Annotated in this window: 109 protein-coding genes and 1 pseudogene (1 of these 110 running past the window's edge); 52 read left to right on the top strand and 58 right to left on the bottom strand. The window is 73.5% G+C overall.

The features are described 5' to 3' along the window. From manB to AB0D66_RS19770, 3 genes and pseudogenes are all read right to left on the bottom strand, one after another. Window positions 1-605: pseudogene (gene manB, locus AB0D66_RS19760) on the bottom strand (phosphomannomutase/phosphoglucomutase); the annotation flags it as partial. A 104-nt stretch (window positions 606-709) separates the two neighbouring features. Beyond that, complete coding sequence (locus tag AB0D66_RS19765; RefSeq protein ID WP_362304747.1) at window positions 710-1,666, bottom strand: NAD(P)-dependent oxidoreductase; 957 nt, start codon at window positions 1,664-1,666, stop codon at window positions 710-712. Further along, entirely contained in the window at window positions 1,663-2,364 is a 702-nt protein-coding gene (locus AB0D66_RS19770; RefSeq protein ID WP_362304750.1) for a ScbR family autoregulator-binding transcription factor, read from the bottom strand. The genes AB0D66_RS19765 and AB0D66_RS19770 overlap by 4 nt, the downstream gene beginning before the upstream one ends. Window positions 2,365-2,468: 104 nt before the next feature. Between AB0D66_RS19770 and AB0D66_RS19775 the strand changes: the two genes are divergently transcribed. Beyond that, window positions 2,469-3,437 (top strand): ScbA/BarX family gamma-butyrolactone biosynthesis protein, encoded by a 969-nt coding sequence (locus AB0D66_RS19775; protein ID WP_362304753.1) that lies wholly within the window; start codon window positions 2,469-2,471, stop codon window positions 3,435-3,437. Window positions 3,438-3,533: 96 nt separating this feature from the next. Here the strand turns inward: AB0D66_RS19775 and AB0D66_RS19780 are convergent, their stop codons facing one another. After that, window positions 3,534-4,475, bottom strand: a complete 942-nt coding sequence (locus AB0D66_RS19780) for a nucleoside hydrolase (RefSeq protein ID WP_362304756.1) — start codon at window positions 4,473-4,475, stop codon at window positions 3,534-3,536. Between the two features lie 333 nt (window positions 4,476-4,808). On the opposite strand from AB0D66_RS19780, the gene AB0D66_RS19785 reads away from it, so the two are divergent. Together AB0D66_RS19785 and lysA are read left to right on the top strand one after the other, a co-directional pair. Continuing rightward, window positions 4,809-5,177, top strand: a complete 369-nt coding sequence (locus tag AB0D66_RS19785; RefSeq protein WP_362304759.1) for an SAV_915 family protein — start codon at window positions 4,809-4,811, stop codon at window positions 5,175-5,177. Next, a complete protein-coding gene (lysA, locus tag AB0D66_RS19790) occupies window positions 5,174-6,508 on the top strand; it encodes a diaminopimelate decarboxylase (protein ID WP_362304762.1) in 1,335 nt (444 codons plus the stop codon). Before AB0D66_RS19785 ends, lysA begins: the two co-directional genes overlap by 4 nt. Window positions 6,509-6,543: 35 nt before the next feature. Here lysA and AB0D66_RS19795 read toward each other — a convergent pair whose 3' ends face one another. From AB0D66_RS19795 to AB0D66_RS19805, 3 genes are all read right to left on the bottom strand, one after another. Further along, the gene (locus AB0D66_RS19795) at window positions 6,544-7,950 is read right to left on the bottom strand and encodes an NADP-dependent succinic semialdehyde dehydrogenase (protein ID WP_362304765.1); all 1,407 of its coding nucleotides are present in this window, start codon (window positions 7,948-7,950) and stop codon (window positions 6,544-6,546) included. A 133-nt stretch (window positions 7,951-8,083) separates the two neighbouring features. After that, the gene (locus tag AB0D66_RS19800; RefSeq protein ID WP_362304768.1) at window positions 8,084-8,320 is read right to left on the bottom strand and encodes a hypothetical protein; all 237 of its coding nucleotides are present in this window, start codon (window positions 8,318-8,320) and stop codon (window positions 8,084-8,086) included. Further along, on the bottom strand, window positions 8,317-9,546 hold the full coding sequence (locus tag AB0D66_RS19805; RefSeq protein WP_362304771.1) for an MFS transporter: 1,230 nt from the start codon (window positions 9,544-9,546) through the stop codon (window positions 8,317-8,319). The genes AB0D66_RS19800 and AB0D66_RS19805 overlap by 4 nt, the downstream gene beginning before the upstream one ends. Before the next feature lie 221 nt (window positions 9,547-9,767). Between AB0D66_RS19805 and AB0D66_RS19810 the strand changes: the two genes are divergently transcribed. After that, window positions 9,768-11,831: a discoidin domain-containing protein gene (locus AB0D66_RS19810; RefSeq protein WP_362304774.1), complete on the top strand. Its 2,064-nt coding sequence runs from the start codon at window positions 9,768-9,770 to the stop codon at window positions 11,829-11,831. A gap of 63 nt (window positions 11,832-11,894) precedes the next feature. Next, on the top strand, window positions 11,895-12,515 hold the full coding sequence (locus AB0D66_RS19815) for a TetR/AcrR family transcriptional regulator (protein WP_362304777.1): 621 nt from the start codon (window positions 11,895-11,897) through the stop codon (window positions 12,513-12,515). 56 nt (window positions 12,516-12,571) lie between these two features. Here the strand turns inward: AB0D66_RS19815 and AB0D66_RS19820 are convergent, their stop codons facing one another. After that, window positions 12,572-14,212 (bottom strand): FAD-dependent monooxygenase, encoded by a 1,641-nt coding sequence (locus AB0D66_RS19820; RefSeq protein WP_362304780.1) that lies wholly within the window; start codon window positions 14,210-14,212, stop codon window positions 12,572-12,574. Between the two features lie 148 nt (window positions 14,213-14,360). Between AB0D66_RS19820 and AB0D66_RS19825 the strand changes: the two genes are divergently transcribed. Both AB0D66_RS19825 and AB0D66_RS19830 read left to right on the top strand, forming a co-directional pair. Next, a complete protein-coding gene (locus AB0D66_RS19825; RefSeq protein WP_362304783.1) occupies window positions 14,361-15,482 on the top strand; it encodes a SchA/CurD-like domain-containing protein in 1,122 nt (373 codons plus the stop codon). Window positions 15,483-15,495: 13 nt separating this feature from the next. Continuing rightward, window positions 15,496-15,762, top strand: coding sequence for an acyl carrier protein (locus AB0D66_RS19830; protein ID WP_362304786.1), 267 nt, complete (start codon window positions 15,496-15,498; stop codon window positions 15,760-15,762). A 74-nt stretch (window positions 15,763-15,836) separates the two neighbouring features. Here AB0D66_RS19830 and AB0D66_RS19835 read toward each other — a convergent pair whose 3' ends face one another. Continuing rightward, window positions 15,837-16,961 (bottom strand): methyltransferase, encoded by a 1,125-nt coding sequence (locus tag AB0D66_RS19835; protein ID WP_362304789.1) that lies wholly within the window; start codon window positions 16,959-16,961, stop codon window positions 15,837-15,839. A 35-nt stretch (window positions 16,962-16,996) separates the two neighbouring features. After that, the gene (locus AB0D66_RS19840) at window positions 16,997-18,067 is read right to left on the bottom strand and encodes a right-handed parallel beta-helix repeat-containing protein (protein WP_362304792.1); all 1,071 of its coding nucleotides are present in this window, start codon (window positions 18,065-18,067) and stop codon (window positions 16,997-16,999) included. A gap of 243 nt (window positions 18,068-18,310) precedes the next feature. On the opposite strand from AB0D66_RS19840, the gene AB0D66_RS19845 reads away from it, so the two are divergent. Next, on the top strand, window positions 18,311-18,451 hold the full coding sequence (locus AB0D66_RS19845; protein WP_362304795.1) for a hypothetical protein: 141 nt from the start codon (window positions 18,311-18,313) through the stop codon (window positions 18,449-18,451). Between the two features lie 159 nt (window positions 18,452-18,610). After that, window positions 18,611-22,432, top strand: coding sequence for a helix-turn-helix domain-containing protein (locus tag AB0D66_RS19850; RefSeq protein ID WP_362304798.1), 3,822 nt, complete (start codon window positions 18,611-18,613; stop codon window positions 22,430-22,432). A gap of 29 nt (window positions 22,433-22,461) precedes the next feature. Here AB0D66_RS19850 and AB0D66_RS19855 read toward each other — a convergent pair whose 3' ends face one another. From AB0D66_RS19855 to AB0D66_RS19885, 7 genes are all read right to left on the bottom strand, one after another. Further along, the gene (locus AB0D66_RS19855; RefSeq protein WP_362304801.1) at window positions 22,462-24,030 is read right to left on the bottom strand and encodes a hypothetical protein; all 1,569 of its coding nucleotides are present in this window, start codon (window positions 24,028-24,030) and stop codon (window positions 22,462-22,464) included. A gap of 138 nt (window positions 24,031-24,168) precedes the next feature. After that, window positions 24,169-24,363: a hypothetical protein gene (locus AB0D66_RS19860; RefSeq protein WP_362304803.1), complete on the bottom strand. Its 195-nt coding sequence runs from the start codon at window positions 24,361-24,363 to the stop codon at window positions 24,169-24,171. Window positions 24,364-24,461: 98 nt separating this feature from the next. Continuing rightward, window positions 24,462-25,121, bottom strand: a complete 660-nt coding sequence (locus tag AB0D66_RS19865) for an ATP-binding cassette domain-containing protein (RefSeq protein ID WP_362304806.1) — start codon at window positions 25,119-25,121, stop codon at window positions 24,462-24,464. After that, on the bottom strand, window positions 25,114-26,037 hold the full coding sequence (locus AB0D66_RS19870) for an ABC transporter ATP-binding protein (protein ID WP_362305075.1): 924 nt from the start codon (window positions 26,035-26,037) through the stop codon (window positions 25,114-25,116). The genes AB0D66_RS19865 and AB0D66_RS19870 overlap by 8 nt, the downstream gene beginning before the upstream one ends. 47 nt (window positions 26,038-26,084) lie before the next feature. Further along, window positions 26,085-26,951, bottom strand: a complete 867-nt coding sequence (locus AB0D66_RS19875) for an ABC transporter permease (protein ID WP_362304809.1) — start codon at window positions 26,949-26,951, stop codon at window positions 26,085-26,087. Continuing rightward, entirely contained in the window at window positions 26,944-27,909 is a 966-nt protein-coding gene (locus AB0D66_RS19880; protein WP_362305078.1) for an ABC transporter permease, read from the bottom strand. The genes AB0D66_RS19875 and AB0D66_RS19880 overlap by 8 nt, the downstream gene beginning before the upstream one ends. Before the next feature lie 73 nt (window positions 27,910-27,982). Further along, window positions 27,983-29,584 (bottom strand): ABC transporter substrate-binding protein, encoded by a 1,602-nt coding sequence (locus AB0D66_RS19885; protein WP_362304812.1) that lies wholly within the window; start codon window positions 29,582-29,584, stop codon window positions 27,983-27,985. Between the two features lie 182 nt (window positions 29,585-29,766). Here AB0D66_RS19885 and AB0D66_RS19890 point away from each other — a divergent pair, with 182 nt between their 5' ends. Then, the gene (locus tag AB0D66_RS19890; RefSeq protein WP_362304814.1) at window positions 29,767-30,726 is read left to right on the top strand and encodes a fibronectin type III domain-containing protein; all 960 of its coding nucleotides are present in this window, start codon (window positions 29,767-29,769) and stop codon (window positions 30,724-30,726) included. Window positions 30,727-30,800: 74 nt separating this feature from the next. Continuing rightward, complete coding sequence (locus AB0D66_RS19895; RefSeq protein ID WP_362304817.1) at window positions 30,801-32,900, top strand: NB-ARC domain-containing protein; 2,100 nt, start codon at window positions 30,801-30,803, stop codon at window positions 32,898-32,900. A 158-nt stretch (window positions 32,901-33,058) separates the two neighbouring features. Here the strand turns inward: AB0D66_RS19895 and AB0D66_RS19900 are convergent, their stop codons facing one another. Continuing rightward, window positions 33,059-33,244, bottom strand: a complete 186-nt coding sequence (locus AB0D66_RS19900; protein WP_361765487.1) for a DUF5999 family protein — start codon at window positions 33,242-33,244, stop codon at window positions 33,059-33,061. A gap of 155 nt (window positions 33,245-33,399) precedes the next feature. Here AB0D66_RS19900 and AB0D66_RS19905 point away from each other — a divergent pair, with 155 nt between their 5' ends. Then, entirely contained in the window at window positions 33,400-33,837 is a 438-nt protein-coding gene (locus AB0D66_RS19905; RefSeq protein ID WP_362304821.1) for an SRPBCC family protein, read from the top strand. A 51-nt stretch (window positions 33,838-33,888) separates the two neighbouring features. Further along, window positions 33,889-34,659 carry a hypothetical protein gene (locus tag AB0D66_RS19910; protein WP_362304824.1) on the top strand — a complete coding sequence of 257 codons (771 nt, stop codon included), beginning with the start codon at window positions 33,889-33,891 and terminating at the stop codon, window positions 34,657-34,659. A 66-nt stretch (window positions 34,660-34,725) separates the two neighbouring features. Here AB0D66_RS19910 and AB0D66_RS19915 read toward each other — a convergent pair whose 3' ends face one another. Continuing rightward, window positions 34,726-35,955: an acyl-CoA dehydrogenase family protein gene (locus AB0D66_RS19915; RefSeq protein WP_362304827.1), complete on the bottom strand. Its 1,230-nt coding sequence runs from the start codon at window positions 35,953-35,955 to the stop codon at window positions 34,726-34,728. A gap of 206 nt (window positions 35,956-36,161) precedes the next feature. Here AB0D66_RS19915 and AB0D66_RS19920 point away from each other — a divergent pair, with 206 nt between their 5' ends. Continuing rightward, on the top strand, window positions 36,162-36,806 hold the full coding sequence (locus AB0D66_RS19920; protein ID WP_362304830.1) for a TetR family transcriptional regulator: 645 nt from the start codon (window positions 36,162-36,164) through the stop codon (window positions 36,804-36,806). 8 nt (window positions 36,807-36,814) lie between these two features. Here the strand turns inward: AB0D66_RS19920 and def are convergent, their stop codons facing one another. Further along, window positions 36,815-37,369 carry a peptide deformylase gene (gene def, locus AB0D66_RS19925; protein WP_362304833.1) on the bottom strand — a complete coding sequence of 185 codons (555 nt, stop codon included), beginning with the start codon at window positions 37,367-37,369 and terminating at the stop codon, window positions 36,815-36,817. Window positions 37,370-37,492: 123 nt separating this feature from the next. Here def and AB0D66_RS19930 point away from each other — a divergent pair, with 123 nt between their 5' ends. The 6 genes from AB0D66_RS19930 (at window position 37,493) to AB0D66_RS19955 (ending at window position 42,827) form a co-directional block, all read left to right on the top strand. Continuing rightward, the gene (locus AB0D66_RS19930) at window positions 37,493-38,731 is read left to right on the top strand and encodes a MurT ligase domain-containing protein (RefSeq protein WP_053790204.1); all 1,239 of its coding nucleotides are present in this window, start codon (window positions 37,493-37,495) and stop codon (window positions 38,729-38,731) included. 28 nt (window positions 38,732-38,759) lie between these two features. Continuing rightward, on the top strand, window positions 38,760-39,488 hold the full coding sequence (locus AB0D66_RS19935; protein ID WP_362304837.1) for a glutamine amidotransferase: 729 nt from the start codon (window positions 38,760-38,762) through the stop codon (window positions 39,486-39,488). A 216-nt stretch (window positions 39,489-39,704) separates the two neighbouring features. After that, window positions 39,705-40,730, top strand: coding sequence for a 6-phosphofructokinase (locus tag AB0D66_RS19940; protein ID WP_362304840.1), 1,026 nt, complete (start codon window positions 39,705-39,707; stop codon window positions 40,728-40,730). A gap of 89 nt (window positions 40,731-40,819) precedes the next feature. Beyond that, window positions 40,820-41,776 (top strand): cytochrome c oxidase assembly protein, encoded by a 957-nt coding sequence (locus tag AB0D66_RS19945; RefSeq protein ID WP_362304842.1) that lies wholly within the window; start codon window positions 40,820-40,822, stop codon window positions 41,774-41,776. Window positions 41,777-41,808: 32 nt separating this feature from the next. Next, window positions 41,809-41,967, top strand: coding sequence for a hypothetical protein (locus AB0D66_RS19950; protein ID WP_361765462.1), 159 nt, complete (start codon window positions 41,809-41,811; stop codon window positions 41,965-41,967). A 149-nt stretch (window positions 41,968-42,116) separates the two neighbouring features. After that, window positions 42,117-42,827: a lysophospholipid acyltransferase family protein gene (locus AB0D66_RS19955; RefSeq protein WP_362304846.1), complete on the top strand. Its 711-nt coding sequence runs from the start codon at window positions 42,117-42,119 to the stop codon at window positions 42,825-42,827. A 27-nt stretch (window positions 42,828-42,854) separates the two neighbouring features. On the opposite strand, the gene AB0D66_RS19960 is transcribed toward AB0D66_RS19955, so the two are convergent. From AB0D66_RS19960 to AB0D66_RS19995, 8 genes are all read right to left on the bottom strand, one after another. After that, window positions 42,855-44,453, bottom strand: coding sequence for an alpha/beta hydrolase (locus AB0D66_RS19960; RefSeq protein ID WP_362305081.1), 1,599 nt, complete (start codon window positions 44,451-44,453; stop codon window positions 42,855-42,857). Window positions 44,454-44,682: 229 nt separating this feature from the next. After that, on the bottom strand, window positions 44,683-45,474 hold the full coding sequence (locus AB0D66_RS19965) for an urease accessory protein UreD (RefSeq protein ID WP_362304850.1): 792 nt from the start codon (window positions 45,472-45,474) through the stop codon (window positions 44,683-44,685). Continuing rightward, window positions 45,471-46,166: an urease accessory protein UreG gene (gene ureG / locus AB0D66_RS19970; protein WP_362304853.1), complete on the bottom strand. Its 696-nt coding sequence runs from the start codon at window positions 46,164-46,166 to the stop codon at window positions 45,471-45,473. The genes AB0D66_RS19965 and ureG overlap by 4 nt, the downstream gene beginning before the upstream one ends. 21 nt (window positions 46,167-46,187) lie before the next feature. Beyond that, window positions 46,188-46,862 carry an urease accessory UreF family protein gene (locus tag AB0D66_RS19975; protein ID WP_362304856.1) on the bottom strand — a complete coding sequence of 225 codons (675 nt, stop codon included), beginning with the start codon at window positions 46,860-46,862 and terminating at the stop codon, window positions 46,188-46,190. 13 nt (window positions 46,863-46,875) lie between these two features. Next, window positions 46,876-48,597: an urease subunit alpha gene (locus tag AB0D66_RS19980; protein WP_362304858.1), complete on the bottom strand. Its 1,722-nt coding sequence runs from the start codon at window positions 48,595-48,597 to the stop codon at window positions 46,876-46,878. Next, complete coding sequence (locus tag AB0D66_RS19985) at window positions 48,590-48,901, bottom strand: urease subunit beta (RefSeq protein WP_356851424.1); 312 nt, start codon at window positions 48,899-48,901, stop codon at window positions 48,590-48,592. The genes AB0D66_RS19980 and AB0D66_RS19985 overlap by 8 nt, the downstream gene beginning before the upstream one ends. A 14-nt stretch (window positions 48,902-48,915) precedes the next feature. Then, window positions 48,916-49,218 (bottom strand): urease subunit gamma, encoded by a 303-nt coding sequence (locus AB0D66_RS19990; RefSeq protein ID WP_069919101.1) that lies wholly within the window; start codon window positions 49,216-49,218, stop codon window positions 48,916-48,918. 363 nt (window positions 49,219-49,581) lie between these two features. Further along, window positions 49,582-50,034: an ATP-binding protein gene (locus tag AB0D66_RS19995; RefSeq protein ID WP_362304863.1), complete on the bottom strand. Its 453-nt coding sequence runs from the start codon at window positions 50,032-50,034 to the stop codon at window positions 49,582-49,584. A 197-nt stretch (window positions 50,035-50,231) separates the two neighbouring features. Here AB0D66_RS19995 and AB0D66_RS20000 point away from each other — a divergent pair, with 197 nt between their 5' ends. Next, window positions 50,232-51,116: a helix-turn-helix transcriptional regulator gene (locus AB0D66_RS20000; RefSeq protein WP_362304866.1), complete on the top strand. Its 885-nt coding sequence runs from the start codon at window positions 50,232-50,234 to the stop codon at window positions 51,114-51,116. A 13-nt stretch (window positions 51,117-51,129) separates the two neighbouring features. Continuing rightward, the gene (locus AB0D66_RS20005) at window positions 51,130-51,351 is read left to right on the top strand and encodes a DUF397 domain-containing protein (protein ID WP_362304869.1); all 222 of its coding nucleotides are present in this window, start codon (window positions 51,130-51,132) and stop codon (window positions 51,349-51,351) included. A gap of 4 nt (window positions 51,352-51,355) precedes the next feature. Here the strand turns inward: AB0D66_RS20005 and AB0D66_RS20010 are convergent, their stop codons facing one another. Next, window positions 51,356-52,528: an 8-amino-7-oxononanoate synthase gene (locus AB0D66_RS20010; RefSeq protein WP_362304872.1), complete on the bottom strand. Its 1,173-nt coding sequence runs from the start codon at window positions 52,526-52,528 to the stop codon at window positions 51,356-51,358. 156 nt (window positions 52,529-52,684) lie between these two features. Here AB0D66_RS20010 and bioB point away from each other — a divergent pair, with 156 nt between their 5' ends. The 4 genes from bioB (at window position 52,685) to AB0D66_RS20030 (ending at window position 57,133) form a co-directional block, all read left to right on the top strand. Beyond that, window positions 52,685-53,941, top strand: coding sequence for a biotin synthase BioB (bioB, locus tag AB0D66_RS20015; protein ID WP_362304875.1), 1,257 nt, complete (start codon window positions 52,685-52,687; stop codon window positions 53,939-53,941). Beyond that, window positions 53,934-55,256 (top strand): adenosylmethionine--8-amino-7-oxononanoate transaminase, encoded by a 1,323-nt coding sequence (locus AB0D66_RS20020; protein ID WP_362304878.1) that lies wholly within the window; start codon window positions 53,934-53,936, stop codon window positions 55,254-55,256. Before bioB ends, AB0D66_RS20020 begins: the two co-directional genes overlap by 8 nt. Window position 55,257: 1 nt before the next feature. Continuing rightward, window positions 55,258-56,007: a dethiobiotin synthase gene (bioD, locus tag AB0D66_RS20025; RefSeq protein WP_362304881.1), complete on the top strand. Its 750-nt coding sequence runs from the start codon at window positions 55,258-55,260 to the stop codon at window positions 56,005-56,007. 472 nt (window positions 56,008-56,479) lie between these two features. Further along, window positions 56,480-57,133: a class I SAM-dependent methyltransferase gene (locus AB0D66_RS20030; protein ID WP_362304884.1), complete on the top strand. Its 654-nt coding sequence runs from the start codon at window positions 56,480-56,482 to the stop codon at window positions 57,131-57,133. Here the strand turns inward: AB0D66_RS20030 and AB0D66_RS20035 are convergent. Further along, complete coding sequence (locus AB0D66_RS20035; protein ID WP_362304887.1) at window positions 57,105-57,539, bottom strand: GNAT family N-acetyltransferase; 435 nt, start codon at window positions 57,537-57,539, stop codon at window positions 57,105-57,107. The two genes, AB0D66_RS20030 and AB0D66_RS20035, sit on opposite strands and share 29 nt — an antisense overlap. Before the next feature lie 213 nt (window positions 57,540-57,752). Here AB0D66_RS20035 and AB0D66_RS20040 point away from each other — a divergent pair, with 213 nt between their 5' ends. The 5 genes from AB0D66_RS20040 (at window position 57,753) to mug (ending at window position 63,048) form a co-directional block, all read left to right on the top strand. Beyond that, window positions 57,753-59,111, top strand: coding sequence for a hemolysin family protein (locus AB0D66_RS20040; RefSeq protein WP_362304891.1), 1,359 nt, complete (start codon window positions 57,753-57,755; stop codon window positions 59,109-59,111). Beyond that, window positions 59,108-60,133, top strand: coding sequence for a hemolysin family protein (locus AB0D66_RS20045; RefSeq protein ID WP_362304894.1), 1,026 nt, complete (start codon window positions 59,108-59,110; stop codon window positions 60,131-60,133). The genes AB0D66_RS20040 and AB0D66_RS20045 overlap by 4 nt, the downstream gene beginning before the upstream one ends. Window positions 60,134-60,191: 58 nt before the next feature. After that, a complete protein-coding gene (locus AB0D66_RS20050) occupies window positions 60,192-60,983 on the top strand; it encodes an SGNH/GDSL hydrolase family protein (RefSeq protein WP_362304897.1) in 792 nt (263 codons plus the stop codon). A 71-nt stretch (window positions 60,984-61,054) separates the two neighbouring features. Further along, window positions 61,055-62,488, top strand: coding sequence for an adenylosuccinate lyase (purB, locus tag AB0D66_RS20055; RefSeq protein ID WP_362304900.1), 1,434 nt, complete (start codon window positions 61,055-61,057; stop codon window positions 62,486-62,488). Continuing rightward, window positions 62,485-63,048 carry a G/U mismatch-specific DNA glycosylase gene (gene mug / locus AB0D66_RS20060; protein ID WP_362305084.1) on the top strand — a complete coding sequence of 188 codons (564 nt, stop codon included), beginning with the start codon at window positions 62,485-62,487 and terminating at the stop codon, window positions 63,046-63,048. Before purB ends, mug begins: the two co-directional genes overlap by 4 nt. Here the strand turns inward: mug and AB0D66_RS20065 are convergent. From AB0D66_RS20065 to AB0D66_RS20075, 3 genes are read right to left on the bottom strand one after another with little or no spacing between them, the layout of a single operon-like run. Continuing rightward, window positions 63,045-63,482, bottom strand: coding sequence for a hypothetical protein (locus AB0D66_RS20065; protein WP_362304903.1), 438 nt, complete (start codon window positions 63,480-63,482; stop codon window positions 63,045-63,047). The genes mug and AB0D66_RS20065 overlap by 4 nt on opposite strands. A gap of 40 nt (window positions 63,483-63,522) precedes the next feature. Further along, a complete protein-coding gene (locus AB0D66_RS20070) occupies window positions 63,523-64,272 on the bottom strand; it encodes an ABC transporter permease (RefSeq protein ID WP_362304906.1) in 750 nt (249 codons plus the stop codon). 27 nt (window positions 64,273-64,299) lie between these two features. After that, the gene (locus AB0D66_RS20075; RefSeq protein WP_362304909.1) at window positions 64,300-65,211 is read right to left on the bottom strand and encodes an ATP-binding cassette domain-containing protein; all 912 of its coding nucleotides are present in this window, start codon (window positions 65,209-65,211) and stop codon (window positions 64,300-64,302) included. Window positions 65,212-65,319: 108 nt separating this feature from the next. On the opposite strand from AB0D66_RS20075, the gene AB0D66_RS20080 reads away from it, so the two are divergent. The 3 genes from AB0D66_RS20080 to AB0D66_RS20090 all read left to right on the top strand — a co-directional run bounded on the left by AB0D66_RS20080 (window position 65,320) and on the right by AB0D66_RS20090 (window position 68,412). After that, window positions 65,320-66,498, top strand: coding sequence for a histidine kinase (locus AB0D66_RS20080; protein WP_362304911.1), 1,179 nt, complete (start codon window positions 65,320-65,322; stop codon window positions 66,496-66,498). Between the two features lie 4 nt (window positions 66,499-66,502). Beyond that, window positions 66,503-67,153: a response regulator transcription factor gene (locus tag AB0D66_RS20085; RefSeq protein WP_362304914.1), complete on the top strand. Its 651-nt coding sequence runs from the start codon at window positions 66,503-66,505 to the stop codon at window positions 67,151-67,153. 101 nt (window positions 67,154-67,254) lie between these two features. Beyond that, window positions 67,255-68,412, top strand: a complete 1,158-nt coding sequence (locus AB0D66_RS20090) for an ROK family transcriptional regulator (protein ID WP_362304917.1) — start codon at window positions 67,255-67,257, stop codon at window positions 68,410-68,412. Window positions 68,413-68,557: 145 nt separating this feature from the next. Here AB0D66_RS20090 and AB0D66_RS20095 read toward each other — a convergent pair whose 3' ends face one another. Next, complete coding sequence (locus AB0D66_RS20095; RefSeq protein ID WP_362304920.1) at window positions 68,558-69,328, bottom strand: GntR family transcriptional regulator; 771 nt, start codon at window positions 69,326-69,328, stop codon at window positions 68,558-68,560. A 296-nt stretch (window positions 69,329-69,624) separates the two neighbouring features. Between AB0D66_RS20095 and AB0D66_RS20100 the strand changes: the two genes are divergently transcribed. From AB0D66_RS20100 to AB0D66_RS20115, 4 genes are all read left to right on the top strand, one after another. Then, window positions 69,625-70,479 carry an alpha/beta fold hydrolase gene (locus tag AB0D66_RS20100; protein WP_362304923.1) on the top strand — a complete coding sequence of 285 codons (855 nt, stop codon included), beginning with the start codon at window positions 69,625-69,627 and terminating at the stop codon, window positions 70,477-70,479. Between the two features lie 106 nt (window positions 70,480-70,585). Beyond that, window positions 70,586-72,154 (top strand): alkaline phosphatase D family protein, encoded by a 1,569-nt coding sequence (locus AB0D66_RS20105; RefSeq protein WP_362304926.1) that lies wholly within the window; start codon window positions 70,586-70,588, stop codon window positions 72,152-72,154. A gap of 163 nt (window positions 72,155-72,317) precedes the next feature. Then, window positions 72,318-73,736, top strand: a complete 1,419-nt coding sequence (locus AB0D66_RS20110) for a GNAT family N-acetyltransferase (protein ID WP_362304929.1) — start codon at window positions 72,318-72,320, stop codon at window positions 73,734-73,736. A 216-nt stretch (window positions 73,737-73,952) separates the two neighbouring features. Beyond that, the gene (locus AB0D66_RS20115; RefSeq protein ID WP_362304932.1) at window positions 73,953-75,656 is read left to right on the top strand and encodes a DUF885 domain-containing protein; all 1,704 of its coding nucleotides are present in this window, start codon (window positions 73,953-73,955) and stop codon (window positions 75,654-75,656) included. Between the two features lie 63 nt (window positions 75,657-75,719). Here the strand turns inward: AB0D66_RS20115 and AB0D66_RS20120 are convergent, their stop codons facing one another. Further along, window positions 75,720-76,232, bottom strand: a complete 513-nt coding sequence (locus AB0D66_RS20120; protein ID WP_362304934.1) for a rhodanese-like domain-containing protein — start codon at window positions 76,230-76,232, stop codon at window positions 75,720-75,722. Between the two features lie 94 nt (window positions 76,233-76,326). On the opposite strand from AB0D66_RS20120, the gene AB0D66_RS20125 reads away from it, so the two are divergent. Next, complete coding sequence (locus AB0D66_RS20125; protein WP_362304937.1) at window positions 76,327-76,773, top strand: Lrp/AsnC family transcriptional regulator; 447 nt, start codon at window positions 76,327-76,329, stop codon at window positions 76,771-76,773. Here the strand turns inward: AB0D66_RS20125 and AB0D66_RS20130 are convergent. From AB0D66_RS20130 to AB0D66_RS20140, 3 genes are all read right to left on the bottom strand, one after another. Further along, complete coding sequence (locus AB0D66_RS20130; RefSeq protein WP_362304939.1) at window positions 76,763-79,774, bottom strand: SMC family ATPase; 3,012 nt, start codon at window positions 79,772-79,774, stop codon at window positions 76,763-76,765. The two genes, AB0D66_RS20125 and AB0D66_RS20130, sit on opposite strands and share 11 nt — an antisense overlap. Then, window positions 79,771-80,937: an exonuclease SbcCD subunit D gene (locus AB0D66_RS20135; protein ID WP_362304942.1), complete on the bottom strand. Its 1,167-nt coding sequence runs from the start codon at window positions 80,935-80,937 to the stop codon at window positions 79,771-79,773. The genes AB0D66_RS20130 and AB0D66_RS20135 overlap by 4 nt, the downstream gene beginning before the upstream one ends. Before the next feature lie 84 nt (window positions 80,938-81,021). Continuing rightward, on the bottom strand, window positions 81,022-81,648 hold the full coding sequence (locus AB0D66_RS20140) for a YigZ family protein (RefSeq protein ID WP_362304945.1): 627 nt from the start codon (window positions 81,646-81,648) through the stop codon (window positions 81,022-81,024). 122 nt (window positions 81,649-81,770) lie between these two features. Here AB0D66_RS20140 and AB0D66_RS20145 point away from each other — a divergent pair, with 122 nt between their 5' ends. Next, complete coding sequence (locus AB0D66_RS20145; RefSeq protein WP_362304948.1) at window positions 81,771-82,175, top strand: CoA-binding protein; 405 nt, start codon at window positions 81,771-81,773, stop codon at window positions 82,173-82,175. Between the two features lie 87 nt (window positions 82,176-82,262). Here AB0D66_RS20145 and AB0D66_RS20150 read toward each other — a convergent pair whose 3' ends face one another. Further along, entirely contained in the window at window positions 82,263-83,069 is an 807-nt protein-coding gene (locus tag AB0D66_RS20150; RefSeq protein WP_362304951.1) for an acyltransferase, read from the bottom strand. A gap of 131 nt (window positions 83,070-83,200) precedes the next feature. Here AB0D66_RS20150 and AB0D66_RS20155 point away from each other — a divergent pair, with 131 nt between their 5' ends. Beyond that, entirely contained in the window at window positions 83,201-83,752 is a 552-nt protein-coding gene (locus tag AB0D66_RS20155; protein ID WP_362304954.1) for a gamma carbonic anhydrase family protein, read from the top strand. Window positions 83,753-83,770: 18 nt separating this feature from the next. Here the strand turns inward: AB0D66_RS20155 and AB0D66_RS20160 are convergent, their stop codons facing one another. From AB0D66_RS20160 to AB0D66_RS20175, 4 genes are all read right to left on the bottom strand, one after another. Further along, window positions 83,771-84,445 (bottom strand): DedA family protein, encoded by a 675-nt coding sequence (locus AB0D66_RS20160; protein WP_362304957.1) that lies wholly within the window; start codon window positions 84,443-84,445, stop codon window positions 83,771-83,773. A gap of 58 nt (window positions 84,446-84,503) precedes the next feature. After that, the gene (locus tag AB0D66_RS20165; RefSeq protein ID WP_362304960.1) at window positions 84,504-87,011 is read right to left on the bottom strand and encodes a glycoside hydrolase family 3 C-terminal domain-containing protein; all 2,508 of its coding nucleotides are present in this window, start codon (window positions 87,009-87,011) and stop codon (window positions 84,504-84,506) included. Window positions 87,012-87,149: 138 nt separating this feature from the next. Further along, on the bottom strand, window positions 87,150-87,350 hold the full coding sequence (locus tag AB0D66_RS20170; RefSeq protein WP_362305087.1) for a type II toxin-antitoxin system VapB family antitoxin: 201 nt from the start codon (window positions 87,348-87,350) through the stop codon (window positions 87,150-87,152). 48 nt (window positions 87,351-87,398) lie between these two features. Next, on the bottom strand, window positions 87,399-87,851 hold the full coding sequence (locus tag AB0D66_RS20175) for a DUF4442 domain-containing protein (RefSeq protein ID WP_189973593.1): 453 nt from the start codon (window positions 87,849-87,851) through the stop codon (window positions 87,399-87,401). 96 nt (window positions 87,852-87,947) lie between these two features. On the opposite strand from AB0D66_RS20175, the gene AB0D66_RS20180 reads away from it, so the two are divergent. Together AB0D66_RS20180 and AB0D66_RS20185 are read left to right on the top strand one after the other, a co-directional pair. Then, window positions 87,948-88,976 (top strand): hypothetical protein, encoded by a 1,029-nt coding sequence (locus tag AB0D66_RS20180; protein WP_362304964.1) that lies wholly within the window; start codon window positions 87,948-87,950, stop codon window positions 88,974-88,976. Window positions 88,977-89,106: 130 nt separating this feature from the next. Next, window positions 89,107-90,420, top strand: a complete 1,314-nt coding sequence (locus AB0D66_RS20185; RefSeq protein WP_362305090.1) for an MFS transporter — start codon at window positions 89,107-89,109, stop codon at window positions 90,418-90,420. On the opposite strand, the gene AB0D66_RS20190 is transcribed toward AB0D66_RS20185, so the two are convergent. The 4 genes from AB0D66_RS20190 to AB0D66_RS20205 form a co-directional block, all read right to left on the bottom strand. Next, window positions 90,407-91,198 (bottom strand): fused MFS/spermidine synthase, encoded by a 792-nt coding sequence (locus tag AB0D66_RS20190; protein ID WP_362305093.1) that lies wholly within the window; start codon window positions 91,196-91,198, stop codon window positions 90,407-90,409. The genes AB0D66_RS20185 and AB0D66_RS20190 overlap by 14 nt on opposite strands. Before the next feature lie 67 nt (window positions 91,199-91,265). After that, window positions 91,266-92,114, bottom strand: a complete 849-nt coding sequence (locus AB0D66_RS20195) for a patatin-like phospholipase family protein (protein ID WP_362304967.1) — start codon at window positions 92,112-92,114, stop codon at window positions 91,266-91,268. 116 nt (window positions 92,115-92,230) lie between these two features. Continuing rightward, complete coding sequence (gene tuf / locus AB0D66_RS20200) at window positions 92,231-93,412, bottom strand: elongation factor Tu (protein WP_362304970.1); 1,182 nt, start codon at window positions 93,410-93,412, stop codon at window positions 92,231-92,233. Window positions 93,413-93,690: 278 nt separating this feature from the next. Further along, the gene (locus AB0D66_RS20205) at window positions 93,691-94,407 is read right to left on the bottom strand and encodes a DNA alkylation repair protein (RefSeq protein ID WP_362304973.1); all 717 of its coding nucleotides are present in this window, start codon (window positions 94,405-94,407) and stop codon (window positions 93,691-93,693) included. A 49-nt stretch (window positions 94,408-94,456) separates the two neighbouring features. Between AB0D66_RS20205 and AB0D66_RS20210 the strand changes: the two genes are divergently transcribed. From AB0D66_RS20210 to lnt, 5 genes are all read left to right on the top strand, one after another. Then, window positions 94,457-95,185, top strand: a complete 729-nt coding sequence (locus AB0D66_RS20210) for a VTT domain-containing protein (RefSeq protein ID WP_362304975.1) — start codon at window positions 94,457-94,459, stop codon at window positions 95,183-95,185. Window positions 95,186-95,233: 48 nt separating this feature from the next. Next, window positions 95,234-96,112: an undecaprenyl-diphosphate phosphatase gene (locus AB0D66_RS20215; protein ID WP_362304978.1), complete on the top strand. Its 879-nt coding sequence runs from the start codon at window positions 95,234-95,236 to the stop codon at window positions 96,110-96,112. Between the two features lie 113 nt (window positions 96,113-96,225). After that, entirely contained in the window at window positions 96,226-96,402 is a 177-nt protein-coding gene (locus tag AB0D66_RS20220; protein ID WP_361766639.1) for a hypothetical protein, read from the top strand. A 70-nt stretch (window positions 96,403-96,472) separates the two neighbouring features. Then, entirely contained in the window at window positions 96,473-96,940 is a 468-nt protein-coding gene (locus AB0D66_RS20225; RefSeq protein ID WP_362304981.1) for a nuclear transport factor 2 family protein, read from the top strand. A gap of 53 nt (window positions 96,941-96,993) precedes the next feature. Beyond that, a complete protein-coding gene (lnt, locus tag AB0D66_RS20230; RefSeq protein WP_362304984.1) occupies window positions 96,994-98,580 on the top strand; it encodes an apolipoprotein N-acyltransferase in 1,587 nt (528 codons plus the stop codon). On the opposite strand, the gene AB0D66_RS20235 is transcribed toward lnt, so the two are convergent. Next, window positions 98,504-99,409 (bottom strand): Gfo/Idh/MocA family oxidoreductase, encoded by a 906-nt coding sequence (locus AB0D66_RS20235; RefSeq protein ID WP_362304987.1) that lies wholly within the window; start codon window positions 99,407-99,409, stop codon window positions 98,504-98,506. The two genes, lnt and AB0D66_RS20235, sit on opposite strands and share 77 nt — an antisense overlap. Before the next feature lie 84 nt (window positions 99,410-99,493). Between AB0D66_RS20235 and AB0D66_RS20240 the strand changes: the two genes are divergently transcribed. Next, the gene (locus AB0D66_RS20240; RefSeq protein ID WP_362304990.1) at window positions 99,494-100,021 is read left to right on the top strand and encodes a DinB family protein; all 528 of its coding nucleotides are present in this window, start codon (window positions 99,494-99,496) and stop codon (window positions 100,019-100,021) included. 83 nt (window positions 100,022-100,104) lie between these two features. Beyond that, window positions 100,105-100,644 carry a hypothetical protein gene (locus AB0D66_RS20245; RefSeq protein ID WP_362304993.1) on the top strand — a complete coding sequence of 180 codons (540 nt, stop codon included), beginning with the start codon at window positions 100,105-100,107 and terminating at the stop codon, window positions 100,642-100,644. Between the two features lie 34 nt (window positions 100,645-100,678). Here AB0D66_RS20245 and AB0D66_RS20250 read toward each other — a convergent pair whose 3' ends face one another. The 8 genes from AB0D66_RS20250 to AB0D66_RS20285 all read right to left on the bottom strand — a co-directional run bounded on the left by AB0D66_RS20250 (window position 100,679) and on the right by AB0D66_RS20285 (window position 107,457). After that, window positions 100,679-101,191, bottom strand: a complete 513-nt coding sequence (locus tag AB0D66_RS20250) for a hypothetical protein (protein ID WP_362305095.1) — start codon at window positions 101,189-101,191, stop codon at window positions 100,679-100,681. A 95-nt stretch (window positions 101,192-101,286) separates the two neighbouring features. After that, the gene (locus AB0D66_RS20255) at window positions 101,287-101,955 is read right to left on the bottom strand and encodes a uracil-DNA glycosylase (protein WP_362305098.1); all 669 of its coding nucleotides are present in this window, start codon (window positions 101,953-101,955) and stop codon (window positions 101,287-101,289) included. A 100-nt stretch (window positions 101,956-102,055) separates the two neighbouring features. Beyond that, the gene (locus AB0D66_RS20260; protein WP_362304995.1) at window positions 102,056-103,639 is read right to left on the bottom strand and encodes an ABC transporter substrate-binding protein; all 1,584 of its coding nucleotides are present in this window, start codon (window positions 103,637-103,639) and stop codon (window positions 102,056-102,058) included. 152 nt (window positions 103,640-103,791) lie between these two features. Then, a complete protein-coding gene (locus tag AB0D66_RS20265; protein WP_362304998.1) occupies window positions 103,792-104,556 on the bottom strand; it encodes an SDR family oxidoreductase in 765 nt (254 codons plus the stop codon). 28 nt (window positions 104,557-104,584) lie between these two features. Continuing rightward, window positions 104,585-105,346 carry a 3-oxoacyl-ACP reductase FabG gene (fabG, locus tag AB0D66_RS20270; RefSeq protein WP_266610951.1) on the bottom strand — a complete coding sequence of 254 codons (762 nt, stop codon included), beginning with the start codon at window positions 105,344-105,346 and terminating at the stop codon, window positions 104,585-104,587. Window positions 105,347-105,604: 258 nt separating this feature from the next. Continuing rightward, a complete protein-coding gene (locus AB0D66_RS20275) occupies window positions 105,605-105,988 on the bottom strand; it encodes a DUF3037 domain-containing protein (RefSeq protein ID WP_362305002.1) in 384 nt (127 codons plus the stop codon). Then, window positions 105,985-106,824 carry a HipA family kinase gene (locus AB0D66_RS20280; protein ID WP_362305004.1) on the bottom strand — a complete coding sequence of 280 codons (840 nt, stop codon included), beginning with the start codon at window positions 106,822-106,824 and terminating at the stop codon, window positions 105,985-105,987. Before AB0D66_RS20280 ends, AB0D66_RS20275 begins: the two co-directional genes overlap by 4 nt. Window positions 106,825-106,842: 18 nt before the next feature. Further along, entirely contained in the window at window positions 106,843-107,457 is a 615-nt protein-coding gene (locus tag AB0D66_RS20285) for a cysteine hydrolase (protein ID WP_362305007.1), read from the bottom strand. A gap of 76 nt (window positions 107,458-107,533) precedes the next feature. Here AB0D66_RS20285 and AB0D66_RS20290 point away from each other — a divergent pair, with 76 nt between their 5' ends. Further along, window positions 107,534-108,007 carry a pyridoxamine 5'-phosphate oxidase family protein gene (locus tag AB0D66_RS20290; protein WP_362305009.1) on the top strand — a complete coding sequence of 158 codons (474 nt, stop codon included), beginning with the start codon at window positions 107,534-107,536 and terminating at the stop codon, window positions 108,005-108,007. A 21-nt stretch (window positions 108,008-108,028) separates the two neighbouring features. On the opposite strand, the gene AB0D66_RS20295 is transcribed toward AB0D66_RS20290, so the two are convergent. Next, window positions 108,029-108,931, bottom strand: a complete 903-nt coding sequence (locus AB0D66_RS20295; RefSeq protein WP_362305011.1) for a LysR substrate-binding domain-containing protein — start codon at window positions 108,929-108,931, stop codon at window positions 108,029-108,031. 73 nt (window positions 108,932-109,004) lie between these two features. Between AB0D66_RS20295 and AB0D66_RS20300 the strand changes: the two genes are divergently transcribed. Next, a complete protein-coding gene (locus AB0D66_RS20300; protein WP_362305014.1) occupies window positions 109,005-110,003 on the top strand; it encodes a DMT family transporter in 999 nt (332 codons plus the stop codon). Here the strand turns inward: AB0D66_RS20300 and AB0D66_RS20305 are convergent. Beyond that, window positions 109,990-111,152 carry the 3' portion of an aminotransferase class I/II-fold pyridoxal phosphate-dependent enzyme gene (locus tag AB0D66_RS20305; protein ID WP_362305017.1) on the bottom strand. It continues 172 nt past the right edge of the window, so 1,163 of the gene's 1,335 nt are visible here — the last part of the coding sequence; the start codon falls outside the window, past its right edge; its stop codon occupies window positions 109,990-109,992. The genes AB0D66_RS20300 and AB0D66_RS20305 overlap by 14 nt on opposite strands.

Genomic DNA, 111,152 nt, shown 5'->3' on the forward strand with positions numbered 1-111,152 from the left:
ACCAGCTCCAGCGGCAGACCCTCGAACACGGTCGGGACGGTGTGGCCGCCCATGCCGTTGCCCGCGTCCACGACCACCTTCAGCGGACGGATCGCCGTCAGATCGACCAGGCCGCGCAGGTGCTCCGCATAACCCTCCAGGGTGTCCTGCTCGGTGACCGTTCCGGGCTCGGTGCCGGCCGCGATCGCCGGAGCGCCCTCCACCGACCACTTCTCCACCAGCTCACGGATCTGCGACAGACCCGTGTCCTGACCCACCGGAGCCGCACCCGCCCGGCACAGCTTGATCCCGTTGTACCGCGCCGGATTGTGCGACGCCGTGAACATCGCACCCGGCAGGCCCATCGACCCCGACGCGTAGTACAGCTGATCCGTCGAACACAGACCGATCAGCGTCACATCCACCCCACGCGCCGCGGCACCCCGAGCGAACGCGGCCGACAGACCCGGCGAGGACGGCCGCATGTCATGGCCGACCACGATCGCCGAAGCCTGCGTCACCTCCACGAACGCGGCACCGAACAGCTCCGCCAACGACTCGTCCCACTCGTCCGGCACGACACCACGCACGTCATACGCCTTGACGATGTTCGAAAGGTCGGGCATGTCCACTCCTCCACGGGTGACCGGATGTGCTCCGGACGCTACCCGCCGCCCTCCCCGCCCCGGCCCGCCCGCGCCCATACCGCTGAGGCTTTGGCAGATCGCCGTCACCCGGGGAGGGCCCCGCCCCGCTCCCTGTACCAGCGCGCCGCCCGGTCGAGCCGGGCCAGCGGTCCGGGCCCCGGCGCGATGCCCGCGAGCCGCCATGCCGTGTCCGCGCGGTACCAGTGGTCCCCGGCCAGCAGCGTGAACTGCCGCTCGCTCACCCATCCCGGAGTCCCGGCCAGCGCGTCGAGGCAGGCGGGCCACGGCCAGTCCTCGGCGGGACGCCCCGCCAGCACCCGGTGGCGCACGAGGGCCTCGACGAGGTCGCCGTTGCGCACCGGCTCCGGATGGTGGGCGTGCAGGACGCCCGAGGCCCCGGCCGCGTCGCCGCCGCCCAGCCCGAACGCCACGATGAGCCGTGCCAGATCGCCCACGTCGACGAACGAGGCCAGCCCCTCGCCGCCGCCCCACCCGGCCGGTACCCGCCGGAACGCGTCGACGAGGGCCGGTACGACCCACCGGTCGCCCGTTCCCAGCACCAGCCCCGCGCGCAGGACCAGTCCGCCCGCGTCGAGCACCGGCCCCTCTCCCGCCAGGCGGCTGCGACTGGCCGGCGACACCGGAGCGGGCGTCAGCTCGCCGACGTCCGGCCCGCGGTGCGGGCCCGGACCGTAGACCGCGCAGGTCGACAGCTGAATGATGCGCCGCACGCCCGCCCGCCGCGCTTCGGCCACCAAGGCCCCGGTCCCGTCCGTGTTGACCGCGGCGCACCGTGCGGCGTCCGGTCCGACGTAGGAGGCCAGCGACAGCAGGACGTCCGCGCCCTCGCACACCCCGCGCAGGGACGCGGCGGCGGCCAGGTCGGCGTCCGCCCACCGCACCGCGGGTCCGGTGGCGGGGGGAGGCGTACGGGACACCGCCCGCACCGCAGCCTCCGGCGCCTGCACGGCCAGCCGGCGCAGTACCGCCGACCCCACGAAGCCCGTCGCCCCGGTGACGACGACGCGGGGCGCGCTCACACCAGCTGCTCGGGTTCCGCCGGCTCCGCCGGGGCCCCCGGGGCTCCCGGGGCCGCCGGCCGGGAGGGTCCGGACGGCTCCAAGGTCAGCCGCAGGCTCGCGCGGGTGTCCTCCGTGGCGACGGCGGGCAGCAGGTAGCGCCACAGCGAGGCGATGCGCTGCGGCAGGTCGGCCCGGCCGGTGGACGCCTGGGAGAAGAGCTGCGCCCCGGTGAAGGAGCTGACCAGGACCCATGCCAGCTCGTGGTCGTCGACGTCCGGCTGGAGCTCCCCCTTGGAGCGTGCGAAGCGCAGCTGCTGGCGGAACTCGAGGACCCAGGCCTGGTACGCGACGTCATCGCGCAGGCCGAACTCCCCCTGCTCGACCGCCAGCCGTACGCCGGCCCGGAGCACGGGATTGTGCTGGAGCTGCTCGGCCAGGTAGAGGGTGATGTCCACCAGGTGCTGCAGTCCGTCCTCGCCCTCGGGGAACTCCAGGCCGTCGCCCTGCCCGACCATGACGGCGTAGGCGAGTTCCTCCTTCGAGCCGAAGTGGAAGTACATCCCGCCCTGTGTGACGTCCGCCCGCTTCATGATCTTGCTGATGCTGGCTCCGCTGAAGCCGAATTCGTCGAAGACCTCCGCCGCCGCGCGCAGGATGGCCGCCCGGGTCTGAACTGCCCTTAGTTGAGGCGCCCGTTGGCGCTTGCGGTCGGACATCGGGGTACCTAACTTCCTCGACAAAAAAAACGAACATCCTTTATTTTAGGACCCATCGCCGTACAGCACCAGCTCATGTCCGACGTTTCAAGGGGGGCTCAACCATGACTGTGTCAGCTGACCACTCCGTCTCGACCGTCTCCGTACTCAGCAGCGCGTTACCGCGCGAGTACGTGCACAAGAGCGCACACTCCGAGGTCCTGCTCACGGGGTGGCGTGCCGTCGCGCCCGACGAGTACGTCATCACCGCCCAGTGGCCCCGGGCCCACAGCTTCTACTCGCCGGACGCGAGCGGCCACCACGACCCCCTCCTGCTCGCCGAATCCGTCCGGCAGGCCATCCCGCTCCTGAGCCACGTCGCGTACGACGCCCCCTTCGGACACCGGCAGATCTGGGACACGTTCACCTACTCGATGAACGCCGGCGCCCTCGTGGTCGGTTCGGCGCCCGCCGACATCACGCTGCACATCGCCTGCTCGGACGTCACCCGCCGGGGCCGAAGACTGGCCGGCCTCACGATGCACGTCACCGCCACCCGCGAAGGGGAGCTGCTGGGCACCGCCGAGGCACGTTTCACCAACCAGCCGCAGGCCGTCTACCAGCGTCTGCGCGGCCACAACGCGGACCTCGCCCAGGTGGCCGCGCGCATGATCCCGCTCCCTCCGCCGCTGACGCCCCGCCGGGTGGGCCGCGACCGCTTCCACGACGTGGTCCTCTCCCCGACGAGCTCCACGCACCGCACCCAGCTGCGGACGGACGTCAACCACCCGATCCTCTTCGACCACCCCGTCGACCACGCCCCGGGCATGCTCCTCCTGGAAGCCGTCCGGCAGGCCGCCTACGGCTGCGCCTTCCCGCGGCGAGGGGTGCTGACCGACCTGGAGATACGGTTCTTCCGCTATGCGGAGCTCGATTCGCCCTGCTGGATCGAGACGGCCCCCGCCCCCGGCGGGATGACCGCGTCGGGCCGCCTCCCGATCCGCGTCCACGCCCGCCAGGACGGCGCGGACGTCTTCACGGCCACCGCGACGATCAGCGCGATCCCCGCCCTGTCCCTCTGCTCCTCGCTCTGACGCGGCGTCCGGTGTTCCGGTTCCGGGGCCACGCTCCCGCCGGGACACCGGACGGCCGGCAGTTCAGCTCCATCACGGCCGGCTTCACCGGCTGATTCAGGTACGTGCACCCAGCGCGGCCACGGCGCCGACCATCCGGTCCCAGAACCTCCCGGTCTCCAGGGTCATCGCGACCCGCGCGTTGACCGGGATGTCCAGGGAGCGGTGCAGGTCGACGACCGTGGCTCCGCGCGTGTACCGGCCGTGCAGCTCCACGACCACCCCCGCCGGCACACAGTGCACGAGACCGGCATCGATGACCCGGGCGACGGCGACGGGGTCGTGCAGCGGCGGACTCTCGAAACCCCACAGCCTGCGATAGGTGCCGGCGAAGAACGACAGCAGTCCGGCGCAGGTACGGCCGAGCTCGGTGCCGAGCCCCTCGAAGCGGGCCAGCACCTCGGGGGTGGCGAGCGCCTGATGGGTCACGTTGAGCCCGCACATCGTGAGCGGCACACCGCTGCGGAACACGATGTCCGCGGCTTCCGGATCGGCCTGGATGTTGAACTCGGCGGCCGGAGTGCGGTTGCCGCGGTCGGTGGAGCCGCCCATGAGGACGATCTCCCGGATGTGCGCGGCGGCGTCGGGGTACCGGGTGATCAGCAGGGCGATGTTCGTCAGGGGCGCCGTCGGCACGAGGGTCACGGGCTCGGAGTGCGTGGTCAGGATCCGGTGGATGAGGTCCACGGCATGCTCGGGGACCACGTCCACGGTGGGTTCGGGGAACCGGGGCCCGTCCATGCCGGACTCCCCGTGGACGTCGTCCGCCACCGCCAGCGGCTGGACCAGCGGGCGGTCGCAGCCGGCGGCGATGGGCACGCCCGTGATGCCCGCCACCGTGCAGACGCGGCGCGCGTTCAGGGTGGTCTTGGCGAGCGTCTGGTTGCCGGCGACCGTGGTGATGGCGAGCAGGTCGACCGCGGGATCCCCCGCCGCCAGCATGATCGCCAAGGCGTCGTCGTGGCCGGGGTCGCAGTCGATGATGATCGGAACAGGCACGCTCACTCCTCACAACCGGGGCATCCTGGGCATCTGCCGCACCCAGTCTGCCCCTTCGCGATCCGCGGCTCACCGGAAGGACCGCGTGGCGGCGCGGGGACGCGGGGCCGCCACCGCCGACCCGGACGGACGGCGGGCCGGGGCCGTCAGCGATCCGTACGGACCCGGCCGGGACCGTCAGCGATCCGTATGGACCCGGCCCGGCGGCGTCAAGGTCCCGTTACGGGGTGGCCGGGGCCGGCCGGGTACGGGGATAGCTTCGGGTGCGCGCTCCGATCGCCTCCCCGCGCCCGGGGCGCCGTCCGCCACTCGTGGTTCCTCAGGGAGGGCCCCATGTGTTTGTTCCAGTACGACGACGATCCCGAGCCTGAAGAACGGACCCCGGCCGGGCTCCTGTACGTGCCGGCCCGGCCGGGAGGCGCGCACGTCACCGTGCGGCTGTTCCGCACCCCCCTGGGGGCCCGCACCGCCGTCGGCTTCACGGGCCCGGACCGGCTGGCCGCCACGCTCGGCGCGGGCCAGCCCTGGATCCGGCTCTCCGCGGCCGCGCTGCGTGCGATGGCCGAACCGCTCGGCGCGGCCCTGCTGACCGTGGACCCGGCCCTCACCGCCCCCGCGGCCGCCCCGGCCCCGGTCGCCCCCCTCCCGCCGCGCGCGGCCGTGGGCGCGGCCGCGGCAGCCCGACGGGAGGGCGCGTCGTGACCACGGCCCTGCTCTCCGAGGTCCGCACGGGCGCCGGCGACCTGTCCGTCTGGCCCGCCTCCACGACACCCCTCCCCCAGGGCGGCCTGGCGGTGGGCGGAGTGTCCCTCGCCGAGGCCGCCGAGCGGTTCGACACCCCGCTCTACCTCCTGGACGAGGGCGAGGTGCGCCGGCGCTGCCGGACCTACCGCGACGCGTTCCCCGGCACCGAGGTCCTCTACGCCGCGAAGGCCTTCCTCTCCCGGGCGATGGTGCGCTGGGTCCGGGAGGAGGGGCTGGGCCTGGACGTGTGCTCCGCCGGAGAGCTGGAGCTCGCCGTCACCGCCGGCTTCCCGCCCGAGCACATCGTGCTGCACGGCAACGCCAAGTCGCCCCGCGACCTGGCGGCGGCGCTGCGGCTCGGCGTGGGGCGGATCGTCATCGACGGACCGTCGGAGATCGCCCGGATCGCGGCCGCCGTCGGTCCCGGGAGGCGCCAGAAGGTCATGGTGCGCGTGGTGCCGGGCGTCTCGGCCGGCGGCCACGACAAGATCCGTACCGGTACGGAGGACCAGAAGTTCGGCCTGTCGCTCACCGACGGGGGCGCGCAGCACGCCATCGCCCGGATCCTGGGCCAGCCCCGGCTCGAACTGACCGGCCTGCACTGCCACATCGGCTCCCAGGTCACCGACGTGAAGCCGTACCTGGTGGCCCTGCGCCGCCTGGTGGGCCTGATGGCCCGCGTCCGGGACACGCACGGGCTCGTCCTGCCCGAGCTGGACATGGGCGGCGGCCACGGCGTCGCCTACCGGCCCGGCGAACCGGCCCTCGACCCGGCCGCGCTGGCCCGCCGGATGCGCGCCGAGCTGGTCCGGGGCTGCGCCGCGGCCGGGCTGGCCGTGCCGCGGCTCCTCATCGAGCCCGGCCGGGCCGTCGTGGGGCCGGCCGGTGTGGTTCTGTACCGCGTGCTGGCCGTCAAGCACACCGGCGAGAAGGTGTTCGTCGCGGTCGACGGCGGCATGAGCGACAACCCGCGCCCGGCCCTGTACGGGGTGCGCTACGCGCCCCGGCTGGTCGGCCGCTCCTCGGCCGCCGAACCCCGTACGGCCATGGTCGTCGGACGGCACTGCGAAGCCGGGGACGTGCTCGCGGCGGACGTGGAGCTGCCGGGCGACGTCCGCCCCGGCGACCTGCTCGGCGTGCCGGTGGCCGGGGCCTACCAGCTGTCCATGGCCTCGGGCTACAACCTCGTCGGCCGCCCCGCGGTCGTCGCGGTCCACGGGGGCTCGGCCCGGGTCCTCGTACGGCGCGAGACGCTGGAGGACTTCCGCAGCCGGGACGTCGGCGCGTAGCGGCCGGGGCCGCCCCCCTGGCGCGCGGGCGGCCGTCAGGACGTCGTCTGCTCGGCCGCCCGCCAGACCGTGGTGATGTTGCAGAACTCGCGGATCCCGTGGCCCGACAGCTCGCGCCCGTACCCGGACCGCTTGACTCCGCCGAAGGGCAGGGCGGGGTGGGAGGCCGTCATGCCGTTGACGAAGACGCCACCCGCCTCCAGGTCCCGCGCGACCTGCTCGACGTCCTGCTCGCGGCGGGTCCAGAGGTTCGAACTGAGCCCGAAGGGAGTGTCGTTGGCCCGTTCGACGGCCTCGTCCAGGCTGCCCACCCGGTACAGGGTGGCGACGGGCCCGAAGGCCTCCTCCTGGTCGATGCGCATGGCGGGGGTGACGCCGGCCAGCACCGTCGGTTCGTAGAACCAGCCGTCCGCGTGCCGGGGCGGGCGCCGGCCGCCGCACAGGACGCTCGCGCCGTGCCGTACGGCGTCGTCCACCAGCTGCTCCAGGTCGCGCCGCCCGGCCTCGGTCGCCAGCGGTCCCACGTCGGTGGACTCCTGCATCGGATCGCCCACCGTGAGCGCCCGCATGCCGGCCGTGAACCGCTCGGCGAACTCGTCGTGCACGTCGGTGTGGACGATGAAGCGCTTGGCGGCGATGCAGGACTGCCCGTTGTTCTGCACGCGGGCGGTCACCGCGGTGCGGGCGGCCCGGTCGATGTCGGCCGAGGGCATCACGATGAACGGGTCGCTGCCGCCGAGCTCCAGGACCGTCTTCTTGACCTCGTCCCCGGCGACGGAGGCGACCGCGCGCCCGGCGGGCTCACTGCCCGTCAGGGTGGCCGCGGCCACCCTCGGGTCGCGCAGTACGCCCTCCACCGCCGCCGAGCCGATGAGCAGGGTCTGGAAGCAGCCGCGGGGGAAGCCGGCCCGGTGGAAGAGCTCGCCCAGGTAGAGCGCGGTCTGCGGGACGTTCGAGGCGTGCTTGAGCAGGCCCACGTTGCCGGCCATGAGGGCGGGCGCGGCGAACCGCACGACCTGCCACAGCGGGAAGTTCCACGGCATCACCGCGAGGATCACGCCGAGCGGCCGGTAGGCCACCCGGACGGCCGCCGCTCCGGCGTCGCGCACGTCGTCGGGGGCGGGGTGCTCGTCGGCGAGCAGGGACTCGGCCCGGGTGGCGTACCAGCGCATGGCCTTCGCGCATTTGGCGGCCTCGGCGCGGGCCGCCGCCAGCGGCTTGCCCATCTCCGTGGTCATGGTCCGCGCGATGTCCTCGGTGTCCGCCTCCAGGAGCGCGGCCGCGCGGGTCAGGAGCCCGGCGCGCTCCGCGAAGGAGGTGCGGCGGTACGCGGCCGCCGTGGCCGCGGCGTCCGCGAGGCACCGTTCGATGCCCCGCGCGTCGAGCGGGTCGAAGGTGCGCAGCGTCTGGCCGGTGGTGGGGTTCACGGTGGCGATGGGCATGGTGGGACCTTCCTACGGGGCGGCCGCCTCTCTCGACCCTCCCCCGCGCGGCGGGCCCGCGCAACGCGGCGCACCGGCCTGCGGGGCCGGCGGGGAGCGGGGCGCCGGACCGCGCCGGGGCGTGCGGGGCGGGTCAGACCGCGTCGTCGCACGCGGGGCACCGCAGGTCCGCGTGCTGCGGCGGGTACCACGGGGCGCCGGGGTCGGCGGCGGCCGTCCAGGGGGCTGCTTCCATGGCGAACGTGTCCCTGCCGCAGAGGGTCCGCGGCCCCGGGGCGGAGCTCCGCCCCGGGGCCGCGGGCGCGGCGTGCACCCGCCTGACGGACAGGTCCGGCTGGTTCACCTCGTACATCACGACGATCCCGCTCATACCTCGACGGTAGGCGGCCCGGGAGCGGCCCGCCCGCCGTCCGGCGCCGGCCAGTACGCGGCCTTGTCCCGGGCCGGCAGCAGTACGGCCGCCAGCAGCGGGAAGACGGCAGCCAGGGCGAACAGCAGCGGGTAGCCCTGGGCGGCGATCAGCGCGCCGGCCAGCGGCGGGACGAGGACCACGGCGGCGTGCTGGCCCATCCCGTTCACCCCCAGGGCGCGGCCCGCCCAGTCGGGACCGGCGTATTCGGCGACCGCGGTGTTGTGCAGTCCGTTGGTGCTGACCGTCAGGCCCGAGGCCAGCAGCAGGGCCGCCGTGCCGGCCGCGGAGTTCCACGCGGCACCGGCGGCGAGCAGGGCCAGGTCGGCCGTGGTGACCAGGGCGAGCAGCCGCATCGGCCGGATCCGGCTCGCCACGGTGTCGGACCACCAGCCGACGAGCAGCCGCACCCCCGCGCCGGCCAGGTTGGCGGCGGCCAGTACCCCGCCGGCGGTGGCGGCGGACCAGCCGCGGACCTCGGTCAGGAAGAGCAGGGCGAATCCGGTCACCACGAACTGCGGTACGCACAGCGCGGCGGCGGCGCCGTGCAGCCGCCACAGGTAGCCGCCGCGGTACGGGGACGCGGAGGCCGGTGCGCCCGCCGGGCGCCGGGGGCGCGGCGGATCGGCCGCGCACAGGGCGATCGCGATGCCCGCCGCGCCGCACAGCGCGGCGCAGAAGGCGAAGGCGGCGAAGAGGCCGAAGTGGTGGGCGAGCGGCGGCAGGGCTGCCGCGGCCACCGCGGTGCCCAGCGGCTGCGAGGCCTGCCGGGCGCCCATCGCGATGCCCCGGCGGTCGGGCGGGAACCAGCCGATGACCAGCCGCCCGGAGGCGGAGTTGACGGAGGAGCCCGCGGCGCCGGTCAGGACCAGCAGCGCCGCCAGTGTCGGGGCCCCGTGCACGGTGGCGGCGGCGGCCGTGGCCGCGGCGGCGATCAGCAGTCCCGCGGACAGCGCGAGCCGCTCCCCGTACCGGTCGGCCACCACTCCCCAGCCGATCAGGCCGAGCAGGACCCCGATGATCGGGCAGGCGACGAGCAGACCGGCACCGGCCAGGGAGAGCCCGAGTTCCCGCTGGAAGGCGGGGATCAGGTAGGCCAGACCGTAGAGCACCGTGGTGCTCGCGGCCTGGCCGCCCGTGCCCAGGGCGAGCATCAGCCAACTGCGCGGAACCCTCTGCTTGTTCATGCCGCCAGCCTAACGAGGCAGCCGGAATGTGAGACGAATGATTTCACATGGCGAGACAATGTTCCCCGCCCCCCTTCGGCCCGCACATCCTGACGAATCATCAGGTCAAGCGTCCCGGACTCTTGACTCCGCGGGCGGCAGTGGCGATCGTTTGGCATCACACCCTGTTCGGGCCATGACAATTGAGGCCGCGCGCCCCTCCTCGACCGAAGACGTGAGTGATGACGATGACTGGACACCCGTACCGCCGGCATCGGCCCCTCGCGGTGCTCGCGCTGTTCCTCGCCCTGGTGGCCATGGTGCTCGGCCCCGCGGCGACCTCCTCGGCCGACCCCGGCTGGTGGAACCCGGTCGCGCGGCCCGCACCCGACTCGCAGATCAACGTCACGGGCGAACCCTTCAAGGGCACCGACTCGCAGGGCCGGGTCCGCGGCTTCGTCGACGCGCACGACCACCTGATGTCCAACGAGGGCTTCGGCGGCCGGCTCATCTGCGGCAAGCCCTTCTCCGAGCAGGGCATCGCCGACGCGCTCAAGGACTGCCCCGAGCACTACCCCGACGGCAGCCTCGCGGTGTTCGACTTCATCACCAAGGGCGGCGACGGCAAGCACGACCCGAACGGCTGGCCGACCTTCAAGGACTGGCCCGCACACGACTCGCTGACCCACCAGCAGAACTACTACGCCTGGGTCGAACGGGCCTGGCGCGGCGGCCAGCGCGTCCTCGTCAACGACCTGGTCACCAACGGCGTGATCTGCTCGGTCTACTTCTTCAAGGACCGCGGCTGCGACGAGATGACGGCGATCCGCCTCGAAGCGCGCAAGACCTACGACATGCAGGCCTACGTGGACAAGATGTACGGCGGGCCGGGCAAGGGCTGGTTCCGGATCGTCACCGACTCCGCGCAGGCCCGCGAGGTCATCGAGCAGGGCAAGCTCGCCGTGGTCCTCGGCGTCGAGACCTCGGAACCCTTCGGCTGCAAGCAGATCCTGGACATCGCCCAGTGCAGCAAGCAGGACATCGACCGCGGCCTGGACGAGCTGCACCAGCTGGGCGTGCGCAGCATGTTCCTGTGCCACAAGTTCGACAACGCCCTGTGCGGGGTCCGCTTCGACCAGGGCGCCCTCGGCACGGCCATCAACGTGGGCCAGTTCCTGTCGACGGGCACCTTCTGGCAGACCGAGAAGTGCCGGGGCCCGCAGCACGACAACCCCATCGGCCTCGCGGCGGCGCCCTCGGCGCAGAAGCAGCTCCCGGCGGGCGTGGCGGTCCCCTCCTACGCGGCGGACGCGCAGTGCAACACCCGCGGCCTGAGCGAGCTCGGCGACTACGCGGTGCGCGGCATGATGAAGCGCAAGATGATGCTGGAGATCGACCACATGAGCGTGAAGGCCGCGGGCCAGGCCTTCGACATCCTGGAGTCCGAGTCGTACCCGGGCGTGATCTCCTCGCACAGCTGGATGGACCTGGACTGGACCGAGCGGGTGTACCGCCTGGGCGGGTTCATCGCCCAGTACATGGGCGGCGCCGAGGGGTTCAGCGCGGAGGCCAAGCGCACGGACGCCCTGCGCGACAAGTACGGCGTGGGCTACGGCTACGGAACGGACATGAACGGCGTCGGCGGCTGGCCCGGCCCCCGCGGCGCCGACACCCCGAACCCGGTGCGCTACCCCTTCCGCAGCACCGACGGCGGCTCGGTCGTCGACAAGCAGACCACCGGCGCCCGCACCTGGGACCTCAACACCGACGGCGCCGCGCACTACGGCCTCGTCCCGGACTGGATCGAGGACATCCGGATCGTCGGCGGCCAGGGCGTCGTGGACGACCTGTTCAAGGGCGCCGAGTCGTACCTGACCACCTGGGGCGGCTCCGAGAAGCACAAGGCGGGCGTGAACCTCGCCGCGGGCGCCGCCGCCTCGGCCTCCTCCGCCGAGTGGAACCCGTTCACCAGCTACGCGCCGGGCCGGGCCGTGGACGGCAGTACGGGCACCCGCTGGGCCAGCGACTGGAGCGACGACCAGTGGCTGCGGATCGACCTCGGAGCGCCCGGCCTGGTCAAGCGCGTCACCCTCGACTGGGAGCGCGCGTACGGGAAGTCGTACCGCATCGAGCTGTCGTCCGACGGCACGAACTGGCAGTCCGCGTGGTCCACGACCACCGGCGACGGCGGCCTGGACACGGCGCAGTTCACCGCCACCCCGGCCCGCTACGTACGGGTCCACGCCACCCAGCGCGGCACCCAGTGGGGCTACTCCCTGCACGAGGTGGGCGTCTACAGCAGCTGACGCCGAGGGGGTTCCCCGGGGCGTGTCCGCAGGGCCCTCGGCCCACGACCGGAGGGAACCCCCATGGCACGGATGCCGTCGGCGCAGCGGCGCCGGCAGCTGACGGAGGCCGCGATCCGCGCGATGACCCGGGACGGCGTCGCGCGGACGACGACCCGGTCCATCGCCGCCGAGGCGGGCGTGTCGCTGAGCGTCTTCCACTACTGCTTCGACTCCAAGCAGGCCCTGCTGGAGTCGGTCATCTCGACGATCACCGACCACTACATCGCGGTGGTGAAGGAGGCCATCCAGCCGAAGGCCACCCTGCGGGAGACGGTCCGGGCCGGCTTCCAGGCGTACTGGGACCACGTGGCGGCCCACCCCGGCGAGCACATGCTCACCTACGAGCTCACGCAGTACGCCTTGCGGCAGCCGGGCTTCGAGCACCTGGCCCGGCGCCAGTACGAGCTGTACGCCGACACCTACACCGCACTCCTCGAACAGCTCGGCCCGGACCCGGGCTTCGAACCCCGGGTGCCCGTGCCGGCACTCGCCCGCTACCTGGCGGCCATGACCGACGGGATGACGCTGAGCCTCCTGGTGCTCGGCCACGACGCGGCCGCAGCCGATGTCCTCGACACGATCGCCGACCACGTCGCCGGCCTGGTCGGCGACACCGCCGCCGGCCTGCGCACCGGCCCGTAGCCGGCAGCGCTCGGGCCCCCGCCCCGCCGAGGGCGGTGCGGGGGCCGCCAAGCGGGTCAGGACCGGTACAGCAGCAGGCTCAGCACCTCGTGGAGGACCGACTCCGGATCGATCACGGCCTCGGGCGTGCGCCAGGCCACGAAGCCGTCCGGGCGCACGAGGACCGCTCCGGTCTTCGTCGTGCCGTGGACCTCGGCCCAGTCGGCCCCCTCCTCGGGGGCCAGGTCGGCCTCCGGACTGGTGCCGATGGCGTACGCGTCCAGGCCGAGGCCCAGCCCGGCCGCCACCGACCGGGCCGCCGCGCGCCAGGGCGTGCCCTCGGAGCTGAGCAGCACGAAGGACCGCTCGTAGAGGTCCACCGTGGACTGCCGCCCGCCCGTCCCGTGCAGCCACATGTGCGGGGCGCGCGTGCCCGGATCGCCGGCCAGCCGCATCCGTTCGGGCACGACGGGCTGCTCCGGGTCGGCGCCCAGCACCGCGCCCACCGCGTAGCGGTAGCCCATGGCGACCGTGAGCACTCCGCCCGGCCGTCCGCCGCCGCGCGGACCGGGGGCCGGCTCCGGCTCGTACCCCGGATGGCTGTGCTCCGCCGAGCGGGCCGAGGCCCGCTCGCTCGTCGCCCGCGCGACGGGCAGCCGCTCGGCCTCGTAGCTCTGCAGCAGTCGGTGCCCCGCCGCGCCGTTCAGCACGGCGGCGAGCTTCCAGGCGAGGTTGTGCGCGTCCTGGATACCGGTGTTCGAGCCGAACGCACCTGTCGGGGACATCTCGTGGGCCGAGTCCCCGGCGAGGAACACCCGCCCGGCCCCGTACCGTTCCGCGACGCGCTCGGCGGCGTGCCACGGGGCCTTGCCGGTGATCTCGACGTCCAGATCGGGCGCCCCGACGGCCCGGCGGATGTGCTCGACGCAGCGCTCGTCGGTGAAGTCCTCCAGCGTCTCGCCCTGGTCCGGGTGCCACGGCGCGTGGAAGACCCACCGCTCCTGGTTGTCCACGGGGAGCAGCGCCCCGTCGGCGTCCGGCTTCGTCAGGTAGCAGACGATGAAGCGCCGGTCGCCGACCACCTCCGCGAGCCCGCGGGAGCGGAAGGTGATGCTCACGTTGTGGAAGAGGTCCCCGGGGCCGGTCTGGCCGATGCCGAGCTGCTCCCGGACCGGGCTGCGCGGTCCGTCGGCGGCGACGAGGTAGTCCGCGCGCACGGTGCTGTGCTCCCCGGTGTCGCGGTTCTTGACGACCGCGGTCACACCGCTCTCGTCGGTGTCGAAGGAGAGCAGCTCGGTGGAGAACCGCAGGTCCGCCCCGAGCGCGGGGGTCACGGACATCAGCACCGGCTCGATGTCGTTCTGGCTGCACAGGCACCACGCCGACGGGCTGAAACGGGCCAGCGCGCCCCCGGGGTCGATCTCCTGGAACAGCCACTCCTGATCCTCGCCGGTCAGCGAGCCGCCCTGCAGGATGCCGTGATTGTCCGCCAGGACCGAGGCGGCCTCGCGGATCCGGTCCTCCACACCGGCGACCCGGAACAGCTCCATGGTCCGTACGTTGATGCCGCGTCCACGCGGATGCATCGAGGTGCCCGCATGCTTCTCGACCAGCATGTGCCTGATGCCGTGCCGGCCCAGAAACAGCGAGGTGCACAGGCCCACCAGCGAGCCGCCCACGATGAGGACAGGGACGCGGTGGTCGACGTTTTCCTTCATGGCTCTTCCATGCCCTGTGCGAGGGGCGTTCCCTCGCCCGTTCACCCGCTTGGTTCTCCCCTCTCGCGCCGATGGCACTACCGGACCACGATCGGTTCGGGTGGCGCCGCCCCCGTGGCGACCGCGATATGCCGAAGGAGTGTGAACGATGACGACCTTGTCGGAACGGATATCCCAGTCCGCCTTCGACGGCGCGAGGCTTCGGGTCGTACTGCTGCTGGACCTGTACGACGGGGCTCAGAATCAGTTCCTCGAGGTCTACGAGCACATGCGCCGGCGGGTGTCGTCCGTTCCCGGGCACATCCGCGACGAGTTGTGCCAGTCCATCGAGAACCCCTCGCAGTGGCTCATCACCAGCGAATGGGAGAGCGCCACGCCCTTCCTGGCCTGGCTGAACAGCGAGGAGCACGTCGCGACGGTCCAGCCGCTGCACGGCTGCGTGCGCGACACCCGTTCGCTGCGGTTCAGCGTGCTGCGGGAGACCGGCAGGGACTCCGTGCCCGGCACGGATCCGGCCCCCGTACCGATCGCCTCCGCTCCCCGCCGGGGGGACGGCGTCGTACGCCACGCCCTCACCTTCACGGTGAAGCCGGGCAGCGAGGCCGCCGTCGCGAAACTGCTGGCCGGGTACGCCTCCCCGCAGGCCCGGGTCGACGACAAGACCCGGCTGCGCCGCACCTCCCTCTTCATGCACGGCAACCGCGTGGTGCGGGCCGTCGAGGTGGAGGGGGACCTGCTCGCGGCGCTGCGCCACGTGGCCCAGCAGCCCGGGGTCCGTGCGCTGGAGGAGGCCCTGAACCCGCACCTCGAGCAGGACCGGGACCTCGGAGATCCCGGGTCCGCCCGGATGTTCTTCACCCGTGCGGCGCTCCCCGCGGTCCACCACGTGGCCTCGGGCGGGTCCGAGGCGCGGGACACCGCGCGGCACGCGCTCTTCTACCCGGCCAAGGACGGGTGCGGCACTGCGCTGGCGCGGCTGCTGGCCCGCCAGGACGAGGCCGCGGTGGACGACCCCGCGAGCCCCATCACGGCCAGCACGGTCTTCCAGCGCGACGACGTCGTCGTCCGGCTGGTGGACCTGCGCGGCCCGCTCGACGCCCGGCCCGCCCTGGCGCTGGGCGTCGAGGGCAGCCACAAGGCGGCCGTACTGGCCCGGCTGCTCGACAGCCACAAGGACGGCGTCCCCACGACCGACGACGAGCTCACCCGTTTCCTGTGGCGCTCCGAAATGCGTCTGATCACCGACCGGCGTGCGCCGGCGCAAGCCTGAGGAGAGGTCCGTCATGACCGCTGGACTGACTCGACTGACGATGGATGAGCTGGCCGCTCTGATGCACAAGGGCGCGGGCGTCACCGTCGACCCGGCGGCCATGGCCGCCCGCCCCGACGCGGACTTCGCGGAGTGGGGGCTCGACTCCCTGGGGCTGCTCGGCATCGTCGGGGAGCTGGAGAACCGGGGCGGCCGGCCCCTGCCCCCCGACGCGGAGCGGTGCAGGTCGCCGCGGGAGTTCCTGGACCTCGTCAACAGCACGCTGATGACCGACGCCTGACGCGGCCCGTGCGCCCAGCGCCCCGGGACCGGCTCCGTGCCGGTCCCGGGGCGCTGTGGCGCCGGGCGCCGCCGTCACCCGGGGACGGGGACGGTGCACTCGAAGGCGTGCAGGTAGGCGTTGACCGGGCGGACCTCGCCGACCACCAGGCCCGCGTCCTCCATACGGGCGAGCAGGCTGCCCTTGGTGTGCTTCGCGCCGCCCACGTTGAGCAGCAGCATCAGGTCCATGGCGGTGGTGAACCTCATCGAGGGGGTGTCGTCCACCAGGTTCTCGATGATGACGACCCTGGCGCCGGGCCGGGCCGCCTGGATCACGTTCCGCAGGGTCCTGCGGGTGCTGTCGTCGTCCCACTCCAGGATGTTCTTGATGATGTACAGGTCGGCGGCGACCGGGATGGAGTGGCGGCAGTCGCCGGGGATGATGTCGGTCCGCCCGGCGAGCGGTCCGCCGTCGCGCAGCCGGCGGTCGGCCTTGGCCACCACCCCCGGCAGGTCGAGCAGGACGCCCCGTACCGCGGGGTGCTTCTCCAGCAGGCCGGCCAGCACGTGCCCCTGGCCGCCGCCGATGTCCGCGACCACCGAGACGCCGGTGAGGTCGAGGAGTTCCGCGACGTCCAGGGCCGACTGCGTGCTGGAGGTGGTCATGGCCTGGTTGAACACGTGGGCGGACTCGTGCGCGTCCTGGTGCAGGTAGTCGAAGAACCCCTTGCCGTACAGGTCGTGGAACACGCTGCCGCCGGACCGTACCGCCTCGTCGAGCCGGGGCCAGGCCTGCCAGGTCCAGGGTTCCGTGCACCACAGGGAGATGTAGCGCAGGCTGTGCGGGTCGTCCTCGCGCAGCAGGCGTGACATCTCGGTGTGGACGAAGGTGCCCTCCGTCGTCTCCTTGAAGATCCCGTAGCAGGAGAGGGCGCGGAGCAGCCGGTGCAGCGGCTGGGGCGCGGCGTTCACCGCCGCGGCGAGGTCGTCCGAGGTGGCGGGCGCGTCCCCGAGGGCGTCGGCGACGCCGAGGCGGGCGGCCGCCCGGACGGCGGCGGCGATCGCGGCGCCGAAGACGAGCTCGCGCAGCCGCATGGCCGACTGGGGGGCCGCCGTGTCGCCGGAGGCGATGTCGACGGAGGCGATGTCGACGGTGACGTCGACGGTGGGGGCGGTGGTGAGGGTGGTGGTGACGGTGTTGGGACTTACCGTGGTCATACGGCCTCGATTCTCCTGATGAGGGGGAACACCGGTCAGCACATCCCCGTGGGTTGCGAGGTCTCGCACCGGTTGCCGAGGAAGCTGTTGCCGGATCCCGTCCCCTGGTTGGCCAGGTCCGCCGGCTTGTTGCCCTTCACCTCGTTGTCCCTGATCACGTTGTCGGTGTTCGTGGCGCCCACGAAGCTCTTGAAGAGCAGGATTCCGCCGGACAGCGGCGAGGCGCCCACGTTGCCGCGGATCGAGTTCGAACGGATGAGCGTCTCTTCGGCTCCGGTGAGGACGATGCCGGCCCCCTGGATGTCGGGGAGGCGGGTGTTGCCGCGGCAGAACTTGTTGTTCTCGTGGATGCGGTTGCCGCGGATGGTCATGTCCCCGGCGCCCGGCTCGCCCTCGTCGCCCACGACGAAGATCCCGCCGCAGTTCCCGGTGAGGACGTTGTCGTTGACGGAGAGGTTGCGCACCCGCCTCACCGTGACGCCGATCCGGTTGCCGGTCAGCGTGTTGTTGCGGACGACCGCCCCGAGGGTGTCGGTGGCCCCGCCCTCGCGGTCGATGGTGTTGGCGACGAAGATCCCGGACTCCGCGTTGTCGCGGGCGATGTTGTTGCGGAAGGCGCCCCGGGTCGACCTCTCCTGGGCGATGCCCCAGGTGCCGTTCTTCTCGGCGGTCACCTGCTCCACGGTCATCCGGTCGGTGCGGGAGGCCCAGATGCCGCTCTTCTTGAAGCCCGTCAGCGTCAGCGACCGGATGCTCACCCGGTTGACGGTCTTGTCCGCGGCTCCTATGACGCAGATGCCGTTGCCCGTCTGTGCGCAGGGGCTCTCGGCGCGCGCCGCCGGGAGGGGCGCGGCCGGCGGCGTGATCACGGTGGTCGCCCCGGAACCCCGCAGGGTCAGGGACTTCGTGATGTGCACGCTCTCGTGGTAGGTGCCGGGGAGCACGAAGATGATGTCTCCCGGCCGTGCGGCGTCCACCGCTTCCTGGATCGATTCTCCCGGATGCACCGTGCGTCGTGCCGAGGCGGCCGAAGGCGCTGCCGCGCCGAGGCCTGTGGCCATGACGACTGAGATGCATGCGAGGACCGTGAGCTGTCGGTTCGTCACGATTTTGAAGTTATGGGGGATCAGGTCCGCTCGCCACACCGGCTGAGCGGATGGATACATACCGGTGGCAAACGGGCTCATTTAGAGGTCCGGACGGGTGGCCGCCCCGCGCGCCGCCTTGGCGGCCGGGGCGCGTCCCGCGGCCCGCCTCCTCGGCCGTCCCGGCGGGGGCGTTGCCCGCCCGCGCGGCCGGGCAGGTGGCCGGGGGTTTCCCACCTCGGCAACCAGTACGGGAACCACTGGGTGCTCAACAACCAGTACGGCGGTGCGACCGCAAATCTGTGCACCGGCTCCAACGGGGCCGGCTGCGGCGGCCCCATCGCCGCCGAGACCGGCGTCCACGCCCATCTGACGCCCGTCAACTCGGTGCGCCTCAACCCGTAGCACCCCCTCGGTGGAGCAGTGTCCGGAGCCGCCGCCAGCGGGCTCCGGACGTACCCGCTCCTGCCCCGAAACCGAAGGCCTTCGGCCAGTGTGCCGCCGACCGTCCGACCCCCGCTGTAGCCTGGGAACCACCGTTCCGGTACCTGGGCGCGCACGGCCATGGGGGATGTCTTGGGGGATTCGGACGGCCGGCCGGACGCCGGTCACCAGTACGCATCCGACGACACCGGCACCCTGCCGTTCCCGGCGCAGATGAGACGTCTGCGGATGCAACGGGGCATGTCGCTGGCCGACCTGGCCCGGCGCACGCACTACAGCAAGGGCTATCTGAGCAAGATCGAGACGGGCGCGAAGCGCGTGACCGCGGACGTCGCCCGACGCTGTGACGAGGTGCTGCGGGCCGACGGCGAACTGCTGCGCATGGTCCGGGAGACGGCGCCGCCCGACCCGGGCCCCGGTGAGGCGGGGTCGGAGGCCGGTGCGTGCCCGTACCGGGGCCTGCCGGCCTTCACCGCGCAGGACGCGGGGTGGTACTTCGGCCGGGAACGGGCCACGGCCGAGCTGGTCGAGCGGGTCTTCGAGCGGATCGGCAACGGCCCGCTGATGCTGGTCGCCCCCTCGGGGGCGGGCAAGTCCTCCCTGCTGAACGCGGGCCTCGTCCCGGCGCTCCGGCGCGTCGGCGGCTTCCCGATGCCGGGCGCCGACGCCTGGCCGGTGGTGCGCTTCACCCCCACGGCGCATCCGCTGGAGGAGCTGCTGGAGTGCACCGCGAAGGTGCTGGGCGGCGATCCGGGGCTCGGCGCCGAGGAGTTGAGGGAGCGACCCGCGGCGCTGCTGGAGGCCTTCAGCAGGCTGTCGGACCCCTCCCCCGGCCGTCCCGCCGAGCGGCACCGGGAGCAGGAGCCGGAGCCGCCCCCGGTCCGGCTCGTACTGATCGTCGATCAGCTCGAGGAGCTGTTCACCCTCTGCTCCGACGAGGACGAGCGGCACGCCTTCGCCCGCGTGCTGTCGGAGCTGTCCACCTCCCGGCCCGCCGGGGACGGGCCCGATCCGGCCGTCGTGGTGCTCGGCGTACGGGCCGACTTCACCGGCAGCTGCCTGGACCTGCCGGACCTGGCCCCGGCCTTCGCCTCGGGGCTCTTCGTCCTGCCCCCGATGTCCCTGGCGGAGCTCCGGGAGTCGATCACGCGCCCGGCGGAGCTCGCCGGGGTCACCCTCGAACCGGGCATGGTGCCTCTGCTGCTGCGCGACGCCGGGGTGCGCGAGGACGCCCCCGGCCACACGCCCTCCGGGGTGCTGCCGCTGGTCTCCCACGCCCTGATGGCCACCTGGCAGCAGCGCACCGGGTCCACCCTGACGGTCGCCGGGTACGAGCGGACCGGCGGCATCCAGGGGGCGATCGCGCGGACCGCCGAGACCGTCTTCGCCCGCCTGTACCCGGCCGAGCAGCGCACGATCCGCCGGGTCCTGGTCCGGCTGGTCCACGTCGCCGACGGCGCGGGGGCGACCCGCAGCCGGATGAACCGGACGGCGCTGCTGGGGCAGCGGGCCGACCCGGACCGGGCCGCGGCGGCGCTCGACACCTTCGTCCGGGCGCGGCTGGTCACCATGGACCGCGACACCGTCGAGATCACCCACGAAGCGCTGCTGCACGCCTGGCCGCGGCTGCGCGGCTGGATCCACGCCGACCGGGCCGGTCTGCTGATCCACCAGCAGCTGGCGCACGCCGCCGCCGAATGGGAGCGCGAGGACCGCGATCCGTCGGCCCTCTACCGCGGGACCCGGCTGGAGACCGCCCGGTCGTGGGCCGACGAGCTCGACGGCCGCAGCCGGCTCGGCCCGCGCGAGGAGGACTTCCTGCGGGCCAGCCAGGCCGGGGAGGACGCCCGGGAGCGGCAGGCCCGGCGGCAGGTGCGCCTGCGGCAGCGGATGCTGGCCACCCTCGTGGTCCTGCTGGTGCTGGCCGTGGGCGCGGGCGGGCTTGCGTACGAGCAGCGCTCGGGCGCGCTCGGCCAGGAGCGCGTCGCCCGCTCGCGGGCGCTCGCCCTGCAGTCCGCCTCGCTGGCGGCGGGCCAGCCCGAGCGGTCGATGCGGCTGGCCGCGGAGGCCTACGCGGCCTCACCCACGACCGAGGCCCGCGGAGCACTGCTGAGCACCCAGTCCCAGCCGTTCGTCGCCCGGCTCGGCGGGCACGGCGGCCCGGTGAACGCGGTGGCCTTCGCCCCGGGGAACGCCGAGCTGGCGACGGCCAGTTCGGACGGCACGGTGATCCTGCGGCGGGTGGCCGACCGCAGGACGACGGCGTCCTTCACCCTGCCCGGGCGGGTACGGGCCGTCGCCTTCAGCCCCGACGGCCGCACCCTCGCGGCCACGTCCACGGACGGCCCCGCCCGGCTGTGGGACGTCGCCGCCCGGCGTACGGCCGCGGTCCTGGCGCCGGACACCACCGGCGCCCGGGCCGTGGCCTTCGCCCCCGACGGGCGGACCCTGGCCGTCGCGGCCCCCGACGGGACCGTGCGGCTGTGGGAGGCCTCCGGGGAACACCGTGCGGTGGCCTCCCTGCCGGGCCACACGGGGCGGGTGAACGCCCTGGCATACGCGCCGGACGGCCGCACGCTCGTGTCGGCCGGGGCCGACCGGACGGTGCGCCTGTGGGATCCGGTGGGTGCCCGTCCGCTGGCCGTCCTCGCCGGGCACACGGACGAGGTGCTCGGGGCGGCGTTCGCGCCGGACGGGCAGAGCGTCGCCACCGGGGGCGTCGACCGGACCGTACGGCTGTGGGACGTGGCCGGGCGCCGGACGACCGCGACGCTCACGGGACACAGCGACGACGTCAACGGCGTGGCCTACACACCGGACGGGACGACGGTGGTCAGCGCGGGCGGCGACGGCACGACCCGGCTGTGGGACGTGCGCGCCGGGCGGCTGACGGCGACGCTCGCCGGGCACACCGACTACGTGCTCGGGGTGGCCGTGGACCCGGCCGGGGGGCTGCTGGCCACGGCCGGGTTCGACCAGTCGGTGGTGCTGTGGGACCTGCGCGGACACGTCCTGACCCCGCGTCCGTTCACCGAGGTGTGGCACGCCGCGTACAGCCCTGACGGAAGACTGCTGGCCACCGCCGAAGCCGATCACGCGGTGCGGCTGTGGGACGTGGCACAGCGGCGGGTGGTCGCCACGTTCGAGGGGCACACCGAGACCGTGTTCTCGGTGGCCTTCGCCCCCGACGGGCGCACCCTGGCCTCGGCGGGCTCCGACGGCACGGTCCGGCTGTGGGACCTCGCGTCGCGCGGCCCGGCCGGCACCCTCACCGGTCAGGGCGGCACCGTGTTCTCGGTGGCCTTCGCCCCCGACGGGCGGACCCTGGCCTCGGCCGGTTCGGACGGCACGGTCCGGTTGTGGGACGTGGCCGCGCGCGGCGCGCTCGCCGTGCTCTCCGGGCACACGGACTTCGCCAACGACGTGGCGTTCAGCCCCGACGGGCGGACCCTGGCGAGCGCCGGTGACGATCTGACCGTGCGGGTGTGGGACGTGGCCGAGCGCCGGCAGCTGGCCGCGCTCACCGGCCATACGGGGGCGGTGCGGGGCGTGGCCTTCAGCCCGGACGGCCGGACCCTCGCCAGCAGTGGCAACGAGGGGACCGTACGGCTGTGGGACGCCCGCCGCCACCGCTTCGAGGCGGCGCTCACCGGCCACACCGGTTCCGCGCGGGGCATCGCCTTCTCGCCCGACGGGCGGACCCTCGCCAGCAGCGGCAACGACCGCACGGTACGGCTGTGGGAGGTGGCCGGCCGCCGTCCGGTGGCCGCGCTGGCCGGTCACACCAGCGCGGTGTGGGGGGTCTCCTTCTCCCCCGACGGCCGGACGGTGGCGAGCAGCAGCACCGACGGCACCGTACGGATGTGGAGCGTGGACGTGGGGGCCCGGCTGGCGGAGATCTGCCGGCTCTCCCCCGGCCCGGCCTGCGGGCGGGGCCGCTGAGGGCCCCGCCCGGTCGGCTCCCGGGCCGTCTAGCCGGCGTCGCGGACCGCGACGATGCCGTTGAAGACGCCGACGTAGGCGGTGCCGTCGGGCCCGAGGGTGATCGGGGCCCAGTTGTTGTCGTACAGCGGGCCGGTGCCGGTGAGCCGGCGCCAGCGGCGCTCGCCGGTGCGGAAGTCCACCGCGGTGAGGTACCAGGCGTCGATGCCCCAGGAGTTGGGCTCCTTCTCGTAGAAGTAGAGCAGCCCGTTCGCGGTGGAGAGCTTGGGGACGACGGAGGGTGCGCGGACCGGGCTCGTCCACACCGTGTCGCAGCCGCTGCCGTCGGGGCGGACGTCGATGCGGGACGCGCCGCCGACGACGGACTTGCCCAGCAGCAGGGTGGTGACGTTCTCGTAGCCGTAGTTGTTCTCCACGACGATGCTGTTGCCCCAGGTGATCAGGGAGTTGTCGGTGGTCGAGGCGCCGGATCCGAACACCGGCACCTTGCAGACGAGCCGCCGGTCGGCCGGGACCTCCGTGCCCCGCCGGTAGACCAGGACGTTCATCCGGTCGTCGGCGTTGTCGGTGATGGCGACATAGCCGTCGCCGAAGAGGTCGGGCGTGGTGCCCGAACCCTGGTTCACGGAGCCGGGCTTGGCACCGGTGCCCCGGTCGTAGGCCTGGCGCCACTGCACCTCGGGGGTGCCGTCGGCGGCGGCGCGGAAGCTGTAGAGCGCGTGGTCGGAGACGATGGAGACGCCGTCCTCGGCCACGGAGAAGGAGTTCTGGATCTCCTCGCCGTCCAGCCGCACGGAGCGGATGCGCGAGGTCGCCGGGTCCACGGTGCCGACGCGGCCCTGGCGGGTGACCCACCAGATGAGGCCGTTCCAGTCGGGCATCACGGAGGTCACGGGGTCGCAGGTGCCGCTGGGCCGCAGGTTGGTCCAGGTGACGCAGTCGTGGGGCACCTGGCCGGTGAGGTCCCAGTCGTCGTCGACGGTGAACTTCCAGCTGCCGTCGGGGTTCTGGGAGTGGGAGAGCCGCAGGATGTGCTGGCGGGAGTCGGCCAGCACGGCCCGGTCCTGGTCGTCCAGGTAGAAGTAGGCGCCGCCCGAGGTGTCCTTGAAGATCTTCGAGAAGTCGAGGGAGGTGATCGCCTCGACCGTCGAGGAACGCTGCGGGAGCTGGTACTCCGCGAGGGTGGCGAGCGTACGGGGCTCGAGGAGCTTGACCTTGAACCCGGAGAAGGTGCCGCACACCGTGACGAGCCGGCCGCCGGCGTCGAAGGTCGCGGTGGCGCACTCGCCGCCGAGGGCCGCGATCTTCTCGCTGGTCACCTTCGGGTCCTTGCCGAGCGGCCCGGACCAGGGGGAGGTGGCGCTGCCGGCCGCGTCGGAGTGCATGCCGCTGCGGCCGTTGGGCGCGAGGTGGGGATGCTGCGGCGGGGCCTCGCCGGGCAGGGGCGCGGGGGCCGCGGGGGCGCCGTCGTAGTTGCTGATCAGGCGGTGGCCGGGGGCCTTGGGTATCTCCTCGGCCTGGGCCGGCGTGACCCCGTACATCACCGTGAACGCGGCGACGACCGGTGCCACGGCGCAGTGCAGGGCTCTTCGGAACATCCGGACTACCTCCGTGTCTCTTCAGTGTTGTTGACATCGCGTCTGATGTCGCGCCGCCGCCAGACGCTAGGTCGCGTGGCCCGAAGAGTCCATGCGGGAGCCGGATGATTCACGAACGCGCAACAGTTCTCGATCTCCCTAGGGCTTGAGGCTGGAGACCACGTTCGCGGTGGCCGTCAGGCCGTCGTGGATGGTCGCCGCCATGCTGCTGCTCGCGAGGTAGAAGCCGAGGAGCACGCAGACGACGGCGTGGGAGAACTTGAGGCCGCCGCTGCGCAGGAAGATCCAGGCGAGGATGAGGAGCAGGACGACCACGGAGAGCGAAATCACCATCGAAACCTCCTTACTCGCCGCCATGGTGGCGCAGGGAGGGGTGCCGTCGGGCGAAAGACGTGTCGGCCGTACGGGTGTTGACCGTCCGTGATGGCCGGTCAGTCCTTGACGATCTCGTCCCAGTGGGTCGTGCGGTCGCACCAGCGCTCCAGCAGCACCGGATCGTGGCCGACGGCGAGGAGGCCCGCCCCCGTCTCGGCGCGGTACTCCTCGACCACTCTGACCAGGGCGGCCGTGGTGGAGGCGTCCAGCATCGCGGTCATCTCGTCGCAGACCAGCCAGCGCGGCCGGAGCACCAGGGCCCGCGCCAGACAGGCGCGTTGCAGCTGGCCGTCGCTGACCTCGTGGGGGCGGCGCGCGAGCAGATCGGCGCCGAGGCCGACACGCCGCGTCAACTCGGCGACGCGCTCTTCCACTTCCTCGCGGCGCCCGGTGGCCCGGAGGGGTTCGGCCACGAGGTCGCGCAGCCGCAGGCGGGGGTCCGCGGAGAGCCGGGGCTGCTGGAAGACGACGCCCACGGACACGCGCAGGGAGCGCGGGGCCCGGTGGCGGAAGCCCGTCACGGTCCGGCCGTCCAGGGCCACGGTCCCGCGGTCGGGACGGTGCAGCAGAGCGGCGACCCGGGCGAGGGTGGACTTGCCGCAGCCGCTCGGCCCCAGCAGGCCGAGGGATTCGCCCGGGCGCAGGGTCAGCTGCGCCCCGCGGACGACGGGGGCGTGGCGGTCGTAGCCCGCGGTGATGTCCGTGAGCTCAAGCATGGTGGCAGGCCACCCCTCCGGTGAGCAGGGGCAGCCGGGTGCGGCAGTCCCGGTCGGCTGGAGGTCCCCCCGGAGCGGCCAGGGACGGCGGGACGGGGCAGCGGGCGGCGAAGGCGCAGCCGGCCGGCAGCGCGCCGAGCTCGGGCGGGGCACCGGCGATGGGCGTGAAGGCGCGCTCGGGCAGTGCGTCGAGCAGGCCGCGGGCGTAGGGGTGGCGGGGGCCGGGCCCGCCGAAGAAGGTTCCGGCCGGGGCCAGTTCCACGATCCGCCCGGCGTACATGACGGCGACCGTGTCGGCGATCCGCTCGGCCGCCGCGAGGTCGTGGGTGATCAGCAGCAGGGCCCGGCCGGTGTCGCGGGTGTGGGCGCGCAGTTCGTCGACGGTGCGGTGGACGAGGTCCCGGTCCAGGCCCGTGGTCGGTTCGTCGGCCAGGAGCAGCGGCGCGTCGCCGACGAGGGCGAGCGCGGTGGCGGCGCGCTGGGCGAGTCCGCCGGAGAGCTGGTGCGGGTGGTGGTCGAGGTGGCTCGCGGGGAAGGCGGCGCGTTCGGCGGCCGCCTCCGCGGCCGCGCGCAGCTCCGCCTTCGGAACTCCGGCGAGCTCCCGGACGGTCTCCTCCAGCTGGGCCCGGATGGTGCGGACCGGGGTGAGGTGCGCGGCCGGGCTCTGCGGGACCAGGCCGATGCGGCGGCCCCGTACGGCCTCGGCCAGGGTCCGCTCGTCGGCGGCGAGCACGTCCAGGCCGTCGGCGAGGCGTGCGGACCCGGCGGTCTCGGCGTTGCCGGGGAGCAGCCCGAGCAGGGCGGAGGCCAGGACGGACTTGCCGCAGCCGCTCTCGCCGACGAGGGCGAGGCACTGGCCGGGGGCGAGGTCGAAGCGGACGTCGGTGACGGCCTCGACGTGCCGGCCGCCGGGCATCCGGAACCGGACGGAGAGCTGCTCGACGCGGAGCACGGGCGGGGTGGTCACAGGGTCAGCTCCGAGCGGCGCCGGGGGTTGAGCCGGTCGCGCCAGGCGCCCGCGAGGCCGGCGATCGCCAGGGTCGGGATGATCAGGAGGAGCCCGGGGAAGAGGGTGGGCCACCAGTCCCCGGCGAGCAGCGAGCCGCGGGCGGTCTGCACCAGGTTGCCGAGGCTGGCCTGGTGGGACGGCAGGCCCAGCCCCAGGAAGGACAGGGCCGACTCGTGCCACATCGCGTGCGGGACCATCAGCACGGCGGCGAGGCCCGCCTGCGGGAGGACGCCCGGCACCAGGTGCCGTACGGCCACCCGCCACCGGGAGGCGCCGCCCGAGACGGCGGCGTCCACGAAGGGGCGGCCGCGCAGGGACAGCACCTCCGCCCGGACGATGCGGGCGGTGGAGAGCCAGTGCGTGACGGCCACGGAGACGACCACGGGCCAGACCCCCGGGCGGAACACGGCCACGATGAAGATCCCCAGCAGCAGGTGCGGGATCGAGGACAGCGTGTCCACGGCCCGCATGACCAGCCGGTCCACCCAGCCGCCGAGCGCCCCCGCGGCGGCGCCGACGGCCGTGCCGATGACCGTGGCCACGAGCGCGGCGACCAGGCCGACCAGCAGGGAGACCCGCAGTCCGTAGACGCAGCGCAGCAGCAGGTCGCGCCCGACGTCGTCCGTGCCGAACGGGTGGGCCCAGGACGGCGGCTGGAGCTTTGCCGACAAGTCGACCGCCTGCTGGTCCAGTTGCACGAGCGGCGGGACCAGCAGCACGGCCAGCACGATCAGCGCCGCGGTCACCGCCGAGGCGCGCACGCGCAGGGTGCGCGTCGAGCGCCGGGCCCGCCCCCGGGAGCGCCACGTCACCTCAGCCATCGAAGCCCACCCTCGGGTCCGCGAGCCCGTACAGCAGGTCGGACAGCAGATTCCCGGCCAGCACGGCGGCGGTGGCCAGGACCGTCAGCGCGGCCAGCAGCGGGAAGTCCACCGAGGTGGCCGCCTGGACGGTGGCCGCCGCGATGCCCGGCCAGCTGAAGACCGTCTCGACCAGCAGCGCGCCGGTGATCAGCTCCGGAACCCGGGAGCCGACCAGCGTCAGCATGGGCAGCATGCCGGAGCGCAGCCCGTGCCCGAGCAGGACGGTCCGCTCCGCGAGCCCCCGCGCGCGGGCGCCGCGTACGGGGTCCTCTTCCAGCGCGTCGGCGACGCCCTGGCGGACGTACAGGAAGAACCAGGGGAGCTGGGAGACGCCCAGGACCAGCGCGGGGAGCACCAGGTGCGGGGCGACCTGCGCGAAGGTGACCGTGTCGCTGCCCGCGTCGGTCAGGCCGCCCGCGGGGAGCACCCCCAGCCGCACGGAGAAGAACCAGATGGCGAGCAGACCGAGCCAGAAGGCCGGGGCGGCCTCCAGGGTGTAGGCGAGCGAGGACGCGCACCGGTCCAGCCACCCGCCCTGGCGGCGTGCGGCGAGCACCCCGAGGGCCGTGCCGGCCAGCACGGCGACCGCGAAGGCGCAGCCGGCGAGCAGCGCCGACCAGCCGACCCGTTCGGCGATCACGTCGGCGACGGGCTGGCGCATCACGGCGGAGGTGCCGAGGTCGCCGGTGAGGGCGGAGGTGAGCCAGTCCCACCAGCGGGCGACGAGCGGCTGGTCCACGCCGAGGTTGGCCCTCAGCTGGTCGAGCTGCTCCTGCGAGGCGGTCAGGCCCGCGGTGCCCGCGTAGGCCTTGACGGGGTCGAAGGGGGACATCGCGGCGATGGCGAAGACCCCGAAGGTGACGACGAGCAGGACGGGGACGGCGGACAGGGTCCGCCGCCCGGCCATGCGCGCCATCGGCCCCCAGCTGCCGCGGGGAGGCGCCCCCGCCCCGGGGCGGGGGACGGTGCGGGGGGTCACGTGGCTCGGCTCACTTCTGCTTCGGCTTCCAGCTCTCGACGTTCCACCAGGGGCCGGAGCCCAGGCCGTGGTCGTGCGGTTCGACCTGGGTGGCGGGCCCGTCCCACTTGTCGTTCACGACGTACAGGTGGTCGATGTGGGTGAGGAAGACGTAGCCCGGGTCCTTGACCAGCTCGCGCTGCACCGTGTCGTACGCGGCCTTGCGCGCGGCCGGGTCGCCGCTGCGCCGGCCGTCGACGAGTGCGGCGTCCACGACCGGGTTGTCGTACCGGGCCATGTTGTTGAAGCCGTCGCCGCCGAGCGAGGAGGTGAGCAGCTGGTACTGGTCGAAGTCGGGGTCGGCCGGGGAGCCGCCGCCCGCGAGGACGGCCTCGGTCTTCATCCGCGGCTCGATGACCTCCCAGGTCCCGGCTTCGGTCTTGACCTCGATGCCGGCCTTCTTGGCGTCGGAGGCGAAGGCCAGCGCGTGGTCCTGGCGGATCTTGTCGCCGGAGGTGTACCAGAGCGGGAAGGAGGCCCGGACGCCGTCCTTGGCGCGGATGCCGTCCTCGCCGGCCTTCCAGCCGGCCTCGTCGAGGATCTTCTTCGCACCGTCGAGGTCGTGGGCGCGCTCCGTGCCGGCGGTGAACCACGGGCTGTCGGTCGGGACCGGACCGTAGGCGGCCTTGCCCGCGCCGTCGAGGAGCCCCTCGACCATGGCCTTGCGGTCCACGGCGATGTCCAGGGCCCGGCGGACCGCGGGGTCGCCGGTGACCGGGTGGTGGGTCGGCAGGGTCACGTTGCGGTAGTCGAAGGTCTTGGCCTCGTATGTCGTGCGCGCCTTGTCCCCGGCGAAGCCCTTGGCGAGGTTCGGCGGCAGGATCGCCCCGTCCAGCTCGCCGGAGCGCAGCCGGGTGGCGCGGACGTCGTCGTCCTTGATGACGGCCATGGTGAACTTCTTCACCGCGGGCTCGCCTCCCCAGTAGCCGGGGTTCGCCTTGAAGCTGAGCTTCTCCCCCTTGGACCAGGCGGTGAGCACGTAGGGCCCGGTGCCGACGGGGTGGGTGGTGAAGTCGCCGCTGTTGACGTCCTGGCCGCCCGCGATGTGCTCGGGGGCGATCGGCAGCACGGTCCGCTCGGCGAACGGCGCGTAGGGGTACTTCAGCGTGAAGACCACCGTGTCCCCGCCGCGCGCCTCGACGCCCGCGAGGGCGTCCAGCTCGGTCTTCGACGCGTTGTTCGTCTTGGCGTCGAGGATCGTGCGGTAGGTGAAGACGACGTCCTCGGCGGAGAAGGGCGCCCCGTCGCTGAACTTCACGCCCTGGCGCAGCTTGTAGGTGTAGGTGAGCCCGTCCGCGGAGACCTCCGGCAGGGACTGGGCGAGCGCCGGCTTCAGCTTCATGTCCGCGTCGTGCGCGAGCAGGCCGTCGAAGATCTTGGAGTTGCCGTCCTTGCCGTAGCCGAGCAGCGGGCTGAGGCTCTCCGGCTCGGTCGCGATGCCGACGACGGCGGAGTCCGCGCCGCCCGGCCCGGCGGCCGCGCCCCCTCCGGGGTTCGAACAGGCCGCCAGGCCCGTGATGAGTGCGGCGGCCAGCGTCGCCGTGGCCATTCCCCGTACGGTCCGGGCCGTCATGCTGTGCACATCCCTGTTCGCGATCATCTTTTATTGCAAAGAGCTCGCAATAATGCCAGACAAGAGCAGAAGAAGACGAACCGGGTCACATGGGCGGCCGCCGCCGCACGGGTCTTGCCCGGCCCGCACCCCGCGTGCCATATATGTCTAGACCTTTACGCGGAAGCGGAGGAAGGCATCCCGTGCGACGCACCGCCCCCCTGCTCGTGCTCTGCGTGGCCGTCGGCGGCCTGTCGGTGTCCGCCGCCGCGTGCACCGCGCCCGACACCGACCCGCCGCCCGCCCCCGCCGGGCTCACCGCGCAGGCCTCCAGCTCCACCACCGTGCACGTGATGTGGGACGCGGCCGCCGAACGCGACGGGGTGCGCGCCTACCAGGTCTTCGAGGCCGGCCGCATGGTCCGCGAACTCCCGGCCGGGAAGACGATGGCGGACATCACCGGCCTCGCCCCGCAGACCGGTTACGCCTTCACGGTCCGCGCCCGGGACGCGGCGGGGAACCTCTCCGGGGCGGGCCCGGAGGTCCGGGCGACCACCCCGGCCGCCAAGGCCGAGGACCTGCGGGCGCCCACCGCCCCGGCGACCGCCGCCGCGCGGGCCACCGGCCCCCGCGCCGCCTGGGTGTCCTGGTCCGCCGCGACGGACGACACCGGCGTCACGGCGTACGACGTCTACCAGGGCGGGGTCCGGATCCACAGCGCGGGCCCCGGCGAGAGCGGCACCGCGCTGAGCGGCCTGCAGCCCGACACGGTCTACACCTTCACCGTGCGGGCCCGCGACGGGGCGGACAACTCCTCCCCCGACTCCCCCGCGGTGGACGTGACCACCCCGCCCGCCTCCGGCGGCGGGCCGGGCACCTCCCCCGGCGGGTTCACCGCGACCGCCTCGCCGGGCACGGTCACCCTCGGCTGGAGCGCGCCGGACACCGGCCGGGAGACGAGCGAGTACGAGCTGTACGTCAACGGCCGTCCCACCACCGTCATCCAGTTCGGCAAAGGCGCGGTGCCCAGCGGACGGGCGGAACACCGGATCACGGTGACCGAGCCGGCCGGTACGGTGTGGGCCGTGAAACTGCGCGCCCGGCTGCCCGACGGCAACTGGGGCGCCTTCTCCGCGGAGCGGACCGTCACCCTCGTGGCATGAGACACGGCATGCGACCGGACGGCGATCCGGCCTGAACGGCACTGCCACGAAAGAAGATCACGCACAATACATCCGTGTTCGGTGAGTACTCGGTCAACAACAGTCAGGCAGACTCCACGGGCGGCGGCGCTGAGCCAGACTCGGGCGCCGTGCCGGGAAACCTGCCGCCGGAATCGGCGAGCTTCGTCGGCCGGGAGCTCGAACTCGGGCTCCTCGACCGCTTGTTGAGTGAACGAAGACTGGTCACCCTGACCGGGGTGGGCGGCGTCGGGAAGTCCCGGCTCGCCCTGCGGGCAGCCGCCGCGGCGGGCCGGACCCGGCACGACGGCGTGTGGTGGGTGGAGCTGTCGCCGCTGCGCGACCCCGCGCTCCTCACCGCGACCGTCGCCCACGCCGTCGGCCTCGCCGACCACTCCCCGCGCCCCCTCGACGAGGAGCTGTGCGCGTGGATGGCCGACAAGGAGATCCTCCTCGTCCTCGACACCTGCGAGCACCTGGTGCCCCACTGCCGCCATCTGGTGGGTGAACTCCTGCAGTCCGCACCGGGCCTGACGGTCCTGACCACCTCGCGGGAGCCGCTGGGCTCCCCCGGCGAGGAGGTCGTCGAGGTCCGGCCGCTGCCCTGCGCCGGGCCCGACAGCGACGCCCTCGCCCTCTTCCGCGCCCGCGCCCTCACCGCGACCCCGCGGGCGGCGGCCGCCTTCGAGGACCCCCGCAGGACCGCGATCGCCGCCGAGCTGTGCCGCCGCCTCGACGGGATCCCCCTGGCCCTGGAACTGGCCGGCGCCCGGATGCGGCGGTGGACGCTGGAGCAGATGGCCGAGCGGATCGGCCGGCGCTTCGACGTGCTCACCGACGGCCGGGCCGCGCTGACGCCCCGGCACCGGACGATGCGGACCGCGATCGGCTGGAGCCACGAGCTGTGCGAGCCGCTGGAACGGCTGCTGTGGGCCCGGCTCTCGGTCTTCACCGGGGACTTCGACGTCGCCGCGGCCCGCGCCGTGTGCGCGGGCGGCCCGCTGTCCGCCGCCCGGGTGGAACGGGTCCTGGCGGGCCTGGTCGCCAAATCGGTGGTGCGGCGCACCGAGGAGCGGGGCGCCGGCGCGCGGTACCGGATGCTGGACACGATCCGCGAGTACGGGCACGACTGGCTGGGCGAGCTCGGCGAGGCGCGGGTCGTCGCCGACCGGCACGCGCACTGGTACGCGGCGCTCTCCCAGGCCGCCGACCGGGGCTGGCTGGGTCCGGGCCAGGTGGACTGGTACCGCAGGATGACCGCCGAGCACGCGCAGCTGCGCACGGCCCTGGAGCACCTGCTCGGCTCCGACCCGGTGGCGGCCCTGGAGATGGCCGGGGCGCTGTGGTTCTACTGGTTCGCCTGCGGGCACGTCCACGAGGGCCGGGCCTTCCTGGAACGGGCCCTGGGCGCCACCCTGCCCGCCGGAGCCGCCTACAACCAGGCCCTGTGGGCCCTCGGGCTCACCGCCCTGCTCCAGGGCGACCTCGGGACCGCCCAGCGGATCGGTGCGGAGTGTGCGAAGGGCGCGGCCCATCTCGCGGATCCCGAACGGGAGTTGCGTGCGGCCTACCTGCACGGCGTGTCGCTGCTGATGCCCGGCGACCCCGTACGGGCCCTCTCGCTGGCCGGTCCGCGGGCGCGGGCCGGCCACGGCGGGCGGACCAGCGGCGCCGGCTGGCTGCTGTGCAAGCTGGCCACCAGCTATGCGCTCTGCGACCTCCGGCGCTTCGACGAGGCCGCGCAGGAGGCGCTGTCCCTGCGGGAGGCCTGCGCGGAGCTGGGCGAGCGCTGGCTGCGGGCCTACGCCGACTACATCCTTGCGGTGGCCGCGCTGGGCTTGGGCGACCACGGGGAGTCGGCCCGGCACGTGCGGGCCATGCTGTCGGGCAAACGGCTGCTCGGCGACCGCTTCGGGATCGCGCTGGGCTTGGACCTGCTGGCCGCGGCGGTGGCGGGGCTGGGTGATGGCGAGCTGGCGGCGCGGCTGCTGGGCACCGGACACGCCTGGTGGCGCACGGTCGGCCGGCCGCAGATGGGCGGCTCGCCCTCGCTGACGGCCCTGCGGGACCAGGGCGAGCGCCAGGCCAGGGCGGCGATCGGCGACGCCGCCTACGAGACGGCGTTCCGGGGCGGCGCGGCGGCGCCCACCGGCTGATCGGAGGCCGGTGGGCGACCGGGGCTGTGGACCGGTGCGGTCGGGGCTCCCGTCAGTACGGGAGGGGCTTGCCCGACGGTGTGCGCAGGTCCAGGTCTCGGGGGGCGGGCTTGGGGACGGGCTTGCGGATCAGCTGCTGGCGCATGCTGCCTCCTCGCTCAGACCAGGGCCGGGCGGCGGGGTTCCACCGTCTGGCCGTCGGGGAGCAGTTCACCGGTGTCGTCGAAGACCATGACGCCGTTGCAGAGCAGGCTCCAGCCCTGTTCCGGGTGGAAGGCCACGGTGCGGGCGGCGTCACGGTCGGCGCTGTCGGCGGGCGGGCAGGGGGGCTGGTGGGAGCACATGGCGCACCTCCTCGCAGAGTGGGGCGGGAGGGCCGGTGGTCACCCGGTCGAATCCGCGATCCACGGTGGCGGTGAGTATTACCGATCGCCACCCCTGGACGGAACCCATATTCGCCGTCCAGTTCAGGGTGTGTATGCCCGATTACCATGCGCTCATGCCCGGTATCCGGATCATTCACCGCACCCCCCTCGAGCCGGCCGGGGCGTGGTCCCGGCTGACGGACTGGGAACGCCACGGGGAACGCGTCCCCCTCACCCGGACGATCATCGAGACGCCGTCCCCGACGGCGGTCGGAACGGTCTTCACGGCGCGCACGGGCGTGGGCAGGATCACGTTCGACGACCCGATGGAGGTCGTCGTCTGGCGACCTCCCGCGGAGGGTAGGGGCGGGTTCGTCCGATTGGTGAAGCGCGGCCGGACGGTGACGGGCTGGGCGGAGATCGAGATCCGCCCCCTGCCGGCCGGGGGCAGCGAGGTCCACTGGCGCGAGGACCTGCGCCTGCGCGGCCTCCCCCGCGTACTGGATCCCGCGGTCGCGCTGGCCGGCCGGCTGCTCTTCTCCCGCGCCCTGCGCGGGCTGTTGCGCCGTTAGGGTTCCTCCGTCACCGACCGGTGACGACCGCGAGAACCGAGGGGGATCTCCGTGGCCACCCCGCCACCGCCGTATCCGCACCAACCGGCCGGCCCGTACCCGGGGCACGCCCCGCAGGCTCCGTACGTCCCACAGGCCCCGTACGCCCCGGCCGCCTCTCAGGCCGCGTACGCCCCCCTCACGCCGGAGCAGGGCGCGTACGGCTGCCGCGTCTGCGGGTCGCTGCCCGTCGCGGACACCACGGTGTACGGCCATCAGGGCCTGGTCGTGCTGATGCGGTTCCGCAGCCGCAAGGGGCCGTTCTGCCGCGACTGCGGGGTCGCCACCGTCCGCGAGATGTCGGCGCGCACCCTGTGGCAGGGCTGGTGGAGCCCGCTGTCGGTGGTCATCGCGCCGATCACCCTGCTGGTGAACCTCGGCCCGTGGGGGAAGCTGTGCAGGCTGGGCCCGCCGAGGGGCGGGGTCATGGCCCCGCTGGACCCGGGCAGGTCGCTGTGGCTGCGGCCCCCCGCGCTGGCCTTCCTCGTGCCGCTGGTCCTCGCGGTCCTCGCGATCCCCACCCTCATCCTCGTCTCCACGCTGAACGGGGACGACAAGGAGGCGGTCCTCCAGGTGGGCCAGTGCGTGCGCAACGAGGGCGACTGGAAGAACGAGGCGCTGGTGGTCACGGACTGCAAGGCGGGTTTCGCGCAGTACGAGGTCACCGGGCACCTGGACCACACGGGGGCGCGCTGCGCGGACGGCGAGTACATCACCCACCTGAGGGAGCGCCCGCAGGGCCCGGCCTCGTCCTGCCTGCGGCCGCTGCCGCTGCGCCCCTAGGGCACAACCGCGCCGGGCACCCCGCGCGGGGTGCCCGGCGGGGTGCCCGGCGGGGTGCCGGGGCGGCTAGCGGATCGGCATGTCCGAGATGGTGCGGGCGATCACCAGCCGCTGGATCTCGCTGGTCCCCTCGAAGATCGTGTAGATGGCGCTGTCTCGGTGCATGCGCTCCACCGGGTACTCCCGGGTGAAGCCGTTGCCGCCGAGGATCTGGACCGCCTGGGCGGTCACCTTCTTGGCCACCTCGCTCGCGAAGAGCTTCGACATGGAGCCCTCGGCCGAGGTGAACGGCCGGCCCGCGACCGCCATCCAGGACGCCCGCCACACCAGCAGCCGGGCCGCGTCGATCTGCGTGCGCATGTCGGCGAGCTGGAAGGCCACGCCCTGGTTGTCGATGATCGGGCGGCCGAACTGGGTCCGCGTCTTCGCGTAGTCCAGAGCCACCTCGTACGCGGCGCGCGCCGTCCCCACGGCCATGGCGCCGACCGCCGGCCGGGAGGCCTCGAAGGTGGCCATGGCCGCGTTCTTCACGCGCTCGCCCCCGCCGCTGCGGGCCCGCTCGTGGGCCCGTGCGAGCCGCTCGTCGAGCTTCTCCTTGCCGCCGAGCAGGCAGGAGCCGGGGATCCGCACGTCCTCCAGCACCACCTCGGCGGTGTGCGAGGCGCGGATGCCGTGCTTCTTGAACTTCTGGCCCTGCGACAGCCCCGGGGTGTCGGGCGGCACGATGAAGGAGGCGTGGCCCTTGGTGCCGAGCTCCGGGTCGACCACGGCGACGACGATGTGGACGTTGGCGATGCCGCCGTTGGTCGCCCAGGTCTTGGTGCCGTTCAGCACCCACTCGTCCTTGGCCTGGTCGTAGACGGCCCGGGTCCGCATGGAGCCGACGTCGGAGCCCGCGTCCGGCTCGGAGGAGCAGAAGGCGGCGACCTTCACGTCGTCGGGGGTGCCGTACATCTGCGGGATCCAGGTGCCGATCTGCTCCTCGGTGCCGTTGGCGACGACGCCGATCGCCGCGAGCCCGGTGCCGACGATGGACAGGGCGATGCCCGCGTCGCCCCAGAAGAGCTCTTCCATGGCCATCGGGATGCCGAGGCCCGTAGGGTCGAAGAACTGCTGGGCGTAGAAGTCCAGCGAGTAGATGCCGACCTTGGCGGCCTCCTGGATGACGGGCCAGGGAGTCTCTTCGCGCTCGTCCCACTCCGCGGCCGCGGGGCGGATCACGTCGGCGGCGAAGCCGTGGATCCAGTCCCGCACCTGCTTCTGGTCGTCGTTGAGCTCCATGGTGAACTCCGCCATGTCCCCTCCACCTGTCTGTGCTCGTTCCTGGTGTGTTACTAGCGGTAACCCACACGTGGACACAGTCTGTTACCGGTCAGTAAGCAGTGTCAAGCGCGGACGGTGCGCGAAGGCCCGGGCCACCACCGATTCGATCGCGAGGGTGTGCGGGGTGTTACGTTGCGTGGGCGTCACGCACATCGCAAGGGCGGGGAGAGAAAGACATCATGGAGACCACGCAGCAGGCAGGGGAGCCGGGAGCGGGCGAGCGCCGTCGCCGGGAGCTGCTCGAAGCCGCCGACCGGGTGGTGCTCAGGGACGGCCCCAAGGCCTCCATGAACGCCATCGCGGCCGAGGCGGGCATCACCAAGCCGATCCTCTACCGGCACTTCGGCGACAAGGCCGGCCTCTACCAGGCCCTCGCCGTACGGCACACCGACGCGCTGCTCGACTCGCTGCGTGCCGCGCTCGACGCCCCGGCCGAGCGCCGTCGCCGGGTGGAGTCCACCCTCGACACCTACCTCGCGGCCATCGAGGCCCGCCCGCAGGTCTACCGCTTCCTGATGCACCCGGCCGAGGACTCCCAGAGCACCGAGCGCGGGTTCGACGTGGGCCTGCACTCGGCCCCGCTGCTGCGCCGCCTCGGCGAGGAGCTGGCGGAGGTGATCGGCGAGCGGGTGGACCTCGGCCCGGGCGGCGAGCGCCTCGCCCGCGTCTGGGGCCACGGCATCGTCGGCATGATGCACGCGGCCGGCGACTGGTGGCTCGGCGAACGCCCCTGCGACCGCGCGGAGCTGGTCACGGGCCTCACGGACCTCCTCTGGGGCCGCCTGGCCACAGCCGGCAACCGAGAAGACGGCCCGGGCTTCTGACACCGGGGTCAGCCGCGCAGCGCCGCCGCCCCCCAGGAGGTCTTGCGGATCGCCCGCCGCAGGCGACGGGCCCGCAGCCCCGTGACCCGGTCCGCGTACACCGCACCGGCAAGGTGGTCGCACTCGTGCTGCAGGCAGCGGGCGAAGAACCCGGTCCCCTCGATCCGCACGGCCGCCCCGTCCGAGGTGACCCCTTCGACCACCGCCCGGTCGAAGCGGGCCGTGCCCGCCTCCAGCCCCGGCAGGGACAGGCAGCCCTCGGGCCCGAGGAACTCGTCCCCGTCGGCTTCGACCAGCCGCGGGTTGACGACGTGTCCGACATGGCGGACGTCCTCGTCGTCGGGGCAGTCGTAGACGAAGACCCGCTGCCCGACCCCGATCTGGTTCGCGGCGAGGCCGACGCCCTGCGCCGCGTACATCGTCGCGAACATGTCCTCGATGAGCCGGTCGAGCTGGGGTCCGAACTCGGTGACCTCCGCGCAAGCGGAATGGAGCACCGGATCGCCCAGCAGGCTCATGGTGCGGACGGTGCCGGTGGTACCGGGGATGGGGCGCTGTCGCATGGCCGTAAGGGTACGACGGGCGAATATATGAGGAGATCTGCCGTGGTGTGGGGGCGCCGCGGTCAAGGCCCCGGCCGCTACTGGATAGGCTGGGGCCGACCGACGCAAGGAGGACAAGGGACGATGGCAGGCAACACGGAGCCGCTTTCGCCGCGGGCCAAGCTGGCCGTGACGGCGGGCAAGGCCGCGGCGGCGGTGTCGCGGGCCGCGGGACGCGGAAGCGGATCGGTGATCGGCGGCAAGGTCGCACTCAGGCTGGACCCCGATCTCCTCGGCGCGCTGGCGCAGCATCTCGACGTCGTCCTCGTCTCCGCGACGAACGGCAAGACCACGACGACCCGGCTGATCGCGGAGGCCCTGCGGGCCAGCGGTCCGGTCGTCTCCAACGCGCTCGGCGCGAACATGCCGGCCGGCATCACCTCCGCCCTGGCCGGCGGCTCGGACGCCAAGTACGGCGTCATCGAGGTCGACGAGAAGTACCTGGCCGGTGTGGCCCGCGACGTCACCCCCAAGGTGATCGCCCTGCTGAACCTCTCGCGCGACCAGCTGGACCGCGCCGCCGAGACCCGCATGCTCGCCGAGAAGTGGCGCGAGGGCCTCCAGGGCTCCAAGGCCGTGATCGTCGCGAACTGCGACGACCCGCTGATCGTCTGGTCCGCCTCCTCCTCGCAGAACGTGGTGTGGGTCGCGGCCGGCCAGGAGTGGAAGGACGACGCCTGGTCGTGCCCCTCCTGCGGCGGTGTCATGCAGCGCCCCGGCGACGACTGGTTCTGCGGCGAGTGCGGCTTCCGCCGCCCCACGCCGAGCTGGGTGCTGTCCGGCGACCACGTCCTGGACCCGCACGGTTCGGCCTGGCCCATCCACCTCCAGCTGCCGGGCCGCGCCAACAAGGCCAACGCCGCCACCTCGGCCGCCGTCGCCGCCGTCTTCGGCGTCCCGCCGCAGGTCGCGCTGGAGCGGATGTACCAGGTGCAGGCCGTCGCCGGCCGCTACGACGTGGTGAACTTCCAGGGCCGCGAGCTGCGGCTGCTGCTCGCGAAGAACCCCGCGGGCTGGCTCGAAACGTTTTCGCTGATCGACCCGCCGCCGACCCCGGTGATCCTGTCGGTGAACGCGCGCGGCGCCGACGGCACCGACACCTCCTGGCTGTGGGACGTGGACTACCCGCGCCTGGCCGGCCACCCGATCTTCGTGATCGGCGACCGCAAGCTGGACCTCGCGGTCCGCCTCGAGGTCGCGGGCCTGGACTTCCGGGTGTGCGAGACCCTCGACGAGGCCGTGCAGCTCGCGCCGCCCGGACAGATCGAGCTGATCGCCAACTACACCGCCTTCCAGGACGTGCGCCGCCGCGTCGGCAACTAGCCCCCTCAGAACCGCAGAGGACAAGAGCATGAGCGACAACAGCCTGCGTCTGGTGTGGGTCTACCCCGACCTGCTCAGCACGTACGGAGACCAGGGCAACGCCCTCGTGGTGGAGCGCCGGGCGCGCCAGCGCGGCCTGGACGTGCAGCGCGTGGACGTGCGCAGCGACCAGCCGATCCCCACCTCGGGCGACATCTACCTGATCGGCGGCGGCGAGGACCGGCCGCAGCGGCTGGCCGCCGAGCGCCTGCTGCGCGACGGCGGTCTGGAGCGCGCCGTCTCGAACGGGGCGATCGTCTTCTCCGTCTGCGCCGGTTACCAGATCCTCGGCAAGGAGTTCGTCAACGACCAGGGGCAGCGCCAGGAGGGCCTCGGCCTGCTGGACGTGGTCACCCTGCGCGGTGAGGGCGAGCGGTGCGTCGGCGACGTCCTCGGCGACATCGACCCGCGCCTCGGCCTGCCGCAGCTGACGGGCTTCGAGAACCACCAGGGCGTCACGCACCTCGGCCCGACGGCGCGCCCGTTCGCCCGGGTCAGCATGGGCCGCGGCAACGGCACCGGCGACGGCACCGAAGGCGCGTACAACGACACGGTGTTCGGCACCTACATGCACGGGCCCGTGATGGCCCGCAACCCGCAGATCGCGGACCTGCTGCTGAAGCTGGCCCTCGACGTGAACGCCCTGCCGGCCATAGACGACCGGTGGTACGAGGCGCTGCGCGCGGAGCGCATCGCGGCGGCGACGCAGCCCGCGTAGCGCCCCTGCGTGCCGCTCATCGGGGCGGCCCCGCCATCATGTGTTCGGCCCGGTTTTCCCTAGGGGGAACCGGGCCGACGTCGTTTCGTACGACGGGTGCGACCAGCATGTGGAGGATGGTTCAGTCCACCGCTCCACCGCTTGTAGGGTGGCCGTAGTTCCCACCGGACGACGTGGTCCGGTCGTCGGCCCACGTTGCAAAGGTCTCTTCCCGCCATGCGCATTGGTGTGCTCACTTCCGGTGGCGACTGCCCCGGCCTGAATGCCGTCATCCGCTCCGTCGTGCACCGCGCCGTCGTCGACCACGGCGACGAGGTGATCGGCTTCCTCGACGGCTGGAAGGGCCTGCTGGAGGCGGACTACCGCAAGCTCGACCTCGACGCCGTCGCCGGCATCCTCGCCCGCGGCGGCACCATCCTCGGCTCCTCCCGGGTGCAGCCCGCGCACCTGCGCGACGGGGTGGAGCGCGCCCGCGGCCACGTCGCGGACCTCGGCCTCGACGCGATCATCCCGATCGGCGGCGAGGGCACCCTGAAGGCCGCGAACCTGCTCTCGCAGGCGGGCCTGCCGATCGTCGGTGTCCCCAAGACCATCGACAACGACATCGCGTCCACCGACGTCACCTTCGGCTTCGACACCGCCGTCGGCGTGGCCACCGAGGCGCTGGACCGGCTGAAGACCACCGCCGAGTCCCACCAGCGCGTGATGGTCGTCGAGGTCATGGGCCGCCACACCGGCTGGATCGCCCTGCACTCGGGTATGGCGGCCGGCGCGCACGCGATCGTCGTGCCGGAACGCCCCTTCGACATCGAGGAGCTGACGGCGATCGTCGGCGAGCGGTTCTCGGCGGGCAAGCGGTTCGCGATCGTCGTGGTCGCCGAGGGCGCCAAGCCGCGGCCCGGCTCGATGGACCTCGAGGAGGGCGGCGTCGACATGTACGGGCACGAGCGGTTCGCCGGCATCGGCAACCGGCTCGCCGTGGAGCTCGAGAACCGCCTGGGCAAGGAGGCCCGTCCGGTGATCCTGGGCCACGTACAGCGCGGCGGCACGCCCACCGCGTACGACCGGGTCCTGGCGACCCGCTTCGGCTGGCACGCCGTGGAGGCCGCCCACCGCGGGGAGTTCGGCATGCTGACCGCGCTGCGCGGCACGGACATCGCGATGGTCCCGCTCGCCGAGGCGACCTCGACCCTGAAGACGGTCCCGGCCGAGCGCTACGACGAGGCCCAGACGGTTCTGTAACCGTATGCCCGTTACGGCCGCCCCCGGGCGCAGGAGCGTACGGGGGCGGCACTACTGTGGTGGGGCGCCACAGTCAAGGGAGTGAACAGATGGACCACAGCGGGCACGGCATGGGCATGAACATGGACCTGCCGCCCTTCACTCTCGGGCGCGGGCTGGAGTTCTCCTTCGACCCCTTCTTCCTCTTCGCCTCCCTGCTGGGGCTCGCGCTGTACGGCTGGGGCGTGCTGCGGCTGCGCCGGCGGGGGGACTCCTGGTCGCCGGGCCGGACCATCGCCTTCACCCTGGGCGTGCTGAGCGTGGTGCTGGTGATGTGCACCAAGCTGAACGACTACGGCATGGTCATGTTCAGCGTGCACATGGTCCAGCACATGGTGATCAGCATGATCACCCCGATCCTGCTGCTGCTGGGCGCTCCGGTCACGCTGGCGCTGCGCGCGCTGCCGCCCGCCGCCCGCGGCCGCAAGGGCCCGCGCGAGCTGCTGCTGATGCTGCTGCACAGCCGCTACATGCGGATCATCACCCACCCGGCGTTCACGATCCCCATGTTCATCGCCAGCCTCTACGGGCTGTACTTCACCCCGCTCTTCGACTTCCTGATGGAGTCCAAGCCGGGGCACATCGCGATGATGGTGCACTTCCTCGCGGTCGGCCTGGTCTTCTTCTGGCCGATCATGGGCATCGATCCGGGGCCGCACCGCCCCGGCTACGTGATGCGGATGCTGGAGCTCTTCGCCGGCATGCCGTTCCACGCCTTCTTCGGCATCGCCCTGATGATGGCCAGCGAACCGATGATCAAGACGTACGCGGACCCGCCCGCCTCGCTGCGCGTCGACGCGCTGCTCGACCAGCAGTGGGGCGGCGGCATCGCGTGGGCCTTCAGCGAGATCCCCTCGGTGCTGGTGCTGATCGCGCTGGTCTACCAGTGGTACCACTCCGAGCAGCGGGCGGCGAAGCGCTCCGACCGGGCCGCGGACCGGGACGGCGACCAGGAGCTGGCGGCGTACAACTCGTATCTGGCCTCGCTCCAGGCGCGTGGCCAGTAGCGGAGTACGGCCCTCGCGCGGCACCATGGAGCATGACCGGATCCGTTAAGGCGATGGCAGTCATGACCTTCGCCGCCCTGGTGGCCGTCGCCACGTATTCCGTGGCCCTCGGCAGCAACGGCTGGCTGTGGTTCGGCTGGGTGGTGCTGGGGCTGCTGACCGCGGGAATGGCCGCCTCACGCGGCGCGTGAGCACCCCGCGGCTCCCGTCGCCGCCGCACCGTCGGGCTCGACTGTGCGTGCCAGGTCGTGACGGTGCGTGTGAGCGCACCTAGACTGGCCCCTTCGCCATGTCCGGCGGCGGCCGGCACCGCGCCGCCCAGGGGATCGGGAGCGGCCTGGTGTTCTACCACTTGCTCAAGCACGTCTTGCTCGGTCCGCTGTTGCGGCTGCTGTTCAGGCCGCGGATCGAGGGCCTGGAGAACGTTCCGGCCGAGGGGGCCGCGATCGTCGCTGGCAACCACCTCTCGTTCTCCGACCACTTCCTGATGCCCGCGATCCTCAAGCGGCGGATCACCTTCCTCGCGAAGGCCGAGTACTTCACCGGTCCCGGGGTCAAGGGGCGGCTCACCGCCGCGTTCTTCCGCAGTGCCGGGCAGATCCCCGTGGACCGGTCCGGCAAGGACGCCGGCCGGGCGGCGCTGCGCGAGGGGCTGGGCGTGCTGGCCAAGGACGAGCTGCTGGGCATCTACCCGGAGGGCACGCGCTCGCACGACGGGCGCCTGTACAAGGGCAAGGTCGGCGTGGCCGCGATGGCGCTGGGAGCGGGGGTGCCCGTCGTCCCGTGCGCGATGGTCGGCACCTTCGAGATCCAGCCGCCCGGGAAGAAGATCCCGAAGATCCGGCGGGTGACGATCCGCTTCGGCGAGCCGATGGACTTCTCCCGGTACGCCGGGCTGGAGGGCGAGCGGACCGTCCTGCGCGCCGTGACCGACGAGATCATGTACGCCATCCTCGAACTGTCCGGCCAGGAGTACGTCGACCGGTACGCGGCCGAGGTCAAGGCCGAGGAAGAGGAGGAACGGAAGAAGGCCCGGCGCCGGTCGCGCTGAGCCTCCTTGCGTTCGGACGTCCCGGTGCTAGCGGACGGTCGGGAGTTCCTCGCGCGCCGGCCACTCGGCGCCCGGAGCCTGCTCGAGCGACAGCGCGGCGACCGGGGCCGGGGCGACCGGAGCGGCGTGCGGAGCGCACTTCACGTCCTTGGCGTCGACCTTGCCGGTCAGCAGGTACGCGTCGACCCGCGTGTTGACGCAGGGGTTCACCAGGCTGGTGACGCCGTGGGAGCCCGCGTTCTGCTCGGTGATCAGACGGGAGCCGGCGAGGCGGCGGTGCAGCTCGACCGCGCCCGCGTACGGCGTGGCCGCGTCCCGCTCGGACTGGACGATCAGCACCGGCGCCAGACCGCGCTTGGCACCCACCTCGATCGGGGTGCTCTGCTTGGACTTCCAGGTCGCGCAGGGCAGGTTCATCCACGCGTTCGACCAGGTCAGGAACGGGTACTTCTGGTGCAGCTTGGTGTTGTCGCGGTCCCACCTGGCCCAGCTGGTGGGCCACTTGGCGTCGGCGCACTCGACCGCGGTGTAGACGGCGTTGCCGTTCTCGGCCGCGGCGTTGCCCTGGGTGTCCGACATGTCCGGGGCGATGGCGTCGACGAGCGCCTGCTCGTCACCGGCGGCCCAGGCGGCGAAGGTCTGGGCGACGGGCACCCACGAGGAGTCGTAGTACGGAGCGCCCTGGAAGAAGCCGATCAGCTCGGCCGGGCCGACGACCCCGCCGATCGGGTTGGCCTTGGCCTTGGCGCGCAGCTCCTGGTACTTGGCCTCGACCTCGGCGCGGGTGTCGCCGAGGTGGAAGACCGCGTCGTTCTTGGCGACCCAGTCCTGCCAGTCGTTCCAGCGCGTCTGGAAGGCCACGTCCTGGCCGAGGTTGGCCTCGTACCAGATGTTGTCCGGGTCCGGGTTGACGACGCTGTCGACGATCATGCGGCGCACGTGGGTCGGGAAGAGGGTCGCGTAGACCCCGCCGATGTAGGTGCCGTAGGAGACGCCGAGGAAGTTCAGCTTCTGCTCGCCGAGGGCGGCCCGGATCACGTCGAGGTCGCGTGCGGTGTTGGGCGTGGTCATGTGCGGCAGCATCTCGCCGCTGCGCTCCTTGCAGCCGTCCGCGTACGCGGCGGCGAGCCCCCGCTGCGCGCGCTTGTCCGCCTCGTTGGACGGGACCGGGTCGGCCTTGGGCGCCTTGACGAACTCCTGCGGGTCGATGCAGGAGATGGGCGCGGAGTGGCCGACGCCGCGGGGGTCGAAGCCCACAAAGTCGTAGGCCTTGGAGGCGTTGACCCACAGCGGGCTCTTGGTGGTGACCCGGCGCGGGAAGCGCATGCCGGAACCGCCGGGGCCGCCCGGGTTGTAGATGAGGGCGCCCTGGCGCTCCTCCTTGGTGCCCGTGCTGCCGATCCGGTCGACGGCGATGTCGATGGTCTTGCCGAACGGCTTGGTGTAGTCGAGCGGGACCTTCACCCAGCCGCACTGGATGGGCTTCTCGAAGCCCCAGTCGGCGGGACAGTCCTTCCAGTCGATCCCGGTGCGGGCGGCGCGGGCGGCGGCGATCTGGACGCCCACCGCTTCCGCGGCCCCGTTGTCGCGGCCGGCCGAGGCGGCCGTGGCCGACGGCGCGAGCATCAGGCCCGCCGCCAGTGTGCCGGTGATCAGTGTGGCAGCGCTCCCCAGCGCCGCGTTGCGTATCACGTGGTCGTTCCCCCTGCGTCAGTTCGGTCGTCGACGTGCAGGTCGACGTGCAGGGGGATCCTCGCGCCTCACCACGGCCCCGCGACAGAGCGGGGCCGAGTTCTTTGCCAACCCGATAACCGGAGAGGTGAGTACCGCTGAACGGTGCCGCTCGGCGTCCGAACTACGCCCGGGACGGCGGCCCGTAGGTCCGGGCGGCCTCGTCGAGCAGTTCCCGCAGCCGCAGGGCGTCGGGGGCCAGGGCGGTCACCAGGACGGCGGGCCCGGCCAGCGGGGTGACCGCGGCGAACTCGCCCAGCGGCCCCGCCGCGGGCGGGGCCTGGGCGAAGGCCGGGTCCACGACGAGGAGTTGGCCGAGCGCCCGGTGTCCCGCCAGACCCGCGGGACCGTCCCAGCCGCCGGGTGCCCCGGGTCCGCAGGTCAGTTCCTGGTCCAGCAGCGGGCGGCCCCCGCGGGTGGCGGCGAGCCGGCTGCGCAGCAGGCCGGGGACCTCGCCGCAGCGGCCCAGCACCTGTTCCTCGCGCAGCAGCAGCCGGGCGGTGGGGGCCAGTCGGACCCGTGTGCGCACCCGCAGGTCGCTGCCGCGCACGGAGACCAGCGGCTCGGGCAGCCAGCGCACCGACGCGCCGTCCTCCAGGGTCAGGAGCACGTCGTACCGGGCGGGCTCGCCGCACCGGCCGGGCAGCGCCAGGGTGGCCGCCGCCGAGCCGAGGGACAGCCGCGCCCCGGGGCCCGCGGTCGCCTCCACGGTGAGGTGGTCGCCGCCGAGCGGGGCGCTCATGGCGCCGACCAGCATGACCCCGGCCTCGGCGGCGGTCCCCCGGGTGCGGCGCAGCGCGAGCGGCCCTTCCCCGGCCAGCAGCGGCAGGGCGGTGCCGCCGCGGCCGTCGGCGACGGCGTGGACACGGGCGGTGGCCCGTACCCCCGCGGCGGTGACGGGGGCCGCGCCGGTCACCGTACGACCCAGGCCGCGATCCGCTCGCGCACCCAGGCGGCCACCGGAGCCACACCCTCCGGGCCGCGCAGCGACTGGAAGGCGACGGGCAGTCCACCGCGCTGCTCGGCCGCGTCCCGGGCCATCCGCCCGAGGTCGGAGCCGACGTACGGGGCCAGGTCGGTCTTGTTGACGACGAGGAGGTCGGCCGTGGTGACGCCGGGGCCGCCCTTGCGCGGGATGTCGTCGCCGCCGGCCACGTCGATGACGAAGATCTGCGCGTCGACGAGCCCCCGGGAGAAGGTGGCGGTGAGGTTGTCGCCGCCGGACTCGACGAGGATCAGGTCCAGCCGGCCGGACTCCCGGAAGGCGTCCTCGAGTTCCTCGACGGCTTCCAGGTTGGCGGAGATGTCGTCGCGGATGGCGGTGTGCGGGCAGGCCCCGGTCTCCACCGCGGTGATCCGCTCGGGCGGCAGGACGGCTTCGCGGAGCAGGAACTCGGCGTCCTCGCGCGTGTAGATGTCATTCGTGACGACGGCCATCGACAGTTCGGCGCGCAGGGCGCGGCACAGGGCGGCGACGGTGGCGGTCTTGCCGGAGCCGACGGGTCCGCCGAGTCCGATGCGCAGGGCGCGCCGGGTCCCGTCGGCGCGCAGCGGCGCGGCGCTGTGCGTGTGGCGAGGGGGGTAGGCCACCGCGTGGTCGAGGTGCATGGGGGATCTCCTTGGGGGTGGTCAGGAAGCGAAGAGGCGGACCGGCCAGTCGGCATGGACCTCTGCCGCGATCTCCAGCAAGGGCGAGGAGGCCGCGGGCAGGGCGTCCGTGCCCTCCGAGCAGGCCCGGTGCGCGGCCTCGGCCGCCCGGGCCGCGACGGCGTCGAGCGCGGGGGCGAGCCGGGCCAGGACCCCGCTCGCCTCGAAGGGGTCCAGGCCCAGCAGCCGCACGGTCGCGGTCGCGGGCCCGCCGACGCTCTCGTACGCGGCCACGTGCGCGGCATCGAGCGGGCCGAGCCCGGCGGCCCGGGCGGTGAGGCCGAGGACCACGGGCTGGTGGGCCCCGCGCGGGAACGCGGCGGCCAGCGCGTCCAGTTCGGCGGCGGGCCAGGTGGCCCGGGCGGCCCGCAGGAGCTGGCGGCCCAGCCGCCGCGCGGCGGTGCGCAGGGCGGGCGAGGGCGTGCGGGCGTCGGCGGCGGCGTCGAGCTCGGCCGGGTCGAGGCCGAGCGCGGCCGCCGCCGCGAGGGCGGCGGCAGTCAGGCCGGCGGTGTGCAGCCGGCCCCGGCAGAAGTCCTCCAGGGTGGCGGCGTCGTGGATCCGGCCCGCCTTGCAGGCGGCCTCGGCCCCGCCGGAGTGGGCGTGCCCGCCGGCGGGGAAGCGGCCGTCGGCGAGGACGAGCAGTGCGGCGAGGCTCATCAGGCTGTGCCCATCAGAAGAGGAAGTATCTCTGTGCCATGGGCAGTTCCGCGGCCGGCGCCGGTTCCACGGCCTCCCCGTCGATGGTGACGGTGAAGGTGTCCGCGTCGACCTCGACCCGGGGCATGGCGTCGTTGTTGCGCATGTCCGCCTTGCCGACCTTGCGGGTGCTCTCGATGGCCACGAAGGCCTTGCCGAGGCCGAGCCGGTCGGGCAGTCCGTCGTCGAGGGCGGCCTGGGCGGTGAAGTTGAGCGAGTTCAGGCCGGGCGCCCGCCCGTGGCCGCCGAACATCGGCCGGGGCAGCACGGGCTGCGGGGTGGGGATCGAGGCGTTGGCGTCGCCCATCTGCGCGTAGGCGATCTGGCCGCCCTTGACGACCAGTTCGGGCTTGACCCCGAAGAAGGCGGGGTTCCACAGGACGAGGTCGGCGAGTTTGCCGGTCTCGACCGAGCCGATCTCGCGGGCCAGTCCCTGGGCGACGGCGGGGTTGATCGTGTACTTGGCGACGTAGCGTCGGGCCCGCTGGTTGTCGGCGGGCCCGTCGCCGGGGAGGAAGCCGCGGCGCTTCTTCATCACGTGGGCGGTCTGCCAGGTGCGCAGGACGACCTCGCCGACCCGGCCCATGGCCTGGGAGTCGGAGGAGATGATGGAGATGGCCCCGAGGTCGTGCAGGACGTCCTCGGCGGCGATGGTCGAGGGCCGGATCCGGGATTCGGCGAAGGCGAGGTCCTCGGGGACGGCCGGGTTGAGGTGGTGGCAGACCATCAGCATGTCGAGGTGCTCCTCGACGGTGTTGACGGTGTGCGGCCGGGTCGGATTGGTGGAGCTGGGCAGGATGTTGGGCTCGGAGACCACGGTGATGATGTCGGGGGCGTGCCCGCCGCCGGCGCCTTCGGTGTGGTACGAGTGGATGGTCCGTCCGGCGATGGCCGCGAGGGTGTCGGCGACGAAGCCGGCCTCGTTGAGCGTGTCCGTGTGGATGGCGACCTGGGCCCCGGTCTCCTCGCAGACGCCGAGGCAGGCGTCGATCACGGCGGGGGTGGAGCCCCAGTCCTCGTGGATCTTGAAACCGAGCGCCCCGCCGCGCAACTGGGAGTGCATGGCCTCGGTGGACATGGTGTTGCCCTTGCCCAGCAGGCCGATGTTGACGGGGTAGGCCTCCAGGGCCGCGAACATCCGGGCCAGGTGCCAGGGCCCCGGGGTGACGGTGGTGGCCTTGGAGCCCTCGGCCGGGCCGGTGCCGCCGCCGACGAGGGTGGTGATGCCGGAGGCGAGGGCCGCCTCGATCACGGTCGGGGAGATGAAGTGCACGTGGGCGTCGATGGCGCCGGCGGTGACGATCTTCCCGTTGCCGGAGATGATCTCGGTCTCGGGGCCGATGACGAGTGCGGGGTCGACCCCGTCCATGGTGTCGGGGTTCCCGGCCTTGCCGATGCCGCAGATGCGGCCGTCGCGGATGCCGAGGTCCGCCTTGACGACGCCCCAGTGGTCGAGGATCACGACGCCGGTGATGACGGTGTCGGGTGCGCCTTCGGCCCGGGTGGTGCGGGCCTGTCCCATGGACTCGCGGATCACCTTGCCGCCGCCGAAGACGGCCTCGTCGCCGGCCCGGCCGGGGCCGCCGCTGAGGTCCTCCTCGATCTCGACGAAGAGGTCGGTGTCGGCCAGCCGGATCCGGTCACCGGCCGTTGGCCCGAAAAGGTCGGTGTACCGCGCGCGGGAGAGCTCAGCCATCGAGCGGCCCCCCGGTCTCCCCGCGCAGTCCGGGTACGGTGCGCAGTCCGGCCAGCGGTACGAGCTCCACCGCGACCGGGATGCCCGGCTCGAACCGCACGGCGGTGCCCGCGGCGATGTTGAGCCGGAGCCCGCGGGCGGCGGAACGGTCGAAGTCGAGGCCGGGGTTGGCCTCGGCGAAGTGGTAGTGGGAGCCGACCTGGACGGGCCGGTCGGCGGCGTTGAGCACGGTGAGGCGGGTGACGGGGCGGCCCTCGTTGAGGTGCACCGGACCGTCCCCGTAGGCGATTTCGCCGGGGATCATGGCGGTACTCCCCCTCAGACGATCGGGTCGTGGACGGTGACGAGCTTGGTGCCGTCCGGGAAGGTGGCCTCGACCTGCACGTCGTGGATCATCTCGGGGATCCCCTCCATGACCTCGGCGCGGCCGAGCACGGTACGTCCGGAGGACATCAGCTCGGCCACGGTCCGCCCGTCGCGGGCCCCTTCGAGGATGTGCGACGTGATCAGCGCGATCGCCTCGGGGTGGTTGAGGAGCACCCCGCGGGCCCGGCGCCTCGCGGCCACGTCGGCGGCCACGTGGATGAGCAGTCTCTCCTGCTCGTGCGGAGTCAGTTGCACGGGTTATCACCAAGTTTCCGGGACAGGGCCAACATCGCGCCGGGGTGACCCTATCGGCCGTCAACCCCCCATTGACCTGCGGATATCCGAGCCAAGCAAGTCTTGCCCAACGCAGAGAAAGACATTCCGTCCCGACCACCGCCGCTTTACCGGATCATGGGTGATCTTTGGCAGAGGAACGTGGAGCCACGCTAGGCGCCGCGCTTTTCCATCGCGTTAACCCACGTTTCGGGGAGGCACCCGGTTCATCTCACGGGCCCCCGGGTGCCGGTTCCGTATACGGCCGGCGGGCAAGGCCGCTGCGGGGCCGCGCCGGCCCGGAGCCGGCGCGGTCATCCCGGAGCCGGCGCGGTCATCCCGGACTCAGCAGCCGGTGGTGGCGGTCCGCGCCGCCGCGCCGACCGTCCAGGGCAGCGCGATCCAGACGGTCTTGCCGCCGTCCTCGGTGGGGCTGACCGAGAGCCGGCCGCCCGCTTCCGCGGTGAGCCAGCGGATGATGACCATGCCCCGGCCGTTGTCCTGCTGGACGGCGGCCGGAAGGCGCTTGGGCCAGCGGGGGTGGCTGTCGGTCACCCCGATGCGCAGCCACTCCTCGCGCTCCAGCCGGATGTCGACGGTGAAGGTGGGCGACTGGCCGAAGGTGTGCTGTACGGCGTTGGTGGCGAGCTCCGAGACGATCAGCCGGACGCTGTCGGCGGTGGCGGCGTCATCGGGCAGTCCCCATTCGCCCAGCACCTGCGCGACGTAGCGGCGGGCGGTGGAGACCGAAGCGGGATCGCTCGGCAGAGTGACGGATGCTTCCTGGTGATCTGCCATGGCGACGGTCCCTTTCCCACCGGGGCCAAGCCGCCCCGGATCTGTGCTGGACGCCAGAGTGCCACCCATCGTCCCGTCGTTTCTCCCGTTCCCCCAAGATATGCATATATCTGTCGCTCAATGCGGTGAACTCTGCTACGGAAGAGCGTATTTGGACGGCAGACTGGTGCGAGCTGTGCCGGTGAAAGGAGGCGGGTATGCAGCACGGTCCCGCGGTGCGTCGGCGCAAGCTCGGCGAGGAACTGCGTGCGCTGCGCGACCGGTCCGGTCTCACGAGTGGTGAGGCGGCCCGGATCGCAGGATGGCACCAGTCGAAGATCAGCCGCATCGAGACGGGGCGCAGCGGGGTCAAGCCGGAGGACATCCGCCTGCTCCTCGACGTCTACGGGGAGATCGTGAGCCCCGAGCAGCGGGCGCTGCTGGAAGCGCTTTCGGCCTCCGCGGCCGGCCCGAACCCGGGGGGCGACACCGGGCGGGGACGCCAGTGGTGGCACGACTACCGGGGCCTGCTGCCGCAGGAGTACCGGGACTTCATCAGCCTGGAGGCGGGGGCCCGGTCGGCGCGCACGGTGGAACTGTCCGTGGTCCCCGGACTGCTGCAGACCGCCGGCTACGCGCGGGCGGTGACCCGGGCCGCGCTGGGCGGGCTGCCGGAGCCCAAGGTGGACGCGCTGGTGGAGGTCCGGCTGGCGCGGCAGAAGGTGCTGCGGGCCGATCCGCCGCTGGAGCTGAGTGCCGTACTGGACGAGGCGGTGCTGCGCCGGCAGATCGGCGGGCCGGGGGTGATGGCGGGACAGCTGAGGCACCTGGTGGAGGTGGGGCGGCTGCCCCAAGTCCGACTTCAGGTATTGCCGTTCAGTGTGGGGGGCCATCTCGGCCTCACCGGGCCGTTCGTGATTTTCTCATTTCCGAACATCGCCGATCTGGATGTGGTGGTACTCGACCATTTGACGAGTAGCCTCTATCTGGAGCGGAAGGAAGACCTTGAGGCGTACAGCGCCGCGTTCCGCACCATTCAGGAGCACGCCCTCCCGCCCCAGGACTCGTCGGATCTCATCAGCTCACTCGCTGACGACGCGTAAGGAGGCACCCCCCGTGTCCGCAACCCCCTTATCCACCAGCGGACTTCTGATCAGCGCGCGGTGGCGGCGGAGCAGCCGCAGTACCGGAATGAACAACTGCGTGGAAGCGGCCGTCCTCGGCGGCGGCCTGCTGGCCGTCCGCGACTCCAAGCGGGCGGACGGCCCGGCCGTGCTCTTCACCGGGCCGGCCTGGACCGGCTTCCTCGCGAGCGTACGAACGGACCTGTCCGTCTGACGTCCTAGCGGTCCGTGGCTCCGGCCGGGGCGGTCTGCAGAATCGTTCCGACGGCCTGCTCGATCTCCTCCCCCGTGAGATCGGCCCGGGCGGTCAGCCGCAGCCGGGAGATACCGTCCGGCACCGACGGCGGCCGGAAGCACCCCACGGACAGACCTGCCTCCCGGCAGTCGGCGGCCCAGCGCAGCGCCGCCGAGGCCGACGGGGCCCGTACCGACACCACGGCCGCGTCCGGCCGGGCCGCGGTCAGGCCGGACGCGGTGAGCCGCCCGTACAGCCGGTCGGCCACCTCGCGGGCGCGGGCGGCGCGCTCCGGTTCCCGCCGGAGCAGGCGCAGGCTCGCCAGCGCCGCGCCCGCGGCGGCCGGGGCCAGCCCGGTGTCGAAGATGAAGGTGCGCGCCGTGTTGACCAGGTGCCGGATGACCTTGGCCGGGCCCAGCACGGCGCCGCCCTGACTGCCCAGCGACTTCGACAGGGTGAGCGTGGCCACCACCCCCGGGGCGCCCGCGAGCCCGGCGGCGTACAGCGCGCCACGGCCGCCCTCCCCCAGCACGCCCAGGCCGTGCGCGTCGTCCACCAGCAGGGCCGCGCCCTCGTCACGGCAGGCCGCCGCATAGCCCGCGAGCGGGGCGGCGTCCCCGTCCACGGAGAACACCGAGTCGGTGACCAGCAGCGCCCGGCCCTCGTGTGCGGCGAGCGTCTTGCGCGCGGTGTCCGGGTCGGCGTGCGGGATCACGGCGGTCTCGGCGCGCGCGAGGCGGCAGCCGTCGACGATCGAGGCGTGGTTGCCGGCGTCGGAGACGACCAGCGTGCCGCGGTCGCCGAGCGCGGTGACCGCGGCGAGGTTGGCCGCGTAGCCGGAGGAGAGGACCAGCGCGGCCTCGAACCCGCAGAAGGCGGCGAGCTCCCGCTCGAGCTCCGCGTGAAGCTCGGTCGTGCCCGTCACGAGACGGGAACCGGTGGCTCCGCCACCCCACAGCTCGGCCGCCTCCCGTGCGCCGCGCACGGTCTCCGGATGCCGGGACAGCCCCAGGTAGTCGTTGCTGGCGAGGTCCAGCAGCGGGGAGGCCGCCGGCCGCGGGCGGAGCGTACGGACGAGCCCCGCCGCTTCCCGGGAGCGTTCGGCGGCATCGATCCAGGCGAAGACGTCCACCGGACCGGGGGTGTGCTGGGGCATCGGCAGATCCTCGTGTTTTGTCGGCAGTCCACAGACCTGCCCGACCCTAGCCGCCGCGACTTGAGTGTCAGGTGTGGCGATACACACACTCCCATCCGGCCATGTTGTGCGATCTCTCCTTGGCCGGGAGTGGTGGTGTGGTCCAGGATCGGCCTCATGGACCTGCTGAACACCCTGGTGGACAAGGGGCTGCGGCGCGAGCTGCCGACCCGCGAAGAGGCGCTCGCCGTACTGGCGACTTCCGACGACGAACTGCTCGACGTGGTGGCCGCGGCCGGCAAGGTGCGCCGCCAGTGGTTCGGCCGCCGGGTCAAGCTCAACTACCTGGTCAACCTGAAGTCGGGCCTGTGCCCGGAGGACTGCTCCTACTGCTCGCAGCGCCTCGGCTCGAAGGCCGAGATCCTCAAGTACACCTGGCTGAAGCCGGAGGAGGCCTCGCAGGCCGCGGCGGCCGGTGTCGCGGGCGGCGCGAAGCGCGTCTGCCTGGTCGCGAGCGGCCGCGGGCCGACGGACCGGGACGTGGAGCGCGTCGGCAAGACGATCGCCGCGATCAAGGAGCAGAACGAGGGCGTCGAGGTCTGCGCCTGTCTGGGCCTGCTCTCCGACGGCCAGGCCGAGCGGCTGCGCGACGCGGGTGCGGACGCGTACAACCACAACCTCAACACCTCCGAGGCGACGTACGGTCAGATCACCAAGACCCACACCTACGCGGACCGGGTCGACACGGTGCAGAAGGCGCACGCCGCCGGCCTGTCCGCCTGCTCCGGCCTGATCGCGGGCATGGGCGAGAGCGACGAGGACCTCGTCGACGTCGTCTACTCGCTGCGCGAGCTGGACCCGGACTCGGTTCCGGTCAACTTCCTGATCCCGTTCGAGGGAACCCCCCTCGCCAAGGAGTGGAACCTCACCCCCCAGCGCGCCCTGCGGATCCTCGCGATGGTGCGCTTCGTCTGCCCCGACGTCGAGGTCCGGCTCGCGGGCGGGCGCGAGGTGCACCTGCGCTCCATGCAGCCGCTGGCCCTGCACCTGGTGAACTCGATCTTCCTGGGCGACTACCTGACCAGCGAGGGCCAGGCGGGCCAGGCGGACCTCGACATGATCGCGGACGCCGGCTTCGAGGTGGAGGGCGCCGGTACGACCACCCTCCCGGCCCACCGCGCCGACATCGCGGAGGCGGCCGCCGGGGGCGGCTGCGGCTCGCACGGCGGCGCCTCCCTCTGCGGTCCGGCGGGCTCCGGCGACGCGGCCGCGGACCCGGCCTCCGGTGCGGGCTGCGGCTCGGCCTGCGGCGGCTGCTCCGGCCACGCGGAAGCGGCGCCCGTACCGGTGCGCGCGGACGCGGGCGAGGTCCGCTCGGACCTCGTCGCCGTCCGCCGCCGCGGCGCGGGAACGGACCTCGCGCCCAATGCCTGACCAGCTCGACCCGTCGCTGTCCGGCGCGGAACTCCTCGCCCTGGACCGGCAGCACGTCTGGCACCCGTACGGCCCGATGCCCGGGCGGCAGGAGCCGCTGGTCATCGCCTCCGCCTCGGGGGTGCGGCTGCGGCTCGCCGAGCCGTCCCAGGGGCAGGGCCACGAGGAGCTCGTCGACGGCATGTCCTCCTGGTGGTCGGCGATCCACGGCTACAACCACCCGGTGCTGAACGAGGCGGCGACCACCCAGCTGGGCCGGATGTCGCACGTGATGTTCGGCGGGCTCACCCATGAGCCCGCCGTCCGGCTCGCCGCGAGACTCGTCGAGATCACCCCGCCGGGGCTGGAGCACGTCTTCCTCTCCGACTCGGGCTCGGTGTCCGTCGAGGTCGCGGTCAAGATGTGCCTGCAGTACTGGCGTTCGCTGGGCCGGACCGGCAAGACCCGGCTGCTGACCTGGCGCGGCGGCTACCACGGGGACACCTGGCAGCCGATGGCCGTCTGCGACCCCGAGGGCGGCATGCACGAGCTGTGGCAGGGCCACCTGCCGCGGCAGGTGTTCGCGGACGCACCGCCCGGGGGCTTCGACACCCCCCTGGACCCGGCGTACGCGGACCACCTGCGCTCCCTGATCGCCGCCCACGCGCACGAGCTGGCAGCGGTGATCGTGGAACCGGTGGTGCAGGGCGCGGGCGGCATGCGCTTCCACCACCCCGCCCACCTGCGGGTGCTGCGCGAGCTGTGCGACGAGTACGGCGTCCTCCTCATCCTGGACGAGATCGCGACGGGCTTCGGCCGCACCGGTGCGCTGTTCGCCGCGGACCACGCGGGGATCACCCCGGACGTGATGTGCCTGGGCAAATCGCTGACGGGCGGTTACCTCACGCTCGCGGCGACCCTGTGCACGGAGCGGGTGGCCGAGGGGATCTCCCGGGGCGAGGTGCCGGTGCTCGCCCACGGGCCCACCTTCATGGGCAATCCGCTGGCGACGGCCGTGGCGCTCGCCTCGATCGAGCTGCTGCTCGGCCAGGACTGGGCGACCGAGGTCAAGCGGATCGAGGCGGGGCTGCGCGAGGGCCTTTCGGCCGCGGCCGGGCTGCCGGGCGTACGGGACGTACGGGTGCTGGGCGCGATCGGCGTGGTCCAGCTGGACCACGAGGTCGACATGGCGGCCGCCACGGCGGCGGCGGTGCGGGAGGGCGTCTGGCTGCGCCCGTTCCGGGACCTGATCTACACCATGCCGCCGTTCGTCACGGGCGACACCGATGTCGCCCGGATCTGCCGAGCGGTGTGCGCCGCGGCGCGGGAAGGCTGAGATGTCCATTCTGGTCGTGTCCGGTACGGGCACGGAGATCGGCAAGACCGTGGTCACCTCGGCGGTCGCGGCCGCGGCGGTGGCCGCGGGGCGCTCGGTGGCGGTGCTCAAGCCCGCCCAGACGGGCGTCGGCCCGGACGAGCCGGGGGACGCGGCGGAGGCGGTCCGGCTGGCCGGCCCCGCCGTCACGGCGGTGGAACTGGCCCGCTACCCGGAGCCGCTGGCCCCGGACACGGCGGCCCGCCGGGCCGGGCTGGCGACGCTCTCCCCCTCGGACATCGCCGGGGCCGCCCGCGAACTCTCCCTCCACCACGACCTGGTCCTGGTGGAGGGCGCGGGCGGGCTGCTGGTCCGCTTCGACGAGGCGGGCCACACCCTGGCCGACGCCGCGGCCCTGCTCGACGCCCCGGTCCTGGTGGTCGCGGCGGCGGGCCTCGGCACCCTCAACTCCACCGCCCTGACGGCGGAGGCCCTGCGGGCGCGGGGCCTGACGGCGCTGGGCGTGGTCGTCGGCAGCTGGCCCGCCTCCCCGGACCTGGCCTCCCGCTGCAACCTGGCCGACCTCCCGAAGTCCGCGGGCGTCCCCCTCCTGGGCGCGATCCCGGCAGGCGCGGGCAGCCTCCCCCCAGCGGATTTCCGCACCCAGTCCCCCACCTGGCTCGCCCCACCCCTGAGCGGCACATGGTCCCCGAACTCCTTCCTGAACAGGTGGTCACCCCCGGCAGGCAAATCCAGCCCCGCCGGCGCTTGAGGCACGGGGCCCGGGGCGGAGCCCCGATCTGCAACCGCCACCCCGGCCCCGGCCCGCACCCCACCCCGCCGCACACACACCCCAGCCGGGGCACACTCCACCCCCGCCGGCGCTTAAGGCACGGGGCCCGGGACGGAGCCCCGATCTGCAACCACCACCCCGGCCCCGGCCCGCACCCCAACCCCGCCGCACACACACCCCAGCGGGGCCCACTCCAGCCCCGCCGGCGCTTGAGGCGCGGGGTCCGGGGCGGAGCCCCGGCGGCGGCGCCGCGCCTTCGCCGGGAGGGACGAGGCCCCGCCGGGCAAACCCAGCCCCGCCGGCGTTTGAGGCGCGGGGCGGGCAGCGGCCCGGCCACGCAGCCGCACCCCGCTCACGGCGCCCCACCCCCGGGAGGGATGAGGCCCAGCCGCCGGGGGCAGGCTGAAGGTACGGGTACGTACGCCACCGCCACCGCCCCCGGAGGTCCGCCATGCCGCCGCGCCACGACCCGGTCCACCACCCGCTCTTCTCCCGGTTCTACGCCCGCGCCGGCAGAGCCGCCGAGACCCGAGGCGGCATCGCCGCCCTCCGCCGCGAGCTGCTCCACGGAGTGTCCGGCCGCGTGATCGAGATCGGCGCCGGGAACGGGCTGAACTTCCCGCACTACCCCCGCGCCGTCTCCGAGGTCGTCGCCGTGGAACCGGACCGCACCCTCCGCCGGCTCGCCACCCAGGCGGCCCTGCGCGTGGAGGTCCCGGTGGACGTCGTACCCGCCGCCGCCGAGGCCCTCCCGGTCAAGAGCGAGGCCTTCGACGCCGCCGTCGCCTCGCTGGTGCTGTGCTCCGTACGGGACCTGCCCCGCTCCCTCGCCGAACTGCACCGCGTGCTCCGCCCCGACGCCGAGCTGCGCTTCTTCGAGCACGGCCTGGCGCCCGGCCCCGGCATGGCCTCCGTCCAGCGCGCCCTGGACCGCACCGTCTGGCCGTTCCTCTTCGGCGGCTGCCACACCTCCCGCGACCCGCTCGCCGCGGTGGAGGCGGCCGGGTTCCGGATCGTCTCGCAGCGCAGCTTCCGGCTGCCCGAGCGCGGCCCGGCCCTGCCCACGTCCTACTGCGTCATCGGGGCGGCGCGCCGAGTGGCTTGACCCAGCGGGTCCACTGCTCCTCGGGCCGGTAGCCGGCCGCGTCCCACGCCCGGTGCGCGGATGCGTTGCGGTCGAGCACCATGGCGTCCCCCCGCCGTCCCCCGAGCGCCTCGAACCGCTCCTCGGCCGCGGCCAGCAGGGCGGTGCCGATGCCCTGCCTGCGGTGTCCCGGGTGCACGGCGAGCCGGTAGAGGTGGCAGCGCCAGCCGTCGAAACCGGCGATCACGGTGCCGACGAGCTCCCCGTCCCGGCGGGCGAGCAGCAGCGCCTGCGGGTCGCGGGCGTGGAGCCGCTCGACCCCCGCGGGATCGTCGCTGATACTCGTGCCCTCGGCAGCGGTTTTCCAGAAGTCCAGCACGGCGGTGAGATCGGCCGCCGAAGCAGGGCCGATGTGAAGATCGCTCATGCCCGGATCCCATCATCCGGGCCGCTGCGCCAAAAGAATGATCCCTCCTCTTTGCCCGTCCTTTACCATGGGGGCAAAGATCCTCCTGATTGAAAGGTGTGAGCGTCCGCCCATGGGCGAGCCTCCCAGTCCACGAGATACCCGCTTCCCCCGCTCGCGACATCGCGCGGCACCCCGCCTCCTGGCCGATCATGGGACGGAGGTGATCCAGCGATGACCGAAGTGCTCCTGCTCGTCGTGGCGCTGCTGCTCTGTCTGGCCTGCGGAGTCTTCGTCGCGGCCGAGTTCTCGCTGACCACCGTCGAGCGCAGCGAGCTCGAGAAGGCCGTCGAGCGAGGTGAGCGCGGAGCCGACAGTGCTCTCGCCGCCGTCCGGACCCTGACGTTCCAGCTCTCCGGCGCCCAGCTCGGCATCACCGTGACCGGCCTGGTCATCGGCATGATCTCCAAGCCGTCGATCGCCGCCCTGCTCCAGGGCCCGTTCCAGTCCATGGGGCTGTCGGCCGGTGTCGCCTCCTCCACCGCCCTGGTCCTCGGCACGGTCCTGTCGACCGTCGTGCTGATGGTCGTCGGCGAGCTCGTGCCGAAGAACTGGGCGATCTCCTCCCCGCTGGCGATCGCCAAGCGCGTGGCGACGCTGCAGCGGCTCTTCAGCCGGGCCTTCAGGCCCCTGATCAGCCACCTCAACACCACCGCGAACCACATGGTGCGCCGCCTCGGGATGGAGCCCGCCGAGGAGCTGGCCTCCGCCCGCACCCCGCAGGAGCTGGTCGCCCTGGCGCGGCACTCCGCCAAGGCGGGCGCACTGGAGAAGGACACCGCCGAACTGTTCGTACGGACCCTGAACCTCGCCGACCTGACCGCGGAGAACGTGATGACCCCGCGCGTCCAGGTCACCGCCCTGGACGTGCAGGCGACGGCCGAGGACGTGGCGAACGCGACGCTGGCCACCGGCCTGTCCCGCTTCCCCGTCTACCGGGGCAGCCTGGACACGGTCGTCGGCACCGTCCACATCAAGGACGTACTCGCCCTGCCCGCCGAGGAGCGCCACCGGCGCCCGGTGTCGCAGCTGCTGCGCGAGCCGCTCCTGGTACCGGAGTCCCTGACCGTGGACCGGCTGCTGGACCGGCTGTCCGGCAGGCGGACGATGGCCGTGGTCATCGACGAGTACGGCGGCACGGCGGGTGTGGCGACCCTCGAGGACATCGTCGAGGAGGTCGTCGGCGAGGTCCGCGACGAACACGATCCGCACGAGACCGCGGACCTGGCCCCGGCCGGCACGGACGAGGACGGGCGCCTCGTGTACTCCGCCGACGGCGCGGTCCGCACCGACCAGCTCCAGCGCATCGGACTGCGCGTGCCGGAGGGTCCCTACGAGACCCTGGCCGGGCTGATAGCGACCGAGCTGGGCCGGATCCCGTCCGTCGGCGACAGCCTCGAGCTGGACGGCTGGCACCTGGACGTGGTGGACGCCGGCGGCCGGCGGGCCGCGCGGGTGCTGCTGCACGTCCCGTCCGAGCCGGACGGCGACACCGACGAGAAGGACGAGAAGGACGGGGAGAAGGGCCGATGACCGCTGTCCAGCTGCTGATCGGCCTGGCGACCCTGGTCGTCAACGCCTTCTTCGTCGGCGCGGAGTTCGCGCTGATCTCGGTCCGGCGCAGCCAGATCGAACCGTACGCCGAACAGGGCGACCGGCGGGCCCGGGCCGTACTGTGGGGCCTGGAGCACGTGTCGGCCATGATGGCGGCGGCCCAGCTCGGCATCACCCTGTGCACCCTGGTGCTGGGCGTGGTGGCGGAACCGGCCATCGCCCACCTGCTCACGCCGCTGTTCGACGCCGTCGGGGTGCCGTCCGCCCTGACGCACGCGATCTCCTTCGCGGTGGCCCTGGCGCTGGCGACGTACCTGCACATGCTGTTCGGCGAGATGGTGCCGAAGAACGTGGCCCTGGCCGAACCGGTGCGCACCGCGCTGCTGCTGGGGCCGCCGCTGGTCACCCTGACGCGGGGGCTGCGCCCGGTGATCTTCGCGATCAACGCCTTCGCCAACGCCCTGCTGCGGCTGCTGCGGGTGGAGGTGAAGGACGAGGTCGCGGCGACCTTCTCGGACGACGAGCTGGCGCGGATGGTCAAGGACTCCAGCAATGCGGGTCTGCTGGACGACCGGGCGAGCGAGCGCCTGCACGACGCCCTGGAGCTGGGCCGCCGGCCGGTCACCGATGTGGTGCTGCCGGCGGACCGGGTGGTGGCGGCGCAGGAGGGCATCACCCCGGCGGGCCTGGAGCGGATGTCGGCGCAGACCGGCTACTCGCGTTTCCCGGTGCTCGACGCCCAGCACCGCATCCTGGGCTACCTGCACGTCAAGGACGCCCTGGACGCGGAGCCGGACGCCCGTGACGAGCCCTTCCCGGTGCCGTCGCTGCGGCCGATCGCCCAGGTCCGGGCGGAGACCCCGCTGGACGACGTGCTCACCGCCATGCGGCGCAGCCGTACGCACCTGGCCGCCGTCCTGGGGCCGGACGGCGCCATGACGGGGCTGGTCTCCATGGAGGACGTGCTGCGCGAGCTCTTCGGCAGGCCGGCTTCCGCCTGACGCGTGGGTCCCCCGGCCCTGCGGGGCCGGGGTACTGCGCGGTAGCATCGCTCCCGCCATGGAGATGAATGCCTCTTACACCAGTTTCGTCGCGGTCGGCGACTCCTTCACCGAGGGCATGTCCGACCTGCTGCCCAACGGCTCCTACCGGGGCTGGGCCGACCTGCTGGCCGCCCGCCTAGCGGCGCGCGAGCCCGGCTTCCGCTACGCGAACCTCGCGGTCCGCGGGAAGCTGATCGGGCAGATCGCCGAGGAGCAGGCCCCGGTCGCGGCCGCCATGGGCGCCGACGTGGTCACGCTGGTCGGCGGCCTGAACGACACCCTGCGCCCCAAGGTGGACATGGGCCGGGTCCGCGGCCACCTGGAGGCGGCCGTGGAGCTGCTCGCCCCGTCCTCCAAGCACCTCGTGCTGATGCGCTCCCCGGGACGCAACGGGCCGGTCATGGAGCGCTTCCGCCCGCGGATGGAGGAGCTCTTCACCATCATCGAGGAGCTCGCCGCACGGCACGGCGCCCTGGTGGTCGACCTGTACGGGGCACCCGCGCTCGGCGACCCGCGCATGTGGGACGTCGACCGGCTGCACCTGACGGCCGAGGGCCACCGCCGGGTGGCCGAAGCCGTCTGGCAGGCCCTCGGCCTGCCCGCGGAGCAGGACTGGCGCACGGAACTGCCCGCCTCGATGCCCCCGGGCTGGGCTCTACGCCGCTCCCAGGACCTGAGCTTCGCCCGCCGGCACCTGCTCCCCTGGGTCGGCCGCCGCCTGACGGGCCGCTCCTCCGGCGACGGCCGCCCGGCCAAGCGCCCGGACCTGCTGCCGTACGAGCCCGTGGCGAAGGATCGGCTCTCGTAGCAAGGCACAATCGGAGGCGGGGTCCCTACCTGCGTAAACGCACAGCTTCGGCCCAAGTAGAATCCCTCTACGTGACTGCCAAGCCCCGCATCCCCAATGTCCTGGCCGGCCGCTACGCCTCCGCGGAGCTCGCCGTCCTGTGGTCCCCCGAGTACAAGGTGACGCTGGAGCGGCGGCTGTGGCTCGCCGTGCTGCGCGCCCAGAAGGACCTCGGCATCGAGGTCCCCGACGCGGCCCTCGCCGACTACGAGCGCGTCCTGGAGACGGTCGACCTCGCCTCCATCGCCGAGCGCGAGAAGGTCACCCGGCACGACGTGAAGGCCCGCATCGAGGAGTTCAACGCCCTCGCCGGCCACGAGCACGTCCACAAGGGCATGACCTCCCGCGACCTCACCGAGAACGTCGAGCAGCTCCAGATCCGGCTCTCCCTGGAGCTGGCGCGTGACCGCACGGTCGCCGTCCTGGCCCGCCTGGGCAAGCTGGCCGGCGAGCACGCCGAGCTGGTCATGGCCGGCCGCTCCCACAACGTCGCCGCGCAGGCGACCACCCTGGGCAAGCGCTTCGCGACGGCCGCCGACGAACTGCTGGTCGCCTACGACCGCCTGGAGAACCTCCTGGAGCGCTACCCGCTGCGCGGGATCAAGGGCCCGGTGGGCACCGCCCAGGACATGCTGGACCTGCTCGGCGGGGACGCGGCCAAGCTCGCCGACCTGGAGCAGCGGATCGCCACCCACCTCGGCTTCGCCCAGGCCTTCACCTCGGTCGGCCAGGTCTACCCGCGCTCCCTCGACTACGACGTGGTCACCGCCCTGGTCCAGCTGGCCGCCGCCCCGTCGTCGATCGCCAAGACCATCCGCCTGATGGCCGGCCACGAGCTGGTCACCGAAGGCTTCAAGCCGGGCCAGGTCGGCTCCTCCGCGATGCCGCACAAGATGAACACCCGCTCCTGCGAGCGCGTGAACGGCCTGATGGTCATCCTGCGCGGCTACGCCTCGATGACCGGCGAGCTGGCCGGCGACCAGTGGAACGAGGGCGATGTCTCCTGCTCCGTGGTCCGCCGCGTGGCCCTGCCGGACGCGTTCTTCGCCTTCGACGGCCTGCTGGAGACCTTCCTGACCGTCCTGGACGAGTTCGGCGCCTTCCCGGCGGTCGTCGCCCGCGAGCTGGACCGCTACCTGCCGTTCCTCGCGACCACCAAGGTCCTGATGGGCGCGGTGCGGGCCGGGGTCGGCCGCGAGGCCGCCCACGAGGTCATCAAGGAGCACGCGGTCGCCTCCGCGCTCGCCATGCGCGAGCGGGGCGCCGAGCGCAACGAGCTGCTGGACAAGCTGGCCGCAGACGACCGGATGCCGCTGGACCGTGCCCAGCTCGACGCCCTGATGGCCGACAAGCTGTCCTTCACCGGCGCGGCGGGCGACCAGGTCGCGGCGGTGGTCTCCCGTATCGAGGCCATCGCCAAGCAGCACCCGGAGGCAGCCGGGTACGCGCCGGGGTCGATCCTCTGACCCCCGACGAGCTGAACGCCGCCCGTGACCGCGTCATCCCGGACGTGGTCGCGGGCGGTCTGCGCGTGCTCTTCTGCGGCATCAACCCCGGTCTCCTCTCCGCCGCGACGGGCCACCACTTCGCCCGCCCCGGCAACCGCTTCTGGCCCGTCCTGCACCTGTCCGGCTTCACACCCCGCCGGCTGGACCCCGCGGAGCAGGAAGAACTGCTGACCTACCGCCTCGGCATCACCAACGTCGTGGCCCGCGCCACGGCCCGCGCCGACGAGCTCACCGCCGAGGAGTTCCGCGAGGGCGGCCGCATCCTGACGGCCAAGGTGGAACTGCTGCGCCCCCAGTGGCTCGCCGTGGTCGGAGTCACCGCCTACCGCACCGCCTTCGGCGAGCGGAAGGCCCAGATCGGCCCCCAGGAGCGGACCATCGGCGCCACCCGCGTCTGGGCCCTTCCCAACCCCAGCGGCCTGAACGCCCACTGGACGGCGGAGTCCATGGCCCAGGAGTACGCCCGCCTCCGCGCGGCCGCCGAAGCCCCCGAGCTCCCCGAGCTCCCCGGAGCCTAGGGCGGGTCGACCACGGTGACTCCTGCCATCAGCAGGTAGGGGTCGCCCTCGTCCCACCGGGCCACATAGGCCACCAGCCACTGCTCCCCCGCCCGCCACAGGTGTACGTGGTCCGTGCTGTTGCTGAGCTCGTCCCACGGCTCGGGTATCTCCTCGCCGTCGAACCCGCGCTCCCGCACCGTTGTGAGGCTGAAGACCTGCGGGGATCCCCACCGGTCGGACAGGGCCTGGGTCAGCGCCCCGTACTCGGCGCCGATCTGGTCGGCCGCCTCGGCACGGCCCGCACCGCCGTCCTCCCAGAAGTCCGCGGTCCGTCCGACCGGGACGAGGTGGTAACCGGGGCCGCTGCTCTGCCCGCCGGACCAGACCGGCTCGGTGGGGAACTCCCGCACCCTGAGCCGGTCGATCGTGTCGAGATGCTCTGCCGTGGTCATACCGTCAGTATCCCGACCACCACTGACAACTGGCCCCCGGTCACACGTCCCTGCGCCGCACCGCCAGCCATCCGCCGAAGACCGCCGCCCCCGCCCACAGCGCCATCACGCCGAGCCCGGTCCAGGGGCCGAGGCCCTCCTGCCCCTGCGAGTGCATCACCATCTGACCGGCGCGGTCCGGCAGGAACTGCGCCAGGCCGCCCGAGGCCTCGCCGACGAGGAACGAGACCAGCAGGACGAAGGGTATGAGCAGGCTCAGCACGGCCGTTCCGCTCCGCAGCACGGCAGCCAGCCCGGCCGCGAACAAGGCCATCAGCGCCAGGTAGAGACCGGAGCCGACGATGGCGCGGTAGGTACCCGGGTCGCCGAGCTCAAGGGCGTAGGGACCCATGAAGGCCTGCCCGCCGAGGAAGGTGACCAGCCCGGTGATCTGACCTGTGAGCAGCGTCAGTCCGCCCACCACCGCCATCTTCGACAGGTAGAACCGGGTGCGGTTGGGCACGGCGGCCAGCGAGGTGCGCAGAGCGCCGTTGTGGAACTCGCAGGACAGGGCGCCCGCGCCGAAGGCCATGGCGGCGATCTGCCCGAACAGGAGTCCGTAGTAGGCCGCGTAGAGCGGGTCCGCGCCCATGCTGCCGGCCTCGGCCGTGCCTATCGCCGCGGCCGTCAGCACCTGGATGCCCGCGGTGGCCGCGAACACGGCTATCAGCGCACCGAGGGAGCCGCGCAGGGACCGTATCTTGATCCATTCCGAGTGCAGGGCGGGGATGGTGGGCAGAGCGGCGCGCATGGCGGTGCCTCCTGGAGGTGGGGAACGTCAGCGGGTTGCGGTGAACTGGGCGTGATCGGCGGTGAGGTCGAGGTAGGCCTGCTCCAGCGAGGCCCGCTCGTCGGAGAGTTCCAGCATGGGGATGCCCTCGCGGGCGGCCAGCGCGCCGAGCTGTTCGGCCTGAAGGCCTTCGACGGTCCACCGCCCGTCGTCGGCGGTCACCAGCTCGAAGCCGTCCCGAGCCAGGGCGGCCCGCAACCGGACCGGGTCGGAAGTGCGCAGGCGCGCCTTGCGGGTGCTGCGGGCGTCGATGAACTCCTCCATCGAGGTGTCGGCCAGCAGCTTGCCGTTGCCGAGGACGACCAGGTGGTCGGCGAGGGAGGAGGTCTCCGACATCAGGTGGCTGGAGACCAGGACGGTGCGTCCGTCCGCGGCGAAGCCGCGCATCAGCTCGCGTATCCAGATGATGCCCTCGGGGTCGAGGCCGTTGGTCGGCTCGTCCAGCAGGAGCACCCCGGGGTCGCCCAGCAACGCGGCGGCTATGCCGAGGCGCTGGCGCATGCCGAGTGAGAACGACTTGATCCGCCGACTGGCCACGGAAGCTATCCCGGCCTGCTCCAGGACCTCGTCCACCCGCCGCACCGGCACGCGGCCGGCCGCGGCGAGCATCCGGAGGTGGTCGCGGCCGGTGCGGCCGCCGTGCGCCGCCTGCGCGTCCAGCAGTGCGCCGACCCGGTGCAGCGGGTCGGGGAACTCCAGGTAGGCGCGGCCGCCGATGGTGGCCGTGCCCGACGTGGGCCGGTCCAGGCCCAACAGCAGGCGCATCGTGGTGGACTTGCCGGCGCCGTTGGGGCCCAGGAATCCGGTGACCCGTCCCGGCAGGACGTCGAAGGTGAGGCCGTCCACCGCACGGTGGCGGCCGTACTCCTTGGTGAGTGCTCGGATCTCGATCGTGTTCATGCCTCAACGTTCGCCGCCCGCCCCACCCCCCGCCCTCCCCCGCGCGGGGGGATCGTCTCCCCCGCACGGGGGAGACGTCCCCCTGCGGCCGACTGCCAGGATGAGGACATGTACCGACTGCTTCGTGCTCCCCTCCGCGGGATCACGTACACCCGCTGGCTGCACCTGCTCGTGCCCGTCCTCATCGTGTCGATCTGGATGTACATAGAGCCGGCGTGGCCCTGGATGCCCGCCCTGATCGTCGCGCCGTTCGGGCTGATTCCGTGGGTGCGGGTGGCCGAGGGCCTCCAGGCGCAGTTCCTGCTGACCCCGCACGAGCGCGGCGGCCCCGACGGGTCCATCAGCACCGCGCCGTCGGCCCGGTGGGGGGACCGCTGGCGGACGGTGGCATGGCTGGAGATACGTCTCGTGATCGCGAGCGCGGCGATCGTGGCCACCGTGTGGCTCCCGATGATGACGCTGGAGCTGATCCTGACCGGAGCGGGGCAGCCGCTGGGCGGGGACGACGTGATCCTGCCCTTCGTCCCGCCCCGCTGGGCGGCCCTCCTCCTCGTGCCGGTGCCGGTCGTGCTGCTGCTGCTTGTGGTGGTCCTGCTGGGCGATGCCGTCACGGCGATCGCCGCCAGGCTGCTGGGGCCTTCGGCCGCCCAGCGGCTCAGCGCGCTCGAGGCGCGTACCGAGCAGCTGCTGGAGCGGACCAGGATCGCGAGGGAGCTGCACGATTCGATCGGGCACGCGCTGACCGTGGCGGTGGTGCAGGCGGGCGCCGCCCGGGCCGCGCGGAACCCGGAGTTCACCGAGCGGGCGCTGTGCGCGATCGAGGAGACCGGCCGGGCCGCGATGGAGGACCTGGAGCGGGTGCTGCTGGTGCTGCGGGAGTCCGCGCAGCCGCCCTCGCAACGGCCCACCCTGGCCGACGCCGACCGGCTGTTGCAGTCGGCACGGGCCTCCGGTTCCACGGTGGAAGCCGAACTGTCCGGCCCGCTCGAGCAGTTGCCGGGGCCGGTCACCCGTGAGGGGTACCGGATCCTCCAGGAGGCACTGACGAACGTGCTGCGGCACTGCGGTCCGGTGCCGGTCCGGGTGCGGATCGAGGCGGCGGTCGGCCGGCTGGACCTGGAGGTGGTCAACCCGCTGCCGGACGGTCCGGCGCTGATGACCGGGACGGGCGGCGGGCTGCGCGGGATGCGGGAGCGTGCCGCACTGCTGGGAGGGGAGGCCGAGACCGGTCCGTACGAGGGCAACTGGAGGGTGCGCGCCCGGCTTCCGCTGGAGCGAATACGCTGACGGGATGCCGGTTACCGTACTGCTCGTCGACGACGAACCCCTGGTGCGCGCGGGTCTGCGCGCCGTCCTGGAAGCGCAGCCCGACATCGAGGTGGTGGGCGAGGCGGCCGACGGCGCGTCGGTCGTGCCGCTCGTGCGGCAGCTGCGGCCCGACGTGGTGGCGATGGACGTGCGGATGCCGCTGCTGGACGGGATCGAGGCGACCCGGGCGGTGCTGCGAACGGTGGATGCCCCGCCGAAGATCCTGGTGGTCACGACCTTCGAGAACGACGAGTACGTCTACCAGGCGCTGCGGGCCGGCGCGGACGGGTTCCTGCTCAAGCGGGCGCGGCCCTCGGAGATCGTGCACGCGGTGCGGCTGGTGGCGGAGGGCGAGACGCTGCTCTTCCCGGCCGCGGTGCGGGCGCTTGCCGCGGAGTACGGCAACCGGCAGGCCCGGGCCGTGCTGGAGCGGGCGGCCCTGACCGAGCGGGAAGAGTCGGTGCTGCGGCTCATGGCGCGCGGCCTGACCAACGTGGAGATCGCGGGCGAGCTGATCATCGGCGCGGAGACGGTGAAGTCACATGTCAGTGCGATTCTGGCGAAGCTGGGCGCGCGGGACCGGACCCAGGCGGTGATCACGGCGTACGAGTCGGGCTTCGTCGCCCCGGCCTGAGGCGAGGGGCGCATTCCGGCCGATGGGGGGCCGCTTCTCGCCGCTGGGACGGGTGCGCAGTACGATCCGGCTGACAGGCTCACCCGCTGGGAGGACACACGTTGGGGCAGCTGACCGGCGGGGATCCCTCCCTGCTCCGGCGGATCAACTCCGCCGTGGTGCTTCGGGCACTGCGCGCGGCCCAGTCGCCGACCCTCACCGACCTCACCCGGGTCACCGGGCTGTCCCGGCCGACCGTCGAGGGAGTCGTCGAAGGACTGATCGGGACCGGGCTCGTCGTCGAGGCCGACGCCGAGGAAGGAGCGCGGCGGCAGGGGCGCCCTGCCCGGAGGTTCCGGTTCCGGGCCGAGGCGGGGCACCTGCTGGGCATCGAGATCGGCTCGCACCGGATCGCGGTCCTGCTGTCCGGGCTGGACGGGCGGGTCATCGGCGCCGGCACCAAGGAGGTCGCCGAGGCGGCCTCGGCCGACGAACGGCTGGACCGGGTGCGGGCGGCGGTCGCCGACCTGCTGCGCCGGGCCGGGGTTCCGCGCGACTCGCTGCGGGCGGTCGGCGTCGGCAGCCCCGGGATCGTGGAGGCGGACGGCACGGTCCGCCTCGGCACGGCGCTGCCCGGCTGGACCGGGCTGCCGCTCGGCGACCGGCTGCGGCGCTCGTTCCGCTGCCCGGTGCAGGTGGAGAACGACGCCAACGCGGCGGCGGTCGCCGAGCACTGGAAGGGCGCCGCGCGGGACACCGACGACATGGTGTTCGTGATGGCGGGGCTGAGCCCGGGTGCGGGCTCGCTGATCGGCGGGCGGCTGCACCGGGGCTTCGGCGGGGCCGCCGGTGAGATCGGCGCCCTGCACCTGCTGGGCCGGGAGGTCACTCCCGAGAAGCTGCTGTCCACCACCGGCGAGCCGCTGCATCCGCTGGACGAGCCCGCCGTCGCCGAGGTCTTCGCGATGGCCCGGCGGGGCGACGAGCGGGCGGTGGCGGCCGTGCAGCGGTTCATCCAGCGCCTGGTGCACGACGTGGCGGCGCTGGTCCTGGCGATGGATCCGGAGCTGGTCGTCGTCGGCGGCTGGGCGGCCGGCCTGGACGGGGTGCTGGACCCGCTCCGCCAGGAGCTGGAGCGCTACTGTCTGCGCCCCCCGCGGGTGGCCCTGTCGATGCTGGGCGAGGCCGCGGTGGCCACCGGGGCGCTGCGGCTGGCACTGGACCACGTCGAGGAAGAGCTCTTCGCGGTGGAGAAAACGGTCACGACCCGCCGCCGCTGACACCAGCCGACCCGCCCGACCCGCCCGACCCGCCGCTGACGCCGCTGACGCCAGCCGACCCGCCCGACCCGCCGCTGACGGCGCCGACGCCCGCCGACCGGGCATCATCCCCGTCGGCGGGTGTCTCAGACCGGTGCGGCGTGGTTCAGGAGGCGACCCGCGACTCGTGCGTGATCTCGACGTCGCCCGAGTCGCCGAAGGTCAGGCGGCAGGTGTCGGCGCGGTAGGTGGCCACCGAGACCGCGGCCGTGCCCTCGGCGGTGAAGTACCGCGTGGTGACCAGCAGGACCGGGGCTCCCGGCAGGCGGTCCAGCTCCTTGGCGTCGTCGGCCCGGGCGGAGCCGAGCTCGACCGAGCGGTCCTGGCCGTCCAGGGCCAGCCGCTGGAGTTCGCGCAGGACGGCGCGGGCGCGGGCGGGTCCGCTCGGCGCCTCGATGGCGGGGAGTCCGGGCACGGAGGCGGCCGGCACGTAGAGGAGTTCGGCGGCGACGACCTGGCCCTGGGTGACGCGCGTGCGGCGGACCGTGTGGACGGGCTGGTCGGCGGCGAAGGCGCCACCCGCACCGAGCAGCTTGAGGACCGCGGCCGACGGCAGGCCCTCGCCCGCGTCCACGGGCTCCCAGCCGTCGACGCCGTCACCGGGCCAGCCGTGCTGCGTGCTGCCGACGGCGACGCCGACGCGCGGCGGGGCGACCGTGGTGCCGACGCCGCGGCGCCGCTGCAGGCGGCCTTCGAGCTCGAGCTGCTCCAGCGCCTGGCGCAGGGTCGCGCGGGCGACTCCGAAACGGGCCGCGAGTTCACGCTCGTTGGGCAGCACCTCGCCGACGGCGAAGTCCTGGTCGAGCGCTTCGCTGAGGACGGTCTTGAGGTGCCAGTACTTCGGCTCCGGCACCGTTTCGAGCTGCGTGGTCCCCACCCTGAATCCTCCTGCCATCGCTGCACTCGCCGTGTGTTCCAGCGGCAGTTCCGCGCCCTTGTTTATTAAAGGTTCCTGCACTATCCCTGCGACGATAGGACGGTGCACCCCCTTGGTCAAGACCAATGCTCAGCCCTTTGCCGGGCAGATCGGGCATAGGTATCAAGCCGTTCACGGGATGTTCTCGTGCACCCGGAAGGCCCCAGGGGCTTGTAGTCAAGGGCTACCGGGCGGTAATCATTGCGGTGGGTACTACTGACAGCTTGTCTCGTACGCGTCCACCGACGAGGAGCAGCATGACCGCCACGGTCTCGTTCACCATCGATTCGCCGCTCGGCCCGCGCACCGCCACCGTCGCCTACGAGCGCAAGGGCGCGGGCGAACCGCTCCTCCTGCTGCACGGCATCGGCCACCACCTCCAGGCATGGCACCCGGTGACCGACATCCTGGCCGCCCAGTACGACGTGATCGCCGTCGACCTGCCCGGCTTCGGCGTCTCGGAGCCGCTGCCCGAGGGGGTCCCGTACGACCTGGACACCGTCGCCCCCGCCCTCGGCGGGCTGTGCGCCGCGCTCGGCGTCGAGCGCCCGCACGTGGCGGGCAACTCGCTCGGCGGGCTGCTCGCGCTCGAAATGGGCCGGATCGGCCTGGCCCGCTCGGTGACGGCGCTCTCCCCCGCCGGGTTCTGGACCGAGGGCGAGCGCCGCTACGCCTTCGCCACCCTCCTCGCGATGCGCGCCGGCGCCAAGGCGCTGCCCCGCCCCCTGCTGGAGCGGCTCTCGCACGCCCCGGCCGGCCGCGCCGCCCTGACGGGGACCATCTACGCCCGGCCGGCCCGCCGTTCCCCGGACGCCGTGGTCGCCGAGACGCTGGCCCTGCGCGATGCCACCGGGTTCGAGAAGACGCTGGCCGCCGGCGGTTCCGTACGGTTCACCGCGGACGTGCCCGGCCTGCCGGTCACCATCGCCTGGGGCACCCGCGACCGGCTGCTCCTGCGCCGCCAGGGCGTGCGCGCCAAGCACACCCTCCCCGGGGCCCGGCTGGTGCGGCTCCCGGGCTGCGGCCACGTACCGATGAGCGACGATCCCGCGCTCGTGGCCCGGGTCGTCCTGGACACGGCCCGCCGCGCGGCAACCCCGCTGGCCGCCTGACCTGCTGACGGCTGTTCATCCGGGGTTCGCGTGGGAGACGCGGCCGGGCCGGGGTGCGGCGGCACGCTGGTGCGACCCGATCCCGCCGGCCCCTGGAGACGCACCGATGGCCCCGAACCCGCACACCCGACGGACCCTCCTCGGCGGTTCCCTCGCCCTGTCCACCGCACTGCTCGCCGCCCCGGCGCTCGCCGCCCCCGCCTTCGCCCGCTCGGGGCGCCCGCAGGCGCTCTGGGGCGTGCAGTCCGGCGAGGTCACCGCGCACTCGGCGGCGGTCTGGACCCGCTCGGACCGCCCCGCTCGGATGTACGTGGAGACGTCCCCGAGCGAGGCGTTCCGCTACGCCGTACGCCGCCACCGCGGCCCGCTGCTCGGCCCGTCCGGCGATTTCACCGGCACCACGGTCCTGCGGGACCTGCCGCCCGGCCGGCAGATCCACTACCGGGTCGTACTGGCCGACCCCGACGACCCGCGCCGTACGGGCGAGCCGGTCTGCGGCAGCTTCCGCACCACCCCGGTCTCCCGGCGCCAGGACGTGCGCTCCGTGTGGTCGGGGGACCTGGCGGGCCAGGGCTGGGGCATCAACCCCGACCTCGGCGGCTACCGCGTCTTCGAGGAGATGCGGCTGCGGGACCCCGACTTCTTCCTCTTCAGCGGGGACACGATCTACGCCGACGGCCCGATCCAGGCCGCCGTCCCGCTGCGCGACGGCAGCGTGTGGCACAACGTCACCACCGAGGAGAAGTCGAAGGTCGCCGAGACCCTCGCCGAGTTCCGCGGGAACTTCCGCTACAACCTGCTCGACCGCAACCTGCGCGACTTCAACGCCCAGGTCCCCGTCCTCGCCCAGTGGGACGACCACGAGGTGCGCAACAACTGGTACCCGGGCCAGCTGATCGAGGACCCCCGCTACACCGTCAAGGAGGCCGACGTCCTCGCCGCCCGGGCCCGGCAGGCCTTCGGCGAGTACTTCCCGGTGACCGACCTGCGCGGCGGCCGCGCCGAGGGGCGGATGTACCGCGTGATGCGGTACGGCCCGCTGCTCGACGTCTTCGTGCTCGACATGCGCACCTACCGGGGCGCCAACTCCCCCGGCACCCAGACCGAGGACCCGATCGGCATCCTCGGCCCCGAGCAGCTGGCCTGGATCAAGCGCGAGCTGTCGCGCTCCCGCGCCACCTGGAAGGTGATCGCCGCCGACATGCCGCTGGGCATCGTGGTCCCCGACGGCGCGGTGGACTTCGAGGCCGTGGCCCAGGGCGACCCCGGGGCCCCGCTGGGCCGTGAGCTCCAGATCGCCGAACTCCTGCGTCACATCAAGCACCACCGCATCACCGGCACCGTATGGCTCACCGCCGACGTCCACTACACGGCCGCGAACCACTACGCGCCCGAGCGGGCGGCCTTCTCCGACTTCGCGCCGTTCTGGGAGTTCGTCTCCGGCCCGATCGGCGCGGGCGGCTTCCCGGCCGGCCGGCTCGACGCCACCTTCGGCCCGCGGACGGCGTACGTGCAGTCGGCCCCGCTCGCCAACATGGCCCCCTCGGAGAACCCTCCCTACTACGGCGAGGTCGGCATCGAGGGCGGCAGCGGGGAACTCACCGTCCGGCTGCGGCGCCAGGGCGGCGGCGTGCTCTTCACCAGGACCCTCCAGCCCGGCCGCGTGGGTCAGTGAGCCCCGCCCCCGGCCCGACCGAGCCGCACCACCCCTGCCCACAGCGGCCTCAGGAATCCGGAAATCGCGCGGAAAACCGGGTGGAATCGACCAGACGGACACTTAACCCATCGGTCACAGATCGTTCGTGATCACGCAACACCCCTACGCCACAGTGGTCTGCATGACTGACCGTAGTGCTACCCCTGCCCAGCGTCTCCACCGCCACCACTGGCGTCGCGACGTCGTCGAACTCGCCGCGCTCTTCTGCGCCGTCGCGGTCGCCGACGCCATCGCCAATCTCGTCGTGCACGGTCCGAGGGGCCCGGTCCTGCTGGTCGCCTCGGCCGTCGCACTCCTGGTCACGGCCGCCTTCCACACCTGGTGGGCACGGCGCCACAGCCATGCGCCCCCGCCGGACGGCACAGCGCCCGGCGAGCCGGCCCCGCCGCGGACCGCCTCCTCCGGCGCGGCCGCGGCCGCCTCCGCCCTGTGGCGGATGCGCACCACCGTCCGCGACGAGCCCGGCTCCCTGGCCGCGCTGTGCACCGCCCTGGCCCGCAGCGGCGTCGACATCCTCACCCTCCAGACGCACCCGCTCCCCGAGGGCGGCACCGTCGACGAGTTCCTGCTGCGCGCCCCGCAGCAGCTGACCTCCGCCGAGCTCAGCCGCGCCATCGCCCGCGCCGGCGGACACAGCACCTGGATCGAGCGCGCCGACGCCCACGACCTGGTCGACACCCCGACCCGCGTCCTCGGCCTGGCCACCCGCACCGCCCTGGACGCCGCCGAGCTCCCGCTCGCGCTGCGCCAGCTCCTGGGCCGCTGCACGATCCACTCCATCCCTGCGACCACCCTGTCCGGCCGCCCCAACTCCGGCGCCGACGCCCCGGTCGAGGGAGTCCTGGAGGCCACGGTGATGCGGCTGCGCGACCCCTCGGGCGGTGCGATCACCGTGGAGCGGCCCTACCTGCCGTTCACCCCGACCGAGTTCGCCCGCGCCCGCGCCCTGGTCGAGCTCGACGCCCGCCTCGGCCCCCGGGTGCCCCGCAGCCAGGACGTGCTGACCCTGCCCGAGGGCAACGAGATCACCGTGCGCCGCGCCGACAACTCCGACCAGGCCGCGGCCCGCGCGATGCACGACCGCTGCTCGGAACGCACCCTCGGCCTGCGCTACCACGGCCCGGTCTCCGACGCCGACGCCTACCTCGGCCACCTGCTGAGCCCGCGTTTCGGCCGCACCCTCGCCGCGACCACCGTCTCCGGCAAGCTCGTCGCACTCGGACACCTGCTCTGGGACGGGGACGAGACCGAGGTCGCCCTGCTGATCGAGGACGAGTGGCAGCGCCGCGGCATCGGCTCCGAGCTGCTGCGCCGGCTCATCTCCCTGGCCGTCGAGGCAGGCTGCGACAGCGTGTACGCCGTCACCCGGGCCTCGAACACCGGCATGGTCGCCGCCATGCGCGGCCTGGGCCTGCCCCTCGACTACCAGATCGAGGAGGGCACGCTGGTGATCACGGCCCGGCTGGACGCCACCCCGGTCGCCTCGCGGCTCCCCTACGAACTCCCCCGCGAGCAGCAGAGCCCGCACCACCGGCACTGACCCGGCGGGGCCCGGACCACCGGGGCGGGGGACGGCCGGCGGCGAGCGCGGCCGACCCGTCCCGCAGAGCGGTGCCGAGCGGCACGCCCCGGTCCCCCCGCCCCTCCCGGGCGCAGGCGGACCGGGCCGCCGCAGCGCGCTGATCAGCCGCTCACGTCAGCAGGCTGGCGTCAAACGGTGATGACGTGACGCGGTCCCGCGTACGAAGATGTCCCCATGTCAGAGACCCTCCACAACGGCAGCGACACCAGGCTGCCCCGCCAGGTGGCCGACGCGTACGTCGACGACCTGATCGCCCTCGACCCGATCACCGGCACCTACCTCGGTGTCGCCGCGAGCTCGGGGAAGCTCCCGGACTTCTCCCCGGCCGGCCGCGCGGCCGTGGCCGACCTCTCCCGCGCCACCCTCGCCTGGCTCGACGCGGCCGAGCGGCTCCCCGGCGCCGACAGCGACGCCGAGCGCCGCTGCGCCCGCCTGCTGCGCGAGCGCCTCACGGCCGAACTCGCCGTCCACGACGCCGACGAGGACCTGTGCGCGGTCAGCAACATCCACAGCCCCGCGCACGCCGTCCGCGAGGTCTTCACGCTGACCCCCGCCGACACCGCCGAGGACTGGGCGGCGATCGCCGAGCGGCTGCGCGCCGTACCGGCCGCGCTCGCCGGCTACCGCGAGAGCCTGGGCCTGGGTCTGGAGCGCGGCCTGTACGGCGGCCCGCGCGCCACCGCCACCATGATCGACCAGCTCTCCTCCTGGGCCGGCCAGGACGGCGACGAGCCCGCCTTCTTCGAGGACTTCGCCTCCGCCGGCCCGGACGCCCTGCGCGCCGAGCTGGACGCGGCGGCGGCCGCCGCGACCGCTTCCGTCGTCGAACTGCGCGACTGGATGGAGTCGGTGTACGCGCCGGCCGTCGAGGGCAAGCCGGACACCGTCGGCCGTGAGCGGTACGCCCGCTGGTCGCGGTACTTCAACGGGACCGACCTGGACCTGGACGAGGCGTACGCCTACGGCTGGTCGGAGTACCACCGGCTGCTCGCCGAGATGAAGGCCGAGGCGGCCAAGATCCTGCCCGGCGCCGGTCCCTGGGACGCGCTGCGCCACCTCGACGAGCACGGCACCCACATCGAGGGCGTGGAGGAGGTCCAGGCCTGGCTCCAGGGCATCATGGACGAGGCCATCGAGAACCTCGACGGCACGCACTTCGAACTCGCCGAGCGGGTCCGGAAGGTGGAGTCCCGGATCGCCCCGCCGGGCGGCGCCGCGGCCCCGTACTACACCTCCCCCTCCGAGGACTTCTCCCGTCCGGGCCGGACCTGGCTGCCCACCATGGGCCAGACCCGGTTCCCCGTGTACGACCTGGTCTCCACCTGGTACCACGAGGGCGTGCCGGGTCACCACCTGCAGCTCGCGCAGTGGACGCACGTGGCGGACCGGCTCTCGCGCTACCAGGCCACGGTGGGCATCGTCAGCGCCAACGCCGAGGGCTGGGCGCTGTACGCGGAGCGCCTGATGGACGAGCTGGGCTACCTCAAGGACGCGGAGCAGCGGCTGGGCTACCTGGACTGCCAGATGATGCGCGCGGCGCGGGTCATCGTGGACATCGGCATGCACCTGGGCCTGGAGATCCCGGCGGACTCGCCGTTCCACCCGGGCGAGACCTGGACCCCCGATCTCGCGCAGGAGTTCTTCGGCCTGCACAGCGGGCGGCCCGCCGACTTCGTGGAGAGCGAGCTGACCCGTTACCTGTCGATGCCCGGTCAGGCGATCGGGTACAAGCTGGGCGAGCGCGCCTGGCTGCTGGGCCGGGACAACGCCCGCGCCGCGCACGGCGATTCCTTCGACCTGAAGGCCTGGCACATGGCTGCCCTGTCGCAGGGTTCGCTGGGGCTGGACGACCTGGTGGACGAGCTCTCGAAGCTCTGACCCCGCCGCGCGGACGGGCCGCGGTCCCCCTGGGAGTGCGGCCCGTCGGCATGCCGGAGCGGTTCAGCAGCCGCAGTCGTCCGAGTCGGTGGGGGCGGTCAGCGGGTCGGCCTCGGCGCGCTGCTGGCTGCCCTGCCAGGTCTCGACCTCGAAGCCCTCGCGGATCCAGTACTCGATCCCGCCGAGCATCTCCTTGACCTGGAAGCCGAGTTCGGCGAGGGCCAGCGCGGAGCGGGTGCCTCCGTTGCAGCCCGGACCCCAGCAGTAGGTGACCACGGGCAGGTTCTTGTCGAGGAGCCGCTCGGCCTGCTCGGGGACGAGCGCGGTGGGCAGGTGGACGGCGCCCGGTACGTGGGCCTGGTCCCAGGAGGGCGTGGACCGGGAGTCGACCAGCTGGAAGCCGAGCTCGGCGCCCCGCTCGCGGTGGGCCTTGAAGGCGGCGGCGACATCCGACACGTCCGCGTGGAAGGCGAGGCTCGCCGCGAAGTAGGCGGCGGCCGCGGCCGGGGAGGCCGGGGGCACCCGCAGGACGGGGTTGGCTGCGGTCGCGGTCGAAGTGTTCTGCGTAGTCGTCATGGCTCGAAATCTACGATCTGCTGAACGAGCCCGGAAGTGGATTTCCCCGGCCTTTTCCTTGTCTAACCGGGGATTCCCCTGCTAGACCTGCGCCATGACCGACTATTCCCCTGACGCCACCGACTGGCGGATCCTCGAAGCCCTCCAGCGGGACGGCCGCGCCAGCTTCACCGAGCTCGCCCGCTCCGTGTCGATGTCCGCGAGCGCCGTCACCGAGCGGGTGCGCCGCCTCGAGGAGCTCGGCATCATCACCGGCTACACGGCGGTGGTGGACGCGGAGAAGCTCGGCAAGTCGATCCTGGCCCTGGTCCGGCTGCGCTATCCGCACGGCAACTACAAGCCGTTCCACGACTTCCTCGAAGCCACCCCGGACATCCTGGAGGCCCATCACGTCACCGGCGACGACTGCTTCGTGCTCAAGGTCGCCGCCCGGTCGATGGGTCACCTGGAGGAGGTCACGGGCCGGATCGCGGGCCTCGGCCCGGTGACCACCAGCATCGTGTACTCCTCGCCGCTCCCCCGCAGGCCGCTCAGTCCGTGAGCGCCGCGGTGCGGTGGCGCACCACCGAGCCGCCGCGCTGCTTGACGATCTCCAGCTGCGCCTGCACCCGGGTCCGCAGATCGGCCACGTGACTGACGATGCCGACGCTGCGGTCCCGTTCGCGCAGCGAGTCCAGCACGTCGAGCACCTCGTCCAGCGCCTGGTCGTCCAGGCTGCCGAACCCCTCGTCGACGAAGAGGGTGTCCAGGCGCATGCCGCCCGCCTCGTCGGTGACCACGTCGGCCAGGCCCAGCGCGAGGGCCAGCGAGGCGAAGAAGGTCTCGCCGCCCGAGAGGGTCGCGGTGTCGCGTTCACTGCCGGTCCAGGCGTCGACCACGTGCAGCCCGAGGCCCGACCGGCCCCGACCGCCCGACCGCGCGTCGGAGTGGACCAGGGTGTAGCGGCCGCCGGACATGCGCAGCAGCCGTACCGTCGCGGCGGCGGCGACCTGCTCCAGGCGGGCGGCCAGGACGTACGCCTCCAGCCGCATCTTGCGCTCGTTGTCGGCGGAGGTGCCCGCGGTGAGCCCGGCCAGCCGGGCCACCCGCTCGTAGGCCTCGCGCAGCGGGCCCAGGGCGCGCAGTTCCTGCTCGGCCTGCCGGGAGAGCCGGTCCAGCTCCGCGCAGCGGACCCGGGCGGCGTCGAAGGCGGACCCGGCGGTACGAAGCTTCGCCGCGGCCTGGGCGGCGTACGCCTCGGCCCGCTCCGGTGCGGCCGGGGGCAGGGCCGCCGCAGCGACCGCGTCGGTCTCGGCGAGGCGGTCCGCCAGCATGGCCTCCTCTGCCTGCCAGGCGTCCATCCGGCGCTGGAGCGCGGTGCGTTCGTACTCGGGGAGCACCGCGTCGGCGGCCGCCTCGATGGTGTCGAAACGGGCCTTGAAGGCGGCGTCGGCGAGCTGGTCGTCGGCCTCCTTCAGACGGGCGGCGGTGGTCTCGGCCCGGCGCAGCGCGACCGCGGCCGCCGAGACCATGCGGACCCGGTCCTCCAGGGTCCGGGCGCGGGCCGCGACGGTCGGCGCGTCGGCCCGCACCAGGGCGAGCTCCGTCTCCAGCGCGGCCTGTTCCCGGTCGAGCTGCTCGCGGTGGGAGGCCCTGGCGGCGGCCCGGCGCTCGGCGTCGAGCCGGTCGGCGCTGCGTGCGGCGTGCTCCCGCTCGGCGCGGGCGAGCCGTTCGCGGGCCGTGTGGAGCCCGGCGGCCGCGGCGTGCGCGGCGGCGTGCCGGGAGCTCAGGTCCGCGGTCAGGGCGAGGAGTTCGGCGGTGGTGGCGTCCGCGGCGGCGGCCGCGGCCTCGGCGCGGGACTGCTCGTCGGCGGCCAGCCGGCGCTCGACGGCGGCCTTGGCCCGCTCGGTCTGCTCGAAGCGGGCGTGGGCGGCGTCCTCCGCGGCCCGGTCCACGTGGCCGGGGGCCGGGCGGGCCGGAGCGGGGTGCTGCGAGGATCCGCAGACGGCGCAGGCCTCACCGGCCACCAGCGCCTCGGCGAGCTCGGCGGCGATCCCCCGCAGCCGGGCCTCCTTGAGCTCCAGCCAGCGCTCCCGGGCGGCGGCCGACTCCTCGCGGGCGCGGAGCAGTTCGCCCGCGGCGCGCTCCGCGGCGGCGGCCAGCTCGTCGCGCCGCCGGGCGGCGTTCAGCTGCAGCCGGGCGGGCTCCAGCCGGCCCGCGAGCTGCTCGGCCAGGGTCGCGGCCTGCTGGGCGGCGTCCACCCGGGCGTGCAGCGCGGCCCGGGTCTCCTCCCAGCGCTCGAGCCACTCGGCGGACTCCCGGTGCTGCTCCTCGGCGGCCCGGGCCTCCCGCTCCAGGTCGGCCCGCTCGCGGCCGATCTCGGCGCTGCGCTGCTCGGCGCGGTGGGCGGCGCCGAGCGCGCCGAGCTCCTCGCGCAGCCGCTGCTCCTCGGTGGCCAGTTGCCCGGTGCCGGCCTCCTTCAGCGAGGCCGGGAGGGCGGCGCGGGCGGCGGTCTCCGCGTGCGCGGCGGCCAGGTGTCCGGCGGAGGCGGCCCCGCGCAGCTCCAGCGCGGGCGCCACCAGGGCGCCCCGGCGGGCCCGGTCCAGCAGTGCGCGCACCCGTTCCCGCTCGGGTCCGGCCTCGGCGAGGACGGCGGCCCGGCGGGCGGTCTCCGCGTGCCGCCGCTGGAGCCGGTCCAGTTCCCGGGCGTCCTCGGCGGCCCGCCGGGCAGCGGCGTGCCGGCCCTCGACGGCGGCGAGCGCGTACTCGGCCACGGTCAGCCGCTCGCGTGCGGAACAGCGGGCGACGGCCGCCCAGATCCGGACGGCCTCGGCGAGACCGGGGTCGCCCGGCTGGTGCCGGGGCAGCGGCCAGGCCCGCAGGTCCGCACCGTCCCCGGCGGCCTGGGCGAGCCGCTGCGCGGTGTGCAGGACCTTCTCGTCTCCGGCGCGCACCCTGGCCTCGGCGGCCCGGCGGCGTTCGCCGAGCAGGGCCTCGACGGCCGCGAAGCGGCGGGTGTCGAAGAGCCGCCCGAGGAGCCGGCCGCGCGCCCCCTCGTCGGCCCGCAGGAAGCGCGCGAACTCGCCCTGCGGCAGCAGCACCACCTGGCAGAACTGCTCGCGGCTCATGCCGAGCAGCTGCTCGATCTCCTCGCCGACCTCCTGGTGGGAGCGGCTGAGCGGCTGCCAGCCCTCGGCGGTGTGCTCGCGCAGCAGGCTCTGGGCCTTGTCCTTCGTGGTGCCGGTGCCGCGCTTCTTGGGCCGGTCCTGCTCGGGGCGCCGGGTGATCTCCAGGCGGCGGCCGCCCGCGGTCAGTTCGAGGGTGACCTCGGTGGGGGTGCCGGCGGCCGCGTGGTCGCTGCGCAGGCTGGTGCCGGGAGCCTGGCGGGCGCCGGGCACGGATCCGTACAGGGCGTAGCAGACGGCGTCCAGCACGGAGGTCTTCCCGGCGCCGGTGGGCCCGTGGAGCAGGAAGATCCCGGCTCCGGAGAGCGCGTCGAAGTCGATGTCCTGGGGGTCCGCGAAGGGTCCGAAGGCCGTGACCTTGAGCCGGTGCAGCCTCATCGGCGGGACTCCTGACGGCTGTCGTCGGCCCGTACCTCGTCGAAGGCGCCCTGGATGACGGCCCGTTCGGCCTCGTCCGGCTGGCCGCCGCGTACGTGGGCGACGAAGTCCTCGGCGATCTCCTGGTCGCTGCGGCCCTTGAGCCGCTGGGCGTAGGAGGCGGCGGCCTCCTCCTCGCGGCCCTCGGGCTCGAAGGCCAGGCTGAGGGTGTGCGGGAAGCGGGCGGTGAGCCGGGCCATCGGGTCGTCGGGGCGGACCGGGTCGGTGAGGGTGGCCTCGATCCAGGATTCCTCGTGCCGTGCGTGCGCGGGATCCGCCAGCAGGCCTTCCAGGGGGCCGCGCAGCCGGGCGAGGGGCCGCGGTACGGGCGTGTCGATGCGCTCGGCGGCGGCGATCTCGCCCTCCGCGCCCAGTTCGATGAGCCACATGCTCTTGCGGTGCTCGGCCTCGGAGAAGGAGTAGGCGAGCGGGGAGCCGGAGTAGCGGACCCGTTCGCCGATCGTCTGGGAGCCGTGGAGGTGGCCGAGGGCGGCGTAGTCCACCCCGTCGAAGACGGAGGCGGGCACCGCCTCGACCCCGCCGACGGAGATGTCGCGTTCGCTGTCGCTGGCCTGCCCGCCGGTGACGAAGGCGTGGGCGAGGACGACGGAGCGGGTGCCTGGCGCGCGGGCGGCGAGGTCGGCGCGGATCCGGTCCATGGCCGCGCCCAGCACGGCCTCGTGGCTCACCTTCTCCGCGTCGAACTGGTCCTTGACCAGGGCGGGTTCCAGGTACGGCAGGCCGTAGAGCGCCACCTCGCCGTGTACGTCGGCCAGCACCACGGGGTCGGCGCAGCCGGCCGGGTCGGTCCTGAGGTGGATCCCGGCCCGGTCGATCAGTCCCGCCCCGACCCCGAGGCGGCGGGCGGAGTCGTGGTTGCCGGAGATCATCACGGTGGGCACCCCGAGCTCGGCGAGCCGGTGCAGCGCCCGGTCGTAGAGCTCGACGGCGGGCAGCGGGGGCACGGCCCGGTCGTAGACGTCCCCGGCGACGAGCACGGCGTCGACCTCGTGCGCGCGGACGGTCTCGATGAGGTGGTCGACGAAGGCGGCCTGGGCGCCGAGCAGGTTCACGCGGTGGAAGGACCGGCCGAGGTGCCAGTCGGAGGTGTGCAGGAACTTCACTCGCCGGCCTCGCCGCACATACCGTCTCCCCCTGCTGGTCTCCCGCTCGTGAACCCCTCTACGCTAACGCGTCCGGCCCGTCCCTCAGGGCGCGTACGTCTCTCCGCCGAGCGTGAGGGTGGCACTGCCCGCCGTGCTGTCGGCGAGCCAGGCCTCGAAAGCGGGCAGGTCGGCCTCGGGGAGGGCGACCTCGATCTCGACCGCGGCCCCGTAGCGCAGGTCCACCACGGTCCGGCCGGTGGAGCGCAGGTCGTTCTGGGTCTTGCCGGCCCGCTGGTGGTCGACGGTGACGGTGGCCAGCCGGTAGCGGCGCCGGGTGACGGTGCCCAGCTCGTCGAGTGCCTCGCCGACGACCCCGCCGTAGGCCCTGATCAGACCGCCCGCGCCGAGTTTCACTCCGCCGTAGTAGCGGGTGACGACGGCGACCGCGTACCGGACGTCCCGGCGCATGAGCATCTGCAGCATGGGCACCCCGGCGGTGCCGCCGGGCTCGCCGTCGTCGCTGGCCTTCTGGACGGCGGCGTCGGCGCCGATGACGTAGGCGAAGCAGTTGTGCGAGGCGGTGGGGTGCTCCTTGCGGACGCGTGCGACGAAGTCCTGCGCCTCCTGCTCGGTCGCGGCGGGCGCGAGCGAGCACAGGAAGCGCGAGCGGTTGATCTCGGACTCGTGCACGCCCTCGCGGGACACCGTCACGTACTGGTCTGCCTTCACCGCTCCACCCTACGGGGAATCGGACAGGTGTCCTTTCGGTTGATCGGGAGGGCGCGGCGCACCGGCGTGCGGCGCCCGACAGCACCCGATGAGCAGGGCCTGACCAGCAGGAGGCGGCACACGTGTACGGCGATCCGGCGACCATCCGCAAGATCCTCACCGAACTGGGCGACACCTGGGCCGTGGTGGGCCTCTCGAACAACCGCGACCGGGCGGCCTACGGGGTGGCGAGCGTCCTCCAGCGCTTCGGCAAGCGCGTGGTCCCCGTGCACCCCAAGGCGGAGACCGTGCACGGGGAGCCCGGGTACGCCTCGCTGGAGGAGATCCCCTTCAAGGTGGACGTGGTGGACGTCTTCGTGAACAGCGAGCTCGCGGGGCCGGTGGCCGACCAGGCCGCGGCCATCGGAGCGGACGCCGTCTGGTTCCAGCTGGGCGTGGTCGACGAGGCGGCCTTCGGGCGCACCCGCGAGGCCGGGCTGACCATGGTCATGGACCGCTGCCCGGCGATCGAGATCCCTGCGCTCTAGGGGTGTGCCGAACGGCCCCGGCACACGGCGTCCGGCACCGCGCCTCGTACGCCGAGGCGGACCCGGTGAACCTCCGCGGTCACCGCACTAGGCCCTTTCGGCTTCCGCCAGCGGGGCCGGCGCCGGCTCGGCCGCCGCCCGCTCGACTTCCGCAAGCTCGGCCTCCGTCAGCTCCGCCAGGCCGCGGAGCTGTTCCGGGGTGGTCCCGTCGGGGATCGGCACCGGCGCCGGCGTGCGCAGCGGCGGCTGCCAGCCGGTCTCCGGCTCCCAGCGCCGGACCACGCGGGCCGGGGCGCCGGCCACCACGGCGTGGTCCGGCACCTCGCCCCGTACGACGGCCCCCGCGGCCACCACGACGTTGCGGCCCAGCCGGGCCCCGGGGAGGATCACCGCGCCCGTGCCCAGCCAGCAGCCCGGGCCGATCTCCACCGGCGCGCTGCGCGGCCACTGCTTGCCGACGGGCTGGTGCGGATCGTCGTAGCTGTGGTTCGTGGAGGTGATGTAGACCCCGGGGCCGCAGAAGGTGTCGTTGCCGATGCTGATCGGGGCGTCGGCGATGACGTGGCTGTCCCGGCCGATCACCACTCCGTTGCCGAGGACGAGCATCGGCTCCGCGCCGAGGTCGAGGTCCGGCATCATCCCGGCGGTGAGGGTGACCTGCTCGCCGATGATGCAGTGGTCACCGAGCCGGATCCAGGGTTCGCCGAAGATGGTGCCCTGCGGGAAGGCGAGCCGGGTGGCGGGCCCGATCGCGCCGAACCGCAGCCGCCCCGGGGTCCGCGCGGTGACCGCGCCGGCCTGCTGCATCCAGCGCCAGCCGGCGTGGACCGCGCGGCTCGCCAGCCGGCGGCGCAGGGCCGTCAGAGATGAGAACGTGTTCTGGTTCTTCGGCACCCGGCCACGGTAGTCCGCCGGGGGCCGGTCGTCCGGACCACGATCCTGTGATCTTCACCCCATCGCGGGGCGGACCGGGCGCGTGCCCTACCGTGCCGGTAGCGCGGCATCCGGAAACAGAGGAAGAGAACATGACGCAGCACGCGACGCAGGGCCAGGCACTGATCGCGGGCGTGGGCGGCAAGCAGCCGTCCGTCGACCCGACCGCCTTCGCCGCACCCACCTCCGTCGTCGTCGGCGAGGTCACCCTGGCCGCCGGCGCGAGCATCTGGTATTCGGCGGTGCTGCGCGCCGACTGCGGCCCGATCACGCTCGGCGCGGACAGCAACGTGCAGGACAACTGCACGGTGCACGTGGACCCCGGGTTCCCGGTGTCGATCGGCGAGCGCGTCTCCATCGGCCACAACGCCGTCGTGCACGGATGCACCGTCGAGGACGACTGCCTGATCGGCATGGGCGCCACCGTCCTGAACGGCGCGGTGATCGGCGCCGGCTCCCTGGTGGCCGCCCAGGCGCTGGTCCCGCAGGGCATGGTGGTCCCGCCCGGCTCTCTGGTGGCGGGCGTCCCGGCCAAGGTGCGGCGCGCGCTGACCGAGGAGGAGCGCGAGCACATCACGATCAACGCGCAGATGTACGTGGAACTGGCCAAGCAGCACCGCGCCTCCGTCACCCCGGAGGTCTAGCCGGCGTCCCGGGCGGCCTCAGTCGCCGACCGTGACCGGGGCCGCCTGCTGGGCGGGCACCGCGGCCTCGGCCGACGCGCCGGCGGCCGCGGCCGCCTTCTTGATCCGGCTGCGCACCACCAGCGTCACCGCGATGCCGAACAGCACGGCGAGACCGAGCGCCAGCCAGGAGAACCGCTTGAGCCACGGCTCGGCGACGATCCCGACCGAGTAGATGACGGCCGTGGTGCCGCCCGCCCAGAGGATCCCGCCGAGGATGTTGGCGGTCAGGAACCGCCAGTACGGCATGTGCAGCACGCCTGCCAGCGGGCCGGCGAAGATCCGCAGCAGGGCCACGAACCGCCCGAAGAAGACGGCCCACATGCCCCACCGCTCGAAGGAGCGTTCCGCCAGCGCCACCTGGTCCGGCCCGAAGTGCTTGGGGAAGCGCCGGCCGAGCTTCTCCAGCAGCGGCTTGCCGCCCCTGCGTCCGATCGCGTAGCCGATCGAGTCGCCGACGATGGCCCCGGTGATCGCGCAGAGCGCCAGCACCACGGGGTCGATCTCCCCGTGCTGCGAGGCGAGGAGGGCCGAGCTGACCAGGATGATCTCGCCCGGCAGTGGGATGCCGAGGCTCTCCAGTCCGATGACCAGACCCACGAGGAGATAGATGCTGACCGCCGGAATCGTCTCCAGCCATCCCTGGATGTGCACCGGTACGTCCTCCCGAATCGTCCCCGGCGCGCCCCCTGTGACCCGCCGAACGGGCAGCCTATCGGCTCCCCACCACCGCCTTTGACCGCAGCGGCAGTTCGCGCGAGGACCGGCCCGCGAACACCTCGCGGCGGCCGGAGCCCAGCACCCAGGCCCGGCGTGCCGGGTCCCACGACGACAGCGTCCGGGCGTCGATGTCGACGACGACCCGCCGGGACTCCCCCGGCGCGAGGGTCAGCCGCCGGTAGCCGGCCAGCGTGCGCACCGGCTGGTCGAGCTCGAGCCGCGCGGACGGGCCCACGTACACCTGCGCCACCTCGGTGCCCTTGCGGCGGCCGGTGTTGCGGACGGTGAACTCCACGCGCAGGCCGTCGGGTTCCCCCTGGGCGTCGCCCGGCCGCACGGTCAGCTTCTCGTAGTGCCAGGTGGTGTACGACAGCCCGTGGCCGAAGGGGAACAGCGGGGCCGCCCGCTGCGCGTCGTACCAGCGGTGGCCGACGTGGACGCCCTCGGCGTACTCCTGCCGGCCGCCCACCCCCGGGTAGCGCAGCCGGTCCCCGCCCACGGGCGTCGCCCGTTCGTCGGCCGGGAAGGTCTGGGTGAGCCGGCCGCCCGGGTCCACGTCCCCGAAGAGGATGTCGGCGGTGGCGCCCGCGCCCTCCTGGCCGGGGTAGTACATCTGCAGCACCGCTCCGGTCCGGGCGAGCCAGGGCATCGTCGTGCTCGAGGAGGTGTTGAGCACGACCGTGGTGCGGGGGTTGGCGGCGGCGACCGCCTCGATCAGTGCTTCCTGCCCGCCGGGCAGCGCCAGGGTGGTCCGGTCGCTGCCCTCGGTGGCGTCCTCGTAGGCGAACAGGACCACGCTGCGGGCCGCCTTCGCGGTCTGCACGGCCGCCGCGAGGTCCGCGGCCCGGGTGGCCTTCGTGGTGTGCCGCAGCCGCAGGCGCTGGCCCCGGTTCCCGCCCCGGGCGGTCACGGCGAGCCGGTGGACGCCCGCCTTGAGCGGAAGCGTCCGGCGCCGCACGCTCATCCCGTCGGGTGCGGTGCCGAGCAGCCCGCCCGCGAAGGCCTCGGCCGGGCCCTGCCGGACGGGGAAGAGATCCTGTCCGTCCAGGCGCACCCCCGGCCGCTGCCCGGTGTAATGGACGAGCAGGGTCCACTCGTCGTCCGCCGCGAGGCGGAACTCGCCCTCGTACGTCCAGTCGCGCCCGGCGTCCACCGCCCGGTCGTCCAGCCCGGCGGGCGGCGTCAGCAGGGCCGGCGGCAGGGCCCGGCCGTACAGGTCCTCGCCGAGGGCGTGGCGCACGGTCGAGCCGTTCCCGGCGCGCTGGCGGATGGCGGTGAGCGGGGCGGCCGCCCCGTCGGGGACCACGTGGGCCCTCCCGCCGCCGCTGACGAAGGGGACCTGGCCGGTCGGTCCGATCACGGCGATCGAGCGGGCCGCCGCGCCCGTCAGCGGCAGCGTGGCGTGCTCGTTGCGCAGCAGCACCGCCCCGGCGGCGGCCACCTTGCGGGCGGTCCGCGCCCCGGCGGCGGCGTCGCGCGAGGGGCGTGCGGGGGGCCGGGCGGCCAGCAGCCCGAAGCGGTCCATGGTGCGCAGGATCCGGCGCACGGCGAGGTCGAGGGCGCCCTCGGGGACGGAGCCCGCGCGCACCGCCTCGCGCAGCGGGCCGCCGAAGTGGGTGCCGCCGGGCATCTCCATGTCGAGTCCGGCGTTGATGGCGGCGACGGTGCTGTGGGTGGCGTCCCAGTCGGACAGCACCCAGCCCTCGAACCCCCAGCCGCCGCGCAGCACCCCGTCGAGCAGGGGTTCGCTCTCGCCGGCGTAGACCCCGTTGACCTTGTTGGCCGTGCCCGTCAACGCGCCCGCGCCGGCGGCCACGGCGGCCTCGAAGCCCCGTAGGGCGGTCTCGTGCAGGGTCCGGTCGGCGGCGATGACGTCGAGGGTGTCGCGGCCGTGCTCCTGGGTGCCCAGGGCGAAGTGCTTGACGGCGGCGATGAGCCCCTCGTCCTGGATCCCGTGGACCACCTCGGCGACGAGGTCGGCGGTGAGCCGCGGTTCCTCGGCGAAGGCCTCGAAGTTCCGTCCGGCGTACGGGGTGCGGATGAGGTCGGCCCTGGGCGCCAGGAGGACGTCCTGGCCGAGCGCGCGCCCCTCGCGGCCGAGGACGCGGCCGTATTCGCGGGCCAGCTCCGGGTCGAAGGCGGAGGCGAGCAGGACCGGCGCGGGCAGCGCGGTGGCGGGTCGCGCGACGCGTACCCCGGCGGGGCCGTCGGCGAGGCGCAGTGCCGGGATGCCCAGGCGCGGGACGCCGGGGACGTAGCCGGCCTGGCCGAGGGGGGCCGGGTCCCGGGCTCCGTGCAGCAGGGCGGTCTTCTCGTCGAGGGTGAGCCGCTCCAGGAGGGAGTCGATCCGGGCGGCGCTCGCGGGTTCGGGGGCGGGCGCGGGGGTGGCGGCGGTGCGGAGCCCCCCGCCCGGCGGCACGGTGGCGACGCACCCGCCGGCGCCCAGGCCCACCAGGGCGAGCAGCCGCACGGCGGAACGTCTGGACACGGCCTCGCTCATGGGCGCTCCCTGCGGCTGGGGCACCCCCGGAGGGAGCCCGGGGGCGGGGGAGCGGTCCCGCGCCGGACCGCTCCCCCGCCCACTGTGCGCCGGGCCGCCCGGGACCCCGGGCGGGACGCGCCACCGCGCCGCCGGGTTTCAGCCCTGCGGCGGCTGCTGCGCTCCGTCGGCCTCCCGCTCGGGTTCGTCCCGCAGCTGGACGCGCGCCTCGGTGCGGTGCCCGCGCGCGATGTAGTCGCGTACCACGGCCTCGACCGCGTCCTGCGGCGATCCGACCCCGGCGAGCACCATCACCTCCACCACGAGCTCGGCATCGAGGCTGATGTTGACCTTGGCCACGGGTACCCCCTCCATCGTCGTGCGGGGGACTCTAGTGCGGGCGCGGGCTCACGCGTTGGGGCGCAGGGTCCACACCACGGTCATCTCGCCGGTGACCGCCTCGTCCTCGCGCTGGATGGCGATGGTGACCGGGAACTCGGGGCGGCCGCCCGCGTCGAGCTCGGCCACGACCTCCGCCGCCGGGCGGCCGAGGGTGGCGGTGGCGGTCACGACGCCCTTGGCGAGCTTCTTGTAGCCGATCTCGGCCTTCACCGCGAGGGGTACGGCGCGCGAGAGCTGGTCGCCGAAGGCGGCCAGGACGATCGCGCCGCTCGCGGACTCGGCGAGGGTGAACATGGCGCCGGCGTGCGGGCCGCCGACGTGGTTGTGGTAATCGGGCTGGTCCGGGAGCCGGACGACCGCGCGCTCGGGGGTCGTCTCCAGGAACTGGAGGTTCAGGGTCCGGGCCATGGGTACCGTCGCGGCGAGCAGTTCGCCCACGTTCATCTGGTCTGCGCTCATGGCACGCGATGTTACCCACGAGTAGATGCGCTTGGCCAGAGCCGGGACGGGGGCGGGCGTGGCTCGCGGCTCCCGCTCCCACTATCGTTACCGGCCATGTGGCCAGGACAGCAGCAGCCGCCCGGGGGCGAGCAGAACCCCCAGGACGCGCAACAGAACCCCTACCAGCAGCAGTCGGGACAGCCGAACCCGTACCAGCAGCAGCCCGGTTACGGATACCCGCAGCAGCCCGGGTACCAGCAGCCCCCGACGGTTCCCGGCCAGCAGTGGGGGCCGCCCCAGCCGCCTCAGCCGCCTCAGCAACCCCAGCGGCAGCCGGGTGGCGGCGGGAGCCCCTTCCAGACGAAGACCGTGGCCATCGTCGCCGCGGCCGCGGTGGTCGTGGCGGCGGCGGCGACCGGCGCGTTCGTCCTGACCCGGGACGACGGGAAGACCGACGAGGCCGACGCCAAGCCCTCCGCCTCCGCCTCGGCGTCCGCCGCCCCCGCCCCGGCCGGCAGCAGCCCGAACCCGCGGGCCGAGGGGGACGTCAAGCCGACGGTCCCGGGATGGAAGGTGGTGATCAACCCCAAGCACGGCACCGCCTTCGAGGTCCCGCCGGAGTGGAACGTCCTGAGCTCCGGCACGGCCATCGGCTTCGAGGACGAGGTGAAGAACGACGGCTCCGCCGTCGTGATGATGTCGGCCCCCGCCTACCTCAAGGAGGACTGGTGCAAGGTCGACTCCGACAAGAACGGCAGCGAGGAGACGACCTCGCTGGCCGGCACCGGCACCAAGGGCGGCCAGGGCGCCAAGGACACCGCCGAGGCCGTGCGCAACGAGGCCGGCAACTGGGCGTTCGCCGGATACGCGCAGAAGGCGCCGCAGGGCACCACCAAGGTCTCCGAGCCGAAGGAGTACACGACCGCCTCGGGCCTCAAGGGGCACATGGCGACCGCGAGCGTGACCGGGCAGCCGAAGGCGAACAAGTGCTCCTCCGACGGCAAGTCCATCGCCTTCAGCTTCAAGAACGCCAAGGGTGACTTCGCGAGCTGGATCCTCTACAGCGCCGCCGGAGTTCCGGACGAGGTCAGCAAGGAAACGATGGAGAAGATCCTCAGCACCGTCCGCCTGTCCGGCAGCTGACCTCCCTCCCCTCTCCCCCGGGTCCCCCTCCCCTCTCCCCCCGGCCGGGAATCCGTTTGGATTCTCGGCCCGGGGCGGGGATAGTCCGGGGGTGAGTTCTCCCCCCGCCGCCCCGCCCAGCACGCCCCCCATGCCCGCGCACCGCCGCCGTCCCGCGTGGGCCGGCCGCAACTACACCCTGCTGACGGGCGCCGCGGTCGTGACGAACCTCGGCAGCCACGGAGCACTCATCGCCGCCGCCTTCGCGGTGATGGAGTCCGGCGGATCGGGCTCCGACGTCGGCCTGGTGGCGGCGGCCCGCACCGTGCCGCTCGTCCTGTTCCTGCTCATCGGCGGCGCGCTCGCCGACCGGCTGCCGCGCCACCGCGTGATGGTCGCGGCCAATGCCCTGAACTGCGTCTCCCAGGCCGCCTTCGCCGTGCTCGTGCTCGCCGGCGACCCACAGCTGTGGCAGATGATGCTGCTCACCGCGCTGTGCGGCACCGGTACGGCCTTCTTCAACCCCGCGGCCGAGGGCATGCTCCTGTCCACCGTCTCGGGCGAGCACGCCAACCGCGCCTTCGCGCTCTTCCGCATGGCGATGAACGGCGCGGGCATCGGAGGCGCGGCCCTCGGCGGGGCCATGATCGCCGTGATCGGACCGGGCTGGGTCCTGGCCGTGGACGCGGCCGCCTTCGCCGTCGCGGGCGCGCTGCGGGCCTTCCTCGACGTCAGCCACGTCCCCGACCGGACGCCGGGCGGCGGCCTCCTGGCCGATCTGCGCGAGGGCTGGGTGGAGTTCAAGACCCGCCCCTGGCTGTGGGGCATCGTGCTCCAGTTCTCCGTCGTCGTCGCCGTCGTCGGCGCCGCGGAGGCGGTCTACGGTCCGCTCGTGGCCCGGGACCAGCTGGGCGGGCCGGCGCCCTGGGGGCTGGCCCTGGGCTTCTTCGGCGCGGGCACGATCGCGGGCGCCGTCCTGATGATGAAGTGGAAGCCGCGCCGGCTGCTGCTGGTGGGCACCCTGTGTGTGTTCCCGCTGGCCCTGCCGTCGGCGGGCCTGGCCGTGCCGCTCCCCGTCTGGGGCCTGTGCGTGGTGATGCTGGTCAGCGGCCTGGCCATCGAGGTCTTCGGCGTGAACTGGATGACGACGATGCACCAGGAGATCCCGGAGGAGAAGTTCTCCCGGGTCTCCGCCTACGACTGGTTCGGCTCGGTGTCCATGCTCCCGCTGGCCACCGCGCTCGCGGGTCCGGCGGAGTCCGCCTTCGGCCGCGCCGAGGCCCTGTGGGGCTGCGCGGTCCTGGTGGTCCTGGCGACCGCCCTGGTCCTGCTGATCCCGGACGTCCGCAACATGACGCGTCGCAAGCCCCCGGCCCCGCCCGCGGTCGCGGGCGGTTTCGCGGCACGGGAGCCGGGGCCGGAGCCCCGGGAGGCGGCGCCGCACCTGCCGCTCACCCCAGGCTGAACGCACCCTCCGGCGGAGCCGGTGAGGGAGCCGCCTCGGCGTCGCCCACGGGCACGGCCCCCCGCATGAACCGCGCCAGCGCGTCCCCGTACTCCACCCTGGCGGGAAACGCGTCCGCCGCGCACCGCCGGGCCAGCGCGCCGACCTCCAGCGGAGCGTCGGACGCCAGGAGCACCGCGTTCCCGAACCGCCGGCCCCGCAGCACCGCCGGCTCCGCGATCAGCGCGAGCTCGGCGAACGCGGTGCCGAAGTTGGCGAGCTGCGCCCGCAGGAAGCCGAAGGGCGCCCCGTCGGCCAGGTTGGCCGCGTACACGCCGCCGGGCCGCAGCACCCGCGCCGCCTCCCGCGCGTACTCCACCGACGTCAGCTGCGCCGGCACCCGCGAACCGCCGAACACGTCGGCCACCACCACGTCCGCGCTCCCGGCGGGCGCCTGCGCCAGCCAGGCCCGGGCGTCGGCGGCATGCACCGTGACCCCCGCCCCCGCCGGCAGGGGCAGGTGCTCGCCGACCAGTTCCACCAGCCCCGCGTCGAACTCCACCACCGTCTGACGGGACCGCGCCCGCGTGGCCGCGGCGTAGCGGGGCAGGGTCAGGGCGCCGCCGCCCAGGTGCAGGAGGTCCAGCGCGAGCCCCGGCTCGGCCGCGCAGTCCAGGACGTGCGCGAGGCGCCGTACGTACTCGAACTCCAGGTGCTCCGGATCGTCGAGGTCCACGTACGACTGCGGCGCCCCGTCGACGGTCAGCAGCCAGGCCCGCTCCCGGTCCACGTCCGGCATCAGCTTGGCGGTGCCCTGGTCCACGTCCCGGATCACCGGGATCTGCTCGTCGCTCACCGCACCATTGTCAGGCCGACCAGACGGCGGCCGCCTCGGCGGCGTGCTCGGCGGCCTGCGCCAGCCCGGCCCGCGCGGCCGGGTCCCGCCGGGCCGGGTCCAGGACGTTGCGTCCGAAGGCCTTGCGGGCCGCGGCCGAGGGGGTGATCAGCAGCACCCGGGAGCCCGCCTCCCGGAGCTTCGCGGCCTGCACGGCGGGCGAGGGGACGAGCCCGGAGCCGAGCGAGATCGGGGCGATGATCACCACGCGGGCGTAGCCGGCGGCGAGGTCGGCGTTGGTGGCGGAGCGGATCCCGCCGTCGATGAAGCGGCGGCCGCCGACGGTCACCGGGGGCCACACCCCGGGCACGGCGCAGCTCGCCGCGACCGCGTCGACCAGGGCGCCGCCGCTCTCGCGGTCGAAGGCCCTGAGCTCACCGCTGAGCGCGTCCACGGCGGTGACCACGAGCCGCCGCTCGGGCCACTCGTGCGAGACCAGCCGGGCCGCCAGCACCTTGCGGCGCTCCGCCTCGGGGCCGGTGTCAGCGGCCAGCGCCATGGCGCCCACCCGCCGGCGGTAGGCGGTCGCGTCGGTGCGGGCGCGCGCCATGGCCAGCGCGTACCGGGCGATGACGCCCGCCCCCAGTTTCGCCGCGATCTCCCCCGTGGCGTCGCCGAGCTGGCGTTCGTACAGCTCCTGCGGGGTGAGCAGCCCGGAGCTGAGCTGGGCGCCGACCACCGAGCCGGCCGAGGTGCCGACGACGAGGTCGGCGGTGGTGAGGTCCACGCCCGCGCGGGCGAGGCCGTAGAGCATCCCGCTCTCCCAGCCGACGCCGGTCAGTCCCCCGCCGCCGAGCACCAGTGCCGTTTCGCCGCCCATGTCCGCCCGCCCCTCCGCGCATGCCTGTGGTGACGGCAGTCTCGCGCAGGCGGACTGCCGTCACCACGGCGGGGTCGGGGTCGGCCGGGGGGGGGACGGATCAGCGGATCAGCGGATCAGCCGAGCACTTCCGTCACCGTCCCCGCGCCGACGGTCCGCCCGCCCTCGCGGATCGCGAAGCCGAGCCCCGGCTCCAGCGGGACGTCCCGGCCGAGCTCGACGGTCATGGTGACCGTCTCCCCCGGCCTGGCCACCCCCGCCCCGCCCAGGTCCACGTCCCCGACCACGTCGGCGGTGCGGACGTAGAACTGCGGCCGGTAGCCGGTGGCGACCGGGGTGCTGCGGCCGCCCTCGCGCGCGGAGAGCACGTAGACCTGCGCGGTGAAGCGCCGCTGGGGGCTCACGCTGCCGGGCGCGGCCACCACGTCGCCGCGGCGCACCTGGTCGCGGTGCACCCCGCGCAGCAGCAGCGCGACGTTGTCGCCCGCCTCGGCGGACTCCATCGGCTTGCCGAAGGTCTCCAGCCCCGTGACCACGACGCTCTCGGAGGCGCCGTCCCCGCCCAGCATGCTGACGCGGTCGCCGAGGCGGATGGTGCCGCGCTCGACGGCGCCGGTCACGACCGTGCCCCGGCCGGTGATGGTGAGCACGTTCTCCACCGGCAGCAGGAACGGCGCGTCCGTGTACCGCTGGGGTGTGGGCACGTACGTGTCCACCGCGTCCAGCAGCGCCTGGATCGCCCCGGTCCACCGCGGGTCGCCCTCGAGCGCCCGGAGCCCGGAGACCCGGACGACCGGCGTGCCGTCGCCGCCGTAGCCGTGCGAGCTGAGCAGCTCGCGGACCTCCAGCTCGACCAGGTCGGTCAGCTCGGGGTCCCCGGCGTCGGCCTTGTTGAGCGCCACCACGATGTGGTCGACGCCGACCTGCCGGGCGAGGAGGACGTGCTCGGCGGTCTGGGGCATGACCCCGTCGAGTGCGGAGACGACGAGGATCGCCCCGTCGAGCTGCGCGGCGCCGGTGACCATGTTCTTGATGTAGTCGGCGTGGCCGGGCATGTCCACGTGGGCGTAGTGGCGGGTGTCCGTCTCGTACTCGACGTGCGTGAGGTTGATGGTGATCCCCCGCCGGGCCTCCTCGGGGGCCCGGTCGATGCGGTCGAAGGGCACGAAGGAGGCGCCCCCGCGCTCGGCGAGCACCTTCGTGATGGCGGCGGTGAGGGTGGTCTTGCCGTGGTCGACGTGACCCATGGTGCCGATGTTGAGGTGCGGCTTGGTCCGCACGAAGGCCGTCTTGGCCATGGTGTCTTTCCCGTTTCTTCGAAGCCGGAACGGGACCCCTGGGTCGGGCCGACCCTCCCCCTGCGGGGTCCGCCGGACGATCCGGGAAGGGTCAGCTTCGTGCGCCGTCGAATGCGGCGAAGGGGAATGCCTCTGCGAGGACGGCAGCCTTCGGCGCGTCCGCGACTGCGGACGGTGCGACGGGGAAGGCGTACCGGGACATGCCCTGATCCTGCCGGACCGCCCCCGGCCCGTCGACTGGATTTCCGCCGGGGGCGGTCGGGTGAACGTCCCTGCGCTCAGGAGTTCTTGAGCGCCTCGCGCACGGACAGCGGGGACAGGGAGCCCCGTTCGGCCTCGACGAACGCCCGTACCGCGTCCGGGTCGGTCTTCGCGTACTCCCGCAGGCACCAGCCGATGGCCTTGCGGATGAAGAAGTCCGGGTGGCCCGCCTGCGCGCGGCAGTAGCCGAAGAGGCGGCCGGTGTCGGTGGCGGACTTGTAGCGGAGCTGGTGGAGCAGGGCGGTGCGGGCGAGCCATAGGTCCTCGCCGCCGATCCACTCGTCCATCACCGCGGCCAGCGCGGGGTCGGCGGTCACCAGCGGGCCGACCGTGTGCGCGGCCAGCAGGTCGACCGTGTCCCACCACGGCACGGTGGTGATCAGGTGCCGGGCCACCGGCAGCAGGCCCGAGGAGCAGCGGGCGGTGTGCCGGCGCAGGTAGTCCACCGCGAAGTAGTGGTACTCCCGCTCCGGGAGCCCCCAGCAGCGCAGCGCGAGCGCCGCGCAGTCGGCCTCCGAGGGCCGGGGCGTGTCCTTGGTCACTGCCTTGGACAGCTCGCGGCGCAGCGGGGTGGGGATGCCGAGGAAGGGTGCGGCGTCCTTCATGTAGGCGGTCATGGCCCGGGCCCGCAGGGGGTCGGCCGCCGTCGGATACGTGCCGGTCAGCCGCTCCAGGAGGGTGTCCGCGAGGGCGCTGCGCGGCACGCTCGGAGGCCGCCTGTCGTTCGTCGGCATGAGGCCCAGATTACGGCGCGCTGCCGCACGCGTCGGCTAGTCTCCCCAGATGCCCCTCCTCCTGGCGCCGTGGACCCGGCTGTCGCTGCTCGTCGTGCTGCTGCTGGCGGCCGGCGTGTGCGTGCTGCTGTACGAGCCCCAGCGCGTGCTGTCGGAGGGCTGGCCCCCGGGGCTGCCGGTGGGCACGGCGGTGGCGCTGTTCGCCGCCGGGTACGGGGTGTGCGCGGCGGCCTTCGTGCCCCGCCCCCTGCTCAACCTGGCCGCGGGAGCGGTCTTCGGCACCCAGTTCGGCCTCTTCGCGGCGGTCGGCGGCACCGTGCTCGGCGCCGGGATCGCCTTCGGCCTGGGCCGTGTCATGGGCCAGGAGGCGCTGCGTCCGTACCTGCGGGGCCGCTGGCTCCAGGCGGCCGACGGCCAGCTCAGCCGGCACGGGTTCCGTTCGATGCTCGCCGTCAGGCTCTTCCCCGGGGTGCCGTTCGTGGTGGCCAACTACTGCGCGGCGGTGTCCCGCTGCGGGTGGGTTCCGTTCCTGGGCGCCACGGCGCTGGGGGTCGTCCCGAACACCACCGCGTACGTCATCGCGGGGGCGAGCGCCTCCTCCCCCGGCTCGCCCGCGTTTCTCGTCTCCTTCGGCTTCATCGTGGTCTCCGTGGTGGCCGCCGCGGTGGTCGCGTGGCGCAAGCGGCACCGTCTGGCACCGGCCCGGATCCCCGCGGCGGCCTGCGGACTGGCGCCCCAGCACCCCCCTGTGGTCACCGGCGCCTCGCACGGGCCCTAGCATCGGACCCGAACTGCCCGACGATCACAAGGACGAGCGCACCCCGACATGAGCTGGTTCGAATCCCTAATCCTCGGTCTCGTCCAGGGGCTTACGGAGTTCCTCCCGATCTCCTCCAGCGCGCACCTGCGGCTGACCGCGGCTTTCGCCGGCTGGCACGATCCGGGAGCGGCCTTCACCGCCATCACGCAGATCGGCACCGAAGCCGCCGTACTGATCTACTTCCGCAAGGACATCGCCCGGATCGTCTCCACCTGGACCCGGTCGCTGTACACCAAGTCGCTGCGCTCCGAGCAGGACGCCAAGATGGGCTGGCTGGTCATCGTCGGCTCGATTCCGATCGGTGTCCTCGGCGTCACCTTCAAGGACCAGATCGAGGGCCCCTTCCGCGACCTGCGCCTGATCGCCACCACGCTCATCGTGATGGGCATCGTGCTGGGCATCGCCGACCGGCTGGCGGCCCGCGACGAGGAGGGCGGCCGGCACCGCGCCATCCGCGAGCGCAAGACCCTCGGCGAACTGGGTGTCAAGGACGGCCTGATCTTCGGCCTCTGCCAGGCGATGGCCCTGATCCCGGGCGTCTCCCGCTCCGGCGCGACGATCTCCGGCGGTCTGCTGCTGGGCTTCACCCGTGAGGCCGCGGCCCGTTACTCCTTCCTCCTCGCGATCCCGGCCGTGCTGGCCTCGGGCGCGTTCGAGTTGCTGGAAGTGGCGGAGGACCCGGGCCACATCTCGTGGGCTCAGACGATCTTCGCGACGGTCATCGCCTTCTTCGTCGGCTACGCGGTCATCGCATGGTTCATGAAGTTCATCACCACCAAGAGCTTCATGCCCTTCGTGATCTACCGGATCCTGCTGGGCATCGTCCTGTTCGTGCTGGTGGGCACGGACGTGCTGAGCCCGCACGCCGGGGAGTCCGGCCAGTAGGGGGACCGCGCTCACCGCTTCGCGTGAACCGGAGGCCGCTCGGGAACGTTCCCGGGCGGCCTCCGCGTCGTTGTGCCAGGAGAGACCTGAAGGCGAGAAGCAGGGGGTGGCCCATGCGTCGGGTGGTTCTGGAGCGTTTTCCGGCCGGAAGTCCGCGGGGAAGCTGGCCCGCCGAGGAGTACGCGGCCCAGCGGATGCGCGAGGGCGTGCCGGCCGAAGTGGTGATGGATCTGGACAGCGACGCGTTCCTGGTCGTGGTCCGGCAGCGGGAGGTGTATTCCGGACACTGAGGGGGCCGCGGGAAGATCCGGCCGGCGCACGCCCCTTGGCCTCGTGCCTCCGCAGCCCCACACTTGCCCGATGACGCAGCGTGTGGACCTCGCCACGGTCATGGACCGGCTGGCGATCGACGAGGTGGTCTCGGGGTACGCGGTGGCCGTCGACGACGGCGACTGGGCGGCCTACCGCGCCCTGTTCACCCCGTCAGGGCGGGCGGACTACGGCTCGGCGGGCGGGATCGAGGGCCCCGCCGGGGAGGTCGCCGACTGGCTCGAGCAGACCATGAAGCTCTTCCCCGTACGCCAGCACCTGATCGTCAACCGGCTGGTACGGCTGGAGGTCCTGGACGGCTCCCCGGGCGACCGGGCCGAGGTGCGGGCGGACTTCCTCAATCCGATGCGGCTCGCCGGGGACGAGTTCGACGGGACGGTCACCGCGCCCAACTTCGTCGCCGCCGGGCGGTACACCTTCGCGCTGGCGCGCACGTCCGACGGCTGGCGGCTCACCCGCGTCACCGTGCACGAGAAGTGGCGGCACCTCTCCGCCTGAGCCCGGCCGGGCGGGCTCGTCCGGCACTGCCACACTGGAAGCGGAGGCGCGCCATGGTCCCGATCCGGGCTGGGTGGTACCCGCGGTGGCGTGCGCCGGCCGCCGTCGCCGCGGGGGCGCTGCCTGCCCTCGCCTTCCCCGCCCCCGCGCTGTGGTGGTTCGCGTACGCGGCCCTCCTGCCCTGGATGCTGCTGCTGCGGTCGGCTCCCACCGGGCGGCGGGCCGTGCTGGAGGGTTGGCTCGGCGGGGCGGGCTTCATCGTGGCCGTCCACCACTGGCTGCTGCCGAGCCTGCACGTGTTCCTGGTGCCGCTGGCCGCGCTGCTGGGCCTGCTGTGGATCCCGTGGGCCCTGCTCGTGCGGGAGTTGCTGGGCGGGATCCCGGCGGCGGGCCGGGCGGCGGCCGCGCTGGTGCTCGTACCGGCGGGGTGGCTGCTGTCGGAGGTGGTCCGGTCCTGGCAGGGGCTGGGCGGGCCGTGGGGGCTGCTGGGCGCCAGCCAGTGGCAGGTGCCGCCCGCGCTGCGGCTGGCCTCGGTGGGCGGGGTGTGGCTGGTGAGCCTCCTGGTGGTGGCGGTGAACAGCGCGCTGGTGCTGCTGATCGCGGCGCCCCGGGCCCGGATCCCGGCGGTGGCCGGGGTGGCGGGGTGTGCGGTGCTGACGGGGGCGGTGTGGCTGTGGGTGCCGGGCCCCGAGCCGTCGGGCCGGCTGCGGGTGGCCGTCGTACAGCCGGGGGTGATGCCGGACGGCCCGGACAGCGCGGAGCAGCGGTTCGCCGCCGGAGAGCGGCTCACCCGGGGCCTGGCGGGGCAGCCGGTCGACCTGGTGGTGTGGGGCGAGAGCAGCGTCGGCGGCGACCTCTCCGCCCGCCCGGACCTGGCCGGCCGGCTGGCTTCGCTGTCCGCGCAGGTCGGGGCTCCGCTGCTGGTCAACGTGGACGCACGCGGGGCGGACAGCCCCGGGATCCGCAAGAGCGCGGTGCTCGTGGGCCCCCAGGGCCTCACCGGAGACCGGTACGACAAGATGCGGCTGGTCCCCTTCGGTGAGTACGTACCGGCCCGAGCCCTGCTCGGCTGGGCCACCTCGGTCGGCAAGGCGGCCGGCGAGGACCGCGTCCCGGGCGACACCCCGGTGGTCATGGACGTGCCCGCCCGGCCCGACGGCCTGCCGGGGGTCCGGCTCGGTCCGCTGGTCTGCTTCGAGTCGGCCTTCCCCGACATGAGCCGGCACCTGGCCCGCCGGGGGGCCGAGCTCCTCGTCGCGCAGTCGGCGACCTCCAGCTTCCAGGACAGCTGGGCCCCGGGACAACACGCCTCACTGGCCGCGCTGCGGGCGGCCGAGACCGGCCGCCCGGTGGTGCACGCCACCCTGACGGGCGTCAGCGCGGTGCACGGCCCCTCCGGGGAGCGGATCGGCCCGGCCCTGCCCACCTCCGCGAGCACGGCGCGGGTGTACGAGGTCCCGCTCGCCCGCGGCACGACCCCCTACGTCCGCCACGGGGACTGGCCGGTGGCCGCGGCCCTCGCCGCGCTGGCGGCCTACTGCGCCGTGGAAGGCCTCCGCTCGCTCAGGAGGCCTGCCCCAGAGCCGAGCGGACCACCCGCTCGCACAGCTCGTGGGTCAGCAGCGCGTCGCGCGCGCTGAGCGTCCTGCCCGTCTCCACGGCTTCCAGGAAGGCGTCCACCACCTGCTCGATGCCGCGCTGGCGGGCGACCGACACCCAGTCCCCGCGCCGCCGCACGGTCGGCTGGCCCTTGTGGTCGATGACCTCCGCGAGGTTGACGACCTGCCGTTTGGTGTCCTGTCCGGAGACCTCGAGGATCTCCTCGGTGGAGCCCGACAGCCGGTTCATGATGCCGAGCGCGGTGAAGCCCTCTCCTGACATCTGGAGCACCACCTGGTGCATGAGCCCCTCGCGCACCACGGCCCGGACGTCGATGTGGTCGGCCTCGCCCGGCAGCAGGAAGCGCAGGGTGTCGACGACGTGGATGAAGTCGTCGAGCACCAGCGTGCGGGGGTCCTCGGGCAGCCCGACGCGGTTCTTCTGCATCACGATCAGCTCGCGCGGGTGGTCCGCGCACTGCGTGTAGCCGGGCGCGTGGCGGCGGTTGAAGCCGACGGCGAGGGACACCCCGCGCTCCTCGGCCAGTTGCACCAGCCGCGCCGAGTCCTCGAGCTCGTAGGCGAGCGGCTTGTCCACGTACGTCGGCACGCCGGCCTCCAGCAGCCGCGCCACGATCTCGGGGTGGGAGGCGGTCGGGGCGTGCACGAACGCCGCGTCGAGCCCTTCGGCGAGCAGCGAGTCGAGATCCGCGTGCAGCCGGCCGGCCGGGAGGTGGTGGATCGCACCGACCCGCTCCAGGGTGGCCGGCGTACGGGTCTGCAGGTGCAGCTCGACCTCCGGGCGGGTGGTGAGGACGGGCAGGTACGCCTTCTGCGCGATGTCGCCGAGTCCGATGCAGCCGACCTTCACCGGGAGCCTCCTGGTTCGTTCCTTGGGGGACGCTCGCAGCATAATCCCTGGTGGTGGGGGGCTTGTTCGCTGAGGATGGCGGTCATGACCACCACGAGTTCCGGATCACATCGCGACGAGCCCTCCACCACCGCCGGCGAGCGGGACATGCTGGAGGGCTGGCTCGACTACCACCGCGCCACCCTCGCCTGGAAGTGCGAGGGGCTCGCCGACGAGCAGCTGCGCCGCACGCCGCTCGCGCCGTCCGAGCTGAGCCTGCTCGGCCTGGTGCGGCACATGGCCGAGGTGGAGCGGTACTGGTTCCGGGAGATCCTGCTCGGCGAGGACCTGCCCGAGCTGTACTCCACGGGCGAGGACGTGGACGGCGACTTCCACTTCGGCGCCGAGGCCACCTGGGCGGAGGCCGAGCAGGTGTGGCAGACCGAGGTCGAGCTGGCGCGCCAGGCCGCCGCGGGCCGTCCGCTGGACCTGGTGTCGGACGCCGACAGCCACCACCGCGGCGAGGTGTTCAGCCTGCGGTGGGTCTACACCCACATGATCGAGGAGTACGCGCGGCACAACGGCCACGCGGACCTGCTGCGCGAGCAGATAGACGGCGCGACCGGCGACTAGCCGTCACCCGTGCGGGGTGAATATGGGCTGAATATGGGCTCCGGGTTTTCACAACGCGGTCCTCACGGAGCAGAGTTGCGCGGGTGCATCCAACCCGAACCACGACGAAGCTGCTGCTCGGAGTCGCCTGTGCCGTCTCGGCCGTCTCCGGCTGCGTGAACGTGAGCCCCGGCCCCGCCGCCGGACAGCCGGCGGGGGCTCCTGCCGCCGGGCAGCCGCCGCACCACGAACCGCGCGGCGGGCCCGGGGCCGCCCCCGTGGTGGTCCAGGCGCCCGCGCTGGAGGCGCTGAAGGCCGTCCCGGAGCAGCCCGCGCGCCCCGCCGCCTCCGCGCCCGCCCGCCGGTCCGCCGAGCGCGCCCCGCAGGGCGCCTCCGGCGGCCCCGTGCAGGCACCGCCGCCGGTCCCGGACATCCCGGAGCCGCGCCGGCCCGCCGAAGGCGCCCCGGGCCGTGACGGCGACGGCCGCCCCCACCGGCCGCGCTCCGAGGCGGGGAAGGAGCGGGAGCTGATGAAGGAGCTGCCGGTCCGGCCCGCCGACGTGTGCGCGCTGGGCCGCCGGCACGGCCGGTGGCAGCCGGACAGCCCGGAGGCCCGCATCTGCGCGGGCGTCCAGGGGGACTGATCCGACCCGGCCGGCCCCGGGGTGACGGCCGGCGTCAGGGCGACTGCTCGGGAAACGGCCGGGGCCCGGGGCCCGGCTCCGTGGCGAGCCGCCGCTCCAGGCGGACGATGGCGGCCCGCACGCCGGTGCCGTATCCGTCGTCGGACAGCGCCCCGGTGGCGGCGCGGGCCCGCGCCAGGTGGACCCGCGCCGCGTCCGGCCGCTGGAGCTTCACGTAGTCGGCGGCCAGGCTGAGGTGCAGGGACGGGTAGAACGCCCGCATCGCCGGACCCTGCTCCCGCGCGGCGGGCGCCCCGTCCCGCAGCGCCTCGGCGGCGGCCAGGGCCCTCAGGTCCCAGGCCAGCTCGTCCCCCGGGTCGTCCTGGGCGTCTGCCATGTAGTGGGCCAGCGTGCAGCGGTGGAGGCAGTCGCCCTCCTCGCCGATCTCGGACCAGATCGCACCGAGCCGGTTGCGGGCCTCCTCGCGGTCTCCGGCGTGCAGCAGGATGACAGCCTGGCCGATCCTGGTCATGACGGCGTCCTCCGACGCCTCCTGCTGCTCCGTCACCGCGGCCTCCGGCTCGTCCTGCCGGACCTGCTCCGGTCCGGTCGTCATGAAGCTAGCCGGAGGCACCGGCAATGGCGCCGAGGCGCGGGGTGCGGTCAGCCCAGGTCCGGGATCCGCCAGTCGATCGGCTCATGCCCCTGCGCGGCGATGGCCTCGTTGATCTGGGTGAAGGGCCGGGAGCCGAAGAACTTCTTGGCCGAGAGCGGGGAGGGGTGGGCGCCCTTGACGATCACGTGCCGCTCCTCGTCGATGAGCGGGATCTTCTTCTGGGCGTAGGCGCCCCAGAGCACGAACACGGCCGGATCGGGGCGCTCGGACACCGCGCGGATCACCGCGTCGGTGAACTTCTCCCAGCCCTTGCCCTTGTGCGAGTTGGGCTCGGCCTCACGGACGGTGAGCACCGCGTTCAGCAGCAGGACGCCCTGGCGGGCCCACGGCATCAGGTACCCGTTGTCCGGGACCGGGAGGCCGAGCTCCTCCTTCATCTCCTTGTAGATGTTGCGCAGCGAGGGCGGGGTCTTGACCCCGGGCCGCACGGAGAAGCACAGGCCGTGGCCCTGGCCGGCGCCGTGGTAGGGGTCCTGGCCGAGGACGAGGACCTTCACCTGGTCGAAGGGCGTGGCCTCCAGGGCGGCGAAGACCTCGTCGCGGGGCGGGTAGACCGGCCCGTTCGCCCGCTCCTTCTCGACGAACTCGGTGAGTTCCCTGAAGTAGGGCTGGTCCAGCTCCCCGCCGAGGACGGGGAGCCAGGACTCGGGCAGCATCTGGGTCACGGCGACAACCTCCGGTACAAGTTCGTGCAACTGCTCCTGAACCTACCGGGGGCCACTGACAACGCCTCAGCCGCCCGCGTCGCCGCCACCGCTACCAGCTGGTCTTGCGGTAGAACTCCCACATCTGCATCGCGGTCTGCGGGTCCAGCGCCCGCTCGGCGCCGGCGATGTCGTCCCGCGCGGCGACGTAGAGCTTGCCCTGCCACAGGGGCAGCAGGCGGACGTCCTCGGCGAAGATCTGCTGGGCCCGCTCGAACTCGTGGACACCGGCCGACCGGTCTCCCTCACGGCGGGTCTTGGGCAGCAGGTCGGTCAGGATCTCGTTCGGCTCGTACGGGGTGCCGACCGCGTTCTCCTTGCCGATGAACGGCGCGATGAAGTTGTCCGGGTCCGGGAAGTCGGGGAACCAGCCACGGCCGAAGACGGGGTACTCCTGGCCCTTGTAGCCCTCCTGGAAGGCCTTCCAGGGCTGGCTGCGCAGGGTGATCTTGAAGAGGCCGCTCTCGTCCAGCTGGCGCTTGATCTCGGTGAACTCCTCGGCGGTGGAAGAGCCGTACCGGTCGGTGGTGTACCAGAAGGTCAGCTCGACCGGCTGGTTGATCCCGGCCGCCCTGAGGATCTTCTTGGCCTCGTCGACGTCCGCGTGCCCGTACTTGTCGTAGAAGGGCGTCTTGTGGCCGACGACGCCCTTGGGGACCATCGAGTACAGCGGCTCGGCGGTGCCCTGGTAGACCTTGGACACGAGCGCCCCGCGGTCGATGACCTGGGCGATGGCCTGGCGGACCGGGAGCTTGGCGACCGCCGGGTCCTTGGGGTTGAACACCAGGTAGCGGATCTCGGCGCCGACGTTCGCGACGACCTGGACGCCCTGCCCGGCCCCGTCGGGTCCCTGGAGCGCCCTGATCTCGGAGGCCGCGAGGCCTCGGTAGATCGCGTCGATCCCCTTGGACTTCAGGTCGGAGACCATCTTCGCCGAGTCCGTGTAGTAGCGGATGGTCACGGCGTTGTTCTGGCGCTTGGCGAAGCCGGTGTAGCTCCCGTTGCGGCCGAGGACGGCCTCGTTGCCCTCCTTGTACGCGTCGAGCACGTACGGGCCGGAGCCGGTGACCTTGCCGTCCTCGCGCACCTTGTCGGCCGGGTAGTCCTTGGGCGCGACCAGCGAGGCGGCCGGCGAGCCGAGGACGAAGGGGAAGGTGGCGTCGGGGGTCTTCAGGTGGAAGACGACGGTCAGCGCGTCGGGCGTCTCGATCTTGTCGAGGGAGCCGAAGAGGTCCTTGGGGCCGACCTTGGACCCGATGGTCCGGATCCGGTCCAGGGAGTGCTTGACGGCCTTGGCGTCGAGCGGCTCCCCGTTGGAGAACTTCAGGCCCTTGCGCAGGGTGCACCGGTAGGACTCGTTCTGCGCGTCGGTGAACTCGCAGCTCTGGGCGGCGTCCGGCTGGGGCTTGGTGGAGCCCGTGGGGAAGGCCAGCAGGGTCTGGTAGACGTTCCGGTACAGCTCCCAGGAGCCGTCCCATGCCGCTGCGGGGTCGAGGGTGCTGGGCGCGCTCGTGGTGCCGACGACGATCGGCTTCGTATCGGCGGCACTGTCGTCCGAAAGCAGGCCGCAACCGGCGAGCAGGGATATGGACGCAAGGGCCGCAGTGATCTGCAGGCATCTGGTCCGGTTGAACACGTGCACGCTCCTCGATCAGCCAGGGGTGCGGCAGACCCTACCGCAGTGCCCCACGAATCCAATGGGCAGGTTTCGTGGGGCACTTGACCGGTTCCGTGCACATTAGGTATGCATTTGCCTCCCTTTCGAGGGCAAATGCGTCCGGTTATCGGTCAGTGCACTCCGGCATTGAGGAACATACCTCCGTCAACGACCAGAGTTTGTCCTGTGATCCATTCCGCTTGTGCAGATGTAAGGAATGCGGCCGCGCCCCCGATGTCCTCCGGAAGCCCGAGCCGGCCGAGCGGATAGGCGGCCGCGGCCTCCTGCTCCCGGCCCTCGTAGAGCGCCTGCGCGAACTTGGTCTTGACCACCGCCGGGGCGATCGCGTTGACGCGGACCCCGGGCGCCATCTCGTGCGCGAGCTGGAGGGTGAGGTTGACCATGGCGGCCTTGCTCATCCCGTAGGCGCCGATGAACGGCGAGGCGGAGACTCCGGCGATCGAGGCGATGTTCACGATCGCCCCGCCGTTCTCCTTCTGCCAGGCGTGCCAGGTCCGCTGCGCGAAGCCGAGCGCCGAGATCACGTTCGTCTCGAAGACCTTGCGCGCGACCCCGAGGTCCAGGTCCGCGATCGGGCCGAAGACCGGATTGGTGCCCGCGTTGTTGACCAGGAAGTCGACCCGGCCGAAGGCCTCCATGGTGCGCTCGACGGCGAGGGCCTGGTGGGCCTCGTCGTGCGCCTTGCCCGCCACCCCGATCACCCGGTCGGCGCCGAGGCGCTCCACGGCCTCCTTGAGGGCGTCCTCGTTGCGCCCGGTGATGCACAGCCGGTCGCCGCGGGCGACCAGCGCCTCGGCGATGCCGTAGCCGATGCCGCGGCTCGCTCCGGTGATCAGTGCGACCTTGCCGCTGTCGTTGCCGTCGTACGTCGTCATCGTGTGCGCCCTGCCTCTCGTGAGCTCGTCAGTTGAGCGGGCCGCCGGCCACGTACATGACCTGGCCGGAGACGAAGCCGGCGGCCTCGCCCGTGAAGAAGGCGATGGCGTTGGCGATGTCGTCGGGGCGGCCGACGCGCTGGACGGGGATCTGGGTGGCGGCCGCCGCCTGGAAGTCCTCGAAGCCCATGCCCACGCGGGCGGCCGTCTGGGCGGTCATCTCGGTGACGATGAAGCCGGGGGCGACCGCGTTGGCGGTGACGCCGAACTTGCCGAGCTCGATGGCCAGGGTCTTGGTGAAGCCCTGCAGACCGGCCTTGGCCGCGGAGTAGTTGACCTGGCCGCGGTTGCCGAGGGCCGAGCTGCTGGACAGGTTGACGATCCGGCCGAACTTGGCCTCCACCATGTACTTCTGGCAGGCCTTCGACATCAGGAAGGCGCCGCGCAGGTGCACGTTCATGACCGTGTCCCAGTCGGTCTCGCTCATCTTGAAGAGCAGGTTGTCGCGCAGCACGCCCGCGTTGTTGACCAGGATGGTCGGGGCGCCGAGCTCGCTCGCGACGCGCGCGACGGCCGCCTCCACCTGCGCGCCGTCGGAGACGTCGCAGCCGACCGCGAGGGCCTTGCCGCCGGCCGCCGTGATCGCCTCCACGGTGTCCTTGCAGGCCGCCTCGTCGAGGTCGAGTACGGCGACGGCCCTGCCCTCGGCGGCCAGGCGTACGGCGGTGGCCGCGCCGATGCCCCGGGCCGCCCCGGTCACGATCGCGACGCGCTGCTCGGTGGTGGACATGCTGGATCTCCTCGCCCTTGAGAAACGGCCGCCCAGAGGTGAGCAACCGCTTAGTAGCTTCAGCTGAGGAGACGCTAGGAGCCCTGGCACCCGGTGTCAACGCCCACCGGGTGCAGCCGGATCCGCCACCGCTCAAGGCGGCGGGGCCCCTGTCCAGTCCCGCCGGCGCTTGAGGCGCGGGGGGCCGGGGGCGGAGCCCCCGCAGCGGCGCGGCACCCGACCCCGGCGCAGCCCCCGGCGGAGCCCCGGCGGCCCCGGTCAGCGGACCAGCAGCTCCAGCAGCCGCTCCACCTCGGCGGCGGGATCGGCCGTCAGGCCGGTGTGCACCGGCCCCGGCTGCACCACCGTGCTGCGCGGCGCGATCAGCCAGCGGAAGCGGCGCCCGGCGTCGTCACCGGCCGCCTGCCCCGCCGCGGCCCCGCCGCCGCACACCCCCTCGACGCCGCGCAGCGCGGCCCGCACCCCGGCCACGTCCGCCTGCGGATCCAGCGCGAGGAGCTTCGCCTCGTCGAGGTGGGTGCGCGCGGCGACAAAGGAATGCGCCCGGCAGTAGACGATCACCCCGGCGTTGAAACACTCCCCGCGTTCCATCCGGGGCACCACACGCACCAGCGCGTACTCGAAAACGTCCCGCTTGATCACTCGCTGTCGCTCTTCTTCCGGTGGGGCTGAGGGGCGAGGCGCTCGGCGAGCCAGCCGGGCGGCCCGGACCGGGGCTTCACCTCGGCCTCCATCGAGATCCTCTCGTGGATCGTGGCCGCGCGCGGCAGCAGCGCCTCCACGTAGGCGCGGCGCAGCGCGTCGGTGGAGTCGAAGCCGGGCTCGTCCACCAGCCACTCGTCGGGCACGTCGGCCGCGACCGCGGTGAGCAGCTCCTCGGTGACCAGCGGTGCGAGGGCGGCCGCGGCCGCCGCGATGTCGGGGCCGACGGGGGCCAGGACGTGGTCGGAGGCGTTGTAGGGCTTGGCGGAGGCCGCCTGGGCGGTGGGCCAGTTGTGGTGCCAGATCATGGTGGCGCCGTGGTCGATGAGCCACAGGTCCCCGTGCCAGACCAGCATGTTCGGGTTGCGCCAGGACCGGTCGACGTTGTTGATCAGGGCGTCGAACCAGACCACCCGCCCCGCCTCGACCGGGTCCACCTGGTAGGCGAGCGGGTCGAAGCCGATCGACCCGGGCAGGTAGTCCATGCCGAGGTTCAGCCCGCCGCTGGCCTTGAGCAGCTCCTGCACCTCCTGGTCGGGCTCGCCGAGCCCGATGACGGGGTCGAGCTGCATCTGCACCAGCCGCGGGACCCGCAGGCCCAGCCGCTGGGCCAGGCGGCCGCAGACGACTTCGGCGACCAGGGTCTTGCGCCCCTGGCCGGCTCCGGTGAATTTCATGACGTAGGTACCGAGGTCGTCGGCCTCGACGATTCCCGGGAGCGAGCCGCCCTCACGCAGGGGCGTGACGTAACGGGTCGCGATCACTTCGGACAGCATCCGCCCAGGTTACGGGGGTCAGGTCGCGGGAGCCCACTGCGCGAGGAGGGCTTCGGCCGTGGTGATGGTCGCGACCAGCGCGAGGGAGTTGCGGATCACCTCGGCGGTGCAGGAGGCGGGCACCCCGGCAATGGCGTCGGCCGGGACCACGACCTGGTAGCCGAGGTTCACGGCGTCGAAGACGGTGTTGGGGATCGCGATGTTGGAGGAGACCCCGGTGACGACGAGGGTGCGCACGCCCAGGTTGCGCAGCAGGGCGTCCAGGTCGGTGCCGGCCATCGGGGAGAGTCCGTGCAGGCGGCGGACCACCAGGTCCTGCTCGGCCACGGCGAGCGGGGCGGCGAGCCGTACCGCCTCGGTCCCGGAGATCTGGCGCACGGGCAGCTTCCCGGCGGCCCGGAACAACCGCGCGTTGGTGTTGGCCCCGCGCCCGTCCGGCCGCCGCTCGGCGACGGCGTGCAGCACCTGGATGCCGACTCCGCGCGCGGCGTCGGCCAGTGCGGCCACCCGCTCCAGCATGCCGGAGTCACGGGCCTCCTTCGCGAGCTCGGGCAGCGCGCTCTCCTCTCCGACGACGCCGTTCTGGCATTCGACGGTGAGCAGCGCGGTGGTGGCGGGATCGAGATCCGGCATGGCTCCCCCTGGCGTATCGGCCGACGAGCCCGCATGATTCCTGACACACAGTCAGATGTGAAGGGGTGCGGGACGGATGGACGAGACACGCCCGGAGAGGACGCAGCGGCGGGGCCGCCGGATCATGATGACCGACGAGGAGGTGGATACCTTCCTCCGCGAGCAGCGCACCTGCCGCGTGGCCACGGTCTCCCCGGACGGCCGCCCGCACGTGGGCGCCCTGTGGTTCGCCTGGGACGGCCGCTCCCTGTGGCTGTACTCGATCACCCGCAGCCGGCGCTGGTCCGACCTGCGCAAGGACCCGCGGATCTCGGTGGTCGTGGACTCCGGGGAGGCCTACGACGAACTGCGCGGCGTGGAACTGTCCGGCAGCGCCGTCTTCGTGGGCGAGGCCCCGCGCACCGGTGAGCCGTGCCCGGAGCTGGCGGAGGCCGAACGGATCTTCCCGGTCAAGAACTTCGGAATCGAGGAGATGCCGCACGACGGCCGCCACGCCTGGATCCGCCTGACCCCGGACTCGGTCGTCTCCTGGGACTTCCGCAAGCTCTAGGCCGTGGGCCGCCCAGCCGCCCTAGTACGGCTGCGCGGCGGTCTGCCGCAGCGCCTCGACCGCGGCGCGGATGGAGGGGCGGCGGTCGGCGTCCGCACGCCAGACGGCGTACACGTGCCGGCGTACGGAGTCGCAGACCGGCAGCAGCCGGACCCCGGGCGGGGTCGGGCCGCGGCCCAGCTTCGGCGCCACGCACACCCCGAGCCCGGCCTCCACGAAGGCGAGCTGGGTGTGGTGCTCCTCGGCGATGTGGGCGATGCGCGGCTCGATCCCCGTGCCGCGGAGGGTGAAGACCAGCCACTCGTGGCAGAACTGCCCCTCGTTCCAGGAGATCCAGTCGTCGTCGGCGAACTCGGCGAGGGAGATCTCCGTCCGGTCGGCCAGCCGGTGGCCGGCCGGGACGGCGATGTCGACGGAGTCGTCGAGCAGGTGCGTGCGGGTGAGTTCGGCGGGCACCGGCATGCGCTTGTTGTGCCAGTCGATGGCCAGCGCCAGGTCGAGGTCCCCGCGCACGACGGCGGCCATGCTCTCCTCCGGCTCCTGCTCGCGGACCAGCACCCGCAGCTCCGGATGGCCCTCGCGCAGGGCGGACAGGGCTCCGGGCAGCAGGCCGCGCATGGCGGTCGGGAAGGCCCCGATGCGCAGTTCGCCGACCGCGCAGCCCCGCTGGGCCTCCACGTCGGCCTGGGCGAGCTCCACCTGCGAGATGATCCGGGCGGCGTGGTCGGCGAGCAGCCGCCCGGCGTCGGTGAGCCGGACCCCGCGCCCGTTCCTGGCCAGCAGGGGCTGGCCGACCTCGCGTTCGAGCTTGGCCATCTGCTGGGAGACCGCGGAGGTGGTGACGTGGAGTCCGTCGGCCGCGCCGCTGACCGAGCCGTGGCGGGCGAGGGCGTCGAGGGTGCGCAGGCGCTCCAGGTTCAACATGTAAGCAATGCTACGCCGCCGCACCGAGAAACTCTCGCTTGTCCTACGAAGTTGAGACGCGCACAGTAAGGGCATGAGCGCACCCACCACCCCTCGCCCCACCCTCTCCACGACCGCCCCGCCTGCCACACCGGGCACGCCGGGCACCGCGGGCACCCGGCGGGGCCTCCTCCTGGACTGGCGCGTCCGCTTCGCGATCCTGTCGGTCGTCTGGGGCTTCAGCTTCCTGCTGATCAAGGTGGGCACCGAGGCGTACGCGCCGTTCCAGGTGGCCCTGGGCCGGGTCCTGTTCGGTGCGCTCACGCTCGTCGGCGTGCTGCTGGTCCGCCGCGAGCCGCTGCCGCGGGGGCTGCGCACCTGGGGTCACCTCAGTGTGGCGGCGCTGCTGCTCAACACCGCCCCCTTCTCGCTGTTCGCCTACGCGGAACTGAGCATCCCGTCCGGCCTGGCCGGCATCTGCAACGCCACCTCCCCGCTGTGGGGGATGGCGCTGTCCCTGGTCGCGCTGTCCGAGGACCGCCCGACGCGCCGCCGCGTGGCGGGGCTGGGCCTGGGCTTCCTCGGCGTCCTGACCGTGCTCGGCGCCTGGCAGGGCTTCTCCGGGGTCGACGCCAAGGGCACCGCGTTCGCCCTGCTGGCCTCGCTCTGCTACCCCGTCGGCTGGATCTACGTCCGCCGCACGCTGGCCGGGACCCCGGGCTCGCCGGTGGCCCTGACCGGCGGCCAGCTGCTGGTCTCCACGCTCCAGCTCGCCCTGGTCAGCGCCCTGTTCACGGCGGCCCCGACGTCGTTCCCGCTGTGGCCGACCCTGTCGGTGGTCGCCCTGGGCGCGCTCGGCACGGGCATGGCGCTCCAGATGCAGTACGGCCTGGTCTCGGAGATCGGCCCGACCACGGCCCAGATGGTCACCTACTTCATCCCGGTCATCGCCACCGCGGCGGGCGTCCTGGTCCTCGGCGAACAGCTCCACTGGAACACCCCGGTGGGCGCCGCGATCGTCCTGGCCGGCGCCGCCCTGACCCAGACCCGCCCCGGGGCCCGCAGGCCCCGGCCCGCGGTCAGACGTACCTGACGCCCGCCGCCCCCGGCCGGACGGCGGCGGCCACCGCGTCCGCCAGGCCCGGCACGTCCGCGACCGCCACCTGCGACACCGTCAGCCGCACGCCCGGTTCCGACTCGACCCGGAACCGGGCGCCGGCCGTCACCGCCCAGCCCGCGGCCAGCAGCCGCGTCACCACACCCGTCTCGTCGGCCACCGGCACCCACACGTTCATCCCGGTCCGCCCGTGCGCCCGCACCCCCCGCTCGCCCAGCGCCGCGACCAGGGCGTCCCGCCGCTCCCCGTACGAGCGGGCCACCGCGGCCCGGTCCACGGCGCCCGAGGTCCACAGCTCCACCACCGCGTACTGCAGCAGCCGGCTCACCCACCCGGGGCCCAGCCGCTGCCTGCCCCGGACCCGGTCCAGCGTCACCGCGTCCCCCGTCAGCACCGCCAGCCGCAGGTCCGGCCCGTAGGCCTTCGCCGTCGACCGGACCAGCACCCAGTGCCGGGTGACGCCGCCCAGCGAATGCAGGGGCAGGTCCACGATCGCGTGCCCGTGGTCGTCGTCGATCACCAGCACACCGGGGTGGTCCGCCAGCAGCGCCCGCAGCCGCGCGGCCCTCTCCGCGCTCACCGCGGCGCCGGTGGGGTTCTGCGCCCGCGAGGTCACCACCAGCGCCCGCGCCCCGGCCTCCAGCGCCCGCGCCACCGCGTGGACCTGCGGCCCCTCGTCGTCGACGGCCACCGGCAACACCCGCAGCCCGAGCGCCGGGACCAGGTCCAGCACGCTCCCCCAGCCCGGGTCCTCGACCGCCACCGCGTCACCGGGGCGCAGGTGCGCGGCCAGCACCCGTTCGATCCCGTCCAGGGCGCCCGAGGTCAGCGCGACCGGCCCGGCCGGGACCCCGTCCGCGTCGAGGTCGGCCCGGGCCAGCCGCGCCAGTTCGGGGTCGACCGGGTCCTGCCCGTAGAGGGTCGGGGCCTGCGCGTAGCGCCGGGCGGCCGCCGCCAGCGCCCCGTCCAGCGGGGGCAGCAGCGCCACGTCCGGATTGCCCGCCGTGATGTCCCGTACGCCCGCCGGCACCGCCATCCGCAGGGCGTCCCGCGGCGCGCTGGACGGGCGGGCGCGCACCCGGCTGCCGCGCCGCCCGTCGGTCTCGATGACCCCGCGCTCGCGCA

The sequence above is a fragment of the Streptomyces sp. NPDC048270 genome, assembly GCF_040652335.1.
GTDB lineage: Bacteria > Actinomycetota > Actinomycetes > Streptomycetales > Streptomycetaceae > Streptomyces.

Coding starts and splice junctions, on each gene's coding strand:
- AB0D66_RS20265 (WP_362304998.1), bottom strand. CDS start 104,556: ATGACGACGTACGACGGCAACGACAGCGGCAAGGTCGCACTGATCACC.
- AB0D66_RS20195 (WP_362304967.1), bottom strand. CDS start 92,114: ATGGGCGGCGAAACGGCACTGGTGCTCGGCGGCGGGGGACTGACCGGC.
- AB0D66_RS20175 (WP_189973593.1), bottom strand. CDS start 87,851: ATGAGCGCAGACCAGATGAACGTGGGCGAACTGCTCGCCGCGACGGTA.
- AB0D66_RS20215 (WP_362304978.1), top strand. CDS start 95,234: ATGAGCTGGTTCGAATCCCTAATCCTCGGTCTCGTCCAGGGGCTTACG.
- def (WP_362304833.1), bottom strand. CDS start 37,369: ATGCGACAGCGCCCCATCCCCGGTACCACCGGCACCGTCCGCACCATG.
- AB0D66_RS20120 (WP_362304934.1), bottom strand. CDS start 76,232: ATGACGACTACGCAGAACACTTCGACCGCGACCGCAGCCAACCCCGTC.
- AB0D66_RS19930 (WP_053790204.1), top strand. CDS start 37,493: ATGGCAGGCAACACGGAGCCGCTTTCGCCGCGGGCCAAGCTGGCCGTG.
- AB0D66_RS20045 (WP_362304894.1), top strand. CDS start 59,108: ATGACCGCTGTCCAGCTGCTGATCGGCCTGGCGACCCTGGTCGTCAAC.
- AB0D66_RS19870 (WP_362305075.1), bottom strand. CDS start 26,037: ATGCCCGGCGGCCGGCACGTCGAGGCCGTCACCGACGTCCGCTTCGAC.
- AB0D66_RS20190 (WP_362305093.1), bottom strand. CDS start 91,198: ATGCCGGACGTGGACCGGGAGCGGGCCTGGCTGCTGACCGTCGACGGG.
- AB0D66_RS19900 (WP_361765487.1), bottom strand. CDS start 33,244: ATGTGCTCCCACCAGCCCCCCTGCCCGCCCGCCGACAGCGCCGACCGT.
- AB0D66_RS20020 (WP_362304878.1), top strand. CDS start 53,934: ATGCCTGACCAGCTCGACCCGTCGCTGTCCGGCGCGGAACTCCTCGCC.
- AB0D66_RS19865 (WP_362304806.1), bottom strand. CDS start 25,121: ATGCTTGAGCTCACGGACATCACCGCGGGCTACGACCGCCACGCCCCC.
- AB0D66_RS19875 (WP_362304809.1), bottom strand. CDS start 26,951: ATGGCTGAGGTGACGTGGCGCTCCCGGGGGCGGGCCCGGCGCTCGACG.
- AB0D66_RS20035 (WP_362304887.1), bottom strand. CDS start 57,539: ATGAGCGATCTTCACATCGGCCCTGCTTCGGCGGCCGATCTCACCGCC.
- AB0D66_RS19805 (WP_362304771.1), bottom strand. CDS start 9,546: ATGAACAAGCAGAGGGTTCCGCGCAGTTGGCTGATGCTCGCCCTGGGC.
- AB0D66_RS20000 (WP_362304866.1), top strand. CDS start 50,232: ATGCAGCACGGTCCCGCGGTGCGTCGGCGCAAGCTCGGCGAGGAACTG.
- AB0D66_RS19850 (WP_362304798.1), top strand. CDS start 18,611: ATGGGGGATGTCTTGGGGGATTCGGACGGCCGGCCGGACGCCGGTCAC.
- AB0D66_RS20255 (WP_362305098.1), bottom strand. CDS start 101,955: ATGCTGCCCGAGTCCTGGCTCCCCGTCCTCGGCGGGGAGCTGGACCAG.
- AB0D66_RS20085 (WP_362304914.1), top strand. CDS start 66,503: ATGCCGGTTACCGTACTGCTCGTCGACGACGAACCCCTGGTGCGCGCG.
- AB0D66_RS20290 (WP_362305009.1), top strand. CDS start 107,534: ATGGACGAGACACGCCCGGAGAGGACGCAGCGGCGGGGCCGCCGGATC.
- AB0D66_RS19810 (WP_362304774.1), top strand. CDS start 9,768: ATGACGATGACTGGACACCCGTACCGCCGGCATCGGCCCCTCGCGGTG.
- AB0D66_RS20070 (WP_362304906.1), bottom strand. CDS start 64,272: ATGCGCGCCGCTCTGCCCACCATCCCCGCCCTGCACTCGGAATGGATC.
- AB0D66_RS20075 (WP_362304909.1), bottom strand. CDS start 65,211: ATGAACACGATCGAGATCCGAGCACTCACCAAGGAGTACGGCCGCCAC.
- bioD (WP_362304881.1), top strand. CDS start 55,258: ATGTCCATTCTGGTCGTGTCCGGTACGGGCACGGAGATCGGCAAGACC.
- AB0D66_RS20010 (WP_362304872.1), bottom strand. CDS start 52,528: ATGCCCCAGCACACCCCCGGTCCGGTGGACGTCTTCGCCTGGATCGAT.
- AB0D66_RS20050 (WP_362304897.1), top strand. CDS start 60,192: ATGGAGATGAATGCCTCTTACACCAGTTTCGTCGCGGTCGGCGACTCC.
- AB0D66_RS19825 (WP_362304783.1), top strand. CDS start 14,361: ATGACGACCTTGTCGGAACGGATATCCCAGTCCGCCTTCGACGGCGCG.
- AB0D66_RS20220 (WP_361766639.1), top strand. CDS start 96,226: ATGCGTCGGGTGGTTCTGGAGCGTTTTCCGGCCGGAAGTCCGCGGGGA.
- AB0D66_RS19980 (WP_362304858.1), bottom strand. CDS start 48,597: ATGGCTGAGCTCTCCCGCGCGCGGTACACCGACCTTTTCGGGCCAACG.
- lnt (WP_362304984.1), top strand. CDS start 96,994: ATGGTCCCGATCCGGGCTGGGTGGTACCCGCGGTGGCGTGCGCCGGCC.
- AB0D66_RS19985 (WP_356851424.1), bottom strand. CDS start 48,901: ATGATCCCCGGCGAAATCGCCTACGGGGACGGTCCGGTGCACCTCAAC.
- AB0D66_RS19915 (WP_362304827.1), bottom strand. CDS start 35,955: ATGGCGGAGTTCACCATGGAGCTCAACGACGACCAGAAGCAGGTGCGG.
- AB0D66_RS19785 (WP_362304759.1), top strand. CDS start 4,809: ATGTGTTTGTTCCAGTACGACGACGATCCCGAGCCTGAAGAACGGACC.
- AB0D66_RS19795 (WP_362304765.1), bottom strand. CDS start 7,950: ATGCCCATCGCCACCGTGAACCCCACCACCGGCCAGACGCTGCGCACC.
- AB0D66_RS19920 (WP_362304830.1), top strand. CDS start 36,162: ATGGAGACCACGCAGCAGGCAGGGGAGCCGGGAGCGGGCGAGCGCCGT.
- AB0D66_RS19855 (WP_362304801.1), bottom strand. CDS start 24,030: ATGTTCCGAAGAGCCCTGCACTGCGCCGTGGCACCGGTCGTCGCCGCG.
- AB0D66_RS19860 (WP_362304803.1), bottom strand. CDS start 24,363: ATGGTGATTTCGCTCTCCGTGGTCGTCCTGCTCCTCATCCTCGCCTGG.
- AB0D66_RS19880 (WP_362305078.1), bottom strand. CDS start 27,909: ATGGCGCGCATGGCCGGGCGGCGGACCCTGTCCGCCGTCCCCGTCCTG.
- AB0D66_RS20165 (WP_362304960.1), bottom strand. CDS start 87,011: ATGAGCGAGGCCGTGTCCAGACGTTCCGCCGTGCGGCTGCTCGCCCTG.
- AB0D66_RS19960 (WP_362305081.1), bottom strand. CDS start 44,453: ATGCTCGCGCCGTCGGCCACGGCCGCCTCGGCCGGCCGCGACAACGGG.
- AB0D66_RS20185 (WP_362305090.1), top strand. CDS start 89,107: ATGCCCGCGCACCGCCGCCGTCCCGCGTGGGCCGGCCGCAACTACACC.
- AB0D66_RS20065 (WP_362304903.1), bottom strand. CDS start 63,482: ATGACCACGGCAGAGCATCTCGACACGATCGACCGGCTCAGGGTGCGG.
- AB0D66_RS20110 (WP_362304929.1), top strand. CDS start 72,318: ATGACTGACCGTAGTGCTACCCCTGCCCAGCGTCTCCACCGCCACCAC.
- AB0D66_RS20125 (WP_362304937.1), top strand. CDS start 76,327: ATGACCGACTATTCCCCTGACGCCACCGACTGGCGGATCCTCGAAGCC.
- AB0D66_RS19835 (WP_362304789.1), bottom strand. CDS start 16,961: ATGACCACGGTAAGTCCCAACACCGTCACCACCACCCTCACCACCGCC.
- AB0D66_RS19830 (WP_362304786.1), top strand. CDS start 15,496: ATGACCGCTGGACTGACTCGACTGACGATGGATGAGCTGGCCGCTCTG.
- fabG (WP_266610951.1), bottom strand. CDS start 105,346: ATGTCCACCACCGAGCAGCGCGTCGCGATCGTGACCGGGGCGGCCCGG.
- AB0D66_RS20100 (WP_362304923.1), top strand. CDS start 69,625: ATGACCGCCACGGTCTCGTTCACCATCGATTCGCCGCTCGGCCCGCGC.
- AB0D66_RS19770 (WP_362304750.1), bottom strand. CDS start 2,364: ATGTCCGACCGCAAGCGCCAACGGGCGCCTCAACTAAGGGCAGTTCAG.
- AB0D66_RS20225 (WP_362304981.1), top strand. CDS start 96,473: ATGACGCAGCGTGTGGACCTCGCCACGGTCATGGACCGGCTGGCGATC.
- AB0D66_RS20285 (WP_362305007.1), bottom strand. CDS start 107,457: ATGCCGGATCTCGATCCCGCCACCACCGCGCTGCTCACCGTCGAATGC.
- AB0D66_RS19815 (WP_362304777.1), top strand. CDS start 11,895: ATGGCACGGATGCCGTCGGCGCAGCGGCGCCGGCAGCTGACGGAGGCC.
- AB0D66_RS19945 (WP_362304842.1), top strand. CDS start 40,820: ATGGACCACAGCGGGCACGGCATGGGCATGAACATGGACCTGCCGCCC.
- AB0D66_RS20080 (WP_362304911.1), top strand. CDS start 65,320: ATGTACCGACTGCTTCGTGCTCCCCTCCGCGGGATCACGTACACCCGC.
- AB0D66_RS20105 (WP_362304926.1), top strand. CDS start 70,586: ATGGCCCCGAACCCGCACACCCGACGGACCCTCCTCGGCGGTTCCCTC.
- AB0D66_RS19975 (WP_362304856.1), bottom strand. CDS start 46,862: ATGAGCCTCGCCGCACTGCTCGTCCTCGCCGACGGCCGCTTCCCCGCC.
- AB0D66_RS20155 (WP_362304954.1), top strand. CDS start 83,201: ATGACGCAGCACGCGACGCAGGGCCAGGCACTGATCGCGGGCGTGGGC.
- AB0D66_RS20040 (WP_362304891.1), top strand. CDS start 57,753: ATGACCGAAGTGCTCCTGCTCGTCGTGGCGCTGCTGCTCTGTCTGGCC.
- AB0D66_RS20130 (WP_362304939.1), bottom strand. CDS start 79,774: ATGAGGCTGCACCGGCTCAAGGTCACGGCCTTCGGACCCTTCGCGGAC.
- AB0D66_RS20280 (WP_362305004.1), bottom strand. CDS start 106,824: ATGCTGTCCGAAGTGATCGCGACCCGTTACGTCACGCCCCTGCGTGAG.
- ureG (WP_362304853.1), bottom strand. CDS start 46,166: ATGCACCTCGACCACGCGGTGGCCTACCCCCCTCGCCACACGCACAGC.
- AB0D66_RS20180 (WP_362304964.1), top strand. CDS start 87,948: ATGTGGCCAGGACAGCAGCAGCCGCCCGGGGGCGAGCAGAACCCCCAG.
- AB0D66_RS19935 (WP_362304837.1), top strand. CDS start 38,760: ATGAGCGACAACAGCCTGCGTCTGGTGTGGGTCTACCCCGACCTGCTC.
- AB0D66_RS20300 (WP_362305014.1), top strand. CDS start 109,005: ATGAGCGCACCCACCACCCCTCGCCCCACCCTCTCCACGACCGCCCCG.
- AB0D66_RS19950 (WP_361765462.1), top strand. CDS start 41,809: ATGACCGGATCCGTTAAGGCGATGGCAGTCATGACCTTCGCCGCCCTG.
- AB0D66_RS19885 (WP_362304812.1), bottom strand. CDS start 29,584: ATGACGGCCCGGACCGTACGGGGAATGGCCACGGCGACGCTGGCCGCC.
- tuf (WP_362304970.1), bottom strand. CDS start 93,412: ATGGCCAAGACGGCCTTCGTGCGGACCAAGCCGCACCTCAACATCGGC.
- AB0D66_RS19905 (WP_362304821.1), top strand. CDS start 33,400: ATGCCCGGTATCCGGATCATTCACCGCACCCCCCTCGAGCCGGCCGGG.
- AB0D66_RS20210 (WP_362304975.1), top strand. CDS start 94,457: ATGCCCCTCCTCCTGGCGCCGTGGACCCGGCTGTCGCTGCTCGTCGTG.
- AB0D66_RS19775 (WP_362304753.1), top strand. CDS start 2,469: ATGACTGTGTCAGCTGACCACTCCGTCTCGACCGTCTCCGTACTCAGC.
- AB0D66_RS19800 (WP_362304768.1), bottom strand. CDS start 8,320: ATGAGCGGGATCGTCGTGATGTACGAGGTGAACCAGCCGGACCTGTCC.
- AB0D66_RS19995 (WP_362304863.1), bottom strand. CDS start 50,034: ATGGCAGATCACCAGGAAGCATCCGTCACTCTGCCGAGCGATCCCGCT.
- AB0D66_RS19820 (WP_362304780.1), bottom strand. CDS start 14,212: ATGAAGGAAAACGTCGACCACCGCGTCCCTGTCCTCATCGTGGGCGGC.
- AB0D66_RS20295 (WP_362305011.1), bottom strand. CDS start 108,931: ATGTTGAACCTGGAGCGCCTGCGCACCCTCGACGCCCTCGCCCGCCAC.
- bioB (WP_362304875.1), top strand. CDS start 52,685: ATGGACCTGCTGAACACCCTGGTGGACAAGGGGCTGCGGCGCGAGCTG.
- AB0D66_RS20030 (WP_362304884.1), top strand. CDS start 56,480: ATGCCGCCGCGCCACGACCCGGTCCACCACCCGCTCTTCTCCCGGTTC.
- AB0D66_RS20205 (WP_362304973.1), bottom strand. CDS start 94,407: ATGCCGACGAACGACAGGCGGCCTCCGAGCGTGCCGCGCAGCGCCCTC.
- AB0D66_RS19940 (WP_362304840.1), top strand. CDS start 39,705: ATGCGCATTGGTGTGCTCACTTCCGGTGGCGACTGCCCCGGCCTGAAT.
- AB0D66_RS20240 (WP_362304990.1), top strand. CDS start 99,494: ATGACCACCACGAGTTCCGGATCACATCGCGACGAGCCCTCCACCACC.
- AB0D66_RS20115 (WP_362304932.1), top strand. CDS start 73,953: ATGTCAGAGACCCTCCACAACGGCAGCGACACCAGGCTGCCCCGCCAG.